This window comes from Streptomyces sp. NPDC101165 (assembly GCF_044768135.1).
In the GTDB taxonomy this organism is placed as follows: Bacteria; Actinomycetota; Actinomycetes; order Streptomycetales; family Streptomycetaceae; genus Streptomyces.
Genome location: NZ_JBIWPG010000003.1, coordinates 436876 through 551686, shown reverse-complemented (window position 1 = coordinate 551686; position 114811 = coordinate 436876). Strand labels below are relative to the sequence as shown.

The 114811-nt window shown below is 70.8% G+C and carries 97 protein-coding genes and 5 pseudogenes (2 of these 102 running past the window's edge); 55 read left to right on the top strand and 47 right to left on the bottom strand.

The annotated features are described in order from the left end of the window. The 3 genes from ACIRVH_RS09100 to ACIRVH_RS09090 form a co-directional block, all read left to right on the top strand. On the top strand, positions 1 to 208 hold the 3' end of the coding sequence (locus ACIRVH_RS09100) for an amidohydrolase (protein WP_403949898.1). The gene continues 1442 nt to the left of window position 1, outside the view; the window shows 208 of its 1650 coding nt (coding positions 1443-1650); its start codon lies off the left edge, out of view; it ends in the stop codon at positions 206 to 208. Between the two features lie 61 nt (positions 209 to 269). Further along, complete coding sequence (locus ACIRVH_RS09095; protein ID WP_403949895.1) at positions 270 to 833, top strand: MBL fold metallo-hydrolase; 564 nt, start codon at positions 270 to 272, stop codon at positions 831 to 833. A 409-nt stretch (positions 834 to 1242) separates the two neighbouring features. Next, entirely contained in the window at positions 1243 to 1980 is a 738-nt protein-coding gene (locus tag ACIRVH_RS09090; protein ID WP_403949893.1) for an SgcJ/EcaC family oxidoreductase, read from the top strand. Positions 1981 to 1992: 12 nt separating this feature from the next. On the opposite strand, the gene ACIRVH_RS09085 is transcribed toward ACIRVH_RS09090, so the two are convergent. From ACIRVH_RS09085 to ACIRVH_RS09070, 4 genes are all read right to left on the bottom strand, one after another. Next, positions 1993 to 5526: a trypsin-like peptidase domain-containing protein gene (locus tag ACIRVH_RS09085; protein WP_403949891.1), complete on the bottom strand. Its 3534-nt coding sequence runs from the start codon at positions 5524 to 5526 to the stop codon at positions 1993 to 1995. After that, on the bottom strand, positions 5523 to 5720 hold the full coding sequence (locus ACIRVH_RS09080; protein ID WP_403949889.1) for a hypothetical protein: 198 nt from the start codon (positions 5718 to 5720) through the stop codon (positions 5523 to 5525). Before ACIRVH_RS09080 ends, ACIRVH_RS09085 begins: the two co-directional genes overlap by 4 nt. A gap of 172 nt (positions 5721 to 5892) precedes the next feature. Continuing rightward, positions 5893 to 9147 carry a hypothetical protein gene (locus ACIRVH_RS09075; RefSeq protein WP_403949886.1) on the bottom strand — a complete coding sequence of 1085 codons (3255 nt, stop codon included), beginning with the start codon at positions 9145 to 9147 and terminating at the stop codon, positions 5893 to 5895. Further along, positions 9144 to 9470: a trypco2 family protein gene (locus tag ACIRVH_RS09070; RefSeq protein WP_403949884.1), complete on the bottom strand. Its 327-nt coding sequence runs from the start codon at positions 9468 to 9470 to the stop codon at positions 9144 to 9146. Before ACIRVH_RS09070 ends, ACIRVH_RS09075 begins: the two co-directional genes overlap by 4 nt. 129 nt (positions 9471 to 9599) lie before the next feature. On the opposite strand from ACIRVH_RS09070, the gene ACIRVH_RS09065 reads away from it, so the two are divergent. Then, positions 9600 to 14228 (top strand): tetratricopeptide repeat protein, encoded by a 4629-nt coding sequence (locus ACIRVH_RS09065; protein WP_403949881.1) that lies wholly within the window; start codon positions 9600 to 9602, stop codon positions 14226 to 14228. Between the two features lie 377 nt (positions 14229 to 14605). Here ACIRVH_RS09065 and ACIRVH_RS09060 read toward each other — a convergent pair whose 3' ends face one another. Next, positions 14606 to 15256, bottom strand: coding sequence for a CGNR zinc finger domain-containing protein (locus ACIRVH_RS09060; protein WP_403949879.1), 651 nt, complete (start codon positions 15254 to 15256; stop codon positions 14606 to 14608). A gap of 94 nt (positions 15257 to 15350) precedes the next feature. Here ACIRVH_RS09060 and ACIRVH_RS09055 point away from each other — a divergent pair, with 94 nt between their 5' ends. Both ACIRVH_RS09055 and ACIRVH_RS09050 read left to right on the top strand, forming a co-directional pair. Then, a complete protein-coding gene (locus ACIRVH_RS09055) occupies positions 15351 to 16262 on the top strand; it encodes an arginase family protein (RefSeq protein ID WP_403949876.1) in 912 nt (303 codons plus the stop codon). Then, the gene (locus ACIRVH_RS09050) at positions 16259 to 16768 is read left to right on the top strand and encodes a hypothetical protein (RefSeq protein WP_403949973.1); all 510 of its coding nucleotides are present in this window, start codon (positions 16259 to 16261) and stop codon (positions 16766 to 16768) included. Before ACIRVH_RS09055 ends, ACIRVH_RS09050 begins: the two co-directional genes overlap by 4 nt. Before the next feature lie 450 nt (positions 16769 to 17218). Here ACIRVH_RS09050 and ACIRVH_RS09045 read toward each other — a convergent pair whose 3' ends face one another. Further along, a complete protein-coding gene (locus ACIRVH_RS09045) occupies positions 17219 to 21022 on the bottom strand; it encodes a helix-turn-helix domain-containing protein (RefSeq protein ID WP_403949873.1) in 3804 nt (1267 codons plus the stop codon). A 277-nt stretch (positions 21023 to 21299) separates the two neighbouring features. On the opposite strand from ACIRVH_RS09045, the gene ACIRVH_RS09040 reads away from it, so the two are divergent. Next, the gene (locus ACIRVH_RS09040; RefSeq protein ID WP_403949870.1) at positions 21300 to 21764 is read left to right on the top strand and encodes a hypothetical protein; all 465 of its coding nucleotides are present in this window, start codon (positions 21300 to 21302) and stop codon (positions 21762 to 21764) included. A gap of 63 nt (positions 21765 to 21827) precedes the next feature. After that, on the top strand, positions 21828 to 22808 hold the full coding sequence (locus ACIRVH_RS09035) for a hypothetical protein (protein WP_403949868.1): 981 nt from the start codon (positions 21828 to 21830) through the stop codon (positions 22806 to 22808). Positions 22809 to 22985: 177 nt separating this feature from the next. On the opposite strand, the gene ACIRVH_RS09030 is transcribed toward ACIRVH_RS09035, so the two are convergent. From ACIRVH_RS09030 to ACIRVH_RS08985, 10 genes are all read right to left on the bottom strand, one after another. Beyond that, positions 22986 to 23813, bottom strand: a complete 828-nt coding sequence (locus tag ACIRVH_RS09030) for a hypothetical protein (protein ID WP_403949866.1) — start codon at positions 23811 to 23813, stop codon at positions 22986 to 22988. A gap of 168 nt (positions 23814 to 23981) precedes the next feature. After that, positions 23982 to 24377, bottom strand: a complete 396-nt coding sequence (locus tag ACIRVH_RS09025; RefSeq protein ID WP_403949864.1) for a hypothetical protein — start codon at positions 24375 to 24377, stop codon at positions 23982 to 23984. 311 nt (positions 24378 to 24688) lie between these two features. Beyond that, positions 24689 to 25243, bottom strand: coding sequence for a transposase (locus ACIRVH_RS09020; protein ID WP_403949861.1), 555 nt, complete (start codon positions 25241 to 25243; stop codon positions 24689 to 24691). A 221-nt stretch (positions 25244 to 25464) separates the two neighbouring features. After that, a complete protein-coding gene (locus ACIRVH_RS09015; protein WP_403949859.1) occupies positions 25465 to 25647 on the bottom strand; it encodes a hypothetical protein in 183 nt (60 codons plus the stop codon). After that, positions 25644 to 26954 (bottom strand): DUF6895 family protein, encoded by a 1311-nt coding sequence (locus tag ACIRVH_RS09010; RefSeq protein WP_403949857.1) that lies wholly within the window; start codon positions 26952 to 26954, stop codon positions 25644 to 25646. Before ACIRVH_RS09010 ends, ACIRVH_RS09015 begins: the two co-directional genes overlap by 4 nt. Positions 26955 to 27018: 64 nt before the next feature. Further along, on the bottom strand, positions 27019 to 27267 hold the full coding sequence (locus ACIRVH_RS09005; protein WP_403949854.1) for a hypothetical protein: 249 nt from the start codon (positions 27265 to 27267) through the stop codon (positions 27019 to 27021). 13 nt (positions 27268 to 27280) lie between these two features. Continuing rightward, positions 27281 to 27754: a hypothetical protein gene (locus tag ACIRVH_RS09000; RefSeq protein ID WP_403949852.1), complete on the bottom strand. Its 474-nt coding sequence runs from the start codon at positions 27752 to 27754 to the stop codon at positions 27281 to 27283. Positions 27755 to 27759: 5 nt separating this feature from the next. Beyond that, on the bottom strand, positions 27760 to 27981 hold the full coding sequence (locus tag ACIRVH_RS08995) for a hypothetical protein (RefSeq protein WP_403949849.1): 222 nt from the start codon (positions 27979 to 27981) through the stop codon (positions 27760 to 27762). Positions 27982 to 28094: 113 nt separating this feature from the next. Next, positions 28095 to 29234 (bottom strand): NAD(P)/FAD-dependent oxidoreductase, encoded by a 1140-nt coding sequence (locus tag ACIRVH_RS08990; protein WP_403949846.1) that lies wholly within the window; start codon positions 29232 to 29234, stop codon positions 28095 to 28097. Further along, positions 29234 to 32626 carry a LodA/GoxA family CTQ-dependent oxidase gene (locus ACIRVH_RS08985; RefSeq protein WP_403949844.1) on the bottom strand — a complete coding sequence of 1131 codons (3393 nt, stop codon included), beginning with the start codon at positions 32624 to 32626 and terminating at the stop codon, positions 29234 to 29236. The genes ACIRVH_RS08990 and ACIRVH_RS08985 overlap by 1 nt, the downstream gene beginning before the upstream one ends. A gap of 594 nt (positions 32627 to 33220) precedes the next feature. Between ACIRVH_RS08985 and ACIRVH_RS08980 the strand changes: the two genes are divergently transcribed. Continuing rightward, positions 33221 to 33724, top strand: a complete 504-nt coding sequence (locus tag ACIRVH_RS08980; protein ID WP_403949841.1) for an NAD-dependent epimerase/dehydratase family protein — start codon at positions 33221 to 33223, stop codon at positions 33722 to 33724. Positions 33725 to 33902: 178 nt separating this feature from the next. On the opposite strand, the gene ACIRVH_RS08975 is transcribed toward ACIRVH_RS08980, so the two are convergent. Then, positions 33903 to 34058 carry a hypothetical protein gene (locus ACIRVH_RS08975; protein ID WP_403949838.1) on the bottom strand — a complete coding sequence of 52 codons (156 nt, stop codon included), beginning with the start codon at positions 34056 to 34058 and terminating at the stop codon, positions 33903 to 33905. 840 nt (positions 34059 to 34898) lie between these two features. Here ACIRVH_RS08975 and ACIRVH_RS08970 point away from each other — a divergent pair. Beyond that, positions 34899 to 37514 (top strand): ferritin-like protein, encoded by a 2616-nt coding sequence (locus ACIRVH_RS08970; RefSeq protein ID WP_403949835.1) that lies wholly within the window; start codon positions 34899 to 34901, stop codon positions 37512 to 37514. A gap of 184 nt (positions 37515 to 37698) precedes the next feature. On the opposite strand, the gene ACIRVH_RS08965 is transcribed toward ACIRVH_RS08970, so the two are convergent. From ACIRVH_RS08965 to ACIRVH_RS08920, 10 genes are all read right to left on the bottom strand, one after another. After that, entirely contained in the window at positions 37699 to 37839 is a 141-nt protein-coding gene (locus ACIRVH_RS08965; protein ID WP_403949833.1) for a hypothetical protein, read from the bottom strand. A 50-nt stretch (positions 37840 to 37889) separates the two neighbouring features. Beyond that, positions 37890 to 39278: a nucleotide pyrophosphatase/phosphodiesterase family protein gene (locus ACIRVH_RS08960; protein ID WP_403949831.1), complete on the bottom strand. Its 1389-nt coding sequence runs from the start codon at positions 39276 to 39278 to the stop codon at positions 37890 to 37892. Next, complete coding sequence (eboE, locus tag ACIRVH_RS08955; RefSeq protein ID WP_403949829.1) at positions 39275 to 40444, bottom strand: metabolite traffic protein EboE; 1170 nt, start codon at positions 40442 to 40444, stop codon at positions 39275 to 39277. The genes ACIRVH_RS08960 and eboE overlap by 4 nt, the downstream gene beginning before the upstream one ends. 5 nt (positions 40445 to 40449) lie before the next feature. Then, the gene (locus tag ACIRVH_RS08950; protein ID WP_403949827.1) at positions 40450 to 41298 is read right to left on the bottom strand and encodes a TatD family hydrolase; all 849 of its coding nucleotides are present in this window, start codon (positions 41296 to 41298) and stop codon (positions 40450 to 40452) included. Beyond that, on the bottom strand, positions 41298 to 41951 hold the full coding sequence (locus ACIRVH_RS08945; RefSeq protein ID WP_403949825.1) for an EboA domain-containing protein: 654 nt from the start codon (positions 41949 to 41951) through the stop codon (positions 41298 to 41300). Before ACIRVH_RS08945 ends, ACIRVH_RS08950 begins: the two co-directional genes overlap by 1 nt. Next, a complete protein-coding gene (locus ACIRVH_RS08940; protein WP_403949823.1) occupies positions 41945 to 42787 on the bottom strand; it encodes a sugar phosphate isomerase/epimerase family protein in 843 nt (280 codons plus the stop codon). Before ACIRVH_RS08940 ends, ACIRVH_RS08945 begins: the two co-directional genes overlap by 7 nt. Further along, positions 42784 to 43704, bottom strand: a complete 921-nt coding sequence (locus tag ACIRVH_RS08935; protein ID WP_403949821.1) for an SCO3242 family prenyltransferase — start codon at positions 43702 to 43704, stop codon at positions 42784 to 42786. The genes ACIRVH_RS08940 and ACIRVH_RS08935 overlap by 4 nt, the downstream gene beginning before the upstream one ends. Then, entirely contained in the window at positions 43704 to 44846 is a 1143-nt protein-coding gene (locus ACIRVH_RS08930; protein WP_403949819.1) for an inositol-3-phosphate synthase, read from the bottom strand. The genes ACIRVH_RS08935 and ACIRVH_RS08930 overlap by 1 nt, the downstream gene beginning before the upstream one ends. 878 nt (positions 44847 to 45724) lie before the next feature. Then, positions 45725 to 46117, bottom strand: coding sequence for a hypothetical protein (locus tag ACIRVH_RS08925; RefSeq protein ID WP_403949817.1), 393 nt, complete (start codon positions 46115 to 46117; stop codon positions 45725 to 45727). A 156-nt stretch (positions 46118 to 46273) separates the two neighbouring features. Next, complete coding sequence (locus ACIRVH_RS08920) at positions 46274 to 48163, bottom strand: lamin tail domain-containing protein (RefSeq protein WP_403949815.1); 1890 nt, start codon at positions 48161 to 48163, stop codon at positions 46274 to 46276. Between the two features lie 386 nt (positions 48164 to 48549). On the opposite strand from ACIRVH_RS08920, the gene ACIRVH_RS08915 reads away from it, so the two are divergent. Further along, positions 48550 to 49176: a hypothetical protein gene (locus tag ACIRVH_RS08915; RefSeq protein ID WP_403949813.1), complete on the top strand. Its 627-nt coding sequence runs from the start codon at positions 48550 to 48552 to the stop codon at positions 49174 to 49176. 64 nt (positions 49177 to 49240) lie between these two features. Here the strand turns inward: ACIRVH_RS08915 and ACIRVH_RS08910 are convergent, their stop codons facing one another. Together ACIRVH_RS08910 and ACIRVH_RS08905 are read right to left on the bottom strand one after the other, a co-directional pair. Further along, the gene (locus tag ACIRVH_RS08910; protein ID WP_403949811.1) at positions 49241 to 49603 is read right to left on the bottom strand and encodes a hypothetical protein; all 363 of its coding nucleotides are present in this window, start codon (positions 49601 to 49603) and stop codon (positions 49241 to 49243) included. 171 nt (positions 49604 to 49774) lie between these two features. Then, positions 49775 to 51010, bottom strand: coding sequence for a glycosyltransferase family 39 protein (locus ACIRVH_RS08905; protein WP_403949967.1), 1236 nt, complete (start codon positions 51008 to 51010; stop codon positions 49775 to 49777). Between the two features lie 473 nt (positions 51011 to 51483). On the opposite strand from ACIRVH_RS08905, the pseudogene ACIRVH_RS08900 reads away from it, so the two are divergent. The 6 genes and pseudogenes from ACIRVH_RS08900 to ACIRVH_RS08875 form a co-directional block, all read left to right on the top strand. Next, a pseudogene (locus ACIRVH_RS08900) lies at positions 51484 to 51645 on the top strand (pyridine nucleotide-disulfide oxidoreductase); the annotation flags it as partial. 181 nt (positions 51646 to 51826) lie between these two features. Continuing rightward, positions 51827 to 52699, top strand: coding sequence for a hypothetical protein (locus ACIRVH_RS08895; RefSeq protein ID WP_403949809.1), 873 nt, complete (start codon positions 51827 to 51829; stop codon positions 52697 to 52699). Positions 52700 to 53026: 327 nt separating this feature from the next. Continuing rightward, a complete protein-coding gene (locus ACIRVH_RS08890) occupies positions 53027 to 53317 on the top strand; it encodes a tyrosine-type recombinase/integrase (protein ID WP_403949807.1) in 291 nt (96 codons plus the stop codon). Between the two features lie 307 nt (positions 53318 to 53624). Beyond that, on the top strand, positions 53625 to 54332 hold the full coding sequence (locus tag ACIRVH_RS08885; protein ID WP_403949804.1) for a hypothetical protein: 708 nt from the start codon (positions 53625 to 53627) through the stop codon (positions 54330 to 54332). A gap of 454 nt (positions 54333 to 54786) precedes the next feature. Then, entirely contained in the window at positions 54787 to 56124 is a 1338-nt protein-coding gene (locus ACIRVH_RS08880; RefSeq protein ID WP_403949802.1) for a serine/threonine-protein kinase, read from the top strand. A 90-nt stretch (positions 56125 to 56214) separates the two neighbouring features. Continuing rightward, on the top strand, positions 56215 to 56478 hold the full coding sequence (locus tag ACIRVH_RS08875) for a hypothetical protein (protein ID WP_403949799.1): 264 nt from the start codon (positions 56215 to 56217) through the stop codon (positions 56476 to 56478). A 175-nt stretch (positions 56479 to 56653) separates the two neighbouring features. Here the strand turns inward: ACIRVH_RS08875 and ACIRVH_RS08870 are convergent, their stop codons facing one another. Beyond that, complete coding sequence (locus ACIRVH_RS08870; RefSeq protein WP_403949797.1) at positions 56654 to 57385, bottom strand: dienelactone hydrolase family protein; 732 nt, start codon at positions 57383 to 57385, stop codon at positions 56654 to 56656. A gap of 818 nt (positions 57386 to 58203) precedes the next feature. On the opposite strand from ACIRVH_RS08870, the pseudogene ACIRVH_RS08865 reads away from it, so the two are divergent. Then, positions 58204 to 58551 (top strand): annotated as a pseudogene (locus tag ACIRVH_RS08865) (DNA polymerase III subunit alpha); the annotation flags it as partial. 280 nt (positions 58552 to 58831) lie between these two features. On the opposite strand, the gene ACIRVH_RS08860 reads toward ACIRVH_RS08865, so the two are convergent. Continuing rightward, a complete protein-coding gene (locus tag ACIRVH_RS08860) occupies positions 58832 to 59308 on the bottom strand; it encodes a GNAT family N-acetyltransferase (protein ID WP_403949794.1) in 477 nt (158 codons plus the stop codon). A 488-nt stretch (positions 59309 to 59796) separates the two neighbouring features. Further along, the gene (locus tag ACIRVH_RS08855; RefSeq protein ID WP_403949792.1) at positions 59797 to 60390 is read right to left on the bottom strand and encodes a TetR/AcrR family transcriptional regulator; all 594 of its coding nucleotides are present in this window, start codon (positions 60388 to 60390) and stop codon (positions 59797 to 59799) included. Positions 60391 to 60448: 58 nt separating this feature from the next. Here ACIRVH_RS08855 and ACIRVH_RS08850 point away from each other — a divergent pair, with 58 nt between their 5' ends. The 5 genes and pseudogenes from ACIRVH_RS08850 to ACIRVH_RS08830 all read left to right on the top strand — a co-directional run bounded on the left by ACIRVH_RS08850 (position 60449) and on the right by ACIRVH_RS08830 (position 65712). Continuing rightward, positions 60449 to 61399 carry a patatin-like phospholipase family protein gene (locus tag ACIRVH_RS08850; RefSeq protein WP_403949790.1) on the top strand — a complete coding sequence of 317 codons (951 nt, stop codon included), beginning with the start codon at positions 60449 to 60451 and terminating at the stop codon, positions 61397 to 61399. Next, on the top strand, positions 61396 to 62877 hold the full coding sequence (locus tag ACIRVH_RS08845) for a flavin-containing monooxygenase (protein WP_403949787.1): 1482 nt from the start codon (positions 61396 to 61398) through the stop codon (positions 62875 to 62877). Before ACIRVH_RS08850 ends, ACIRVH_RS08845 begins: the two co-directional genes overlap by 4 nt. 265 nt (positions 62878 to 63142) lie before the next feature. Next, positions 63143 to 63514: pseudogene (locus ACIRVH_RS08840) on the top strand (GAP family protein); the annotation flags it as partial. 481 nt (positions 63515 to 63995) lie between these two features. After that, a complete protein-coding gene (locus tag ACIRVH_RS08835; protein ID WP_403949785.1) occupies positions 63996 to 64790 on the top strand; it encodes a YqjF family protein in 795 nt (264 codons plus the stop codon). Positions 64791 to 64977: 187 nt separating this feature from the next. Next, a complete protein-coding gene (locus ACIRVH_RS08830) occupies positions 64978 to 65712 on the top strand; it encodes a DUF6928 family protein (protein ID WP_403949783.1) in 735 nt (244 codons plus the stop codon). A 420-nt stretch (positions 65713 to 66132) separates the two neighbouring features. On the opposite strand, the gene ACIRVH_RS08825 is transcribed toward ACIRVH_RS08830, so the two are convergent. Further along, positions 66133 to 66675 carry a GNAT family N-acetyltransferase gene (locus ACIRVH_RS08825; RefSeq protein WP_403949780.1) on the bottom strand — a complete coding sequence of 181 codons (543 nt, stop codon included), beginning with the start codon at positions 66673 to 66675 and terminating at the stop codon, positions 66133 to 66135. A 282-nt stretch (positions 66676 to 66957) separates the two neighbouring features. Here ACIRVH_RS08825 and ACIRVH_RS08820 point away from each other — a divergent pair, with 282 nt between their 5' ends. The 7 genes from ACIRVH_RS08820 (at position 66958) to ACIRVH_RS08790 (ending at position 74733) form a co-directional block, all read left to right on the top strand. Further along, a complete protein-coding gene (locus ACIRVH_RS08820) occupies positions 66958 to 67896 on the top strand; it encodes an NAD-dependent epimerase/dehydratase family protein (RefSeq protein WP_403949778.1) in 939 nt (312 codons plus the stop codon). After that, positions 67893 to 68816 carry an RNA polymerase sigma-70 factor gene (locus ACIRVH_RS08815; protein WP_403949776.1) on the top strand — a complete coding sequence of 308 codons (924 nt, stop codon included), beginning with the start codon at positions 67893 to 67895 and terminating at the stop codon, positions 68814 to 68816. Before ACIRVH_RS08820 ends, ACIRVH_RS08815 begins: the two co-directional genes overlap by 4 nt. Positions 68817 to 69351: 535 nt before the next feature. Further along, on the top strand, positions 69352 to 70605 hold the full coding sequence (locus ACIRVH_RS08810; protein ID WP_403949773.1) for a hypothetical protein: 1254 nt from the start codon (positions 69352 to 69354) through the stop codon (positions 70603 to 70605). A gap of 27 nt (positions 70606 to 70632) precedes the next feature. Next, complete coding sequence (locus ACIRVH_RS08805) at positions 70633 to 71070, top strand: hypothetical protein (RefSeq protein WP_403949771.1); 438 nt, start codon at positions 70633 to 70635, stop codon at positions 71068 to 71070. A gap of 116 nt (positions 71071 to 71186) precedes the next feature. After that, entirely contained in the window at positions 71187 to 72269 is a 1083-nt protein-coding gene (locus tag ACIRVH_RS08800; RefSeq protein WP_403949769.1) for a PLP-dependent cysteine synthase family protein, read from the top strand. Further along, complete coding sequence (locus tag ACIRVH_RS08795; protein WP_403949766.1) at positions 72266 to 73525, top strand: MFS transporter; 1260 nt, start codon at positions 72266 to 72268, stop codon at positions 73523 to 73525. The genes ACIRVH_RS08800 and ACIRVH_RS08795 overlap by 4 nt, the downstream gene beginning before the upstream one ends. Positions 73526 to 73584: 59 nt before the next feature. Then, positions 73585 to 74733: a permease gene (locus tag ACIRVH_RS08790; RefSeq protein WP_403949763.1), complete on the top strand. Its 1149-nt coding sequence runs from the start codon at positions 73585 to 73587 to the stop codon at positions 74731 to 74733. A 19-nt stretch (positions 74734 to 74752) separates the two neighbouring features. Here ACIRVH_RS08790 and rox read toward each other — a convergent pair whose 3' ends face one another. Beyond that, positions 74753 to 76180 (bottom strand): rifampin monooxygenase, encoded by a 1428-nt coding sequence (gene rox, locus ACIRVH_RS08785; protein WP_403949761.1) that lies wholly within the window; start codon positions 76178 to 76180, stop codon positions 74753 to 74755. 251 nt (positions 76181 to 76431) lie between these two features. Between rox and ACIRVH_RS08780 the strand changes: the two genes are divergently transcribed. The 4 genes from ACIRVH_RS08780 (at position 76432) to ACIRVH_RS08765 (ending at position 80414) form a co-directional block, all read left to right on the top strand. After that, complete coding sequence (locus ACIRVH_RS08780; protein WP_403949759.1) at positions 76432 to 76857, top strand: hypothetical protein; 426 nt, start codon at positions 76432 to 76434, stop codon at positions 76855 to 76857. 103 nt (positions 76858 to 76960) lie between these two features. Further along, entirely contained in the window at positions 76961 to 77884 is a 924-nt protein-coding gene (locus ACIRVH_RS08775; RefSeq protein WP_403949756.1) for a hypothetical protein, read from the top strand. A gap of 200 nt (positions 77885 to 78084) precedes the next feature. Then, on the top strand, positions 78085 to 79368 hold the full coding sequence (locus ACIRVH_RS08770; protein ID WP_403949753.1) for an FAD-dependent oxidoreductase: 1284 nt from the start codon (positions 78085 to 78087) through the stop codon (positions 79366 to 79368). A gap of 296 nt (positions 79369 to 79664) precedes the next feature. Then, the gene (locus ACIRVH_RS08765) at positions 79665 to 80414 is read left to right on the top strand and encodes a GNAT family N-acetyltransferase (protein WP_403949965.1); all 750 of its coding nucleotides are present in this window, start codon (positions 79665 to 79667) and stop codon (positions 80412 to 80414) included. Positions 80415 to 80442: 28 nt separating this feature from the next. On the opposite strand, the gene ACIRVH_RS08760 is transcribed toward ACIRVH_RS08765, so the two are convergent. Then, a complete protein-coding gene (locus ACIRVH_RS08760; protein WP_403949750.1) occupies positions 80443 to 80607 on the bottom strand; it encodes an alpha/beta fold hydrolase in 165 nt (54 codons plus the stop codon). A gap of 125 nt (positions 80608 to 80732) precedes the next feature. Between ACIRVH_RS08760 and ACIRVH_RS08755 the strand changes: the two genes are divergently transcribed. From ACIRVH_RS08755 to ACIRVH_RS08740, 4 genes are all read left to right on the top strand, one after another. Beyond that, positions 80733 to 80888 (top strand): hypothetical protein, encoded by a 156-nt coding sequence (locus ACIRVH_RS08755; protein ID WP_403949964.1) that lies wholly within the window; start codon positions 80733 to 80735, stop codon positions 80886 to 80888. A gap of 175 nt (positions 80889 to 81063) precedes the next feature. Continuing rightward, positions 81064 to 82434, top strand: coding sequence for an MFS transporter (locus ACIRVH_RS08750; RefSeq protein WP_403949747.1), 1371 nt, complete (start codon positions 81064 to 81066; stop codon positions 82432 to 82434). Positions 82435 to 82504: 70 nt separating this feature from the next. Then, entirely contained in the window at positions 82505 to 83191 is a 687-nt protein-coding gene (locus ACIRVH_RS08745; RefSeq protein WP_403949745.1) for a response regulator transcription factor, read from the top strand. Next, positions 83188 to 84570, top strand: a complete 1383-nt coding sequence (locus tag ACIRVH_RS08740; RefSeq protein WP_403949742.1) for an ATP-binding protein — start codon at positions 83188 to 83190, stop codon at positions 84568 to 84570. The genes ACIRVH_RS08745 and ACIRVH_RS08740 overlap by 4 nt, the downstream gene beginning before the upstream one ends. Here ACIRVH_RS08740 and ACIRVH_RS08735 read toward each other — a convergent pair. Continuing rightward, positions 84561 to 85529: a TAXI family TRAP transporter solute-binding subunit gene (locus ACIRVH_RS08735; RefSeq protein WP_403949740.1), complete on the bottom strand. Its 969-nt coding sequence runs from the start codon at positions 85527 to 85529 to the stop codon at positions 84561 to 84563. The two genes, ACIRVH_RS08740 and ACIRVH_RS08735, sit on opposite strands and share 10 nt — an antisense overlap. Before the next feature lie 119 nt (positions 85530 to 85648). Here ACIRVH_RS08735 and ACIRVH_RS08730 point away from each other — a divergent pair, with 119 nt between their 5' ends. Next, on the top strand, positions 85649 to 86419 hold the full coding sequence (locus tag ACIRVH_RS08730) for an isoprenyl transferase (RefSeq protein ID WP_403949962.1): 771 nt from the start codon (positions 85649 to 85651) through the stop codon (positions 86417 to 86419). Between the two features lie 26 nt (positions 86420 to 86445). On the opposite strand, the gene ACIRVH_RS08725 is transcribed toward ACIRVH_RS08730, so the two are convergent. Next, the gene (locus ACIRVH_RS08725; RefSeq protein ID WP_403949737.1) at positions 86446 to 87339 is read right to left on the bottom strand and encodes a LysR family transcriptional regulator; all 894 of its coding nucleotides are present in this window, start codon (positions 87337 to 87339) and stop codon (positions 86446 to 86448) included. Between the two features lie 72 nt (positions 87340 to 87411). On the opposite strand from ACIRVH_RS08725, the gene ACIRVH_RS08720 reads away from it, so the two are divergent. Together ACIRVH_RS08720 and ACIRVH_RS08715 are read left to right on the top strand one after the other, a co-directional pair. After that, positions 87412 to 87801 carry a RidA family protein gene (locus ACIRVH_RS08720; protein WP_403949734.1) on the top strand — a complete coding sequence of 130 codons (390 nt, stop codon included), beginning with the start codon at positions 87412 to 87414 and terminating at the stop codon, positions 87799 to 87801. Positions 87802 to 88016: 215 nt separating this feature from the next. Further along, positions 88017 to 88226: a hypothetical protein gene (locus ACIRVH_RS08715; protein ID WP_403949731.1), complete on the top strand. Its 210-nt coding sequence runs from the start codon at positions 88017 to 88019 to the stop codon at positions 88224 to 88226. 45 nt (positions 88227 to 88271) lie between these two features. Here ACIRVH_RS08715 and pip read toward each other — a convergent pair whose 3' ends face one another. Next, entirely contained in the window at positions 88272 to 89234 is a 963-nt protein-coding gene (gene pip, locus ACIRVH_RS08710; RefSeq protein ID WP_403949728.1) for a prolyl aminopeptidase, read from the bottom strand. A 37-nt stretch (positions 89235 to 89271) separates the two neighbouring features. Then, positions 89272 to 90498 carry a glucuronyl hydrolase gene (locus ACIRVH_RS08705; protein ID WP_403949725.1) on the bottom strand — a complete coding sequence of 409 codons (1227 nt, stop codon included), beginning with the start codon at positions 90496 to 90498 and terminating at the stop codon, positions 89272 to 89274. Positions 90499 to 91029: 531 nt separating this feature from the next. Between ACIRVH_RS08705 and ACIRVH_RS08700 the strand changes: the two genes are divergently transcribed. Further along, the gene (locus tag ACIRVH_RS08700; protein WP_403949723.1) at positions 91030 to 91788 is read left to right on the top strand and encodes a polysaccharide deacetylase family protein; all 759 of its coding nucleotides are present in this window, start codon (positions 91030 to 91032) and stop codon (positions 91786 to 91788) included. Between the two features lie 23 nt (positions 91789 to 91811). On the opposite strand, the gene ACIRVH_RS08695 is transcribed toward ACIRVH_RS08700, so the two are convergent. Next, on the bottom strand, positions 91812 to 92612 hold the full coding sequence (locus ACIRVH_RS08695; RefSeq protein WP_403949720.1) for an alpha/beta hydrolase: 801 nt from the start codon (positions 92610 to 92612) through the stop codon (positions 91812 to 91814). 295 nt (positions 92613 to 92907) lie between these two features. On the opposite strand from ACIRVH_RS08695, the pseudogene ACIRVH_RS08690 reads away from it, so the two are divergent. From ACIRVH_RS08690 to ACIRVH_RS08675, 4 genes and pseudogenes are all read left to right on the top strand, one after another. Continuing rightward, a pseudogene (locus ACIRVH_RS08690) lies at positions 92908 to 94203 on the top strand (ThuA domain-containing protein). 177 nt (positions 94204 to 94380) lie between these two features. Then, a complete protein-coding gene (locus ACIRVH_RS08685; RefSeq protein WP_403949718.1) occupies positions 94381 to 95577 on the top strand; it encodes an EfeM/EfeO family lipoprotein in 1197 nt (398 codons plus the stop codon). Then, entirely contained in the window at positions 95574 to 96779 is a 1206-nt protein-coding gene (gene efeB / locus ACIRVH_RS08680) for an iron uptake transporter deferrochelatase/peroxidase subunit (RefSeq protein ID WP_403949716.1), read from the top strand. The genes ACIRVH_RS08685 and efeB overlap by 4 nt, the downstream gene beginning before the upstream one ends. A 176-nt stretch (positions 96780 to 96955) precedes the next feature. Next, positions 96956 to 98773 (top strand): phospholipase C, encoded by a 1818-nt coding sequence (locus ACIRVH_RS08675; RefSeq protein ID WP_403949713.1) that lies wholly within the window; start codon positions 96956 to 96958, stop codon positions 98771 to 98773. 56 nt (positions 98774 to 98829) lie between these two features. Here ACIRVH_RS08675 and ACIRVH_RS08670 read toward each other — a convergent pair whose 3' ends face one another. Then, complete coding sequence (locus ACIRVH_RS08670) at positions 98830 to 100089, bottom strand: cation:proton antiporter (RefSeq protein WP_403949710.1); 1260 nt, start codon at positions 100087 to 100089, stop codon at positions 98830 to 98832. 168 nt (positions 100090 to 100257) lie between these two features. Here ACIRVH_RS08670 and ACIRVH_RS08665 point away from each other — a divergent pair, with 168 nt between their 5' ends. Beyond that, on the top strand, positions 100258 to 101247 hold the full coding sequence (locus ACIRVH_RS08665; RefSeq protein ID WP_403949707.1) for a phosphotransferase: 990 nt from the start codon (positions 100258 to 100260) through the stop codon (positions 101245 to 101247). 258 nt (positions 101248 to 101505) lie between these two features. Then, entirely contained in the window at positions 101506 to 102975 is a 1470-nt protein-coding gene (locus ACIRVH_RS08660) for a N,N-dimethylformamidase beta subunit family domain-containing protein (protein WP_403949959.1), read from the top strand. A gap of 21 nt (positions 102976 to 102996) precedes the next feature. Here the strand turns inward: ACIRVH_RS08660 and ACIRVH_RS08655 are convergent, their stop codons facing one another. Both ACIRVH_RS08655 and ACIRVH_RS08650 read right to left on the bottom strand, forming a co-directional pair. Then, positions 102997 to 103185 carry a hypothetical protein gene (locus ACIRVH_RS08655; RefSeq protein ID WP_403949705.1) on the bottom strand — a complete coding sequence of 63 codons (189 nt, stop codon included), beginning with the start codon at positions 103183 to 103185 and terminating at the stop codon, positions 102997 to 102999. Between the two features lie 138 nt (positions 103186 to 103323). Continuing rightward, on the bottom strand, positions 103324 to 103923 hold the full coding sequence (locus ACIRVH_RS08650) for a hypothetical protein (protein WP_403949702.1): 600 nt from the start codon (positions 103921 to 103923) through the stop codon (positions 103324 to 103326). A 195-nt stretch (positions 103924 to 104118) separates the two neighbouring features. On the opposite strand from ACIRVH_RS08650, the pseudogene ACIRVH_RS08645 reads away from it, so the two are divergent. Together ACIRVH_RS08645 and ACIRVH_RS08640 are read left to right on the top strand one after the other, a co-directional pair. Further along, positions 104119 to 104216: pseudogene (locus tag ACIRVH_RS08645) on the top strand. A 10-nt stretch (positions 104217 to 104226) separates the two neighbouring features. Then, positions 104227 to 104955, top strand: coding sequence for a hypothetical protein (locus tag ACIRVH_RS08640; RefSeq protein ID WP_403949699.1), 729 nt, complete (start codon positions 104227 to 104229; stop codon positions 104953 to 104955). A gap of 64 nt (positions 104956 to 105019) precedes the next feature. Here ACIRVH_RS08640 and ACIRVH_RS08635 read toward each other — a convergent pair whose 3' ends face one another. Both ACIRVH_RS08635 and bla read right to left on the bottom strand, forming a co-directional pair. Beyond that, positions 105020 to 106588, bottom strand: coding sequence for a carbohydrate-binding protein (locus tag ACIRVH_RS08635; RefSeq protein ID WP_403949696.1), 1569 nt, complete (start codon positions 106586 to 106588; stop codon positions 105020 to 105022). 220 nt (positions 106589 to 106808) lie between these two features. Beyond that, positions 106809 to 107729 (bottom strand): class A beta-lactamase, encoded by a 921-nt coding sequence (bla, locus tag ACIRVH_RS08630; RefSeq protein WP_403949693.1) that lies wholly within the window; start codon positions 107727 to 107729, stop codon positions 106809 to 106811. A gap of 131 nt (positions 107730 to 107860) precedes the next feature. On the opposite strand from bla, the gene ACIRVH_RS08625 reads away from it, so the two are divergent. The 4 genes from ACIRVH_RS08625 to ACIRVH_RS08610 all read left to right on the top strand — a co-directional run bounded on the left by ACIRVH_RS08625 (position 107861) and on the right by ACIRVH_RS08610 (position 111156). After that, positions 107861 to 108859 carry a LysR family transcriptional regulator gene (locus tag ACIRVH_RS08625; RefSeq protein WP_403949690.1) on the top strand — a complete coding sequence of 333 codons (999 nt, stop codon included), beginning with the start codon at positions 107861 to 107863 and terminating at the stop codon, positions 108857 to 108859. After that, positions 108856 to 109791, top strand: a complete 936-nt coding sequence (locus tag ACIRVH_RS08620) for a serine hydrolase (RefSeq protein ID WP_403949687.1) — start codon at positions 108856 to 108858, stop codon at positions 109789 to 109791. Before ACIRVH_RS08625 ends, ACIRVH_RS08620 begins: the two co-directional genes overlap by 4 nt. Before the next feature lie 211 nt (positions 109792 to 110002). After that, positions 110003 to 110461, top strand: coding sequence for a cyclic nucleotide-binding domain-containing protein (locus tag ACIRVH_RS08615; RefSeq protein WP_403949684.1), 459 nt, complete (start codon positions 110003 to 110005; stop codon positions 110459 to 110461). Further along, on the top strand, positions 110458 to 111156 hold the full coding sequence (locus ACIRVH_RS08610; protein ID WP_403949681.1) for a CBS domain-containing protein: 699 nt from the start codon (positions 110458 to 110460) through the stop codon (positions 111154 to 111156). The genes ACIRVH_RS08615 and ACIRVH_RS08610 overlap by 4 nt, the downstream gene beginning before the upstream one ends. Positions 111157 to 111223: 67 nt before the next feature. Here the strand turns inward: ACIRVH_RS08610 and ACIRVH_RS08605 are convergent, their stop codons facing one another. Then, positions 111224 to 111826 (bottom strand): hypothetical protein, encoded by a 603-nt coding sequence (locus tag ACIRVH_RS08605; RefSeq protein WP_403949678.1) that lies wholly within the window; start codon positions 111824 to 111826, stop codon positions 111224 to 111226. 321 nt (positions 111827 to 112147) lie between these two features. On the opposite strand from ACIRVH_RS08605, the gene ACIRVH_RS08600 reads away from it, so the two are divergent. Further along, positions 112148 to 112525 (top strand): STAS domain-containing protein, encoded by a 378-nt coding sequence (locus ACIRVH_RS08600; protein WP_403949676.1) that lies wholly within the window; start codon positions 112148 to 112150, stop codon positions 112523 to 112525. Between the two features lie 70 nt (positions 112526 to 112595). Here the strand turns inward: ACIRVH_RS08600 and ACIRVH_RS08595 are convergent, their stop codons facing one another. Continuing rightward, positions 112596 to 114811 carry the 3' portion of a phosphoketolase gene (locus ACIRVH_RS08595; RefSeq protein ID WP_403949673.1) on the bottom strand. It continues 166 nt past the right edge of the window, so the window shows 2216 of its 2382 coding nt (coding positions 167-2382); its start codon lies off the right edge, out of view; the stop codon is at positions 112596 to 112598.

Sequence of the window (114811 nt, the reverse complement as noted above, 5' to 3'; positions counted from 1 at the left end):
CCTGCACGCCGCGCTGACCGCCTATACCGCCGGCAGCGCGTACGTGAACCACCTCGACGACACAGGAACCATCACCCCCGGCAAGCTCGCCGACCTCACTGTCCTGGACCGTGACATCTTCGCCCACCCCGCCGACGAGATCGCCGCCGCACGCATCCAGCAGACCTTCGTCTCGGGACGCCGTGTATACGCCGCCCCCGACGCCTGACCCGGCAGCCACCGGACCCTGCGACACACCGCCAAACCCTCCGGACCCGAGGAGCCCGACCGTGCCCGCAACCGTCCACATACTGACAACCGGCTACGCCGACAAGCACGTCGCCAGCACCGTCACCCTCCTGCGCGACGGCAACACCTTCGTCGTGGTCGACCCGGGCATGGTCGCCGACCGACGGCTCATCCTCCAGCCCTTGCAAGCCGCCGGCGCCAGCCCCGAACAGGTCACCGATGTCGTCTTCAGCCACCACCACCCCGACCACACCCTGAATGCCGCGCTGTTTTCCGCCGCGCGCTACCACGACCACATGGCCATCTATAAGGACGACATCTGGGAAGACCGCGACGCCCACCAGTACCGCATCAGCGAACACATCCACCTGCTGCGCACCCCTGGCCACACCACCGAGGACATCAGCACCGTCGCCGACACCACCGAAGGCCTCATCGTCCTCACCCACCTGTGGTGGCACGCCGAAGGCCCCGCCGATGACCCTTTCGCCACCGACCGGGAGGTGCTCTCCGACTCCCGCCGCGCGATCCTCGACCTGAAGCCCGCCTTGATCATCCCCGGCCACGGTGCACCCTTCACTCCCAGCGCCCACACCCCGGTCTGACTCATCCCGACCTGGTACTGCAACGGGCGTCGTCGTTGCGGTCGCCGCCGGTCAGCAGGACCTCATGTCACCGTTGCCAGAGGCCGGCCTCGTTCCAGTCCCGCTGCCTGCGCCAGCGCGGCAAGTGCGGCCAGGGCCGCTGTCCAGGGCCGGGTGCGCTCGGGAAGCACGACGAGGACGACGGCCGCGGACGCCGCGACGACGGCAAGCAGCAGAGCCAATGGACCGGCGGTGACCACTCCGACGACGGCGACGCGCCCACGCCGGCGGCCGCCGCCCCCCGTAACAACGGCCGCGGCCGCTCCTGCCCCTCAACGGACATGCCGCTCAACGTACCCCCGGCGGCACACCCGCCTCGATCTGCCGAAGGGCGGAGAACACCCGACGCCAGGTCTCCGCCATACGGCAGATGGCCCACCCGTCCCACGCGCCACGACGCTGTGCCCATCCCCGGAACCGGCCCGCAGACGGCCGGAGCCACACCTCACCGACGGAGAACCGACATGACGTCACGCTCACCTGCGCCGCAGGGACGGAACACCGCTCGCCCGCACCCGCCCCGGCGGACCGGCTCTCGCCGCCAGCCACCCCTGTCCCTGGCAGCCGCAGCGCTGTACACCCTCGCCACCGTCACCACAGGCGCGAACGCCGCCACCGCCCTGCTCGCAAGCCCGGCGAACAACCGCCGCACAGCAACCAGCAACCCCACCGAACCCGCCACCAAACCGGGCGGCTCCGCCCTCCCCCAGCTCAATCGCCTCACCCAAAGCCAGCCGACGCATGGAACCGGGGAGACGGCACGGCCTTCGCCAACGCCTGTGCCGAGGAACCCGAGTTCATCACCTTCGGCGGCACCCAGCTGCGCGGCCGCCCGAAGATGGCTCGCAACTTCCAGCTGTACTTCGACAATTGCACGAAGGGCACCCGCCTGGTCCTCGCCAAGGTCCCGGTGACACTCCGCCACCCGATCCCACCGACCGCCGTCGTGATCACCACCGGCTGCATCGCCAATCCCGGCGAGCCGGAATGCCGTCCGGACAGCCACTCCATCCAGACCTATCTCGCCGCCCACGGAAACACGGCTGGGAACTCGTCTCCTTCCAGAACACCCGAATCCAGGGCCTCCTCCCACCGCCCCCGCCCTTGACCGGCGCCCGGGTCAGGCGCGCAGCCAGTCAGGTACGGCGCCGGTGAGTTCGTGGACCAGATCGGCCACGGTGGGGTCCGCCCGGTACGCGTCGATCAGTACCGCCGCCAACTGCGCGCCCGTCTCATGGTCATCGGCCTCCTGAGCTCGGCCGAGTCCCTCCAGCAGCGGCCGTACGCTCTCGCGGGGCCGGAGCGTGGCCAGCACCATGCCCTGGACCAGCAGGGACAGCACCGTCTCGTAGGCGAAAGCCCCGTCGTCATCGACGGCCATCTCCCGGCAGAGCGCGAGGGCCCGGGCGGCGAAGGGCTCGGCGTCGGCCGCCCGCCCCTGCTCCAGGAGCATCTCCGCGTGATTGCGCGACGCGTCGGCCAGCGCGCCCTGCATCCCGGGATCGCCGTTGGCGTGCAGTTCCTCCAGCGCGTCGACGGCGCCCCGGCCCACCTCCACGGCCTGCCGGTCGCGACCGGACTCCGACAGGGCGATGGCCCAGCCGTCGGCTGCCCGGGCCCAGGCGAAGGTGTGCGTCCGCGGCGCGGCCCGCCGTAACTCGTCGTAGAGTTCGACGGCCTCACAGGACCGTCGTTCCGCCTCCTCCCAGCGGCCGAGGGGCCCCAGACAGCGGGCGACGCAGTGCAGCGCGGCGGCACGTTCACCGGCGTACAGGTCGACCGGGCCCACCGCGAGACTTTCGTACGTCTTCAGCGCCGCCCCGGCATCGTCGAGGCCGCGTTCGTAGGAGCCGGTGTCCACCAGGAGGTCGGCCCGAGTCGCCAACGCGGCAGCGAGAGGTCGTAGATGGGCATCGGGGTAACGGCGGGAGAGCCGACGGTAGTGGACGATCGCCCGGTCCACGGCGTCGATGGCGTCGTCGTACTCGGCCAGCTCCCCGAGGCAGACGGCGTGGGCCAGCAGTGCGGCGGCGTACTCGTCCTCATGGGCCGACAGTGTCTGGGCGGGAAGTCCGGAGTACAGGAACACGGACTCGCCGCTCGCCCCGGCGGCCTCCACGACCTGTCCGAGGCTGGACAGATGGTGGGCGTACCCGGTGAGCGCCACCGCGAGCGCCGCGCGGGCGACGGGCCCGTCGGCCAGTTCGCGCCGCAGGGCAACCGCGCGCTCGGCGGATGCCAACGCGTCCTCCCGCCTGCTCTGCAGATGGAGCTGGTGGGCGTAGCCCTCGTGTGCGGTGGCCAGGTCGTGGGCGTAGCTGCCGGGTTCCCGGCCGGCGACGCCCTCGTAGAGCTGGACCGCCATCGCGCCGCGTTCCAGTGCCTCGTCGTGCATGCCGACGGCGGTCAGCCAATGGGCGTGGTCGTTGAAGGCGGCCGCCAGTCGTGCCCAGCCGGTGTCGTCCGGCTGTTCGCCGAGTGCTGCTCCGGCCAGGGTGACGAGGGCCCCGGCGAGCTCCGCTCCCCACACGGACAGGTTGCGGGAGTACGCGGGCAGCCGGGTGAACATGCTCCGCAGGAGCGTCTGGTCGTCGGGATGGTCGCGTACGACCTCTGCGAGGGCGGTGTGCAGGGGGCCCGGTTCCGATCCGCTGGTGGTCGCCGCGGTCACGGCCGGACCGGCCAGCCGCCGTGGGTGGCGGACCACGACGGCATGCAGGGGCGGGCCGAGCCCACTGTGCCGGGGTGCCGCTCGGGCGGCCACCCGGAGTGCGTCGGTGGCCTGGGCGGACGGCGCCGGGGCGAGCAGTTCGTCCAGCAGTGCCGGGCGTCGGCCGACGGCGAGTCCGACGAGGTACTCCCCGATGCGGTCCGGGCGCAACGGCCCCCAGAAGGTGTGCGGGTCGGGATAGAGGGTGGCGAGCCAGTCCGCGGCGGCGCCGATCACGTCGGGGGTGGCGTCGGTGTCCGTGACGTCCGGTGCGTCGGTCGTGAGCGTGGACAGCCGCGCGAGGACGTCCCGAGCCTGGTCGCGGTCGGCGGGTGAGCCGCACAGCGTGGCCGAGGCGACCAGTTCCCGCCGGGCACCCAGGGTCAGGGCGCCCAGTCCCCGGTCGTGTGCGGTGTGCCGCCAGATCTTCTGCTCATGCCTCAGCAGTACGCCCTCGTACGGCTCGTCCGCCGGGCCGTCCTCGGGGTCGAGGGCCTGGAGCAGGGCGACCAGGGCTGCCATCTGGAGGTCCAGGGCCCGGTGGTGGCGAGGGTCGTCCAGGTCGGGCACGGGCAGGGTGCGCAGGACGGCGGGGTCGGGGGGCGCGGTGACGGTGGGCAGCCCGGCCAGTGCCTCGGCGAGGTTCTCACCGATCGTGCGGAAGGTGTTGTCGTCCGGTGGCTCTTCATCCTCGCCGTAGAGGTCGGGCAGCGGGAGCACCGTCCCCGGCGGCGGGTCGCGCAATGGCAGGGCCTCGCTGCACAGGTTCTCCCACCAGCCGCCCGATTCCTCGTCCCGGGCGAGCAGCAGCAGTCGCAGCGGTGTGGTGTCGGTGTACTCGTGTCGGTCGACGAGATCGAGGAGGGTCTGGAGTTGCTCGCCCCTCGTCTCGGCGTAGTCGACGACGAGCAGCAACGGGGTGCGGGTCTCGGTGACCAGGGGCAGGAGAGCCGGGGAGGCTCCCGCGGCCAGGAATCCGGCACTCCAGTTCCGCAACCGCAGACGGCGAACGAGTTCTGCGGCGAGTCGGGTCTTGCCCTGGCCGCCGGGTCCGGTGACGAGCCGTACGGAGAACCGGCCGGGCTGCTCGCACCACGCGCTCAGGCGGGCCAGGACGTCCCGGCGTCCGGTGAACGGCACAGCCGTCGCGTCCGGCCTGAGCAGGGACACGGGGGTGTTGGCCGGCCGGGCCGACTCCCGTTCCAGCAACGGCTGGAGTTCGGCCGGTTCGGTGACGGCATTCGGAAACAGGGCGCGGAAGCCGGGGTCGGCCAGGAGTTCCTCGGCCGGGATCGCGCGGGCCCTGCCGTGCCCCGGCTCGTCCTTGGCCGTGACGACGACACCGCACAGCAGGTCGTGGCTGAGCAGCGCCGCGCCGGAAGCTCCCTCCCAGCGGGACACGGCGGCGGCCGGCGAGTAGGGGATCGGCTGCCCCAGAACGACGTGGTAGCGCCTGGCCTTGACGGCTGTTCCGGTGTTGACGGTTCCCCGCACCCTGACGGTGTCCCGCAGCACCAGCCTTCCCATGTCGTCGCGCCGTACGCCCATGCCGGACGGGTAGCCGACGAGGTCGACCGGAACCTCCGGCAGCCCGGTCACCAGGCGGCCCCAGCGCAACGGGGGCCAACCGCCGTCCGGTGGCACCGGAAGCGGCGACGAGATCCGCAGGACGGCGGCGTCCATCCGTGTGTCGGCGGGCTCATGGGCTTCGTAGCCGTACCACTCCACGTCGCACGGCAGGTAGTCCTTCGAACCTGGCAACCTCACCGTCACCTCGGCCTGCCGCCAGTCGCCACGGCTGACGACGTGGCCGGCGGTCAGGACGAGGCCGTCGTCGATGAGGTAGCCGGTGCCGCCGCCCCGGCCGTCCGGCCTGCGGCTGTAGACCTCGACGACACGGGGGTCCGTGCGGTGGTCGACGGGTGTCGGAACGGGTGGTGTCACCGCTCGGGCAGCTCGTCGAGTTCGTCGTCCACCTCGGAGAAGTTGGACCATGTCTTGCTGTTCAGGTCGAGATCCGCGTCCTGCGGGGTGAGACCGGCAGCATCCTGCGCGGAAGGGGCAGGCGGAGCCGTCGACAGTTCCGGTGCGGGGGCGGCCTCGCCGTCCTGCTCCGACGTCTTGGGCTTCTTGGGCATGTCTGAACTCCCTTGCAGGGACGACCGTTCACAGGGGATGCGCTGGCCTCAGCCTAGGCGACGGTATGCCGGAATGGTCCCCGCCCGGAAGGTGCGGTGATCGCCTCTTTCCCGGAGTGATCCGACAGTGACGGTTTGAGTCTCCTCTCCGTCCACCAAAGGCAGTTGACGATCAGGAACAGGCGCGCAGCCGCTCAATTTCGGTCAGGCATCGCCGGAGCAACACGGTGTGTCGCCCCGCTCGGGCCACGCCCGCGGCCTCCTCCAGCACCTTCAGGGCCCGCTCCGGATCGCGGGAGCCGAGTACGAGACCATGGACGCACAGAATGCGGGCGCCTTCCCCGCCCACCGGCGCCCCACCGCCTTCGGTCGCCTCGCGCAGGGCCACGGCCGATTCCTCCGAGGCCACCACCGCCCTTTCGTCGTCGCCCAGGCGACGCAGCGACAGCGCCAGATCGGCGAGTACGCAAGCCAGTTCACCCACGGCCCGGGGATCTCGGTCGGCGGCGAGCGCACGCCGCAGGCGCACCGCCTCCGTTGCGACCTCCAGGGCATCGGGCAGACGGCGCATCGCGGTCAGCCGACTGACCAGTCCACTCAACAATCGGGCCAGGAGCCCCAATTGGGAGGGGGCGGGGTCGTCGTCCAGCAGACTCCGCTGGATGGCGACAGCCTCCTCGGCCAGGCCCAGCGCCGAATCGTGCTCGCTCAGTGCCGCACGTGTCCGGGCCTCGTTGTGCAGCGCTTCCGCCAGCCGTACCAGATAGGCGTCCGGGTGCTCCTCCGCCAGCACCCGCAGGATCGCCACGGCACGCGTGGTCTCCTCGGCCGCCTCCGCGACACGACCGTCCTGGTGGAGGTAGAGGGCGTGGTGCAGGCGTGCGTCGGCCATCTCCACCGCGGGCCACCCCGGTTCCCGGCGCAGGAGTCGTTCGCGCAGCCGTACGCATTCGGCCCCCAGCGCCAGGGCCTCGTCGTGGCGGCCCGCGCGGTACAGCCACAGGGCCTGCTGGTGCAGTACGGTCGCCCGGCGACCCTGAGCCTCGGGCGTGTCCGAAAGGCGGTCCGGGCCGAGCGCGGCCAGCAGCCGCTCGCCGACTGCGACCGCGTCGTGCGGACGGCCGACCTCGTCCAGCCGAGCACCGTACCCCAGCAGGACGTCCATGAACTCCGCGTCCATCGCGGCGTCGAGGCTGTCGCCTCCCCGGAGGCGGACACCCTCCTCGCACGCCTCCAGTGCCTCGGGATACCGGCTCGCCCGGGCGAGCCGGTAGGCCAGGGCATGGAGTGCGGAGGCCAGTTCCCGCGGTGGGCCCGCCGTGCCCCGGGCGTGCGCCACGGCCTCTTCGGCCATCCGGGCCGCGCGATCCGCGAGCACCACGGTGTGGCGGGGCACCGCGGCGAGCAGTTCGGCGGAGAGCGGACCCCGCCCGTCCGGGCCGTCCAGCACCGCGTCCACCGCTCGGCCCAGGACGCCGTACCCCTCCCGGGCGAGCAGTTCGACGGCGACGGGCGCCAGCGGCCGGGGGCGTCCGGCGATCAGGCCGACGATCCGCTCGTCGAGTTCCGGGAAGCTCTGTCCGGCCCGGCACAGCACGCGCAGCAGATGACCGGCACGCTCGGCGTCGGGCAGTTCGGTGAGCGCGGACAGCAGCTCGGGGAAGGCCCGCGCGGTCGTACCGACCAGATACTCGCCCAGCAGGTCGGGCACCAGTCCCACCCAGTAGCCGTCGCGACCGCCGTACAGCTCGTTGAGCCACATCGCCGCGCCGAGGACCGTGTTGGCGGTCTCCCCGCGCAGGATCCCGCTTCCCTCCAACAGATTTCTGGCCTCGTCGGGGGTACGGGCCCGGCAGAGCGTCGCGGTGACGACCAGCTGCCGCAGGGTCTCCGTGTGCAGGTGACCGATCCGGTGGGCGGAGACGGTCCGTGTCCAGTACGCCTCCTCGTGCCGCATCAGCAGTTCCATGCCCTGCGCCCGGGAAGCGGCCGGTACCGGGAACAGGTGCTGCAACAGTGTGGCCAGCGCCGTGCTGTGCAGTTCCAGGGCCCTGGCGAACCGCTCGTCCGACAGCCGCGGCGGTGTCACCGACTCCGGTCGAAAACCGGGCGGCGCCGGGGGAAGCTCTGGCAGCCGGGCCAGAGCGTGCGCCAGGCCCTCGACCGCGTGGCGAAAGGCCTCGGACCGGGTCGCGGGATCGTCGGCGAGCGGCCCCAGCTCCTCCACGGTGCCGGGCGGCGGCTCCCGCAGTGCCCGGCTCGTCCGGCACGCGTGTTGCCACCACTCCCCGTCGCTTCTGGCGAGCATCAGCAGACGGACCGGCGGCCCCACCCCTGTCCCGGCCATCGTCCCGAACAGCCGCAGCAGTTCCAGCAGTTGATCGAGACGGGTCTCCGCGTAGTCCACGACGAGCAAGAGGGGAGCGGACAGTTCACCGAGTGCGGTCAGGTCGGCGTCGGGGTCGTCGTCCAGGAACCCGGTGTTCCAGTTCCGGCGGGCCATCCGATCCACCAGCTCGGCCGCCACCCGCGTCTTGCCCTGACCTCCCGGTGCGGTCAGCAGCTTCGGCGACCACAGACCCGGAGCCAGGCACCACTCGACGAGCCCGTCCATCAACGACTCCCGGCCATGGAAGCCGACCGGGCTGACCTCGGCCCGCAGGAGACCCGCCGGTGACCGGGCGGGCGACGGCGGGGGCTGAAGGACGGCCGCGAGCGCGACGTCGTTCACGTGGGGCCTCCCCAGCAGTGCGGCCGCCTGCTCGTCCTCCAGCAGCGCGGTCGACGGAACGGCGGTCAGCGCCCCGCCGGCCGCGCCCGGGTCGGGGTCGACCACCACCAGCCCCACCAGCAGGCCCCCGGACGTCACCCCCGCCCCGGACATCCCGCCCCAGCGGGACACGGTCCCGGCGCCCTCTCCGGCGCACCCCACGGGGACGGCGGCGGGCACCGGGTTGTCCACCTTGATCTCGTGGCGGCCGGCCTTGAGCCTGCTGCCCGGCGCGATGTGGCCGGTGATGTGCGCGGTGTCCCTGAAGGCCGGCGCGCCCTCTTCACGCACCCGCATACCGGCCGGGAACCCGACCGCCTCGACGGGACGGCGGGCGCCCGCACCCAGCCGCCCCCACACCAGCGGTGGAAGCCCCTCCGGCTCCCGGAACGAGGCGTCGTCGATCCGGAGCAACGCCGCGTCGATCCCGGTCCCCGCCACGCTGTCGTAGCGACGCCAGACCACCGAGCAGTTCCAGACCGAGCCGTCGTCGAGCAACCGGACACGGGCCGTCGTCGCTCCGCGGACGGCATGACCGGCCGTCAACACCAGCCGGTCAGCGAGCAGATGGCCCGTCGCGATCCGGTGCCGGCCGCCGTCCGAGGTCCGGTAGACCTCGACCACCCGCCGGGCGACGGGTGGGATCGTCCGGCTCACCTCTGCGGCAACTTCTCCGTGGTGTCCGATACTTCGAGCGGTCCGCCGTCCGGTCCCCGGGGTGTCAGGGTGAGCCGGATGGTGTGCGTGGACGTCCGCTCCCGGCGCTTGGCCCCACCGCCCGACAGAACGTAGAACCGGGCACCACCGGTGATCTCGCTGCCGCTCAACAGAGCCACCTGGAACTCCAGTTCCACCGGCCCGACTTCGAAGGAAGGGCCCCCTTCGGGCGCGAGCCGCCGGGCCGTGTCGAGTTGCTTGCGCAACGACCCTATGGCCTGCGCGAGTTCGACGAGGTTCTCGGCGGAGTCTCGGTCGGACATGTCATCCCCCTGTCGCACTGCTTCGGTCAACCTCATCGTTACCCACCGGAAGCGTCCCGTCACACTGTCCCGCACGGTCTGTCAGGATGTGCCGCCGGGGTGGGTGGAGCCGACGGGGTGGGAGAGCGGATGAGTGAGCGTGCCGTGGCGGCGGACCCGCGCGTGGTCGAACTCGCGTCGCTGCGGCCCGGTGCGCGAACCCACGCCGCCGGGTCCGGATATCTGCTGCACGACGGGCTGGTGATCACGGCCGCGCACACCGTGCCCGCACCCGGTACCGGTGAGGTGTGGATCCGCCCTGGCGGGACCGGTCCGTGGCTGCGCTGCCGAGTGCTACTGCGCCGCTACTCGGACCGGGACGCGCCCGAGGGTCAAGGACACCGCAGGTCAAGGGACTTCGCCGTGCTGCGCGTCGCGGACGAGGCCGGGTCGCCCAGCGTGTTCGCCCTGCCACCGGTGCGCTGGGGACGGCTGGCCACCCGGCCCTGTTCGGCACGGATCGAGGCCACCGGCTTCCCCGCCGGCCTCAGGGTGTACGAGGACCGGGGCGGCCCACGACTGGCCACCGTGATGCGGGACACCGCCCACATCAGCGGCACGGTGGTTTCCTCGGATGCCCTCGGACCACGGCATGTCGTCCACGTCGCCCGTCCCGTGCCGCCACTGCCCGAAGGAGCCGCGGGGACGAACGAGAAGAGGAGGACACGCTGGGACGGCATGTCGGGTGCGGCCGTCATGTGCGACGGCCTGCTCGTGGGAGTCGTGGTGCGCGCCGACGCACTCGGCGGCGTGCAGATCGAGGAGACGGCACCGCTGTGGGAGGATCCCGAGGCCCGCGAACTGCTGGGTCTCCAGGCGGTACGCCCTCAGCCGGCCGAACTCTCGAGGGTGTTGCACCGATCCACCGGGCGTCCGGTCCTCTCCCCCATCTCACTGCTCAGGCCGGAAGCGGCCGCGGTCCGCTTCCACGGCCGCGAGGAGACCCTCCGCGACCTAGCGGACTGGCGGCACTCCGATGCCGGCGACTCGGTGCTCCTCCTCACCGGCCCAGGTGGCCAGGGCAAGACGAGGGTGGGCCTGGAAGCGGTCCGCGAGGCAGAGGAAGCCGGCTGGACGGCCGGTTTCCTCGCCGAACGCGCCGACAACCGGGCGCTGTCCCGCCTGGTCACACTCGACACTCCCTTGCTGCTGGTCGTGGACTACGCCGAGACCCGCCGGTCACAGATGGACGACCTTTTCGATGTGTTCGGCCCGTCCGGCCCGGCCCGCTGCCATCCGGTGCGGCTCCTCTTCCTGGCCCGCAGGGCCGGCCAGTGGTGGAGCCGGCTCCGGGCGCACGCGCATTTCCCGCGCGACACCGCCGTACGCCTGCTGCCTCCCCTGGAACCCACCGCTGCACTCCGTGCCACCGCCGTTCGCGACGCCATGGCCGACCTCGGGGACGGACTGACCACCCTGTACCCGGGGCCGAAGGCACGGCAGGCGATACGCACGGCGGTGCCGCCGTCCGTCACCGAGGACCGTTACTCCGGTGCCCTCAACCTCCAGATGGCCGTCCTTGTCGCCCTGTTGCAGGCTGTGGACCCGGTACGCGTCACGAACGGCGAACGGCATGAGGCGGTCCTCCTCCGTCACGAGCAGAAGGTCTGGAGGCGCACCGCGCACAGCCACGGCATCGGCGACCTACCGCTCTTCGAGTACCGCCGCATGGTCGCTGCGGCGACACTCTGCCCGGCCGAGGACGAGCAGCAGGCCCTGGCCGTCCTCGGCAGGCTCCGGCCGACCGGCCTCACCGAGGAACCCTGGACGCGGCTGCCGGACCCCGTGCGCTGCGGACGTTGGCTGTCCGGCCTCTATCCGTCCGACGACGACCACTGGGGTCCGCTCCAGCCCGACCGGCTGGGCGAACATCTCGTGGGCGGCGTCCTCGCGGAGGATCCCGAGTTGCTGGGCCGCCTGCTGCCCACCACGACCGAACGCCAGACCTCTGCCGCCCTCCACCTGCTGTCCCGGGCCCAGCCCCACCAGACGCACATCACCGAACCACTTCGGACCGTCGTCACCGCCCATCCCGATCCACTCGCCCTGCGGGCCGTCAACGCCGTGGTCGCGGTGGAGAACCCGGCCCCCCTCCGGCAGGCCCTGGCCGCCGTACTGGAGAACATGAGGGGCGCTGTGGACGGGTGCGGATCACTGGCACAGCAGCTGTACGACGCGGTTCCGCTGCCCACGCTGGCCCTCGACGAATGGGCGGCGGACCTCTCGGGCCTGCTGGCCCGACAACCACCGGGACCCACGACGCAGGACCCTCACGAGGCGTCGGCCGAACAGGCCCGACGGCTGCACCGTCACGCCGTCCGGCTGGTCGAGATCGGGCGGATCCCGGCGGCCCGCACCGCTGCCGAGAAGTCCGTCGCCCTGTGGCACACCCTCACCGCGCACGGCTGGCCGGGAGCCGAGAGCGGCCTCGGCCTGGCCCTGAACACCCTGTCCCTGGTGACCGACGAGGATCGGTCCGGTGCGGAAGCGCTGTCGCTCTCCCAGGACGTGCTGCGGCATTACCAGGATCTGGCGTCGCGGGATCCCGAAACGTACACCTCCGATCTGGCGATGGCCTGGAACAACCACGCGAACCGACTCGCCGACGCGGACCGGCTCGACGAAGCGCTGGCAGGGGCACTCACCGCCCGTGACCTCCACCGCGATCTGGCCTGCGACGATCCGGCCCAACTCCCCGATGTCGCCCTGTCCGAGTACAACCTCATCCGGATCCACAGTGTGCTCGGGCAGTTCGGGGCGGCGATGGCCGATGCCCGCAGAGCAAGGGACCTCTACCGTGACCTCGCCGCTCGGTGGCCGGACCAGTACCGTCCACGCCTGCCGGAGGTTCTCGGTTCGCTCGCCGAACTCCTCCGTACAGCCGGCCTGTTCGCAGAGGCGGTGGACACGGTCGAGGAGTGCCTGACCGAGTCCCGGCGCCTCGCCGCACATGATCCGGACCGCTTCACGCAGGACCTGGCCGAGCGGCTGTCCGACGCCACGGCCGTCTTCGACGACCACGAGGACGAGGACAGGGCGCGGGCGTCGGCGGAGGAAGCCGTGAAACTGCTGCGGCCCCTGGTCGAACGCGACCCGACCGCGGCACCGTCGTTCGCCAACGCCCTGATCGCGCTTTCCCCCTATGTTCCGGAGCAGGCAGTCGAGCTGCTGAGGGATGCCGTCGCGATCTACGAAAAGACCGAGGCGTCGACCCCGGGTGTCCACGGTTCCGCCCCGGCCGTCGCTCGCGCCGCACTCGGCGACGCCCTCGCGGACGTCGGGCAGTACTCCGAGGGGCTGCACGCTTTCGACGAATCGGTCGCCGTCCTGCGTCCCCTCGCCGACCGGCTGCCCGCCGCACACGGACCGGATTTGGCCCGTGTGCTCGATCTCCAGTCCTTCGCGTTGTTCGGATCAGGAGACACTGAGGCCGCCCTGGCCACGGCGACGGAGGCGTACGACAGGTTCGCGGCCGCGGTGACCGAGGAACCCGGAGCCTTCGTCGACGAGTTCGTCCGCGTCGCGGGAAACCTGGTGTCCTACCTGCACGGGTTGAGCCGCTGGTCGGAGATCCTGACACGGACCGAGCAGGCGTTGGCACTGTGCCGCCTGCCCTCGTCCGAGGAACGTCCCGAGAGGTTCGACGCCCTGCTCGAACTTCTGGGGCACCGGATCTCGGCGTTCGAGAAACTGGGCCGTCACGAGGAGACGACGGACTGCGTACGGGAAATGGTCGACCTGCGCCGCCGGCTCTTGGACTCCGACCCCGAAGACGCCGACCACCGCCTCTCCCTGGCCGGGGATCTGTCGCGTCTCGCCGACTCACTGTGCAACGCGGGGCGGCCGTCCGAGGCCGTCGATCCTGTGCGTGAGGCCCTCGCCCTGCGACGGGGCGTGTGCGAGAGCGTGGTCGAGGACGAGAACGACGGCGCCTGGGCCGAGGAGGAGGACGACGAGGCGAGCGAGGGCGAGGAGGACGAGAAGGTGAGCGAGGGCGCACTCCTCGTACAGCTGGCCGCAGTGCTGCAACAGGCGGGCGACACCGAGGCGCCGGCCGCCGCCGAGGAGGCTGTCCGACACCACGAGGACCAGCCGGGCCTCCCCGCCGAGGGTCGCGGGGACGGGTACTGCCAGGCGCTGCACCTGTACGCCGCCGCACAGTCGGCCGCCGGGCGCCCCGAAGCGGCGGTGGACGCCTGCCAGCATCTGGTACGGCTGTACGCGAAGGAAGCAGCAGGTGAGGCGATCTCCGCTCGGGGCGGCGATCGTCTCGATCTGGACAAGGCCCTGACGTCATTGGCCTGGGCGTTGCTGGAAACCGGCTCATGGCCCCGGGCGCTCGGACTGGCCCGCGGCGTGCTCAGATCACTCACCGCGCCCGTGGCGCCCCCGCAGGACGACGCGTCGCAGCACCGCGTCGCACTCGGTGCCGCCCTGCACGTACTGGCCATGGCCCTCACGGCAGCGGGCCGCCACCATGAGGCCCTGCGCATCGCACGCCGAGCGTTCGCCGTACGCCGCCACCTGGCCGCCCGTTCCCCCGGAAGACACATGACCGAGCTGGCGGAGACGATGGGCGTGCTGGCGCTCGCGCTCGACGCCACGGGGCACACCGCGGAGGCCAGGACCACGACCCGACGATCCCGCGCACTGCTCAGCCGCCTCGCCACGCCCGCCCACACCGCCCACCGGAGCGCACACCCGCGTCCGCCAGCGTGACCTTCGCTGCCGCGAGGTCGAATAGAGCAGCAACCCGTTCAGGATCACGTCGGAGCTCGAAGAGGTGTCGGGCAGCCTTGCGTTCAGGGCGGACACCCCTTGGGCAGTGGGCGGCAGAACAACGGCGCGCTTCCTCCGACAGGACTTCGACGCCGCACGGGTCAACGGCGAGTGACGTCCAAGCGTGCGAAGCGTCGGGGTTTGTTTTCCTGAACATCCGCAGCAAAGAAGCCGTTCAACTTCGTAGGCCTGCGGGCGGTGTTCCGACTGGCCATGACCTTTCTCCGATCTTATGACGGCCTTGTGCCGAGTCACTGACCCCACCCGGGGAAGGCCTCTCCCCGGTCTCGGGCTTCTCCCTTCACGGAACAGCGTCCTCATGGCCCGCCTGGGCTCGTGCTGCCGTTTCGTTTCCGCTGGTAGTGGGTTCGGCCTTTGGCGGAGTTCCCGCAGGTGGCCATGTCGCACCAGCGGCGGCGGCCGCCCCGGGAGCTGTCGATGAACACCCAGCCGCATCGCAGACCGGGGCAGACTCGGGTGCGTTCCAGCGGCAGCGCCCGAAGCAGGTCGATTGCCTGTAGGGCGAGTTCATGGTTGAGGTAGTCAAGCCCCGATGTCTCGACGCGGACCTGGAGCTGCGGCGTGCTCCCGTGGACGGTGAGCCGTGTACTGGCGACCGCGTGCTTCCACTGGTTCTCAACCTGGTCGACCGCCTCCGCGGGAGCTGGAGCGCCTTGGTGGATCAGTGCCGTGATCAGATCGTGCAGAGCCTCGCGCAGCTCGCGAGTGCGGTCCAGGGCCGGCACGGCCCTGCCGGGCTCCGTCTCGGCCAGCCGCCGCAGGTCCGTGAGGTCGGCGGGGGCGAAGTGACCAGTGAGGGCGGCCCATTCCAGCAGGCGCGGGTAACCGTCGAGCCAGTCGATCGGCTCCGCGTCACGAGCCGTGACCGTGTTCACGAGGTCGACGACGATGTGCCCGCCGACCAGGTCACGGAGCCTGAAAGTGTGAGGCTGGATGGTTCCCGTCACGCATGACCGCCTTTCATGGCCCTTGCCTCATTCCATCCAACCAGTTTACTGATGTTATCCGGTTGGAATACCTCTCGGCTGATAGGAGACGCCCATGGCTGCTGCCGTCGAGCTCATCGCGGCTCCCTGGAATCTCGGCCTGCGACCACCCGCGCCGGGGCGCGAGCCCGGAACATGGCGTGCCCCACAAAAGTTGCTGTCGGCGGGGCTGGAAGCCCATCTGCGGCCCGCCCGCGTGGTGGAGCTCGACCGTCCGTCCTACGAGTTCGACGCGCAGCCGGCGACCCGCATCCGCAACGGGGTGACCATCCGTGAGCACGCGCTGCGCCTCGGCGAGGCGGTCGAGGCCACGCTCGCCGCCTCCCGGTTCGCGGTCGTGCTGGGCGGCGACTGCAGCATCCTGCTGGGATGCCTGCTGGGGGCCCGGCGCGACGGACGCTGCGGCCTGATCCACCTCGACGGCCACAACGACTTCCGCCACCCCGGCAACTACGACGCCGGTTCGTCCCTCGGCTCGGCGGCCGGAATGGATCTGGCCCTGGCCACCGGCCGTGGTGAGTTGCTGCTCACCCACTGGCCGGTGGTGGGCCGACCGCTGGTCGCCGACGAGGACGTGGTCCAGATCGGTGACCGGGAGGACGAGGAGACACCCCCGGTCACCCGGTTCACCGCCCAGGAGATCCAGCAGATCGGCATCACCGATCTGGGCGAGCGGGTCATCCGCCGCCTGGAGGGGCGTGGGCTGGACCGCGTCTGGCTCCACCTCGATCTCGATGTGCTCGACGAACGCGTCCTGCCCGCGGTGGACTCGCCGGGCTGTCCCGGCCTGGACTTCTCCCAGCTCGCCGAACTCATCTCGGCCCTGGTCAGCACCGGCCGGGTGGTCGGGCTCGACGTCGCCATCTACGATCCGGAACTCGACCCGGACGGTGCGTACGCCGCTCCCATCGCTGACTGCCTCGCCTCCGCCCTGGCCCCGCTCGCGACCGTGGAGACGCACGCATGAAGACGCTGCTCGCAGACGGTCCCAGCAACCTGTACGCGACCGAGATGGAGCAGTTCGGACGCCTCACTGGACACTGGGCCACCCAGATCACCTACCACCCCGCCAATGGGTCACCAGCCCACCGCATCAGCGGCGAATGGGAGTTCGGCTACGCCCTGGAAGGCAGAGCAGTCCTGGATGTCTGGCAATGGCCCGGGCGCGATGAACTCCTTGGCGCAGGTCGCGCTCCGAACCAGGAATGCGGCCTGTGCGTGCGAATCTGGGACCCGCGCCTGCAACTGTGGCGGTTCACCTTCCACGGCACCGCCCGCGGCGACCTGGTGCACATGTACGCCCGCCGGATCGACGATGAGATCGTCATGGAACGCGCCGCCGGCAGTGACCTGGTCCGCTGGACCTTCACCGACATCACCGCCGACAGCTTCCACTGGCGCAACGAACGATCGCCCGACGGCGGACACACCTGGCGGCTCGACCAAGAGGTCGGCGCCCGCCGCCTACAGTGAAAGGCCTCGATACAACGGGCTCCCGGCATCCGAAGGTCACGACGCCCACCGCGGCGGCACCAACTCTCCGCCTCAGCCATCAACGCACCATCCTGGCGGCCGAGCAGGAGTCTTCGGTGGGCCGGATCCCGAGGGGCCCGAACTCGTCGAGGGCGAGCGGCTCATCGCCCGCAATGGATCCCGCCTCGAACTCGTTGAGAGGTCGCTCGCGTGGATCATGCACGCCCGGCGTCACGCCCGGAACTACGAACGGCTCGTCCAGCACTCGGAACTCTCTGAACCAAGCCGGAGGTTCGGGGGGCGCCTCTCGTGGCGGTCCTCCGAGCGATGAGCCATGATGCGGCGATCAGCGTGCAGCATCCGCAAGACGCCGAAACGCTCACCGAACATGGCCGCCTGAAACGGTGGTGCGGATAAATACCAAGCTAAAGCGTGCGCACAACCTCAACGTCACCGAGGGCATGTACGCCGGTACGGCACATCGGGCAGGTACGTGTGCCAGTCCCTTGCGGACAGTCCAGACCTGGCGCGCCGGCACACCTGTCGGGCAAGGCGGTCGGGGTCGAGCGAGTAGGTCTGCACGGGCACGTGAGCGCCTGCGGCGTAGAGGGTGGAGTCATCGGAGCTGAAGGCGAGGCTGCCCACGAGGTCTCCTGGGGTGGGCAGGGCGGATCCGAGCAGTCGGCGGGACGCCACGTCCCACAACTGCACGGTGCCGCCCTCGCCGCCGACGGCAAGCGTGCTGCCGTCGTGGGAGAAGGCGAGGGCCGTCACCTCCCCGCTCTCGGCGGCCTCGCTGTCGGCGGTGGTGCCGGTCAGCACGCCGAGGCGGTGGCGCGCTGCACCGTCCCAGAGGGTGACGCGCCCCAGGTCGTCGCCCACCGCCAGGTAGGTGCGGTGCGGTCCGAACGCTGCTGCGGTGATCATGCCCTCACCGAGCTCACGGGGTTCCATCCTTCGTGAGGCAACGTCCACGACCAGGCCGGGCTGGGTCACCAGCATGCGGCCATCAGGGCGTAGGGCCATGTCCATGCCGCCCTCGGTGGTAGGGCCCATGAGCGTGTACTGATCGCTGCGGACCGAGGTGATGAGCTCTTTGCGGTGCAGGTCCCATACCTCCACGGACGGTGGTGTGGTGTCCCGGTAGGCCAGCAGGGTGCGGGCATGGGCGTCCAAGGCGATTCCGGTGAGCCCGAAGATGTCCGCCGACTTGTGCCGGAGCGTGATGGTCGCGTACGGGCGGTGGGTGGCGACGTCCCACACGGTGAGGTGTGGTCGACTCGGCGCTCCTGGCAGGACTGCTTCCCGGACGACACTGCTGGCGACATACCGGCCGTCGGGGCTGAGTGCCATGAGGTAGGTGCATTCGGGTGTGTCCGGCCGGCCCCCCTCGGGGCAGTGCTCTGTGGTCGGTTCGAAGACGACCCGGCCGGTGCGGGTGTCGAGTATGTGGAGCCTTTCCGTGCCGTCGGCAGAACGCAGGCGGGCGAGGGCCCGGCCGTCTTGGGACAGCGTGGCTTTGTCGGGCTGCTTGGTGTCCCACTGGCTGGTCGTGGTGCGCCCCAGGCTGAGTGTCCGGACGATCGTGCCGCCCTGGTTGAGGTAGCGCACGGCTCCTGCCGCACTGTCAAAGGCAAGGCCGACCTGGGCGTCGCTGGTCAGCTTTTGGCTCAGCACGGGAGCATCTGGGTATGCCATACGCCAGACGAGCAGTTGGCGGGCGCCGACGGCGACGAGGAAGGAGCCGTGTGCGTCGAACTGCATCTTGGTCATCCCGTCGGCTTCCAGGGAGGGCAGGCTGTGTCCCGTGGAGAGATCCCACCGACGGATCTTGTTCTGAGCGAGGGCTGTGAGGGTCATGTCGTCCGGAGCGATGGTGAGTGCCGTCGCGGAGCACGCGTGATGGCCGTTTGACACCCATGGTGCGTGCAGCGCCTTCCGGCCGGCCGAGATGTCCCAGACCTGCAGGGGGCGGGCGTCCGTGCACAGGGCGAGCCACTTGTTGTCGCTGCTGATGGATGCCAACTGCAGGGATTCACCCTCATGTTCGGGTATTCGCAACTGAACCCGGTGGTGGCGCAGGTCCCACACCTGGAGGGACGGGTCTGATCCGTCCGGTCCGTCGTCTTCCACGACGAGCATCTCACCGTCGGGGCTGAACAACGCCGTGTGGGGTATGTCCAGGTTGAGCGTCGACGTCACATGTGCAGTGCGCACGTCCCACAGCTTGATTCTGCCCTCGAGCGTCACCAGGGCGAGCGTGAGACCGTTCGGAGCGGTGACGACCGAGGTGTCGCCGTCCAGCAGCTTGCCGAGCCCCGGAAAGGAGTGCGAGAGGCGACGGGTGCGCAGGTCCCAGATGTTGACCCGGTCCGCCGTAACGGATACGAGTGACCTTCCGTCCGCCGTCATGGTGCGGAGTGTGGTCGGGATGCCGCCGTTGTAGTCGGCCTTCGTGCCCGGCGCGGAGAAGACGTCTTCCTCGCGCTGTGTCACGGCCCCGAGCAGGACAGACCGGGTCTCGGTCGAGTCGTTCAGACGCCACGCGGCGAGGCTGAGCTGCATCGCTGTGACCGGGTCGGAGAAGCGCATGCTCGTGGCGACCGCGGCAAGGCGGCGGGACTCGGCCTCCAGATGGCGCCGGTTGCTGGTGCGAGTCTGCTGCCAGGCGACGATTCCCGCGATGAGGGCGCATGTGACCAGCACGGCCAAGCCAGTGACGAAGCCACGGCGCCGGCGGCGTTCTCCGGCGCGAGCGGCGCGGCCCGCGGTCAGGAACGCCTGTTCCAGTCCGGTGAGGGTGGCGAATGGTTCGGGCGCGGCGAAGTGCTCCTCGGCGACGGCCAGGCGTGTCCCCCGGTAGAGGGCACCTGGGTCACGCTTGAGATCGTCCCAGGCGCGTGCGGCCTCGGTCAGGCTGCGGTGGATGCGCAGGTGTTCCCGGTCGGTGTCGATCCAGCCGCGCAGGCGGGGCCATGCGGTGATCAACGCTTCGTGCGCGAGGCTGACGACACCGTGGTCCAGGGTGACCAGACGCGCGCCGACAAGGCGTTCGACAATGGTGGCCGTGTCGGCGGAGTCTACGGAACTGAGTTCCGTTCGAGCCGCGGGGCGCCGGGTATCGGCTGTCCCCTCACCTGGAGCGATGAGGCGCAGCAGGATGTGGCGAGCGACGCCGGCCTGGGCTGGGGTGAGGCAGCCGTAGGTGGTCTCGGCGGTGCGGGCGATCGCGCCGTGCAGGCCGCCGGCTGCTTCGTATGCCTCCTCGTTCAGGGCGCGGCCTTTGCGGCGGTGCCATGTTTCGAGCAGGGCGTGGGACATCAGCGGCAGCGATCCCGGTTCGCCATCGACGTCGTCGAGGATACGGGTGGTCAGGGCGCGTTCCACGACCAGGCCGGCCTTCTGTGCGGGTTTGACGATGGCTTCGCGTAGTTCGCCGCGGTCCATCGGCCCGACCAGCACGGTGGCGTCCTGCAAGGCAGCCGTCAACCCGGGGTGCTTGGCGCAGTGGCCGAGGAAGTCGGCTCGCACCGCGATCACGACCCGCAGTCGGCTGGCCGGATCGACGGCGTCCAGGAGGTGATCGATGAACCGGTCGCGTTCGTCAGTGTCGGTGCACAGCGTGTAGAGCTCTTCGAACTGGTCCACGATCAGCCACGTGTCGCCGTCGGTGTCCTTGGGGATCAGACGCTGCTCATGGGTGCTCAAGGGGGTTTCGCCGGGGGTGATGACGCGTAGTGCAGCCGGCTGCGGGCCCGTCGGACCCGGGGTGCGGAGAAGGGGGATGAGGCCCGCGCGCAGAAGCGATGATTTGCCGCTGCCCGATGGGCCGAACACCGCGGTGAGGCGACGGGAACGGGTCATGGCAAACAGCCGGGCGGTGAGCTGGTCGCGTCCGAAGAAGAGTTCGGCGTCGTCGGGTTCGAACCGGGCCAGACCCCGGTAGGGCGACTGTGTGTCCGCATCCTCGGCGCGCGGCTCGGCCGCTACGTCCGCGGCCGTCTGGCGCCAGCGCTGCCCCCACTCGTCTTCATCAGCGCCGCACGCCCGCACGTACGCCAGGGCGACCGGCAGCGTCGGCAGCCGCTCACCCGCAGCTGCCTGCGACAGGGTGCTCGCCCCCTGCCCGGTGCGCTGCGCCATCACCCGGTATGGCGGCCTGCCAGCCGCCACGCGCAGCTTTCGTAACTCGGCAGCGAAACGCTGCACCGGCCCCTGACTCGGATCGAGTGGGCTTTCCGGACGCCCCGGCATCGACAGCACCCCCACCGTTCGCCCGCCTCCCCCGTGGACGCGGCGCGATGGCCCGCCACGCTACGCACGCCCGTGACAGGAGGGCAAACCAGAGGCGCTCTCTTTGGTCAGTACCGCAACGTCGGGTCCGTGACCTGCGGTATGGCCATTGATCAGGGTGACGAAACCCGCTGCCCATTCAATCCCCGGCCCGCTGAACTCGTTCTCACGGGCCTCTCTCCGAGGGCCGCTCCGCACGCTGCGGATCCCGATACACAGACGCCAGGAGAAGGCGAACATGACGATCACGAAGAGGGCGACGAGCCGGGCCGGAGTGCTCATGGCCACGGCGGCGCTGGCGCTGGGCGGACTGGCCACGCACGCCGACGCCCGTAGCGCGAACATCTCCAGCTGGGACAGCAAGTCCGACTGCAACGTTGCGAGCCGCTACAACTTCTGCCTGTACTACTCGCCCAAGGCCAAGAACGCTCCGTACCGGAGCACGTCGACGATGATCGGCGACCTGGGCATCAAGAAGTTCACCGGCAGCCAGGCGGGCCACGGCCTGAAGGTCCGCAACAACGCCGCCTCCGCCCAGAACGGCACTGTGTGCAACGTGGGCATCTGGTACTCCCCGAACTTCCGCGGTGACTCCAACTGGCTCTCGCCGCACAAGGGAGGGAACCTCACCAGCTGGCTGCGCAACAACGAGGCGTCCATCGCCATCTCGGACCACACCCGCTGCCCCGGCATCGGTCACTGAACCGACCCGTCCTGTGATCACACGGTGCCCCGCCCCGGTGCGGGGCACCGCTCCGAGGAAGCGATGGCCATGGCCTACGTCTCTACCCATGCCTTGGTACGACGGGTACGCCGCGCTGCGATCGCCGGCGGCGTGTTGCTGCTGGTGACCTTGACCGCCTGCTCGTCGCAGCAGAACAAGCCGCCCGCGCTGGGCAAGATCCCGCGCACCGTCGGGGTCGAACACCTCCACCTTCCCGTCGAGCGCTATATGTTGAGCCCCCGCCAGGCACTGGACTTCGATCAGGCGAGCGACGCAGCCGTACGAGCCTGCATGCGGCGATTGTCCGTGCCGTATCCGCCCGCGGCCCGCCTTCCGGCCGGATCGGCGGCGGCGCGGGAGGCACTGGATGCGTACACGGTGACGTACCGGCGGTACGGGCTCACGGACGCCGCCGAAGCCCGGACATGGGGCTATCACGCCCCCACCACCACGTCCTCCGGGGCTGCCTCGGCGAAGGCATCGCCGCTCAAGCCCCCCTCGTCAGCGGCCCGAGGTGTCCTCACGGGGGTGGACACCTCGGGCACACCCCTCACTTCGTACCGCGGCCGACCGATCCCACAAGGCGGATGCCTGGGCGAGGCCGAGCGGCTGCTCGGCTCAGGCGGCCCGCAGGGGCCGGGAACCGACCCGGACGGGATCGTCGCCCGCATCAAGGCCGTCAGCTTTGAACGGTCCATGGCCGACCCTCGCGTCACGAAGGTCTTCTCGGCGTGGTCGGCGTGCATGGGTTCCCGGGGCTTCGGGATGTCGACGCCCATGGACGAGGTGCCCTCGGCGAATGCCGCGCGCCCGTCCCGTCAGGAGATCGCCCAGGCGCGGGCGGACGTGGCCTGCAAGGCGCGCACCAACCTCGTCGGCCTCTGGTTCGCAGTCGAGTCGGCCTATCAGAGAGCCGCGATCGAACAGCATGGTCCAGAACTCGACCAGGTGACGGCGGCCCGCGACACCACGATCCGCGCCATCGATCAACTGTCGCACAACCAGGACGAGGGGGAGTCATGAAAGCCACCGAACGGAGACTGCCCGGCGACGGTGCCGGGCCGCCACGGCTGTCCGGACTCACGGTCGGCGGGGGTGGGCACCCGCCGGAGTTTCGCGAGCCGGGGCACTTTGGTGAAGCGGCCGGTGTGGTACGCGGAGGCGACAGTTCCCGTGCGCGAGCGGCACGGCGAGCCCGGCTCAGGGGGCTGGAAACGAGATCTGGATGCCGTAGCGCTTCTCGAGTTCGTGGATCTTCGCCGGGAGTGTGGTGTTCAACCTTTTGAGCTCTGGCGCATGGGCGGTGCGAAACTGGTCGTTCAGCTTCTTGCGCAGCGGTTCACGGACGGCTTCCACCGGGGTCATGCAGGTCGCGTAGACGTCGCCGAGGTGCTGGGCCCCGGCCGTGTCGCCGGCCTGCATGCGCTGGTCGGCCAGGGCGAAGAAGGCGTTCTCGTCCTTGGCCTGCACGCCGTGGTCAGACAGACACTCGCCGAAGTGCCGGTAGGCCGCTTCGACACGGGGGTCGCGCCGCAGCGAGGCCGTCCGGGTCCACCACTGTGACTGCAGCGGGACGTACACGTCCTTCAGTTCCCGCCCTACCTTCATGCCTTCCTGCGTGCACTGCTGCTGCGCGGGGCTCGGAGAGGACGGGGCCGCGGCCGGAGCCGCGACGGAGGACTCGCCGGGGGCGTAGCCGCCATTGAAGCCGTGCAGCCGGATGAACGGAAGATCAGGAATGTCCATGATCCGGAAGAACATCCCGGGCATCATCTGAGGCATCGCCACGCCCCGAGACTGTGCGCAGGATCGGGTCGCGGCTTTTCCCGCCAGGGTGCCGAAGGTGTCAAGACCTTGGGCCCAGCGGGTCTCCGGGCCTGTCGACGGCAGCAGCACTGCCGAGATGTCCGACGGCATCGCATGGGTCACGGTGGTCGGTGGTGCGGGGGCGGCCGACCGGCTGGGCGCCTGAGCGGTGGGCTGCGGGCTCGAACACGACGTCAGGCCCGGGAGCAGGAACGTGCCCACGAGGGCCAGAGTGGTCCCGACGGACCTGCGCGGGTACCGGGTGGGGCGTCGCATGTGCTGCCTTGTCTCCGAAGGTACTTGGTGTGGTGTGGCAGAGATGCTGCCGGCAGACGCAGCTGGGGTGCAGGGCGTCTGCCGGCAGCGTCACGGGCCGTGGGGCCCGCAGCGTCAGTGCGCGATGGTCACGGCGCCCCAGCCGGAGTTGTACTCGGCGACGCCGAAGGTACGGCCCGACGTGAGGTTGGAGACCAGGACGACCGAGCCGAGGCTGTAGTAGCCGTCCTTCAGCCAGTGGTAGCCGGAGGCACCCGGCGTCCAGTTGCCGGAGGAGTTCACGTACCAGCCCTCGTAGCCGTCGTAGCCGGTGCCGCCCCCGGCGCCGGCCATGGTCAGGTTGAGGTCGTGGCAGCCGTCGGACGCCTTGGTGGCGGTCCAGTTGACCGTCTGCCAGCCGGTGTACAGGGTGTCCTGCTGGCAGCTGAGGGCGGAGGCCGACGGGGCGAGCGCGATGGCGGACGCCGCCAGGGTGCCCGCAAGGCCAAGAGCGGCCGTGATCTTCTTCATGGGTGTTCCCTCGTTAGGTGAATTCAGGCCCCGTTGAAGGGCCCCACACACGCTCAAGCCGAGGCGTGTGCGGTAATGGGAAATTGCACGGCCTGCACGGGAGGCGGTCGGGGCCCTGCAGGCCTTGCGGTGCTGAACATATGCACCGCGGGGCGCTTTCCCGCCCGTCCCAGGGCGTCCCAGCGTCCCTGGGACGTCCCGGACTTCCGTCCCGGGCTCTCCTCGGCCGCTCCGGGGGCGCCTCTACCCGCCCGACCAGGAAGCGGTTCGCTCAGTGGGCAATTTGGGGTCCGCCGCCGGGGCTTGCACGGCTACTGAGCTTGAACTCGGGTTGTCGTGGACGGGAGTGAAAGCCCGGCTCCGGCGAGGCACCCGTCGATCACGCCAGGGCGGTACTGGATCGTTCTCAGACCGCCGCGGATGGTCTGGATCAGGTGCTCGGGCGTGGTGAAGGCGGTGTTGGACAGCCGGCCGCGCCGCAGCAGGGACCAGATGCCCTCCACCGGGTTGAGGTCCGGCGCGTAGGAGGGCAGCTGGTAGACGGTCAGCCAGTCCCGTTCGGCGATGAACTGCCGCATCCCGGCGGCGAGGTGGACGTTGAGGTTGTCCCAGATCAGGACGATCGGGCCGCCAAGTTGCTGGTGTGCGGTGATGAGCTGGTCGCGGTAGTCGGTCCAGGCGAAGCTCTTGCGTCCGTCGCGTCGGCCGTCGTCGCGGCGGGGCCGGTAGATGAGCCGGGCGCGTTCGCCCGGCTTGTAGCAGGTCAGGGTCGCGATCGAGATGCGTCGGCGGGATCGGCCGCGGACCCGGATGACAAGTGTGTGGCGCGAACGCTGGGAGATCGAGTCAGTCTTCGCTGAGATCAAACCCCATCAGCGCGGCGCCCGCGTCGTACTCAGCAGCAACCCCCGATGGTGTCCGCCAGCAGATCTGGGCACACCTGCTGGTCCACCACGCCCTGCGCGAACTCATGCTGAGAATCCCTCGGGGGTCGCACGGACCCCAGTGCCAGGCGCGCAGGGTCGGGTTGGCTGTGGCCAGGGCGCTGCTGAGCAGCCCGCCGCAGGCGTTGACGGCCTGGAGCAGCTCAGCCGGTGAGGCTGTGGGGCGGATGTTCAGGTCGAAGGGGGCGGGCGCCGTCCCTGCCGGTCGTCCCGTCCGTGCTCAGCAGGCCGGTCTCGAAGAAGGCGACCGGGGCGTCCCGGACGGCCCGGCCGCGCTCGTCCCAGACGGGCTCCAGCAGCAGGATTTGTCCATGGAAACCGTTCAAAAAGGGAGGTGGAGCGTCTGCTCACGTCCGGGGTGGTGTCCCCAGGTCGTGGACGCCAAGAGAGAGGTGCGCAGGAGTAGTTGGACCGCTTGTCTGGGTGCGGGTGCTGCCATGAGGTCTGCGCGCTGCGCCAGGCCGACCAGGTCGCGGACGGTTTCGAGTCGGCGGGCGGTGGTCGCCCGGTGCAGTGCGATGGCCAGAAAGAGAGGGGAGAGGGCAGCCTGCCGACCGGGGGACAGGGGCAGCGCGTGGTCGAGCCACTGCCGAGGTCCGGCGGCCTTGAGATGGGCCAGCAAGTGGTCGCTCACCTCGTGGAGGTGACGGCGTGCGGGCGAGACGGTTCGAGGAGGGGCGCAGCGGTTGGTGAGCGCGCTGGCGCACAGGAGCCCCATCACGTAGACGGTGTGGTAGGCGGTGGCGAGCGCGTATCGCCTTTGCGCGGTGCCTTCCAGAGCGCGGTAACGCTCAGTTCGTACCAGTGGGGTGGGCAGGAATCCGGCTTCGTCCTCCACCGCGGCGAGGACGTGGAAGGCGAAGGCGGCGGCCGGGCTCCAGGGCATGCGCAGCATCGGCCAGCACAGCAGGAGTTCACCGGCCAGGTCGTAGTCGTGCTGGTCGAGACTGATCGCCAGGGCGAACTCGACGTCGGCTTGGACAGCGGTCCTCGTTCGAGGCAGGCGCAGCCGCTGGTTGCCGAGGTCGGTTGCGAACATGACGGCGTGGGTCAGTGCGTATGCGTCGTTCCTGGTCCCCGACAAGGTGTCGAGCTGTCGGCCGAGCATCGAGCTCGCCACCACGGAGCGCTGAGCCGGTACCTGGGGTGCCGTAGGGCTGCCCATCAGGCCCTGGAGCCACTGCTGTTCGAGTTCGCGGTGCGGGGGCCGCTCGCGGCTGGGCTCCTGATCCGGCCAGGCGAGGCCGGCGCGCAGGAGACGGTCGTACGCAGGGTCCGCATAGCCCGCGCAGGCCAGGCACACGTGTGCGCACGCGTGGGTGAGGGCGAGCGAGGGCTCCAGACATACGCGTGCCCTCACTTGTTCGCACCGTGCGAAGGGGCCGAGTTGCCGGGCGAGTTCGTCGACCCGTTCCCGCAGCGCCGGCCTGCCGGCCGAGGAGCGCGCTGCGGCGAGGAGCAGCATGGCGGTCTCGGCGACGACCTTGTCCGGGGGGACGTCCGCGGCCGGATCCGCGGCATCGGTGTAGCCCTCCGGTGCGAGGACTTCCAGCGCCCGCAGCGCGACATCGAGCACCGCGGTCAGTCTTCGTTCCAGGTCGGCAGGATGCCAGTGCCGGGGAAACCCGTTCATCGTGCTTGGGCCCTTGTCCAGGTCCGGAGGCCGGCCCGGGGAGTGCCCGGACCCGTGCCTCGGGTCAGCCGGTCAGTTCCTCGCCGACACGACGAAGTGCGGCGGGCTGTTCGATCTCGTCGGCTCCGGCGTTCAGCCGGTAGACCCGGATGTAGTGCAGTCCTGTGCCGCAGAACCCGTCCTCTCCGTTGAGCGCGAGAGACGGGCCGAACTTCTGCAGCGCGGTGCCGAGCGCCGCGAAGTCGACGGCCTTGGTGTTCAGAAGCTCGGTGACGATCTCTCGATGGCGTTCGATTTCGATTCTGTTGCCCACGGGGTTCCTTTCTTCAATCTGATTGTGGAGTGCACGAAGCCGCAGGGGGATCGTTCTCGTTCACGATCCGCAACATCTCGGCGGACGGCGCGTACTGCTTGGTCACGATCTGGGGGCAGCGTCGGCACATGTTCGCGCCTTCCTGGTGGAACCAGCGGCACCGCGCACGGATCGGACACTTCGGCAGGTGCGCCACCACCTCGTCCAGCAACACAGTGCTGCGAGCGGAGATCTGGCAGGCCGCATTCCTGAAGTGAATGCAGCTTCCGGTACGGCACGGGGCCGCGAACCGAAAGACCTCGGTGGGCGAGGCCGGCTGTGCCAGATCGAGGACTTCCTGTGTCACCGGCATCGCATGGTCGGTGGGACGAACCCGTGGAGCGTCGGCCGAACCCGTGACGACACCGATCAGAACCGACTCGGAATGAGCAGCCGCGCTGGGGCAGAGGAGTTCTTCCCGCTGCCTGTCCGGCTCGTCGCGCGACATGACCGCTACTGGCCGGACTGGTATGGCTCGACGCTACGCACCTGGATTCCTCCGTTGGCCTCGTTCCTTTCCAGGCGCACTTCGAAGAGCGCATGCGGAAAATTCCCGGCCACGATGGGTCCCTGGAAATCCAGGTCGCCCGGCACGTTACGGGCGGCGAGAGCGATCGCGACGCCCTCGGCTGCGGCCCGCGCGATCTGCTCGGGACCAATTGCCTCACCGTTCATCTACTGCCCTCCGTTTACGTTGAGTTGTGCATCGAGTTGGAACGAACCATCGCCGCCCATGCCACCAGCAGGGCCGGGCGACACCACGCTGCCGCGCCGGTGCGAACGGCACGTCACCCACCCGGCCTCGGCCGCTCAGGCGAACGGCTACGGCGACGGGTCCAGAAGGGGGTGTCCCAGCGCTCCTCGGCCCGGTAACACAGCCTGCGGGCGTCCAGGTATTCCGCGTGGATCGCCTCGACCCGTGCCGCATACCGGCCGAGCGCTCCCTGGTCGCCGGCGGCGTCCGCTCCGACGGCCTCCGCCGCGGTGACGCCGGTGGCGAGCGCTGTGAGGATTCCCCGGCCGGCGATCGGGTCCGAGGCGGTGGCGGCGTCCCCGACCGCCGCCCAACCGGGTCCGGCTGCCGGGCAGGTGTGGGAGGTGGCGGCGCGTACCACCCGGAGCCGGACCGCGGCCGGGCCCGTGCTGTGGTCCACGCGTGCGCGGACGTGTGTGGTCGCCATCAGCTCCTCCCACCACTTCCGTGGCCGGTGGAAGGCGTGCCCGGCGACGACATCGGCGTCGGTCATCAGCATGGCGAGTGACGTTCCGTCCGGTAGCGGAGCCGTGTACCACCAGCCGGGCGCCGCGGACTCGACGAGCGACGTCAGCGACGGCGGCCGCGGCCGGACACTCGGAGCCAGGCGCGCTGCGAGAGCGATCAGGCGGTCGTCGCGCCTGACGGCCGCGCCCACACAGCGGGCGACGCCCGCTCCGGCGCCGGTGGCGTCGATGAGGTAGCGCGCGCGGACCGTCTCTGCGCCCAGCATGAGCCGCCAGTGGTCGCGGATCCGACGCACTGCCCTGACCTTGTGGGCGCTTCGCCCGGCCCCGGCATCACAGGCGGCCCTGAACAGCGCACGGTCGAAGTACGCGCGGTCGAGATGCCACCCCGGTCCGTGCATGCCGTACAGGAAGTCGCTGTCGGCGAGCTCCCCCCCTCCCCAGGACGACTGGTTCCCGAGGCACGGGGTGTGCGGTCCGTCGGCCACGCGGTCGAGGACACGGAGGCGTTCGAGCAGGGGCCGGGCCCTCGGTGCGAGGCTTTCCCCGAGCTTCCACTCCTGTCTCCGGCCGGGATCCGCGACGACAGGGTCCGCCAGGATGACCGAGGCTCCCTGGCGCACCAGGGTCAGCGCGGTCGCCGACCCTGCGGGTCCACTGCCGGCGATCACCACGTCGCAGACGGTCTCCCCGGCGCCGGGTGTCATCAGTGGACCACGCCCATCCCGTGCAGCACCGGTTCGCCCCCGTCCGCCTCGGGAACCGCGATACCGGCCGCCGGGAGCACGATCGCGTCGAGCAGCACGGGTCCCGCCAGTGGGGCGGGGCCCGGCAGGGGACACCCCTCGGTGACCCACCAGCGCGCGATGTCGGTGCCGGTCTTCTCCGTGCCCGGTACCACTGCCTCGAAGGCTGCCCCCATCGCATTGGCCGGAGCGATCAGATCGGTGATGAACCCGCTCTCGTCCGGATGGCCCGGCGAGACCAGTTGGTTGTCCGGATGGGCGAGCGCCGCCAACAGTGCCCCCGGCGGTTGGGTGAACCACCAGGCCACCGACTCCGTTCTGGTCCGCGGCGGATCGGCCGGATCGGTCGGGTCGGGGCCGGTGAGGAACGCCTTGGTGTGCGCGGGGTTGCCCGCCTGACGGGGGCGGAGCGCGTTGACCAGGAGGGTCATCGCCTTCAGCGGGGTCAGCACCGGTTCGGGCGGCGGAGCAGTGAGCGAGCGCGTCCACTGGCGCCACAGCTCCAACTCGCTTTCGGAGAAGACCTTGTACATGGGGCCCGTGTACGTCGTCTTCTCGAAGAAGGAGCTCTTGTCGGGGTCACCCGGCACAATGAGGCCGGAGTCCTGGAGCTCCTGCAGCAGACCGGCCGGGTCGAGGAACCAGTCGTTGAGTTTGTTTTCGCCCAGCATCTTCCCGTCATGGTTCTGGGCGGCGTAGGGGGCCTTGCGGGCGATGAGGTCGAGTACTCGGTCCTTCGGGGAAGGCGGGTTGAGCAGCAGGTCCCACAGATCATTGGCCAGGTTGCCGACGGTGGCGAAGGCGACGTAACCGTTCCAGATCCGCTGCCACTGCTGTTGCACGGCGGCGTCGCCACCGCCCTCGTAGATGCCGTCCAGGTACTGGACGACCGCGTCACGCGCCTTCGCTCCGTGGCCGTTCGTCGCGTTGTCGATGCCGATGTGCATCGTGTAGAACTGCGGATTGATGCCGTAGTACTCGAACAACCTTACGGTCGGCTTGAGTCCGAGCACCTCCCACTCCAACCACAGGGTCATTCCGAGGATTTCGGGGAAGAACTCCTCGGAATGCTGCGAGATCGCCAGCTCGAAGGCCGCGGCTGTGTAGGCCGAGTCGAGCATCTCGGGCAGCATGGCAAACTCGTACGAGTCGACCGGGGGCAGATACAGACCCACGCTGTGGAGCAGGTCGGTGTAGAGGTTGGCATGGTTGAGAGCCGGGTTGCCGTTGCCCTGCTCGTCCGTCCAGATGGCGAACAGCAGGGAATGGACCTCGCTGATGGGTCCGGCCTGGGTGACGTTTCGCAACCAGGCGCCGTCCATCAGGTTGAACGGTGCGAGCTGACGGATTCTCTCCACCACGTCCTGGCGCGAGCGGAAGAGCGAGCGCGCGGGATCCGCGTCCTCACCCGCCTGTACGAGATCGCTGTAGATGAGCTCGAGGCGGGACTTGAAGGCCTCGGGCGAGTACCGGAACGGGCGGTACGACGGTTGCACCGTCGGGTTGGACGCGGCGTGTTTCAGCAGGTCCTGTGCGTATTGATGGGCTGCCTGCGCCTGCTTCGGGAAGCGGTCCGGATGCTGCAGAAAGTAGAACCACTCACGATCGCTGAGGCCGACCTGCCCCGCCCGCTCCGTCTCGACCAGCACAGTTCCCCCGGACGCGTCGGTGCGTGCCACGACGAAGCCGAGCTGGCTCCATTTCTCGACCATGTCGTTGTCGCCGGAGTGTCCGCGGATCTTGTCCCAGGCGCTATGTACACGGTGTGCGTAGTCATCGTCGGTTTCGCCGTGTTGCTGCGCCAGCTGCGGTAGGTCCACCGCTTGCAGGCCGATCCCACGGTCCCAGGGCGTCCGGTACACGTACTGTTCCCCGGCTCCTTCCGCCGCCGTGCGGATCAGCTCGCGGTACTGCTCCTCGGGCAGCACGTCGTCCGGGCGCTGGGCCGGCCACCAGTGCGTGTTGCACTCGTAGAAGTCGGCCTGCCAGGGGACGGCCATGTACTTGGTCACGTCTCCGGGGGCGAGGCCGTCGCGCAACCGGAAGGCTCCCGCCCAGGTGGCGGGATCGTCCGCGATGAACGTCATCTCGATGCCGGGGAAGAACGGGCCCCCGTTGCATGCTTCGAGTGCGGCTCGGACGAGGGCGTGCGGCTGTTCTGCGAGCGGGAGATCCGCCAGCGGCACGGCGCTGGTTCCGTCGGTTCCGTCGGTTCCGTCGGCGACGAAGTCTCCGGACGCCCAGCGGCGCATCCGCTCGTACTGGCCCGGCAGGATCGTGAACCAGGTCCGCGGTTTGCCCTCGACGGGATCTCCGTCGTCCCCCGCGAGCTGAGGCATGAACGTGTAGTTCGCCTGGGTCACGTCCTCGGCGCCCGGGGTGCGCAGTCTGCCGAAGATCTTCTTGCGCGGCGGCGCGTCCTCAGCGGCGTTCGAGGCCAGGCGGGCGAGACGATCGGGATCGAGGAAGTCACCGGCATGTCCGTCGCCGTGGCCACGCACCGCGATCCCGCTCACCCAGGCGTATCCGCAGATGCGGGTGAGCAGCGGCAGGATGTCGCGGCTGAACGAGACGTCCGAGGCCCGCGGCAACCAGCCGGCGTTCTCGGCGACCTCGCGGGCGACGTCGTAGAGCGTCACCAGGTTGGTGGTGTCGGGCGCGAAGTCGGGCGGTGCCACGAGCACCCACGCGGGTGTCACCGGAATCGTCCGCCCCTGGCCGACGGTCACGGTCGCGGTGACCGGGCCGTCCGAGGTGTCGTCGAACCAGTAGTCGTTGTTCGCGTAGTTCGTCACCAGGTTGGCGGGTTTGACGGACGCCGAGTGTCCGAAGCCACCCAGGACCAGCAGGCGTCCGGCCTCGTCCGTGCGCAGCTCTCCGAGCGGGACGGGGGTGCGCAGGAACGTACCGGTGTCGAACTTCGCGCCGCTGCCATCGGCGTTCGCGCCCTCGACGCTGCGTGGGCCGGGGCTGATCACCAGTGCCGCTCGTTGCTGCGGATCGGACACGCCGATCGTGGCGTTGCGCCGGTTCTCGGGTGCCTCCGACTGATGGAAGCGCCCGTGGAACTTGAACCAGGCCGCTTTTCCGTTCGCGAGCTCGACCGTCCACCGGACGGTCGCCTCGTTCGAGGTCACCTCGCCCAGCAGGTTGTGGTCCTTGTCGTATCCGTACAGACGGAAGCGCGCAGCCTGTCGTTTGACCCGTCCGTCGGCGTCCTTGAAACCGTCCTCCGGACGCGCCGCCACTCCAGGTGCCTCGGGCCCGACGAAGATACCGTCCGGGCTGTTCCCGAGGCGCGCGACTCCGACTGTCGGGTGAATTTCGCAGTAAGCAAGGTCGTCAAGGTTCACATCATGAGTGACTACCCACCGCTCCTGGTCCCGCCCGGCGGTCGTACACAAGTACGCACGTATGAGTCATCTGCGCAGTCGGCTGCGGATCGGCTCTTGGCCGACTGCGGGCGGCTTGCCCGATCGGGCAATACCCCATGGCATATGCATGTTCCTTGATCGTCGGCAGACGGCGTCCGGCCGACCGGAAGAACACCGTGCCCGTCTACGCCATAGCCCATCTGCAGGAGGCCGTCGGCAGCGCAACCGTCACCTGTACGTCACGCGCCCCGGAACGTGACGTACACCGGCGGCCGGAACCGGGAGGGTAGGACGCCCGCGCCGGGCGCGCGCTCGCCCCCACCGCCCCATCGTCCTGTGCGCCCGCGTGGACCGGGGCGCGGCCCTGCCCGGCTGTCGCTCCCTCACCGTCCGGGCGGCCGACGCCCGTCGATCCCCGGAGAACCGATGACCACGATCGCCTTCACCGGTGCGCGCGACTTCTGCGGCTCATAGATCGCCGCCACGACCGCGACCCGCGGCGCCGACGTCCTGTGCGTCGGACGACGCCCCGGCCCGGTCGGCCAACACGTCCCCTGTGACGCCGCGCGCGAGGTGCCGGACCTGTCCGGCGCCGACTTCGTCGTGCACTGCGCAGCGGCCGTCGGCGACCCAGTGCCCGGCTCCCCGGCCGAGGCAGCCCTGCACGCCGTCAACGTCGACGGCACGGCGCGGCTGCTTCACGGCCGCCGACCGGCCGGTGGTGTGGTGAGCAGCGCCAGCGTCTACGAGCCCGGCCCCGGGCGCTCCCGCATCACCGAGAACCATCCGGTGCGCGGGCACCTGAACGCCTACGGCCGCACCAAGGCCGCCGGTGAGGCGCTGGCGCTCGACGCGGGCGCCGTGGTATTCGGTCTACGGCGCTGGGGACCCGCACCTGGTGCCCCGGCTGCTGTCCCGCGTCCGCCGCGGGCTACTCCTGCTACCCGGACCCAGCGTCCCCCTCAGCCTGACCGCCGTCGAGGACCTCACCGACGCCTGTCGGCTGGCCGCCGGGCGCGTACAACATCGCGGACCCGACGCCGTACGACCGGGACAAGGCGATCCGGACAGTCCTGAACGCCCACGGCGTACGGGCGCGCATCGGCCACATCCCGGTGCCGATGGCCCAGGCCGCAGCGACCGCCGCGCAGACGCTGGCCCGGCTCCGCCAACCGGTGAACGGCCGTAGCGCGACAGGGTGGTTGACCAAGGCGCAGGCAGCGAAGCCGGTGACTCCGCGTGGTGAGGGGAATCTTCACACGATGCCCTCCAGCAGGAACGGGAGCGCCTCGCCGCGGAGGAGCACGGCCTCGTCCAACTCGCGCAAGTGAAACCGGATCACGGCACGCCGGGCCCGCAGATCCTCACTGTCCACCGTCCCCGACTCCACCGCGGCCACGTACGCGCCCACGTCCCGGAACGCACCGACCTGATCCACAGTCAGCCCGAGCGCCCGCGCGAGCGCAGAGCCTATTACGTGTTGGCATCGCATGAGCGCCCTTCCACCAGCGCCGGTGGAAGTCCCCAGCCCCGAGCTGAAGCGTCGCCCGGGCGAGGCCATCGTGCCGCCCGGAGCATTGAAACCTTGCCCCCCAGGTGCCCGGCACTGGCCAAACTCGGGCTCTACGGGCCGCGGCTACCGGACCTGCAGAGGCGGGCCCCGGCGCTGCTGCAGCACGGACTGCGCGCGCAGCACGGCTCCGCGCCGCGGCTTCCGGCTGCCGCGGCCATCATGCCTCCCCCTCATGCCTGGCACCGGTCGGTGTCCGCACCCCAGCCGTTGACTCGGCGACCGCCGCGCGATCCAGACGGGCCGGCCATTCCACGAGCGTTTCTGGCGCCTTGTCAGCCGCTCCCCGGAATGCCGGGAAATTCCACGGAAAACCCCACCCGTTCGGCTTGATTCCCTGACCGCCAGGCGTGGCATGAACGGGGCGTCTGTCACCGCCGAGTCCCCACACCGCCCCCTCCTGGCCAACACTGGATACGTGTCCGGTGAGCCTCCCGCGTCCGAACGGAGTTTCCGTTGAGTTATCTTCAGTTCCCGCGCCTGCACTTCTCAGGAAGGTTCGTCTTCGACCCTTCCACCGTCAACAACGACCCGGAGCACTTCGACAACGACACGTTCCAACCTCGTTTTCACAGACGCAGCCGGGTCGGAGAGGACGGCTGGTGGAATCCGCGGGGAAGCGCCTCGTTCCGCCTGCTCGACTGCAGGGTGACCAGCGTCGTGGGGGCGGATGGCCGCCTAGTGACGTCTGGTGCGATCGAGCCCGTCGTCGGCGGCTCCCTGGTGGACGACGGCGATCGCGTCAGCGCAAAGATCCAGGACCTGGACCCGGTGCAGCAGGGCGTTTCCCAGATCTGGGGTCTGCGGCTTCGGCTGTCCGACAGCGGGCAGCGGCAGGTGCTGTACGGGGACTTCCGCCACGCCTCATTCGTCGACCTGTGGGGGCGCTGCCCCCGAGCCACAGGCCTGGACAGCTATTCGGCCGTCTACCAGTCCGTCATCAGGCTCAGTCCTGACGAGACGGACACGGGGTCGTCGCCGTTCCTGAAGGAACTGGTGGAGAGCACGGCCGATGACGAGTTGTCCATCAAGTTCATGCTCGACGGCTACGAAGCCGACTGGGACTCGCCGCGGTTCGGCACGGGCCGCATCGTGGGCTCCATCGGGCCGACCGCCTCCGGAGAGCCCCGGCACTTCACCGCGGCGCGCCGACTGCGCCTCCCCGCCGAGGGGGGACCCGTCATGGACGCGCCGTGCCGCATCGACGGGCAGGACCGGCTGCACATCGATCTGGGCAACAGCGTCCCCACCAGTGCCCCCGGCGGCCCTCCCCTCGACAGCATCGGCCCCATTCAGGTGGTGGCCCTGCCGAAGGGCGACGGCGAGCCGGAGGTGCTGGCTCAGCTCGGCCCCCTCGACAACAGGTTCTTCACCGAGCGCGCGGGCATCGCCACCATCCAACTCGGGCAGGGCAGGACGGCGTTCTCGGACCGTCGGCTCGCCCTGAGGACTCTCGACGGCACCGTGCTGCTGGAGGAGAACAGCGACGCCAGCTTCGCCCGCGCCGACGACTCCGTCTTCCACGTCTACCCGCCGGTGCAGGCAGGGGAAGGCTCGACCACCACCATCCACGCCACCCGGTTCGGTGAGCCAGCCGCCAACGTCAAGATCGTTTTCGACAACGCCGCCATGGAGGACGCCAAGCGGCATTCCGACGACAACTCGCTGGTCGCACCGCCGATCCCGATGGGCGAGCGAGGCGGGCTCCAGCCGATCCAGCCCGTAACCACCGATCAGCGGGGGCAAGCCACGGTTCGACTGGCGGCGACTGATCCGGGCAACCCGCGCGGTTACACCGACGGACAGGTCTACAACGTCGATTACGGCCCGGAGTACTCGAGCGGCGGCGGGACCGTGATGCACACGGAAGGCCAGCTCAACGTGCTGGTCTGGGACGAGTACAAGGAGCCGGCGGACATCGCCTGGATCCCCGACATCAAACCGATCCTCCAGCAGTACGCCAACCTGTACCCGGTGATGCGGGACGTACTCGACCTGGCGAACTACCACGACGTCGTCAAGTACAAGAGCCGCCTGCAGCACGTCCTCACCGAGCCCGTGGATTCACCGAGCCACATGCCGGTCACCCGCGATCTGTCGCCGGGGAAGCGGGACGCGATCGTGAGGTGGCTGCGCCAAGAGCGGCCCCCTTTCCTGGCGCTCCGGAACGTCGATGACCTACGCCACGCACTCCAGCTCGCCCTCGAGCTTGAACACTCCACCATTCCGCCGTACCTGTACGCGCTGTTCTCCCTCAAGCCCGGCCGCAACCGCGAGGTGGCCGAGATCATCCGGAGCGTGGTGCTGCAGGAGATGCTGCACATGACCTTGGTGGCCAACATCCTGACCGCATTGGACGGGAAGCCCCGGATCGGTCGGCCGGGATTCGTGCCGACGTACCCGAACCACTTGCCCGCCGGGGTGCTGCCCGACCTCGTCGTCTCGCTGCGCCGGTGCTCGATCGAGCAGATCCGCGACGTGTTCATGGGGATTGAGAGGCCCGAGCGGCCTCTCACCAAGGCGAGGACGCCGTATCCAGAGCCAGTCGTCCCCGAGCGGATCGAGCTCAACGAGCGGGGCGAGGTCACCTCCTACCACTACGAGTTGCCCCAGAACAACACTGTCAAGATGGCCCAGGCCATCTCGGCAGAGGATCTGGACACCCATCTGTTCTCGCCGCTGAGGACTTTCTTCCAGGAGGCGGAGTTCGAGGAGTTCACCATCGGGTGGCTCTACACGCAGATTGCCAGAAAGATCAGCGAGATGGGGGATGGCATCTTCACCGGAAGGGACAGGCCCCAGGTGCTGAACTGGCCCGGCGGGGCGCCGGGGAACCTCCACAGGGTGTACGACGTTGCCACCGCCCACTCCGCGATCTACGAGATCATCTATCAGGGCGAAGGCACCATCGGCCACCCCGAGTACCAGGGGCAGCCCTCCCACTACTACCGGTTCCAGCAGGTCGTCAGAGGCAGACGCCTGATCCAGAAGGACGGCGCATGGGTGTTCGAGGGTGAGGAGATCCCTTTCGACCCGGACGGCGTGTACCCGGTGATGGACGACCCCGATACGTCCGCGATTCCGCAGGACTCCCCCGGCCGACTCCCGTCCGAGCAGTGCGACCGGGCGTACGGTGATCTCCTCAGGACCCTGAACCGGGTCTTCAACGGGCACCCCGAGCACCTACAGGAGGCAGTCTCGCTGATGTACTCCGTCGAGGTCCGCGCCAAGGAGCTGTTCCGGCACCCGTCCGCTCCCGGCGCCGATACCGTCCTGGGACCGAGCTTCCAGGTCTGACGCGACGCCGAGCGCCACATCCTCCACGCTCGCCACTCGCGCGGTTGCGTCCAGGGCCCGGCCGGATCATTACCCGGCCAGGCCCGGAATCCTGGTGCAGCGCCCGGGGCCGCAGGCCAGTGTCCCTCTGGCGCCACCGCCGGGGGCAGCCGCGCAGACCACCGGCACCGATCGGATACCACGGTCAGCAGGAGAACGGCGAGGCCGACCACGACGCAACGAACAGCGGCATGCGCCGGGCGGCCTTGTCCGAGCAGTCCTCGGCCACAGCGGTGGCCCCGCCGGCCAGGTACCTGCGCCGGGTCCGCCGTGGGTAGTCCTGCATGCCTGCCCGCCGTCCCGGCCAACGGGCTCGCGGTGCGGGCTGGGCACGCGCTAGCCGAGGCCCGCCAGCCGCAGGAGCAGCGGCTTCACATCGGTGGCCTCGACCCGACCGCAGACGGCCCCGGGAGCTGAGCACACGATGACCGGCCCGTCGCCGGGGTCCTCAGGCAGGCGGCCGTGGCTGCCGCGGACGGGCGAGGGGTCGAGTGGTACGACCGCCATGTGGTAGCGCATGCCGAGTCTCTTGCGGGCGAGCGCCCACATCGCCCTGGCCCTCACCCACGGATCGAGGGGATCCAAGAACAGCTCGGCGGGGTCGTAGCCGGGCTTGCGGTGGATCTCCACCGTCCGGGCGAAGTCCGGGGCGGCCGCGTCGTCCAGCCAGTAGTAGTACGTGAACCAGGCGCCGGGCTCGGCCACGGCGACCAGGTCACCCGAGCGCGGGTGGTCCAGGCCGTGGTCCTTCTTGCCCCGGTCGTCGAGAAGCCGGTCCACGCCCTCGAGGGCCAGGAGCGCCCCGCGGGCAGCCTCCATGTCCTCCGGACGGCGCACATAGACGTGCGCTACCTGGTGGTCGGCCACCGCAAAGGCGCGTGAGGCCGCGGGGTCGAGATACTCCATGCCGTCCTGGGTGTGCACCTCGAGCAGTCCGGCGCGGCGCAGGGCCCTGTTGATGTCGACCGGGCGGCTCACACGGGTGATGCCGTACTCGGACAGGACGACGACGGTGCGGCCCTCGGCCTCGGCGTCGTCGACGAGCGGGGCGATCACGGAGTCGAGTTCCTCGGCGGCTCGCTCGGAGCGCGGGTCGTCCGGGCCATACCGCTGCAGGTCGTAGTCGAGGTGCGGCAGGTAGGACAGAACGAGGTCCGGAGCGCTGGCGCGCATGATGCGGCGGGTGGCCTCGGCGATCCAGCGGCTTGAGTCGATGCCCGCGCCCGGTCCCCAGAAGCGGAGCAAGGGGAAGGTGCCGAGCGTCCGGGTGAGCTCGTCGTGGAGCCGGGGCGGGCGGGTGTAGCAGTCTGGCTCCTTGCGGCCGTCGGCTCGGTAGACGGGGCGGGGGGTGACGGTGATGTCGGTGCCTGCGCCCATCGCGTACCACCAGCAGACGTTGGCGACGGTGTAGCCAGGGTGGGCGCGCCGGGCCGCGTCCCACAGTTTGTCGCCGCGGACCAGTCCGTTGTGCTGGCGCCACAGGAGCACCTCGCCGAGTTCGCGGAAGTACCAGCCGTTGCCCACGGCGCCGTGCTCCGCTGGGAGCGTGCCGGTGAGGAAGGTGGACTGGGCCGCACAGGTCACGGCGGGCAGCACCGTCCCCAGGTGCGCCCATGAACCGGACCGGGCCAGCGTTGCGAGGCGGGGCATGCGGTCGAGGAGGCGCGGGGTCAGGGCTGCGACGTCGAGGACGAGGAGGGGCCGTGGCGGGCGGTGACTTGTCATGGCAGCTCCTTGAGGCCCAGATCGACCAGGAGGTCGCGGGCGAGGGCCAGTTCGGCGGCGATGCCTTCGGCGAGCTGGCCGGGGCCGCCGGGGCGCAGTTCCGAGGGGAGGGCCTGCCAGGTGTAGGTCTCGACTTCGAGGTGGCGGCTCAGCGGCGCCGGGCCGCCGATGAGGTGTTCGAGGGTGTCCTGGAGAACGGTGGTGGTGGAGGTGAGCGGAGGGGAGGGCGGCGCGTGCAGGGGAACGTGGAAGTGCGCGCGCCACGGCGACTCGTCCGGCAGGACACCGCCGGCCAGTGCCTCCGCAAGGTCGTCGGTGCCCAGCAGGCCGGCGGCGGTCCGGGTGCGGGTCTGGTGCAGGAAACGGGGCTCGGCGAATGCCGCGAGGGCCTCGCGTACTTCGGGCAGACAGGGGTTCTCGGCGTGCAGGGCGGCAGAGAGCTGGACCTTGGGTACGGGGATCCGGGCGGCCCGGAGGGCGTCGAGCGCGGTCCGCGGGTCCTCGAAGCAGGTGGCGAGGTGGCAGGTGTCCAGGCAGACGCCGATGCGGTCGCCGGGGACGGCGGTGAGCTGCGCGACGGCGTCGGCGGTGGTCTCGATCACGCAGCCGGGCTCCGGCTCCAGGCCCACGCGGACGCGGCGGCCGGTCTCCTCCTCGAGGGTGGCGAGCCGTTCCGCGAGCGCGGCCAGGGCGGCACGGGCGGCCCGCGCCCGGGCCGCGTCGAAGGGGGTTCGCCAGGCGATGGGGAGAGTCGAGACGGTGCCCTCCGCGGCGTCGTCCGGCAACAGTGTGGTGAGGAGCCTGGCCAGGTCGGCGGTGTGGGCCAGACGCTTGGGTTCGGTCCAGTCGGGCCGGTATACGCGGTACTTGACCTCGGCGGCGCCGAATCCTTCATACGGGAAGCCGTTGAGGGTGACGACCTCGAGGCCGCGCCGGTCGAGTCCGGAGCGCAGCCGGAGCAGGGCGGCGGGGTCCGTGGTCAGGGCGCGGACTGCCTCCCTGGCCAGCCACAGGCCGATGCCGAGCCGGTCCCGCCCGAGCAGCCGTCGCACCGGCTCGCAGTGGTCGCGGAGCTGGGCAAGCACCCCGTCGAGGGTCTCGGCCGGGTGGACGTTCGTGCAGTAAGCGAGGTGGACGACGTCGCCGTTGGGGTGGCGGAACCGCATAGGGTCTACTCCCCGCCGCGCAGGATGGTGTTGCCCTCGTAGGGGACGTCCGGTCTGCCGCGGTCGAGGCTCAGTCGTCCGCTCAGTCCGTAAAATGCCATGGGGTTGTGCCACAGCACCTGGTCGGCCTCGTCCTCGCTGAACCCGGCCCTCAGCATGGCATCGCCGACCCTGCGGGTCGTGAGAGGGTCGCTTCTGCCCCAGTCCGCGGCGGAGTTGACCACGACGCGTTCGGTCCCGAAGTCCTTGAGGACGGCGACCATGCGGTCCACGTCCATCTTGGTGTCCGGGTAGACGGAGAAGCCGAGCCAGGCGCCGCTGTCCTTGGCCTCCTTGGCCGTGGTCTCGTTGAGGTGGTCGAGCAGCACCCGCTCCGGAGGGAGGGCCGACTCGCGCACGACGTCGACGGTGCGGCGCAGGCCGTTGAGCTTGTCCCGGTGCGGGGTGTGGACGAGGGCGGGAAGCCCGTGGTCGTGGGCGAGCTGGAGCTGGGCGGCGAGCGCGGTGTCCTCGGCGGGGGTCAGGGAGTCGTAGCCGATCTCGCCGACGGCGACGACGTGGTCCTTGACGAGGTAGTGCGGCAGTTCGTCGATGACGGGCACGCACCGTGGGTCGTTGGCCTCCTTGGGGTTGAGGGCGAGCGCGCAGTGGTGGGTGATGCCGTACTGGGCGGCGCGGTAGGGCTCCCAGCCGAGCAGGGAGTCGAAGTAATCGAGGAAAGTGGCGGGAGAGGTGCGCGGCTGGCCCAGCCAGAACGAGGGCTCGACGACGGCCCGCACGCCCGCCGCGCGCATGGCCTCATAGTCGTCAGTGGTGCGGGACGTCATATGGATATGGGGGTCGAAGATGCGCATCAGGGCTCCTCTGCCTCGGCGGTCAGGGCCTGGACGAGATACAGGTCGACGGGTACGGGGCGGCCGGCGGCTGTGCATTCGCCCGTGTGGTCGGCGAGCATGCGGGCGAGTTCGGCGTCGCCGCGGGCCCGCCTGGCCAGGCCGGCGACCGCGGCCGCGGGGACCCCGGTGCACAGGCATTTGAGGACCGCGTGCCGCCAGGCGTGCGGGGCGAGGTGTTCGGCGGCGTACGGGCCGACGGCAGCGGCGATCAGGCGGGTGTCGCTGGTCCGCAGCGCGTCCTCCACGAGCGGCAGCCCTTCCGCGGGGGCGAGCTCCAAGCCGGGCAGGGCGAGCAGCACGGCGCGGCGTTCGTCGGCGGTGCCCCGGCGGTAGAGCCGCGCCGCGGTGGCGGCGCCGGCGCCTGCGGTGTGCAGCAGCAGGACGCGCGCCGTGTCGGCGGCGGTCTCGGAACCGCAGCGGCGGCCGGCCTCGGCGAAGCGCAACTCCCAGGCCGGCAGACCCCGCCGGTGTCCGGCCGGGGCCACGGCTTCGGCCGCCTCGGCAAGGGCCGCGCCGAGCCAGGCCCGGACGGCGGGCGGCAGCCGCTCGTCGAGGGCTGTGAACGGATTGTCCGTTGCCGCGTTCGTGGTGGTCGGTGGGGTGGTCACCATGTGCCTCCGTTCCGCAGGAAGCGCAGGGAGCGATGGGCGAGGTCCGGGCCCATATGCGAATGCCGGGGCAGTTCAACGACTGTCAAGCCCCGGTAGCCCGTGGCGCTCAGGGCGTCCAGGACGGGCGGGAAGTCGATTTCGCCTTCGCCGAAGGGCAGGTGCTCGTGGACCCCGCGGCGCATGTCCTCGATCTGAACGTGTCGCAACCAGGGTGCGGCGGCCCGCACGCAGTCGGCGGGCGGCTCGGGCTCGAGGCACTGGCAGTGCCCGATGTCCAGGGTGAGGCCAAGGACACCCGGGTCGCCGAGATCCGCGCGCAGGCGGTGGAAGTCGGCGAGGGTGCCGAGGAGGTGGCCGGGCTCGGGCTCGACGGCGAGGGGCACCCCTTCGCGTTCCGCCGCGGCGAGTACCGGTTCGAGCGCCTGGCCGAACCGCTTCCACGAGGTGCCGTCATCCGCTCCGTCCGGCACGGTGCCGCTGAAGCAGTGCACGGCGTGCGCCCCGAGTTCGGCGGCGATGTGCACGGCGGTCACCAGCAACCGGGCCCTGGTGGCGCGCGCTTCGGGGTCGGGGTCGATCAGGGACGGTCCGTGCTTGCGCCGAGGGTCGAGGATGTAGCGTGCGCCGGTCTCGACAGTCACGCCGAGGCCGAGCCGTGCGAGGCGCCGCGCCACTTGCCGGGCGCGGGCGGGCGCATCGGGGCCTGCCGGGTCGAGGTGCATGTGGTCGAGGGTCAGCCCAACCCCGTCGTAGCCCAGGTCGGCGAGGAGTGCGAGGGCGTCGTCGAGCCTGAGGTCGGTCAGGCCGTTGGTGCCGTAGCCGAATCGCAGGCTCATGTCGGGCTGACCCTCCGTGAGAGCCTCCGCGCGGCCGGCGCCAGGGCGATGATGGCCGCTGCTGCACCGACCGAGCCCTCCCGCGCGGTCAGTGCAGCCTGCAGCGGGATCATCGCCCGGATTCCGCCACCGACGGCCCGCTGGGTGAGGGCGGGCGAGGGGTCGAGTGCTGCACGGATCAACGGCCCCGCGGCCGTGGCCGCATACCCGGCCGCGAGCCCGGCGCGGGCGGGGCCCCCGGGGGAACGGCTCCGACGCCGCCCGAGCCCGCGCCGACGGCTCGTCACGATCCCCACCGCTGCCGTCGTGCCGAGCGCGGCGAGGGGGGCGGTCACCGAGCCGCCCAGCGTCTCGTGGCGGGAGACCATCGTGACGGCGAAGGTGTGCGCTCCCAGGGCGGCCGCCGGGCCCAGCGCCGCCCGAGTCCCCGAGCGGGACGTGGCCGCGGCGCCCAGGAGCAGGTCCAGACAGCGGGCCGCCGTCATGACTGCCGGGCCCGCCTTGGTCCGCTTCAGGCCCAGGTCATACGCCCACGCCGTGGCCGCGAGGACCGTCGCGGCCCGCGCGGCTTCGCGGCCCGCGTGGCGAGCCAGCGCCAGGCCGGCCGCTGTCAGGCCCGCCGAGGCCGCGAGCGCGGTGCCCGGCCTGATCCGCCCGGAGGGGATCGGGCGGTGCGGCCGGCAGGCCGCGTCATGGTTCCGGTCCGCCCAGTCGTTAAGGGCCATCCCTGCCGCGTACAGGCACAGTGAGGCGCCCATCGCGAGCCCGGTGCTGCGGGTCGGTCGCTCCCCGGTGGCCGCCGCCCCGGCGAGCGCGTCACCCGGAACCGTGAGCAGGGCGGAGACTCTCAGGAGTTCTGCCCACGCACGCAGCTGGGCCCCCGGCCGCGCGGCGGTTCCCCGGCCGTCGGCCGGCATCACCGTGGCTCCCGCAGGCGCTCGGCGAAGCCCAGCAGGGCCGTGTACTGGTCGGCCAGCGCCGAGGAGCCGCCGTCGGGGTCCTTGAAGTAAAAACCCAGCTCCGGGCGTGGGCCCGTGATACCCGCCTCGTGGGCGCGGGCGAGCAGCCGCGCCAGGTCGAGGACCAGGGGCGCGGCCAGCGCGGAGTCGCAGCCCTGCCAGATCGTCTGCAGGAACATCCGCGCACCGAGGAAGCCGTCAAAGGCGACGTGGTCCCAGGCAGTCTTCCAGTCCCCCAGCACCGGCACGTCGTCGATGTGCACCTTTCCTTCGGGCAGCGAGCCGAGAGTCTCGTACAGCGTCCGGTTCTTGCCTGCGCTCTTGGCGGCGGCAGCCCCAGGGTCCGCCAGCGCGGCGCCGTCCCCTCCGCCGAGCAGGTTCGTTCCGGACCAGGCGCGCACGACCAGTGCGCGCTGCTGGAACATGGGCGCGAGCACGGCCCGGAGCAGGGTCTGCCCGGTCTTGCCGTCCCGGCCCGCGTACGGCACTGCCGCGTCGCGGGCCGCTGCGCGCAGCGCCGTGTGGCCCAGGCCCGGGGACGGTGTGAAGTTGACATAGGGGCATCCGGCGCGCAGCGCGGCCGCCGCGTACAGCGAACTGGGGGGCAGACGGGCGTCGCCCGCGGCGGGCGCGGGCTCCGTGGTGGCGACGTTGACCACGACCGTGCGAGCCGCGCCGCATCGCCCCGCGAAGCCGGTGATGTCTGCCGCGAAGCCCGCGATCAGCTCCTCGTCGCCTCGGCGGTCTGCGGGCAGCGGTCCGCCGATCCGTATCTCCGCGTCGGCGGCGGCGAGTTCGGCGCACACCGCGGACGGCAGCCCGTGTGGCAGCACTCCCTCAGCGACCAGCGACTCTGCCTTCTTGGGCAGCGGGCAGTCCACGGTGTCGTGCCCTCCGAAGACGAACGAGGACAGGGAGGGCAGCCTGCTCTCCGCGAACGGCGGGGTCTCGGTGACCATACCGGTCGGCGGCCGCAGTCCAGCGGCGACGGCGGCGCACCCCACGATCGCCGTCGCGGCGACGGAGCCCCGGGCCCCGACGAACCACACTCCGGTCCGGGATCCGGCCTCGGGTTCAGACCTGTTGGTGTGAAGGGACACAGGCTGCCTCCCAAAGGCGCCGACTCTCGGCGATCTCTAATCCTGATATCACGGAACAAAGCGCTATCGCCTGTCTAGCATTTTGATGCTTACGTCCCTCTTGTGCTGGTTCCATGGCCCGTGGCCGCGCGACCCTGCCGCCGAGTCGCACCAGCTTGACAACCTCCAGTGGATAGGTGGTGCCGCGTACGCGATCGAGGCCGACCTGGAGCGCAACGAAACGTGACGGGCTGTCGGCGTTGCGGAAGCCGAAAGGGTCATCGCAGCAGGTCAAGCGGCATGCCATGCTCATGGTTGAGTCCGCCCAGACTGGGGTGCCTGCGTACGTCCAACCGGAGGATCCGGTCCGGCTCGCCGGGCATGTCGTACCGCTCTTCCGCAAGGTGCCCGGTCGGGAACCTGCTGCGGGCGGCTGCCCGAGGACGGTGCGCACGGACGCCTGCGCGCCTGAAATCCCAGGAGGTGCGATGCCTTGCTCTGGGATGCTTTGGCAAGCCCCCTATCGAAGAGCCGTGCGTGATCGTTTTTGACTCGAACGCGCCGTTCCCCGGCCATGGTGCACCCTTCACTCCCAGCGCCCACATCCCGGTCCGACTCATCCCGACCTGGTACTGCAACCGGCGTCGTCGTTGCGAACGGGCACCTGAACGAGCCCGACACAACCGAATCGGCCGAGTCGGCGGCGGCCAGGTCCGTGGACGACCAGCTGATCGACGAACCGGTGGGCCTCCTCCAGGCCGACGGCCTGACACTGACCGGCGAGGCCGGACGACTGCAGCAGCTGGCCATGCGGCTGTTGCAGTCCACCCTCAAGCCGCTCCAAGGCCGATCAGGACCCGAGCACCTGGCTACCCCCCGTAAGCCGGCTACTGGTGCACCTACGTCCAACTGGGTCGCCGACAAAACCCGTTACCGGCTGAGCATCGATCCCGCCGAGCAGACCAGGTGTCGAGCATGGTTGCCGACGCCGACTTCTCCGCCTCCGTGGTGGTCAGCTTCCAGATGGACTTGATGTGGGTGTAGTCCTTGGCGTAGGTGCACCAGAAGGCGTGGTTGGTGGGCTTCCGGTCGGCCGGCCCGCTGTCGGACTGGGAGGAGTTGGCGGACTCCGAGGCGATCAGCAGCTGGGGGTCCTTGAGGTCGTTGCCGAAGTCCTTGCGCTGGTCCGCGGTCCAGGTGTCGGCGCCGGAGAGCCCGGGTCTGGAAGAGCCACAACGGGTCCCGGCCGCACGGTTGTGAGAGCAGCCGCAGGGCCGACCTGCGTGGGTCACGCGCGGTCTCGTGGACAGGTACGACGAAGCTCCTGGCAGTCAGCGGGTGGTCTTGGCCGTCACCCCGTCTGCCAGGAGCTCCATCGTTGCGTACTGCTTGGGTGCCTCACCTGGGAGTTGGCCCCGTGTGTGAGCCGTCTCCCGTGGTTGGCGGGATCAGCAGGGGAAGGTGCCGCTGTAGATGGTGTGCCCGTAGGAGGAGGTTCCGGAGCCGAAGCCGTAGATGCCGTCGTCGCTCCAGACCGCTTCTCGGGAGCCGTTGACGCAGGTCGACGTCGGTGCGATCGCGAAGCCCTCCAGGTTGTCGGTCGGCATGACGGCCGGGTTCGTGTAGGTCACGTCCGGAACGATCGCGCCGCTGGCGTTGACCTTCATGAAGGTGTGCGTCTCGCCGCAGGTGTTGTCGCAGGTCGCGATGATGCGCTGGGTTCCGGCGTCGAACGTCACGTCCATCACGGAGGCCTTGCCGGTCGCGATCGTGCCGAACGTGGTGAACGTGCCGTCGGAGTTCAGGCCGTAGACGTGCAGCGTGCCGTCCCACTCCAGGCCGGCGAAGAACAGGCCCGACCCGTGCAGCGGATAGTTCGCCGGGTTGTAGGCGGCGCCGGTGAGCGGGTCGACCCAGCCGTTCGCGGTCAGCCAGCTGTCCGGCACGTAGCCGACACCCTCGAAGCCCAGGTTGGCATCGTCCTTGCTGCCGGTGTTGAGCTGCGGGAACTGCGAGGTCATGTCCCACTGGTGGATCGGCGTCAGCGTCGACCCGGTCGCGGCCGGGTCGAACTCCATGATCGTGTCTTTGGGGACCGTGTTGTTGGTGTTGTCACGCTCGGAGGTCACGTAGATGTGGCCGTTGGCGCCGACCGTCAACCCCTCGGAGTCCGGCTCGCCGGAGCCGCCCGCGAAGCGGATCTGCTTGCCAGTCGCGCTCCATGACGCGTCCGGGATCCACTTGCCGTTGCTCTTGACCAGCTTGAACAGCCAGTCCTTGTTCTTGGCGGCCCACAGCACCGACGGGTTCGCCGGGTCGAATGCCAGACCGCTCAGGTCCCGGCCTTCAGGACCGGTGGACGTGGTGAACGCGCAGACGTTGTCCGCGATCGTGACGTCCAGCCCGCCTGGCCACGCCAGGGTGCCCGCCGGGGTGGAACCCGTACCGGAGGGCGCCTCGGGCGTGCAGCCACTGGTGAGCGAGCCACCGCCACCCAGCAACTGGCCGGTCTGACCACCACCGCCACCGCCGCCTGAGCAGGAATTCACGCTGCCGAGCGTCGCGGTCGTGGAGGTCTGGAACCAGCCGGTGCCGTTGGTGCAACGCTCGTCCGACGGCTTGGCGCCACCGGTCGCCCAGGTCACCGAGTCGATCGTGTTGCCGTTGCTGTCGAGGAGAAAGACCGAGTCGTTGTCACCCAGACCGATGGTGGAGTTGAACGTGACGTAGCCGCCCGCGGGAATGCTGGTCGCGCTCGGCGAGGAGGACGAGACCGATACCGGGGAGTGGCTGGTGTCATTGTCGACGTACTTCCACGAGCCGATGCTGACGGCGCTCGTTCCGCCGTTGTACAGCTCCACGGTGTCCGCGCCGTCCGAGGTGACCTCGTTGATCCGCACCCGGCTCGCCGTCGGAATCGACGACGGGCAGCCCGAGGCGTTCGAGGCGCCGAACGTGGACGCCGCGGTCGTGGTCACCCACCCCCCGGTGCCGTCGCCGCCGCAACGTGCCATCGCCGGCTTCGCACCGTTGGTGGCCCACTCAACGCGGTCGACCACCGTGCCGCTGGACGTGTAGATGACCAGCTTGTCCGAATCACCGAGCCCCTTGGGCGAGTTGAAGGTGACGAAGCCGCCGGCCGGGATCGTGCTGGAGGACGGGCTGAACGACTGCGGCGCGAAGCTGTCGTCGGACATCTTCCAGCCACTGATGCTCACCGCAGTCGAGCCGGTGTTGTACAACTCCACCGTGTCATTGTTCGACGAGGTGACTTCGTTGATCCGAACGTTCTGGTAGTTGGCCGGGTCCGCGGCAGCCGCAGGCTGAGCGGCAAGCATGCCTGTGACGAGCAGTCCTGAAAGCGTGAAAGCCGCCGCACATACAGAGGCGACGCCGGCACGCGAGTGTGAGGTAGACACGAGGCGGGACTCTGGCAACGCGATCTTGAAACAGTGTGTACTCCAGCTGAACTCCAGCTGCTGGCCACCGGAATGCCAGGCGCACATCGCTACGTAACGGCCGGCACCCCACGGAGGGGACGCGCACCGCCGCAAGGTCTCCGTCGAGCGGCGCGACGGACGCTGCGTCCGTTCAGTAACGGGCAGTTGGAGTGCCACAACGACGACCTGCCCACCCGCGATCCAGAAGGGCACCACGCCTCCGGTGCAGGCAAGGGCGTCTTTTGCGCCTTCAGTTCAGGCAGCCAGATCGGTAGCGTGTGGGCGTGACGGAGCACGCATACGACGCGGCTGACATCAAGGTTCTGGAGTTCGACGCCGCCGTGCGCAAGCGGACGGCCATGCACTTCGGGGTGGGTCGTGGAGATTCGAGGCTGGCGGCCTGCGTGTTGTGTGCCGTGGCGCGGCACGCGCTTCATCCGGCAACAAGGGTTGCAGCGGAGCACACGCTGCGCACTGTCGTTGAGATCACTGGTGATCTCAGCTTCACGATGGTGATGGATCAGCCTCATGCTTGGGACGGCTCGAATGCTCCCGCCCTTGGTTACTTCGACTCTCTCCTGGGTCCTGAGTGGTGGCTGTTGGCAGCTGCGGCGGCGCTGTCTGAGCGGGTCACGATCGACATGTGGTCCGCAGGGCGTGGCTTTGGCCAGGACCTCGTCGGTATGCGCCCGCTTTCTGGCCCCCGGGAATTCGATTCGCCGGAAGGCAGCGGCACGAGCGTGGTCTTCGACTTCGATCCGACGCATGTAGGTCCGGAATTTGCCCTCCCCACGGATCTCGAGAACCTCGATCTGCATGGCCCGCACTGCTCAGCGCCTACCGGCTCCGGACATGTGCTGATCCGGGATCTCCGCCACGGTTCAGCTGGGCAGGAAGTCACGCACCGCTAGCTGCGCTTCCGGCTCGTCGGCGATACTCGCTGCGGACTGCTTTCTCTCCGTCGTTCCACGCTCGTTATTGTGGTACTTCTGCGGCTGCCACGCAGGTACTCGTATGTTGTCCCATCTGGTCCGCGCGGCCGCAGCCGAATGCTCGGCACCGTGCACGCGCACTCCGAGCCCCAGCGCCATCGCGCGTCGCCGGCGAAACAGGGGCGGGCGCACCGGATCCGCTGAGCGCCACAGCCGCGGCGAGCACTTCGCCATCCCGGCGCTGCACTCTGGCGTCCTGCGCCTCGGCCAGGCCGATGCCGACCAGGACGTCGGCGACGCGCTGCAGGTACGGCTGCACCTGCCGGGCGCGCAGTTCGATGGCGGCACTGGCCAGGGCGGTGCGCCGGCAGCGGTGATCGAGGCTCATCGGGCTTGCCTCGCTCATCGCCGGCGTAAGCCTCGCCGCAGAGATGGGTGGGGCGCCCACGGGCTGGCTGTGCATCTCGAAGCGGGAGCCGTTCCGAGGCGTCGACGGATGGCACTTCGGTACACACCCCTAACCGCGGTGAGAGCGGATGTCACGTCACCCCTGGGTCGCAGTCGAGCGGCCACGAGTTCAGCCGGGGCGGCGTCGGTAGACCAGGACCTTGCGACCTCGTTCGCTCCTTTCGGAGCAGCGGATGAAGTGCGCCTTGAGTACTTGCTGTTTGGTCCGGTCGCGGGCTGTGGTGGGGGGCGACGCACTGGCGTCGGTGACGACCACGATGCGGCGGGCCGTCAGCATGGCGTCCGCTATCTGCTGAGGGGTGCCCTCCACGCCGTTCAGGGTGCCGGACCCCAGCGGGTTCTCGACGAGTGCCACGTCGTCTGCTCCGGTGAATGCGCCAGGTGAGACAACGGCGGTATCACGACGGTCAGCCGGGATGTACAGCACTGCGTCGCCCGGCTCGCGGACCGCGGCGACGTTCTTGGCCGTGGACAGCACGTCGTCGATCCGGCCGCTCGCGCTGCGCAGTGACACCTGGACCGGGAGCAGCCCGAGGAAAGCGAGAACCATGACTACGGCAACGGTTCGGTGAGGTGATGTCCGGACGCGGGATGCGACTGCGTGGCACGCCGCGCCGAGGAGCAGGGCGAGTCCGACGTGGCTGAAGAGGATGTAGCGGGCCTGGTAGACGGGGCGGGCCACGGATACGCCGGCCAGCAGGAGCGGTGGAACAACGAGGAGTGGCAAGGCGAGCGCGGTCAGCGTGATCCGGGAGGGGCCGGGCACGCGGTTGGCCGTCCTCGATCGCGCGAGCCACGCGCACAGCACGCCCGCGAGCAGGGTCAGTGCGAGACCGAGCAGGGTGCTCGTCCTGGTCGGGGGGATCCAGGCGATCTGCCCCGCCTGCGTCTGGCTCACCACGATGAGGGGCAACGTGCCCGCCACGGCGGCGCACGCGGCGCATGTCCATCGCAAGACGGTCGCGCGGGTCGGGCGGGCAAGGGCAATCGTCACGGCATGTGCAAGCAGCATCAGGAGGGAGAACCAGTTGAGCAGCGCCGCCATCAGCACGGTCGTGCCGTACGCCGCCCAACGGCCCTTGCTCGGGTTGTCGACCGCCGCGACGAGGAGCCGGCAGGCCAGTGCCACACAGGCGGTCACGAGTGCGTACGGGCGTCCCTCCTGCGCATATTCCTGGACCGCGGGGAGAAGGGCGAACGCCAGGCCCGCCGCCAGCCCCGTGTGTTGGCCGGCCAGTCGGGAACCCAGATGGGTGACCACGACAGCGGCGCATGCCATGGCCAGGACGGAAGGCAGTCGCAGCGAGTAAAGGCTGTCTCCGAAGACCGTGAAAACGCCGTGCATGAACACGTAGTAGAGGCCGTGGACTACGTCGATCCGCCCCAGCAGGTGCCAGATCTCGGGGACGGTCCTGTGGGCCGCCTCCCACGTCGCCGCCTCGTCACGCCACATGCTGTTCTCACGTGTGATCCCCCATAATCCGAGTAGAAGTGTGAGGGCCGGTGGACCTGCCCACATTCTTGTTCTAGGCATGACAAAGCTCCGGTGGCGTGAAGAGGCGATCGGAATCACGGACGGCCCGCAGGTCGCTTCTGATCACGCGCAACGCTAGGCACCGGAATGATCTTGGTCGTCACCAGCCCGGACGACGCCGGAGATCCGTCCCAAGTACTACTTGCCTGCCCAGGATGGTTCGGCAAACGTACGCCTTGAGCACCCGACCGGCCGGGAAGCGCACGACCATCAGTCAGGGAAGTCACGGGATCAGTCATCCGATCAACGGCCGTGGCTGCTGACCGATGAGGGAACCAGCGACCAACGCCACCCGGATCTACCGCACGCCCGCGGGTGCCGAGTCGTTCCCGCTGACCGTACTCCAGGCGAACCCCTACAGCGGCCAGCCCGGCAGGAGTGCCATGGTGCTCCCGATTGAAGGGAACCGGTGGATGGTCAGCGCCGGCGGCACCCGGGGTAGCGAAAACAAGGGCTGGAATCCATCCGTGTCTGGAACGCAAGAAGATGTCTTTCCGTCTTGGAGAGGGCCGAACAGCGAGCGGACCCTGAACTGACCAGAACCCGCACATATGTTCATTCGAGAGACGATAGTGTACTACTGAGTAACAACTGGCATGTCATCAAATAAGAGGACAGGGTGCGGCGATGGACCGACTCCGCAAGACCGCGTGGGCGGCACTCCCCCTCCTGCTCCCCTTCCTGGCAGCCGGGCCGGCCTCGGCCTCCCCGCCCGGACCCTCGCTCCCGTTCGGAAGTGTCCGCTCGGTGCATCCCGGCGACACACTGACGGTCAACACCACGGCCAGCGATGCCACTTACCTCGCAACCATCAACTCCCCCGCGTTCGTTGCGGCAGGGAAGCTGCGCATGATGCATCCGGTGCTGACCACCACCGTCACCGTCGCCTGCGACGCCCGGCCTGGCACCTACCCGGTGACCCAGCGCGGCGCCGGAGACGTGGGCCCGGACGAGCATCCGTTCCTATGGGCACGGGTGCGCGTGGAACCCGCCGACGAGGCGGCACGCCGCGCCTGCCGGAGCAAGGTCAGGAAACTGCCTCCGCCCAGGCTGGAGGAACGCTGGGCTCCGGACAGAACGTGGCCCCAGTCGGAATGGGACGTGCGGACCTTCCGGGCCGGCAGCCGCATGACGATCACGGACAACGACGACGAGGGATCGGACGGAGACATCACCCTCACCTCCCGCGCCTTCACCGACCGGCCCGTCCTGCGCGGCGCCAAAGCCGTCCTGACCGCCACCACCACCCTGACCTGCAACTCCGCACCCGGCATCTACGTCGTCTACCGGCACGACGTCGACCAGACCGGCCCCGACAAACCATGGGCCCGACTGCGCATCGCCCCCGCCACCCCCGGAAAGAAGTGCCTGGCACAGCACTCAACCGGGTCGTCCCGCCCTGCCATGGCGGCCTGGGCCGCCGGCGGCGTACTCCTCACCGCCGCAGCCGGCGCCGCACTCCTTCTGCGGGCCCGCTCCCGCCGCACCGCCTCCGTCTGAGCTCGCATCACCACTCGTCGCCCAGCCCGAAGCAGCCGCGCCGACGCGGGCGTAGAACCTTCTCGCCCGGGAAGGCGTGGACGCCCCGGTGTCGCCTGACGGCTTCTTCGCCTTCGCCCGCGCCCGCCTTGTGACCACGTCCGACGATCCGGCGGCGGCACGGGACTACGCGCTGCTGCGCACCTTGTATCACTCGGCGCCTCGGGTGAGTGAGGCCGTTCACCCCGACAGGTGCGATGCCCATCCCGACCTCGGCCCCTCAAGCAAGTTCCACGTGCGGTCGGCAAGGCGGCCCATGCATCGGGCCCGCGCCCGAGGTGGGCGCCTGTGCTCGACGGACTGGAGCGGATCCCGGGCCGGTACCTGAGCGACGTGCGCCCCCTCTTGCCCGACACCGCCCCGCTGTTCTGCGATGTGCGCGGGCAGGCACTGAAGCCGGAGACGGTGCGTGACCGCCTGGTCCGTCTCCTGGACCTGGAGGGCCGGCCCGACAGTGACCGGTTCACGCCGCATGACCTGCGCCGCGCCTGCGCGACCCACCATTACGAGCAGGACATGGACCTGGTCACCGTTCAGCAGCTCCTGGGCCACACGCATATCGCCGCGACCATGGCCTAGGTCCGGCTCGGTCTCTCCTTCGTCGAGGATGCCTGGCGCCGTACAACTGGCACTGCCATTACCGGCCTGACCGGCTGACCCACGGGTGTACCAGCGCTGGACCACCCCTGCTGCACGCGGCCACCATCACCGAACTGCGTCACCTCACCGATTCCCGTAGCACCCCGATGATGCGGGGCTCACCTTCCGAGCCTCAGGGTGCCGGAGATGTCCCGCCGACGAGACGGAAGACGTCGCCGCCGACGGAAGCAGTCGAGACGCGGGCAGCCGAGCGCAACGTCTCGTCGGCGTCGAGTATCTTCCTGGCGTGTCCATGCCTCCGGTGCCCCAGTCACCGAACCAGACGCCCCTCTATCCGTGGGGCGTGCCCCCAGGCCCGCCGGAGAAGAGCCGGGTCGGCCTCATGGCCGCAATCATCGGCGGGGTCTTCCTTCTGATCGTCGCGCTCCTGGCGACACTGATACTGGTCGGCAAGAAGATCGACAGCAGCTATCCCCGAGCCGAGTCCACCCTGACCGCGCCTGGAACACTGCTCGACGGCCACTACAAGCTGGCCAAGGACGACTCACCGACCCTGGGACCGCCGCTGGAGAAGAGCTGGCGGCTCAGCTGGGACGCCAAGGCCGTCCACGGCGTCGTCGTGGCGTACCACCCGAGCGGTGGCGACCAGGGCGAACTGATCGTGACCGGCATGTACGGCCGATTCAGGAATTCCGCCGGGGTGCGCTCGCGGGTACTGGCGGGCAACGGCTCCCAGCACACCGAGGTGAAGGTGATCGTGCCGACGATGGACGTCACCCCGTCCGGCTCTCGCATCAAGGTCAGCTGCGAGGAGGTGACGCGGAGCTGGGCCGACGGGAAAACGCTCAGCTACCCGGTCTGCGCCTGGGCGGACGGCAACACCTGGGCCCGGGTCGCCTACATGACCGTCTACACCGCGAGAAGCCTGGATTTTGAGGCCGCCGCCAGGATCACGCTCCAGATCCGCTCCGAGATGGTGAAGCCGATCAGGTGACCGCCCCGCAGCCCGATCACGGCACGCGCAGAACACCAAGCACGTGCCGGGCAAGTACGGCAGCACGAAGTACCTGACACGCCTCACCGACAAGACGAAGATCCGGCAAACCAGAACAAGGCGTGCCCATCCAGCTGTGACCGGCCTCAGGGCAAGCAGTGCGACGAGCACCCCTTCGGAGACGCGCAATGACCTTGACTCCTGACCCGCAGCAGGTCGAAGTCATCGAGCACAGCGGAAACTCTGCGCGAGCGGCACTCGACGGCGCCGCTCCGCAGCCAAAGACGCGCCAGGCGTGGAAAGCTGATCCGGACCAGGGTGGCCGCCTTGGCGAACACCCCTGCCGTTTGGCGGGTTTCTGGATCACGGGCCTGCCGCCCTCGCGGTCGCGTCGTGATCCCCACCGCCCCGGTGCGCCAGCAGGAGAGACAGGAATGTTCGAAACGGGGGAGGCGTGACGGTGCGAGACCAGCTCCTCGGGGACCGTTACCGGTTAGTGCGGCAACTCGGCGAGGGCGGAATGGGGCAAGTATGGGAGGCGCAGGACGAGACGCTGGGCCGGAACGTCGCGGTCAAGGTGATCTCCCTACTCGCCGGTGGCGGAAGCCGCGGCGACGAAGCCCGCGCCAGATTCCTGCGCGAGGCACGGATCACGGCCCAACTGCAGCACCCCAACATCGTGACCATTCACGACCTCGGCCAGACCAGCGCGGGAAACGAACGGGTCCCGTTCCTGGTGATGGAGCTGGTCCGAGGCGAGGGCCTGGACACGATGCTGCGCCGAGGTGTAGTCACCCTGGCGGACGTGGCCCGATGGGGCGCGCTGATATCTGACGCGCTTGCCGAGGCGCACGCATCCGGAATCATGCACCGGGACATCAAGCCGTCCAACATCCTCGTCACGCCTTCCGGCACCGTGAAAGTCCTCGACTTCGGCATCGCGAGGGCAGCCGACCCCTACGCGACCGCAGACCGCCTCACCCAGACCGGCTTCATCGTGGGCACACCCCCCTACATGGCGCCCGAACAAGCACGCGGCTTCCCAGAACCGCGCAGCGACCTGTACGCGCTCGGCTGCCTCCTCTTCGAGCTGATCACGGGCCGGCTCCCCTTCCAGGCCCCCGACACCGTGGGATACCTCTCGGCACACCTCACCCAAGAACCACCCACACCCAGCTCGGTATCCACCGGCGTTCCCTCCGCGTGGGACGACCTCGTGCTGAGGCTGCTGGAAAAAGACCCCGCCCAGCGGTACCCGAACGCCACCGACCTCTCCCAGGCACTACGACACCTCGACCGCACAGCCGAGCCCGCCGGAGGCGCCGCGCCACCAGTGGGAGGGGCCACCGAACCCCCCTCCATGGCAGCAACGATTCCGCTCCCGCCTGTCGCCGCCACCCGCAGAGCGAGTAGCGTCCCCCCACGGCCGGACACCGCATCAATGCCTACCCCGGCACGCCGTGGCCGCGTGACACGGTTCGTCCTCCCGGTGTGCCTATGGCTGCTCCTCGCCTTGTTGGCCGCCCGCTCGTCGGACATCGGGGTTCCGGTCGCCCTGGCCCTCACCTGGGTGTTGACGGCAGTACTCACCCCGCGCTCCGGAAGCCTGATACGCGGAACGGGGTTCGCGGCCGTGGCGGCCATCCCTGTGAACCTCGTAATGATTGCGTTCCGTTACTGGGATCGCCTCTCGGCAAGGTGGCCCTTCTTCATGGTGGTTGTCCTGACCATCGCGGCGTACTGCTATCGCGATATCAAGACTCGGCGAGCGGCAACTTCGAGCTCGACATGAACAACCGGCGCGTGATCACACACACGACTTCGGACATCCATGCAGGCGACTTCGGAAATTGACAGCCGATCACACGTACCGCGTCCCCGAGTGCCACCCTGCCCGTTCGAACGGGCAGGGTGGAGCGCCGCCGATCAGCCGACGCCGAAGCGGACGTACTGTGGCTCGACGCAGCGGCGGTCACCGCCGCCTTCCATCGACACCGATCGGCGGCCCGGCGGCGTCGCCGGGAGCTATACGAAGAGCGACCGGGCGGCCGAGCTGCCGGGGCGGGCGCCGAAGCTGTCCCTGGCGGACGGCATCCGGTCCGCCCTGGACTGGCTGCCGGTGCGCGACGAGCTGTTGAAGGGCTGAGGGCTGACACAGGGGGGTGCGTTGACGCTTGGGCTGCCGCTTCTCCGGTGAACCGGCCGGTGGGGCGGCTCCGGGCATCACGCACCGACGGCAGAGGAGCGCCGGGACCTGCCCTCGACGAGCGGCGTCCTGGCCAACACGGCTTACCGTCTGCTGGTGGCCTGCCGGCCCGGCCTCACTTCAGGTGCCGGGCGAGGAACTGGGCCGCGGCGTCCCCCGCGAACTGCGGGACGCCGGTGTGCCCGCCGAGATTGGCGTGCAGCGTCTTCTCCTTGGAGCCGAAGGCGTCGAACAGGTCCAGGGCCGCCTGCCGGTCGTTCCCTTCGTCGTCCCACTGCAGCAGGACGTGCAGCGGAATGGTGACCTGGCGGGCCTCCTCGAACATGGCGGCGGGCACGAAACTCCCGGCGAACAGAACGGCGGCCGAGATGCGCTGCTCGACCACCGCCAGCCGGATCCCGATGGCGATCACTCCCCCCGAGTACCCGACGGGGCCGCCGATCTCGGGCAGCGAAAGGAGGGCGTTCAAGGCTGCCTGCCATTCCGGGACCGACTTTTCAACCAGTGGGAGGACGAGCCGATCCACGATCTCGTCGCCGACCGGCTCGCCGGCTTCCAGCGCCCGCCGTAGGTCGGCGCGGGCCTGCTCGGCGGCGGCGGAACAGGGCCGGTCACCGCTTCCGGGGAGCTCGATGGTGGCCGCGGCGAAGCCGTCCGCCGCGGAGTGCCGGGCCCGGGCCACCAGCCGGGGGTACATCTTGCGCAGTCCGCCGGGGTGGCCGAGCAGGATCAGCGGCGCCGGTGCGGATGCGGATCCGGGCGTCCACAGGATGCCGGGGATCTCGCCGAGGGTGAATTCGCGTTCGAGGACGCCGTCGTCGAGGCGCTGCTCGGAGGTGAATTGCATGGTCGTGCCTTTCGGGAGTGCTCTTGAACGGCGCTCCCGGACGACCTAACGCCCGACCGTGACCCCGGAGGGGAGCACCCATGTCGATACTGCGTTCACGGGTACCACCTCCTTGTTCTCCAGCACGGCCTCCGGAAACGTAGCAGTGGTCGCGGTGGTCCGCCAACGGGTTTTTGCGGAGGCTCCGTGGCCGGATGCCAAGGAGTCGGAACGACGCGCCGCCGACGTCTCCCAATCTCATGCACTGGTCCTGTCGGTTCTCGCGAACAAAGCCACTGGTGCACCGTGGACGTGCCCAGGTGCTACGCAGCCCCGAACCCTGTGCGACTTACCACCCACGTAGGTGAGGTGACGACAAATCACCTGGCGGCGCACACGGCGCCTCGGAATGAAGATCACGACGGTGTTCGTGATCTTCGAGAGGAAGGCCCGTGCGCCTCCCCCGAGCCCCACGCACCGCGGCTGCCGCCGTGTCTGCGCTCGCCGCTCTGCTCGCGCCCACCACCCACCACGCGGGCACACACCGTCTCCGCGCAGCACCATGCCCCCGGGGACACCATCACCCTGCCGGTCCGTGACGCCCTGGCGGCACTGACCGTCCAGGACGAAAACCGCACCGGCTGCACCTGTCCGCCTCAGCCTTGAGCTTGGCGATCGTGCGCCTGACACCCTCCGGCTCGGTGGTGTTCAGGGTGTCAGCCGGAAGCATTCGTGCGGGCTCGGCGCCCTTTCGAGCAGCGTCTACCGCCGCTTCCGTCACCGGGTCTTCGAAGACATCCTCGTACGTGGAGGGTGTGTAGTCGACGTAGTCGACGCCGGGGCTGCTGGAACACGACCCGGGGATGTGGCCGCGCCGGGTCATCGTCGCCGACGCCCGCCGCCACGGCGTGCCCGTCCTGCCGGTCGACGTCAACCACGCCCGCGCCCGGCACAGCGTCGAACAGACCGAACACGGCTGAGGCGTGCGCCTGGCCTTCTCCACGGTCAAGGGCATCAGTTCGGCCGAGACCGCCCGCCTCACGGCCGGTCAGCCCTACACGGGACTGCAGGATCTGTGGCAGCGCGCCCGGCCCTCGCTGCCGGTCGCGCAGCGCCTGATCCGCATAGGCGCCCTCGACGCGCTCAGCGGTGACCTCACACGCCGCGACCTGCTCCCGCAGGCCACCGTGCGCACCCACGGGATCAAGCCGGTCATCCCGCAGAAGGCCGACCAAGCCGCCAACCGGAAGAAGAAGGGCCGCCGCGGCGGACGGCCCGTCACCCACGACGCCGAGCTCTACCGAGACCGCAACATCGTCGAGCGCCTGATCAACAAGCTGAAGGTGTGGCGCGGCATCGCCACCCGCTACGTCAAGACTCCCGAGAGCCACCTTGCAGCACTCCACCTCCGCGGCGCGATCGTCTGGCTGCACAGCCTCCGCTCCGCATGATGACAGGCGACCGCCCCTAAAGCGCGAGCTTGAACCCTTCGTGGCTGCGTACGAAGCCCAGTGCGGCATAGAAGCGGTGTGCGTCCTCACGCTGCTTGTTGCTGGTCAGCTGCACCAGCACGCAGCCACGCGAGCGTGCCCTTGTGATCGCGTGCGCCATCAAGGTCCGGCCGAGCCCGTCCGCACGCCGGTCCGCGCGGATCCGCACAGCCTCGACCAGGGCGCACTCGGCGCCGCCCTTGCCAAGTCCCGGGATGTACGTCGCCTGCAGGCACCCCACCACTGTGCCGCAGTCGTCCACCAGGACCAGCATTTCGTTGCGCGGGTCCGTGTCGATCGCCACGAAGGCGCGTTCATACGCCTCCGTCACCACAACCGTCGCCGGGTCTACTACCTGCTCCTCGTCAGAGAGCAGGGCCAGTACCGCAGGCAGGTCGGCACGGGTCGCGGGGCGCAAGGTATGAGCAGGCGCGGGCTCAGTGACAGCAGACATGGCACAGACCCTAATTGGCCGCTCGTTGGTTGACTTCAATCCCCATCCCGTGATCACGACTCCGGACAGGCCCGGGCTGCCGCACCGGCGGGATGGACCTCCAGGTCGTGCGGATCCCATTTGGACAGTGGCCGGCCCGGCCCGGGCGCGCGCCCCGCTGCGGGGGCTGTGGGTGCAGCGGCGCGGCGCTGGAGTTCCAGTAGGTCCGCCACCGGCAGCCTCAGCGCCTTCGCCAACGCGGCCACCCTGGCGTACGCCGAATCCGGGACAACGGTGAAGCCAACAACCTTTCCTTCTACGGGAGTCTGCCGTGTCCCTCGCCCTCGCTCCGCATCGCCGGCTGGAACTGCGGCGTATTCGTGGGCTCCTGGAGCCCGGGGTGATGAGCCCGTCGGAGAGTGCCGGTGGCGCGAAGGCTCGGCCCACTCACGCGCGAGCGCTCCTTCCAGCTGGGTGCCCGCACCGTCAGCGAAGCAGCATGGGCACCCTCAGGGGTACCCGCTCATGACGCTGCGCAGCAGGTCGACGATGGGCCGCACCGGGACGGTCGGGTCGAAGGCGCGCTGGACGCCGAGCCCGATGCCGAGGCTGAGCAGGGTCAGGGCGGCGGTGTCGGCGGGCAGGGCAGGTGTGATGCCGAGTTCGTCCGCCTGCGCCCGGATCAGGTCCGCGAGCGCATCGGTGACGGTGCGCCGACGCTGGGCGAGCTGCTCGCACACCTGCTTGTCGCGGCGGTTGGCGGTGGCGAACTCCACTTCCAGCGAGGTCCACGAGCTGTCGCCGATGGTCTCGTCGGCCCAGCGGGCGAATCCCGCGATCCGGTCCTCGAAGTGGGGCGCGTCGCCCATCGCGGCGGCCAGCTGTGTCACCTGTTCCGCGGCGATGCGGTCGAGCACGGCCAGGCACAGCTCGTTCTTGGTGGCGAAGTTGGAGTACACCGCCCCCTTCGAGTAGCCCGCCGCCTCGGCGACACGCTCCATTGACGTCGCCGTGAAGCCGTTGCCCAGGAAGAGCGCGTACGCGGTGTCGAGGACGTGTTCGCGGGTGCGGGCCTGGCTCTCGGCCCGGGTCAGTCTTGCCACCCCCGGAGGATACCGCTAGCTTTCAAATTCCCTTGGAATTCGAATACCGGGAGAATCCATGAAGGGGCGTCAACGACGCGGGCTGGTCGTCGGGTGCGGCGGCACCCTCGGCTTCGCATGGGCAGTTGCGGCGCTGGCCGCGGTCGAGGAGCAGCTCGACTGGGATGCCCGCACGGCAGAGGTGCTGGTGGGGACGTCGGCTGGGGCGGAGGTCGTGTCCGCGCTCGGGTCCGGCCGGTCGGTCTCCGACCTGCTTGCGGCACTGCAGGGCCGGTCCGACGCGGACCCGCTGCTCCTGCGGCACGTCGGCGCGCACCCGGGTGCCCTGCCACCGGTTCCGTGGCCGGGACTGCCGGGCGCCGGGCTGACGGCTGCGGCAGTCCGGGGCCGTGTCCCGCTCGGGTCGGGGCTGCTCGGCCTCCTGCCGCGCGGCCGTGGGGATGCGGGGTGGCTGCGGGGCTTCGGCGCCGCGCTGGCGGACGGCCACACGTGGCTCGCCTCGTCACGTATGTGGCTGGTGGCGAGCGAGACGCGCTCCGGCAGACGGGTCGCGTTCGGTTCGCCCGACGCCCCGGTCGCCGACATCGGCAGTGCGCTGGCCGCATCGTGGGCGATCCCGGGCTGGTTCCCTCCGGTACGGATCAACAGGCGTGCCTACCTCGACGGCGGGGTGGTGTCGCCGACATCGGCCGACCTCGTTGCCCCGCTCGGTCTGGACGAGGTGGTGATCGTCGCCCCGATGGCGACGTCCGGGGGCGCGCCCGCCACCGGGCTGAGCCGCCTCGAGCGCGTCGCCAGGCGCTGGATGACCCGGACCCTCGACGCGGAGGAACACCTGCTCCGGGCAGCGGGGACCCGCGTCGTCCGGATCGAGCCCGGCGCCGAGGAACTGGCCGTCATGGGCTTCAACTTCATGGACGTCGCCCGCCGCCCGGCCACCCTCGACGTCTCCTTGCGTACCGCACCCGACCGTGTCAAGCGAGCCATAGAGAGGAGCACCACGGCATGAGCGCCCATTTCGAGGTCATCGTCATCGGCGCCGGCATCTCCGGGGTCGGCGCGGGGGTCCGGTTGCGCGAGGCCGGAATCCGGGACTTCCTGATCATCGAGGCCGCCGACGACTTCGGCGGCACGTGGCGGGCCAACACCTATCCGGGCTGCCAGTGCGATGTGCCGTCCCGCCTCTACAGCTACTCCTTCGCGCCGAACCCGGACTGGACGAGGGTGTACGCGCACCAGCCGGAGATCCTCGCCTACGTGAAAGGGGTCGCCGACCGGCACCGGCTGCGCGAGCACACCCGGTTCGGGGTGCGCATGACCGAGGCGCACTGGCAGCCCGACGCGGCACGATGGCGGATCAGCACCAATGCCGGCGAGTTCACCGCCCGGTTCCTGATCGCCGGTGCCGGGCCGTGGAACGAACCTCTCATTCCCAATATCCCGGGCCTTGCGGAGTTTGCCGGCGAGGTGTTCCACTCCGCGCGCTGGAACCATGACTACGACCTGCGCGGCAAGCGGGTCGCGGTGCTCGGCACCGGGGCATCGGCCGTGCAGTTCGTCCCGGCCATCGCCCCGCAGGTCGACCGGCTCCACCTGTTCCAGCGCACTGCCCAGTGGGTGCTGCCCAAGCCGGACCATCGCATACCGAAGGCCGAGCGGTGGGTGATGCGGCACGTGCCCGGCGCCCGGGCCGCGGTGGCCGCGGTGGAGTACCGGGCCATGGAGATGCTGGGCCGCGGAATCCGCAGGCCCTCGCTGCTGCGCGGCGTACAGGCCGTGGCACGCGCACACCTGCGCGGCACCGTGCGGGACCGTGAATTGCGCCGCAAGCTGACCCCCGACTACATCATCGGCTGCAAGCGCATCCTGTTCTCCAACCACTACTACCCGGCCCTGACCCGCCCGAATGTGGACGTGCACGCCTGCGCCGTCCGCACGGTCAACGGCACCACCGTGCTCGGCGCCGACGGCAGCAGCGCCGAAGTGGACGCGATCATCCTCGGCACGGGCTTTCACATCCTCGACATGCCCCTGTCGAACCTCATCCACGACGGCGCCGGACGTTCCCTCGCCGACCGCTGGCAGGGCTCCCCCGAGGCGTACCTCGGCACCGTCACCTCCGGGTTCCCCAACGCCTTTCTGCTTCTCGGTCCCGGCCTGGGCACCGGACACAGCTCCGCGTTCACCATCCTCGAAGCCCAGCTCGATCTCGCCTTCGGCGCGATCCTCTCAGCGCGCGCCAAGGGGTGGACGTCGGTCGAGGTACGCCGCGACGTGCAGACCGCCTACAACACCGAACTGCAGGCCGCGCTCGCGGGCACCGTCTACAACACCGGCGGATGCCGGAGCTACTACCTCGACGCCAACGGCCGCAACAGCTTCAGCTGGCCCTGGTCCACCGGCCGGCTCCGCACGCAGGTGGCCCGCTTCGACGCCCGCGACTTCACGGTCATCCACCCCACCGACCGGCAGGAGCTCAGCACATGAGATTCCCCGCCATCGGGACATCTACGCGGTGACCTCTCGCAGTGAAGGTTGAGCGTTCTCACCGAACATGGAGTGCTGGCCAGGTACGGCGATCGAGCGGACTCGTCCCCGCCGTACCGGTGGTCCTTGCGCGTAGGGCGCTGAGCCGCGCGACACTCGGCCAGCACTGCGCCCTGTTCGCGCCGACCGAGGCGTACTTCGATCGCAGCTGGCCGCTACCCGACATCGAGAAGGCCTAACCCATAGACCTGAAAATCAAGTCTTGGTGAGGGAGGAGGCGCCGATCATCGCGGTCATCTTGATGCTGCTGTCGCGGCAGGCGGCCAGGACCAGCACCGGGTTCTTGACCGGCTGGGTGGCCGGGATCGTCGTGGTGACCGTGGTGGTGATGCTGCTGGTCGGCCAGGCTGCCAACACCTCCGCGGGCAAGCCGTCAACGGTGTCGTCGGTGCTCAAGCCGGCCTTCGGGCTGCTGCTGGTGGCGCTGGCGGCCCGGCAGTGGCAGCACCGCCCCGACGAGGGACTGGGCCGCTCCCGAGGCGGCCTGACCTGCAAGATCCACCTGGCTGGGGAGGGCGGCCACCGACCGCTGGCCCTGTTGATCACTCCCGGCCAGTGGGGCGACAGCCCACAATTGACGGAGGCCTGCTTCGTGAGCGCGGCGGCCGAGGCGAGGCTGGAAGCAGGGAGGGACGCGGAAAGGGGAGCCCTGAAGCCCGTTTCCAGGCTGCGGGACTCCCCTTCGGTGTCGCCTCCCTGACCTCCCTGACTGGCCTTTTCTACAGGTCATGTACAGGGAGGCGGTGAGGGAGAACTCCCTCAGATCTCGTCGTCTCCCTGATCGTCGACGTTCTCGGCGAAGCGCTCCAAGATGGCGTCCTGGACGCGGTCGCGGGCGACGACGCCCGCAAGGTCGCCACCAGCGACGCGATCGTCGACTTGTCCGCGGCCCGTCCAAGCGCGCCAGGATCCGGCCCGGAGGCTGGATCCTGTGCGGGAAGAATTGAGCGGTGGCGAAGGCCATCAAAGCGCCAGCGACGGCGCAACAACAACCGAGGCCCGTCAGAACAGGGCGCAGCCGCGGGCTGTTGGGCAGGGCGATTCGGGATACTGGCCCGATGCCGCAGCCATCGCTCAGCGTGGAGCCCGGACCGATAACAGTCGACCCGCCTCATACCGCGGACCGCCCTCTCCTCACCCAGTCCTGGCTCGACCTCGCCTTCCTCCACTGGCCCGTCGACCCGGCGGACGTCGCCCCGCTCCTGCCGGTCGGCACCCGACCGGACACGCTGCACGGCATCACCTACGTCGGACTCGTCGCCTTCCGGATGCATCGCGTCGGATGGTTCCGCCTCCCCGGCATCCCCTACCTCGGCTCCTTCCCCGAGACCAACGTGCGCCTCTACTCCGTGGACACCCACGGGCGACGCGGCGTCGTCTTCCGCTCGCTGGACGCTTCTCGCCTGATCCCCGTCGCCATCGGGCGAACCGCAGTCCGCCTCCCCTACGTCTGGTCGCGGATGAAGATCCACCAGCAGGGCACGACGATCACCTACACCAGCAGCCGACGCTGGCCCGGCCCTCGCAACGCGCACAGCAACCTTGCGATACGGGTCGGCGAACGGGTCGAGGCACCGACCGAACTCGAGCACTTCCTCACCGCCCGCTGGGGCATGCACAGCACCTTCCTCGGCCGCCCCTTGTACCTCCCCAACGCTCACCCCCGCTGGCCGCTCCACCGCGCCGAACTACTCCACTGCGACCAAACCCTCGTCACCAACGCAGGCTTGCCCGCCCCCATAGGAGCGCCCACAAGCGTGCTCTACTCCCCAGGGGTCCCCGTCCGGTTCACACGCCCGCCCCGCGTGCCGGCCGGCTTACCCAGCCCTCGCGCCCACCACCCCGCCACCTGAGTACCCATCTCTGCCGTGGGCTTCTGTCGTTGTCGGTCGGCGTCGGGTGGCCTCGCACGGCCCAGAGACGGCCCAGCTTGGCAGCCGGGCTGAGTCGCCTCCGTTGTCAGTGCGTGCGGCTATGGTGCGTTCGCCATCAAGGGCAACGCTCTGGGGAGGGGCTTTGGGAGCCAAGACGGGACTGCTGGTGTACGCCGACGGCGACGTGCCGGAGTTGCTGCGACAGGTGGACGCGGCGGACCTTGACCGGACGATCGCCATGATGCGGCGGCTCTACCCGGGCCGGGAGATCGAGGAGTGCGGGGGCTCGAATCTCTGGGACGGCGTCTACCCCTCGAAGGGAATGACGTACGCGGCCAGCTGGCCGGGCGTGGATGTCATCGGTGATCAGAGGGTGATGATCGACGTCCCCTCCGAGCTCCCGGAACACCTCGTGGCGGCAAGTGCCGGCCGACGGCTCGTCCTGCACGCGATGCACAGCGTCGTCGACTGGCTGGCGTTCGCCGTCTGGGAGGACGGGCGCCTCATCCGCTCTCTGAGCCTGTCCCCGGACAGCGGCATCATCGAGAACATCGGCGAACCGCTCCCCTTCGAACTGCCCTACTGGGCAGGGGACCGCCCGGCCGACATCGTCCCCTGGCCCGGCGAGGACGAAGAGCCTTACGCCCTGCCCTTTCACCCCTTGGACCTGGGCGAGGACGCGTTGCGTGCGCTCTGCGGCTTCATCCAGGAAGGCCGTCCGCAGCCCGACGATGTCGATGCGGAGGCCATCGAGTTGTACGGATTCCACGTGCGAGAACCACACGGGCCTGGCCGTGCCGAGCAGGAAGCGGCGCTGCGGAGGGCGGTTGAAGCGATGCAGCCGCCGCGCGTCTACACGCTGGGGCCCGATGGTTCGTTGATCGAGCGTGACGGCCTGTAGCTCAGCTCAGCCACAACTGACCACCGGCGGCTGTGACCTGGGGCCGCCTAATCGATCAACATTCTGGCCTGCTGCTGAGTCGTCGGTAGCTGTCGGCGTTAGGCGTCGTTGAGCGCCCTTCCACGGCCCGAGGACAGCCTGGGAGGGCGCTCGTGCGTGAGCACCGCATGAGGAGTTCGATCCATGAGCTGTGCGGGCTGCTCGGGCACCTACGCGCCGGGCGATACGGAACCCGGACCGGGCCGGCGAGTTCCGCCGTCGTCTGACGACGTTGATACGTCTTCGGCTTTCCCGCAGACGTTGACGAACGGAGTGACCACGAGGGCATCTTGCCCTGCCGTGCCAGCGAACTCGACTCATTGGATACGAACTGCCCAGTCAGCCGAACCATCAGCTTGACAGCCTGGTGGAGGCAGAGGGTCAGGGGCGGCTCAGACCCCACGTCTGCAGGGCGTAGGGTCGCCCCTTCTCCTCACCCGTGATCAGCGGCACGTCGAGCAGTCTGAAGCCCGCCTTGGTGGCTACGGCGACGCTGGCGGCGTTCTCGGCCTCCAGCTCCAGGATCACCTGCCTCGCGGCCAGCTGCTCGAAGGCGTACGCGGCCATCACCCGCACCGCCCGCGCCGCCAGCCCCTGGCCGCGGTGCGCCGGGCCGATCGCGTAGCCGAGCTCCGTGCCCTCGGAGGCACGCCGCAGCATCACCTCGCCGAGCGGTGCGCCGCCGTCGACGGTGATGGCGAGCAGGATCGTCGTGCCCTCCGCCCGCAGCTGCCGGTCCCGGTCCAGCCGTGCGCGGGCGGCCGCCTTGTCGAAGGGGGAGACGATCGGTGTCCAGTACGCGATGTCGGGGTGGTCGAACAGCTCCGGCATCGCGGCCAGGTCCGCCTCCGTCCAGTCGCGGAGGACGAGACCCTCCCCCGAGAGCTCGATCCGCTCGGGAAAGGACGACATGGTGCTGCTCATGGTGGGGAGCCTCCCTAGCCTGTTCAGGACGAGGCAGGATAACCGGGGGCAGGCAAAGGCTCACCAGTATTTTCCGGGGGGCTTTCATACCGCAGCCGGGAACGGAGCCCCCGCCATCCCGGTGCCGGCCGTGCGAAGTACTCCTCCCGCGGTACACCTGGCGAGAGTGCTATCGGGAGGAGCGCGCGGCACCGCTTTCCAGGCCTTCTGCGCCCCCATGTCACAGCCTGCCGGGCTGTCTCGTCTCAGCTCTCGGAGACAGGCTCCGGCATAGGGAAGGTGATGGTCATGCGGGTGTTCGTGGCGGGCGGGTCCGGGGTTCTGGGGCAGCGGCTGGTGCCGCAACTGGTCGCGCGGGGGCATCAGGTGACGGCCACGACGACGAACAGGGCCAAGCTGGGCCTGATTGAGCAGCTCGGCGCGGAAGGCGTCGTGATGGACGGGCTGGACGCGGACTCGGTCGGTGAAGCGGTGGCCAAGGCGCAGCCGGACGTGATCGTGCACCAGATGACCGGGATCAGTCTCGCCCACGCCGGCAAGCCCGACCTCAAGCACTTCGACCGGTGGGCCGTCCCCACCATCCGGCTGCGCACCGCGGGGACGGATCACCTGCTGGCCGCGGCCGTGGCGACCGGGGTGCCGCACTTCGTCGCGCAGGGCTACGCGAACTGGAACGGTATCCGCGAGGGCGGCTGGGTGAAGACCGAGGAGGACCCGCTGGACATGCACGAGGGAACGCCCGCGTACCCGGCGATGGCGGCGGTTCGTCACGTCGAGGACGCGGTCGGCAGGTTCGGCGGTGCGGTGCTGCGATACGGCGGGTTCTACGGGCCGGGCGCCACCGACGACCAGCTCGTGCTCGTGCGCAAGCGGCAGTTCCCGCTGGTCGGGGACGGCACCGGGTACGCCTCGTGGGTGCATCTCGACGACGCGGCGAGCGCCACCGTCCTGGCCGTGGAGCAGAGGGCGAGGGGGGTGTTCAACATCGTCGACGACGAACCGGCCCCGGAGAGCGCATGGCTGCCCTATCTGGCGGAGTGCGCGGGGGCGAAGCGGCCGATGCGGGTCCCCAAGTGGCTGGCCCGGCTGCTGGCCGGGCAGGTGGTGGTGACGATGATGACCGAGGGGCGCGGCTTCTCCAACGCCAAGGCCAAGCACGAGCTGGGCTGGCAGCTGCGCTATCCGTCGTGGCGACAGGGATTCAAGGAGGGACTCGCGTGACCCGGGTCGAGGAGTTCGAACAACTACGGCCGCTGTTGTTCTCGATCGCCTACCGGATCCTGGGCAGCGTGAGCGAGGCCGAGGACGCGGTCCAGGAGACCTGGCTGCGCTACGAGTCCTCCCCCGTACAACCCACGTCGGTCAAGGCCTACCTCTCCGCCGTGGTGAGCCGGATCTCGATCGACGTGCTGCGCTCGGCCCGGGTCCGGCGCGAGGAGTACGTCGGCCCGTGGTTCCCCGAACCGCTGCTCACCGACCCCTACCAGGACCCGGAGCGCTCGGCGGAACTGTCCGACTCGCTGTCGATGGCCGCCCTGTTGCTGCTGGAGCGGCTCAGCCCGCTGGAGCGCGCGGTCTTCGTCCTGCGGGAGGTGTTCGCCTTCGGCTTCCCGGAGATCGCCTCGGCGGTGGGCAGGTCGGAGGCGGCGTGCCGCCAGCTCGCGGTGCGGGCACGGCGCCACATGGACGCGGGCCGGCCCCGTTTCGAGGCCGACCGGCAGGAGCGCGATGAGCTCGCCGAGCGGTTCTTCGAGGCCTTCCGGGAAGGGGACGTCGACGCGCTGCGGGAGCTGCTCGCGGCCGACGTGGCGATGGTCGGCGACAGCGGCGGGAAGGCACCGCAGTGGGGCCGGGGCATCTTCGGCGGCGAGAACGTGGCCCGGCTGCTCACCTCGTTCGTGACCGCGCTCGTCCGGATCGGCGTGACGTTCGAGCTGCACGAGGTGAACGGCCAGCCGGGTGCGATCTTCCGCGACGCGGACGGCAAGATCCTCAACACCTGGACGCTGGACGTGCTCGACGGCCAGATCCAGACGATCCGGTCCGTGGTCAACCCCGACAAGCTCGGGCACATGGGTCCGGTGGCGGACGCCTGGGCGATCGCCCGCGAGGCGAACCGGGTCCGCCGGTCCACGGACTGACTCAGATGCCGACGGACTCGCCGACGCCCGGCTTGGTGAAGGCGAGTCCCGGCACGAGGACGCCGAAAAGGCTTCCGACGATGCTGCGGCCGACGTCGTTTCAGCAGGCCGTCGTGCGTGTCCCTGAGCTGGATCCTGTCGAAGCAGGCCGACCAGAACGACATCGGCACCTGGAGCGACCGCACCGACGTCGCCGCCCCGTCCGGCCGCAAGGGCATCTTCTCCTACGCGAACATGAACCCGCTGGGCCTCGGCGAGTTCCCGGAAATGCGACATCGGAGCCCGATGTTCCGGGGAATTCCGACGAGCACAGCCGACGGGAAAGCCGGGGACGGCCAAGGCAACGGTCGCGGCCACGGCCGAGAGAGGCCCGGGGAAAGCCAGAGAAAGCCAAGTAAGCGCCTGGTAAGGCGTCGTGAGAAAGCAACGACGTGCGGAACCCTCGGCGTTCGGGCCCCCTCTAGAGGAGTGACGCCGTGCGGTGCCCGGGTCCTCGGCCGTCCCGCCGGAGCCGGGCGGAGAGGAAGGACGGAACGTGCGGAACCGGGAGACGGCGCGAGCCGTACCCAGGGGCGGAGCGCGCATCGGCCGGATCGGGCGTTCTCCGGTGCGGCGGCACAACGCGCTGCTGACCCTGTGGACAGCCGTCTGGTTCGTCGTGGCCGAGCGTCATGGGGCCGTGTCCTGGCATTATCTGAGAACCGGTCAGCAACTGCTGTTCAGTCAGATCCCCGGCGGTGGGCTCGCGCTCTACGCCAACCATCCCGAGCTGCAGATCGGCCCGGTCAGCTTCCTGGTCGCCGCGCTGTTCGAACCGTTCCCCGTCGAGGTGGGCGAGAAGCTCGCCGACGCCTTCATGTCGGGCCTGGGCCTGTACATCCTGGTGCTGGTCGGCCGTGCCGCCGCCGACCACAACCGGGGCTCCGGGCTCAACCACAAGCGCCTCCAGCAGCGGGTGCTGGTCGCCGGGGCGGCCTTCATCCCGATGTGGGTGGAGGTCTCGGTGCGTTTCGCGCATCTCGACGACGTCCTGGCGCTGTTCTTCACCACACTGGCCGTACGGGCACTGGTCCGCTCCAACGCGACCTGGGTCGGTGTCCTGCTGGCGCTGGCGGTCGACTCCAAACCCTGGGCTGTCGGCTTCCTGCCCCTCCTCCTGGCGCTGCCGCGCCCCGCGCGCCTGCGCTCCGCAGCGTGGGCGGTCGGTCTGGTGGCCGCGGCCTGGCTGCCCTTCTACCTCACCCACATGGAGACGCTGGCCGCGGCCCACTTCACCATTCCCAACCAACCGGCGTCGTCCCTGCGCTGGTTCGGCGTGCACGATGCCGCCACCCCCTGGTGGGACCGCCCCGCCCAGATGGCCCTGGGGATCGCCCTGGGCGCGCTGGCGGTCCACCGGCACCGCTGGCCGGCGGTCGTACTGCTCGCCGCCGACGCCCGGATCGTCCTGGACCCGAGCGTGTACACGTACTACAACGCCTCGGTCCTGCTCGGCACCCTGATCTGGGACTCGATCGGCCAGCGCCGTCTGGTCCCCTGGGTCAGCTGGGTCGCCCTCATCTCCCTGTACGGCAGCGCCCTGCTGGTCCCCTCCGATTCGGCGAGGGGCTTCATCCGTCTCGCCTTCGCGGTCGGCTCCGCCGCGTACGTCCTGTGGTGGCCTCAGCGCACACCCCGGGGCAGACGCAGGGGTCGACGGTCGCAGAGGCGACCGCCGTGGCCGTCCGAGGGGGACGCCGTGGAAGTGCCTCAGCAGAGAGCCGAAACACCCCTGATGGAGACAACTTAGGGTGATGGTGCGATTACTCTTTGCGCCGTGAGGGTTTGCCCGGATCACCCCAGCGGCCGCTCGGCGTTGCGCGCCGTGACGGCCGTCGCGGTGCTCCTGGCCGCCCTGATGCACCTGCTGGCCTGCGCACACGGACCGACGTCGCCGGCCTCGGCGCGGTCGGACACGGTCCCGACCGCCCGCGTCGCCCTCGCTCAGGCCGATGCCCCCTCGCCGGACCCCGCCTGCCTGCCGTCGGACCCGGACCACGACGACGAATCGCACTGCTGCGGCGGAGACGAACCGACGATCCAGGCACCGCGGGGCGCGGCCCGGTCCCTGCCGACGGTTCACGAGGCGCTGCCGGTCACCGTGGCCGTCTCCCGTTCGGCGTGCGTGGTGCCGTCGGCGCACCCTCCGGCCGCCGGGACGGCCGACTTCTCCCTGGGACCCTCACCGGCTCGCCTGGGTGTGTGGCGGACCTGATCGCCCCTCGGCCACGCCCGACTCCCCCGCTGGTGCCGGGCGTGGCGGCCGATCACCGTCCTCCCCCTACCCACGGCCGGTCGCCGCCCGCGGCCCGGCCGCAGGAGAAGCACGCCATGAACGACCCCACCAGCAGTCTCCCCGGCCTCGTCGGGGACACCCCGGTCCTGTGGATCGGCGCACCCTTCACCGCCGCCGGACGCGGTTTCTGGGCCAAGCTCGAAGGACACAACCCCGGGGGCATCAAGGACCGCGCCGCCCTGTACATGGTGCGCGCGGCCCGGGAACGTGGAGCGCTGCGGCCCGGCGCCCGGATCGTGGAGTCCACCTCCGGCACCCTCGGCCTCGGCCTGGCCCTGGCCGGCGCCACTTTCGGGCATCCCGTCACGGTCGTCACCGACACCGGCATGGAGCCCCTGATGACCGGCCTCCTCACCGCCCACGGCGCCGAGGTCGAGGTGGTCGAGGCCCCGCACCCCACCGGCGGCTGGCAGCAGGCCCGGCGCCACCGGGTCGCCGAACTCCTGGCCGCACATCCCGGCGCGTGGTGCCCGGACCAGTACAACAACCCCGACAACGTCGCCGCCTACGCCCCGCTCGCCCGTGAACTGGCCGCCCAGCTGGGCCGTGTCGACGTCCTCGTGGTCTCCGTCGGCACCGGCGGGCACTCGGCCGGCATCGCCTCCGTACTGCGCCGTCACTCCCCCGGGCTGCGCGTCGTCGGGGTCGACGCGACGGGCTCGACGATCTTCGGGCAGCCCGCAGCACCACGCCTGATGCGCGGCCTGGGCAGCAGCATCCATCCGCGCAACGTCGCCTACGGCCTCTTCGCCGAGATCCACTGGGTCGCCGCCCCGGAAGCGGTGTGGGCCGCCCGTCGCCTGGCCCGCGACCACTACGCGACGGGCGGCTGGAGCGTCGGCGCCGTCGCCCTCGTCGCGCGCTGGCTGGCCCGCACCCGGTCGGCCGGCGAGCGGATCGTCGCCGTCTTCCCCGACGGCCCGCAGCGCTACGTCGGCACGGTCTACGACGACACCTACTGCCGTACGCACGGCCTGCTCGGCCACCCACCCGCCGACGATCCCGACGAGATCGCCCACCCCGGCGTACGGGCCGTCACCCGCTGGACCCGCTGCGCCCAGGTCGTCGACCCGCTCGCCACCGGCGATGTCCCGCAGCCGGCCGGGGTCGCCCGATGAGGCAGCTGTGGCGGCAGACCCGCTCCTTTCCGCCCGCCGTACGGCTGCTGATGGCCAACCAGTTCGGCATCAACCTCGCCTTCTACATGCTCATGCCCTACCTGGCCGCCCACCTCTCCGGCCAACTGGGTTTGGCCGCCTGGGCGGTCGGTCTGGTGCTGGGCGTGCGCAACTTCTCCCAGCAGGGCATGTTCCTGATCGGCGGCACCCTCGCCGACCGCTTCGGCTACAAGGCGCCGATCATGACCGGGTGTCTCCTGCGCACCCTGGGCTTCGGTCTGCTCGGCTGGGTCGACAGCCTGCCCGCCCTGGTCGCCGCCTCCGCGGCCACTGGCTTCGCCGGCGCCCTGTTCAATCCGGCCGTGCGTGCCTGCCTCGCCGTCGAGGCGGGCGACCGCCGCGTCGACGCCTTCGCGACGTTCAACGTCTACTACCAGGCGGGCATGCTGCTCGGCCCGGTGGTCGGACTCGCGCTGCTGGCGGCCGACTTCGGCCTGGTGTGTGCGGTGGCCGCGGCCGTGTTCTGCGCACTCACCCTGCTCCAGTGGAGGGCCCTGCCCGCCCGGCACGTCGAGCCTGGGGGCGCCGGGCGGGACCACGTGCTGACGCAGTGGCGCACGGTCGTCGCCAACCGGCCGTTCCTGCTCTTCGCCACGGCGATGATCGGCTCGAACGTGCTGATCTTCCAGATCTACCTGGCTCTTCCGCTGACCGCGGCCCACGCCCTCGGCTCGCACGGCACGACGCTGACCAGCGGGCTCTTCGTGGTCTCGGCCGCGGTGGCCGTCGTGGGACAGCTGCGGCTGACCGGCTGGGCGAAGGAGCGATGGGAACCCGCCGAGGCGCTGGTGCGGGGTCTGGTCGCCATGGGGCTGGCCTTCCTCCCGCTGGCGCTCACCCCGCACGGCTCGTCGGTCGGGGTGCCGGCCGCGCTGTTCGTGGCCGTGGTTCTGCTCTCGGCGGGAGCGGCGGTGACCTATCCGTTCGAGATGGACACGGTCGTCGCCCTGTCCGGGGGCCGCCTGGTCGCCACGCACTACGGCCTCTACAGCACCGTCTCCGGTCTGGGCATCACCCTCGGCAACCTCGTCACCGGCGCCCTGCTGGACTTCGCCGCGCGGCACGACGCGTTCTGGCTCACCTGGACGGCCCTGACCGGCACCGGACTCGCCTGCGCCACCGCCGTCAGCGGCCTCGCCCGCGCCGGCCACCTGGCGCGACGGCTGCCGCAGCCCCTCCCGGCACAGCATGCGTGACACCACACCGCGATGCAGACTCGACCCGAGACAGGCCCGCCGCCACGAAGGGTGCGTACATGCATGCGATCGGCCATGCGCTGGCCATTGCCGGCTCGATGACCTGGGCGATCACCTGGGCGCTGATCCTGGGCTTCGCCCTGTCGGCGGTCGTTCAGGCGGTGGTGCGCAGGGCGACGATCGTACGGCTGCTCGGGGACGACCGGCCGCGTACGCTCGCCCGGGCCGCGGGGCTCGGCGTGGCCTCGTCCTCCTGTTCGTACGCGGCTGTCGCACTCGCCCGCTCGCTGTTCAGCAAGGGGGCGAACTTCACCGCGGCGATGGCGTTCGAGATCGCCTCGACCAACCTGGTGGTGGAACTCGGCGTCATCCTGGCGCTGCTGATGGGCTGGCAGTTCACCGCCGCGGAGTTCGTCGGCGGCCCGGTGATGATCGTCGTGCTGGCCGTCCTGTTCCGTGTCCTGCTGCGCGAGCGCCTGCTCCGCGAGGCACGTGAGCAGGCCGACCGCGGGCTGGCGGGGTCCATGGAGGGGCATGCGGCGATGGACATGTCCGTGCAGGGCGAGGGCGGCTTCGCCCGGCGGCTGTTCTCCCGCGAGGGGTTCACCTCCGTGTCGCACATCTTCGTCATGGAGTGGGCGGCGATCCTGCGGGACCTGGTGGCGGGCCTACTCATCGCCGGGGCGATCGCCGCGTGGGTGCCGGACGAGTTCTGGCGTACGTTCTTCCGCGCGGACGACCCGGCCGTGGCGAAGGCGATCGGGCCGCTCATCGGCCCGCTGGTGGCGATCGCGGCGTTCGTCTGCTCGATCGGGAACGTGCCGTTGGCCGTGGTGCTGTGGAAGGGCGGCATCAGCTTCGGCGGCGTGATCGCGTTCATCTTCGCGGACCTGGTGATCCTGCCCATCCTGAACATCTACCGGAAGTACTACGGGTCACGGACGGCCGTCTTCCTCCTCGCCACGTTCTACGTGGCGATGGCGGTCGCCGGGTACGTCGTGGAGTTCCTCTTCGGCGGACTCGGCCTGATCCCCGACCAGGCCGATGCGAAGCTCCCCGAGGAGGGCGTCAGCTGGGACTACACGACCTGGTTGAACATCGCGTTCCTGCTGCTCGCCGCGGTCCTCGTCGTCCGTTTCCTGCGCACCGGCGGACCCGCGATGCTCCGGATGATGGGCGGCTCACCGGAGCACGCGGAAGTCGCGTGACCTGTTCGGGGCTGCGTGTTCAGCCGGCGGCGGCACCGAACCACGTGGGCAGCCGGCCGAGCAGCTCCTGCTGGTCCTCACCGGCCCATGCCACGTGGCCGTCCGGCCGCAGCAGCACCGCGGGCACGTCCAGCTCCTCGCTGACGTCGACGACGTGGTCGACCCGGTCCGCCCAGCCCGCCACCGAGAGCCGGCCGGTCTGGTCGAGCAGCAGTCCGCGGCCCTCGTGCATCAGCTCGTACAGGCGCCCCCGTTTCAGCCCCACGTCCCGCAGCCGCCGGCCGAGCAGTTCGTGCCCCTCGCCGAAGTCGTAGCGGATCTCGACCGCGGTGATGAGTCCGGTCACGTACCGGTTCACCTCTTCGAAGTCCATCAGCTTCGAGAACAGCTGCCGCAGCGCGGTGGCACCCGGATCGGTCCCCAACAGGGTGATCTGGGCGCGGGTGTTGTCCAGCACGGCGGCCCCCACCGGGTGCCGTTCGGTGTGGTAGCTGTCCAGCAGCCCCTCCGGCGCCCAGCCGTCGACCGCGGCGGCCAGTTTCCAGCCGAGGTTGAACGCGTCCTGGATGCCGAGGTTGAGGCCCTGCCCGCCGGTCGGCGGGTGGATGTGCGCCGCGTCGCCGGCCAGCAGCACCCGGCCGACCCGATAGCGCTCGGCCTGCCGGGTGGCATCGCCGAACCGGGACAGCCAGCGCGGCGAGTGCACGCCGAAGTCGGTGCCCGCGAAGGCACGCAGCTGCCGCCTGAACTCCTCCAGGGTCGGCGCGGTCGCACGGTCCTCGGCCACCCCGTCGGCCGGCACGACGACGCGGTACACCCGGTCCCCGCTGGGGCTGACGCCGAACCGCAGCTGCGTCCTGCGGACCTCCTCGACCACGGCGGCGATGACCGACGGATCCTCGGCCACCTCCATCTCGCCCAGCAGCGTCTCGACCCTGGCGGGCTCGCCGGGGAAGGCGACGCCGAGCCGCCCCCGCACCGTGCTGCGGCCGCCGTCGCACCCGACGAGGTACCGCGAGCGCAGCTGCGTACCGTCCGCCAGCTCGACGGCCACCCCGTCCGCGTCCTGGCTCAGCCCGACCACTTCGCTGCCGCGCCGGATCTCGGTACCGAGCTCGAGGGCACGCTCCTCGAGCAGCCGCTCGGTGACCGGCTGCGGGGTGGCGACGCCGTACGGGTGAGCCGTGTCCAACCGGTCCGGCCACGGCTTGGCGATGCCGCCGAAGAGGCCGCCGACCTGAAACTTCTCGCTGACCGCCAGGAACCGGTCCAGCAGGCCGCGCTGGTCCATCATCTCGACGCTGCGCGCGTGCAGGCCCTGCCCGCGGGACTGCTCGGTCGGCTCGGTCAGCTTCTCCAGCACGACCACGCGCACGCCGTGCAGCCGCAACTCGCCGGCCAGCATCAAGCCGGTCGGTCCCCCGCCGACGACGATCACGTCGATCATCACTGCCCCCATGTGTTTCCGCAGGTTGTGGCCTCGGCCGGTGATTCTGCGACACGACGGGGGCCTTGCCGCAAGCCCCCTGGTGCGCTATACGTTGAGAGTGGCAAGGAGTGGTCGACCTCCTTGCCTTTCTTCATGCCGTCCGGCCTTTTCCGTCCGGCCCTTTTCTTCACGGGTACCCCCACCAGGTATGGTCGTAGCGCTGACCACACCCCGGTGGTCCGCGGCGGCCGGAGGGAGGACACGTCATCATGGGCGACGCACGCACCCGCAGGCCGGGCATCACCCGGCTGCTGACGTTGTGCGCGATCCTGCTCGGCCTGTTCCTCATGCACGGCTCCCCGGCCGCGACCGTCGACGGCTGTCACGGTCGGACGGGGTCGGCCGTCGTCATGCACGACGGTCACGAGTCCGCGACGGCATCGGCGGAGCCCGCAGGGACCCGGCCCGGCATACTCCGGGCCGCGGACGACATGGCCGCGCACGGGAAGCTGTGCGTCGCCACTCCCGCCGAGCAGCGCATCCCGCTGCCCGTGGTGCCGCTCACCGCCCTCTTCGCACTCGCCGCACTGGCGACCTGGGCCGTGCACCGCGCATGGCGTCCCGGCGGGACCGGGCGGCGCGGGCCACCGGGCGGACGTGGTCTCCTCCTTCAGGTGTGCATCGCGCGGACGTGACAGGACCGCGCCGGAGCAGCCCCTCCGGGCTGCCCGGCCGCAGCGTCCTGATCACCCCGCGCGCCACCCGGCGTGGTGCGCCCCCCGGAAAGACACCCCAGCGATGTTCGCTTCCACCCGTTCCACCGTCCGTCGCCGCGCCCTCGCGGCCGCCGCCACCGCAGCCGCCCTCGCCCTGACATTGGCCGCCTGCGGGTCCTCCGACGACTCCGCCATGCCCGGCATGCACCACAGCGCCAAGCCGTCCGCGACCTCCGCGGCCGGAGCCGGCTCCTCGATGAACGGCATGCCCGGCATGGAGCACGGGGCCGGCGGCAACGGCCTGGCCGACACCAAGGACGGCTACCGCCTCACCAGCTCCGACACCACCCTGACCGCCGGGAGGCAGACCCCGTACCCCTTCACGGTCACCGGCCCGGACGGCAAGCCGGTGACGGGCTTCGCCCTCGACCAGACCAAGCGGATGCACTTCTACGCCATCCGCTCCGACCTGACCGGGTTCCAGCACCTCCACCCGACGATGGCCCCGGACGGCACCTGGACGGCCGGCCTCTCCTCCCTCGACTCCGGCTCATGGCGCATGTTCGTCTCCTTCACGCCGGACAGCGGGAGCGGCAAGGGCAAGGACTTCGTGCTCAGCCGGACGGTGACGGTCCCGGGCACGGCCGCCAGGACCCGGCTGCCCGCCGCGACCGACAGCACGACGGTCGACGGATACACGGTCACCGTGGAAGGCGAGCCCATGGCCGGCATGGCGCATCCTCTGACGGTACGGATCACCAAGGACGGCAAGCCCGTCACCGACCTCCAGCCGTACCTGGACACCTACGCCCACCTGACCGCCTTCCACGAGGGCGACGCCGCGTTCGCCCACCTCCACCCCACCACCAAGGTCGACGGCGACCACGGGGGCCCGGACCTGTCCTTCCACGCCGAACTGCCCACCGCGGGCAACTGGCGGCTCTTCCTGCAGTTCCAGACCGGGGGCAAGCTCCACACGGCCGCCCTGACGCTGCGCGTGGGCTGACCCCACGGCACGTCGCCCGCCGGCGCCTCCTCCGGAGGTGTCGGCGGGCCGGCCTTCACCTGCGCGGCGCGGTCGCGGACCGTCATCGGCCAACGGTTCGACCACATTTCAGCAATGTATGCCCCATATCGCATCGCTATGCCGGTGATTGGGTAACACTGGGCGACGGAGTGGGGGCGGGTCGACCACCAGGGGGATGCGTGACGCAGTCGCTTCCGGAACAGCACCACACCCATGACCAGGCGTCGGCGGGGAGGGAAGGGGCACCGGTCGTCGTGGTCGGCGCCGGGCCGTACGGACTCTCGGTCGCCGCGCATCTGCGGGCCGTCGGCGTACCCGTTCGCGTCTTCGGTGACGTGATGGGCAGTTGGCGCCATGCGATGGCGACCGGCATGTTCCTGAAATCCACACCGGCGGCCACGGACCTGTCCGCGCCCGAGCCGGGAGGGCGGCTCGCGGACTTCCGGCGGCTGCACGGCGAGCCGGAGCTGACCGAGCTGACACCCATCCCGTGCGAGGTGTTCGTGCGCTACGGGCAGTGGTTCCAGAAGCGGTACGTCGGTGAGGTCGACCCCGCGCGTGTCGTGGCCGTCGACAGGGCGGCGCCCGGCTCCGGGTTCACCGTACGGCTGGACGACGGCCAGGAACTCGCCGCCGCGGCCGTCGTCGTGGCCACCGGTCTGAACGGGCTCGCCCACGTCCCGGACGAGTTACGGCGTCTCGCACCCGAAGGTCCCGGCATCGGGGCCCTGGTGTCGCACACCAGCCACCACACGGACCTGTCGCGGTACGCCGGTCAGCGCGTCGCCGTCGTCGGCGGCGGCCAGTCCGCACTGGAGAGCGCCGCGCTGCTGCACGAGGCCGGTGCAGAAGTACAGGTGTTGGTCCGGGAGCAGCGCGTGCTGTGGGGCATGACACCGGATCTGGCCCGGCCCTGGACCCAGCGGCTGGCCAAGCCCGCCTCGCCACTCGGCACCGGCTGGGTCCTGGCCGCCGTCTGCAAGGCTCCGGGCGGGGTACGACAACTCCCTTCATCGGCACGGCTGTTGCTGTTCCGGCGTGCGCTGGGCCCGTCGGGCGGCTGGTGGCTGCGCGACCGGGTCGAGGGTGTCGTACCGGTGCGCACGTCGTGCCGCGTCACTCGCGCCGAGGCGGCCGGCTGCACCGCGCATCTGGAGCTCTCGGAGCCCCACGGTCGGGGCGCCACGCTCACCGTGGACCACGTACTGGCAGCCACCGGCTATCGCCTCGACCTGGACGTCATATCCTTCCTGTCACCCGCCGTACGCGGCGCGGTGGCATGCGTGCCGGGCTCGAAGGCCCCGCATCTGACAGGCACGTTCGAATCGTCGGTGCCCGGCCTGTACTTCACCGGATCGCTCGCCGCCCCGATGTTCGGTCCGATGATGCGCTTCGTGGCCGGCACGGAGTTCGCGGCCACCCGCATCGCCCGGCATGCCGCACGGCTGACGACGACACGCTGAAGCACGGCCGGTCGGGTCGGGCAGCCGGCGCTGTATCTGCTTGCCGCGCTCGCTCGGGGTATGGCAGTGTTCGGGGAGTTGATCTGCATTCACTCGTGCACGACGAAGGACTGAAGCCATTGATCGCGGCGTCCCACAGCGGCCGCCGTCGGCACTGACCCCGCCCGCTTCCGCGGCAGCGGCCATCAGTGCCCTCGCGTCTCCTCACGGCGGCCCCACGTACATCCCGTGTTCCCGGCTGACAGGCCGGTCCCGCAGCCCTCGTGGCTGCCGCCCAACGTGAGGTCATCTTCATCGTGCACACCGATGTCCAGAATTTCGCCGTCGCCAACCTGCTGCGCCGTCCGGCGACGGTCGAAGTCGGAGGCTTTGTCGTGGGAATCGATCCCACGACGACCAGCCCGTACGTCAACTACGCGACCCCGGTCCCCGGCGCCGAGCCGACCGACCGGGACGTCAGCGCCCTGATCGGGGCATTCCGCGAGCGTGGCCTCAAGCCCCGCCTGGAGTTCGCCCCGGACGCCGCACCCGCCGTCGAACCGGCCCTGCGCCGGGCCGGCTTCGCGACGGAGGCGGTCCATGAGTACATGGTCTGCAGCCCCGCCACGCTGACGGTGCCGACCGGCAGCATCGAGGTGGCGGTACCGGACACCGACGAGGACTACACGGCGATCGACGCCGCCCTCTCCGAGGCGTTCGGCGGCGAGTTCCCCGCTTCTCCGGAGGGCGCGGCCCGGCTGCGGCGCACCCAGGAGAGCGGCGGGGCCGTGCGGTTCGTCCGTGCCGCCGACGGCGGCTGCGCCGGTGCGGCCGTCTGCTCGGCACCCGCCCACGGCACGGCCGAGCTGGCGGGCGTGGGCACCCGGCCCGCATACCGCGGTCGGGGCATCGCGGCCGCGGTCACGGCGGCCCTGGCCGAGACCACGTTCACCGACGGGGCGTCGTCCGTCTGGCTCGAGTACTCGGGCGACGGTTCGCGCCGCGTGTATGAGCGGGTCGGATTCCGGCCCCGGGGCACCCGCCTCTACCTGACGCTCGAAGGGTGACCTGTACCCGGCGGGGGCCGAGCCGTGCTCAGCCCTCGCCGGGCAGCGGGTTCTCCTTCACGAAGCGGCGGATCTCCGCGGTGAGGGCGGCCGGGTTGTCCAGCTTGACCAGGGTGCGGGCGTCGGGGATCTCCACATAGCGCGCGTCGGGCAGCAGCTCGGCGAGGCGACGGCCGGTGGCGGGAGGCATCATGCGGTCCTCGGCGCCCCGGGCCACCAGGGCCGGACGCGTGAAGGAGGGCAGATTGCCGGCCGCCGTGACGTAGCACTCCGGACAGCTGGGTCGACCGTCCCGCCGCGTACTACGCCGAGGGGGGCATCCCCGAGCCCGGCGCCCGGGAGACGGCGAGCTCGGTCATCGCGCTGCTGGAGGGCGCCTTCATGCTCGGCCGGGCCGCGCGCAGCACGGCGCCGGTCCTCGCGGCGGCCAAGGCGGCAGCGGCGATCGTACGGGCGGCGTCGGCGGGCGGGTGACAAGCGCGCAGCCGGCTTCCTGGAGGGGCTCACAGCCGCTTTCTTAGCGGCATGTTAGATCTGCGCGGCGGACCTTGTCCGGGTGCGGAGGCGGCCCGCATGCTCGGGCGCACTCAGGTTCCGGGGGCACTCTCCCGCTCCCCGATCCCACCGGATTTCCCCACCTGGAGCCGCCATGTCTTCGTCTGCCGCCCTGCCCGGAAAGCCACCGTCGGTCTCCCCCGGCAACCGCCGTCTCGCCCTCGTCGGCGGATCCCTGGGCAACCTCGTCGAGTGGTACGACTGGTTCGTCTACGCCAGCTTCGCGATCTACTTCGCCGACTCGTTCTTCCCCGGCGACAACCCGACCACCAAGCTGCTGAACACGGCGGGCATCTTCGCCGTCGGCTTCCTGATGCGCCCGGTCGGCGGGTGGATCCTCGGGCGCGCGGCGGACCGGCACGGGCGCAAGAGCGCGCTCACCCTCACCGTCACCATGATGTCGGTGGCCGCCCTGCTCATCGCCGTCGCGCCCACCTACGGCCAGGCCGGCTACTTCGGCGCCGTGGTACTGCTGCTGGCCCGGCTGCTGCAGGGCCTGAGCATCGGTGGCGAGTACGCCGCCAGCGCCACCTATCTGACCGAGGCGTCCGCCCGCGACCGGCGCGGCCTCGGCTCCTCGTTCCAGTACGTGTCGATGACGTGCGGCCAGCTCCTCGGCCTCGCCATCCTCATCACGATGCAGCACACCCTGACCACGGACCAGCTGGAGAGCTGGGGCTGGCGGATCCCGTTCGTGCTCGGTGCGCTCTTCGCCGGGGTGGTGTTCTGGCTGCGGCGGCGGCTGACCGAGACCGAGGCGTTCACCGAGGAGTTTGGGGCGGACGACCGTACGGACACCGCGCGCGGCACGCTCAGGGCGCTGTGGCAGCACCGCCGCGAGGCCGGGCTGGTCATGGCGCTCACCCTGGGCGGCACGGTGGCGTACTACACGTACACCACGTACCTCACCAAGTACCTGATCGGCAGCGCCGGCCTGGCCAAGTCCACGGCCACCCTCGTGAGTTTCACCGCGCTCACCGTCTTCGCACTGCTCCAGCCGTTCGCCGGGATGCTCTCCGACCGGATCGGCCGCCGGCCGCTGCTGATCACCTTCGCGGTCGGCTGCACGGTGGGCACGTACCCCATCATGACCGCCCTCGGCTCGGCGTCCTCGTACTGGTCGGCGCTGGGGCTGTCCCTGCTGGCCCTGGTCATCGTCACCGGGTACACCTCGATCAACGCGGCCGTGAAGGCCGAGCTGTTCCCCACCCGGGTCCGCGCCCTCGGGGTGGCGCTGCCGTACGCCGTCGCCAACGCGCTGTTCGGCGGGACGGCGGAGTACGTGGCCCTGTGGTTCAAGGACAGCGGTCACGAGAAGGTGTTCTTCTGGTACGTGTCGGGGTGCGCGCTCGTGTCGCTGGTCACCTACGTGCTGATGCCGGACACCCGCAACGCGGCGCTCAGCCGCGCCGAGGCTGAGGCGGAGACCGGTCGCGACCGGTCTCCCGCGAAGGCCGCCGGCTGACGCGATGGTGACCTGGGCCGTGCCGCTTCCGTAAGCTGCCGCCCAGGTCACCACGGCACGAGGACTTCACATGCACGCGCTGCTCGTCGAGGACGACGACCGTATGGCCCAGGCCCTGACCACGGCCCTCGCCCAGCGGGGGCACACGGTGCGCAGGGCCGGCCGGGCCCTGGACGCCCTGCGGTACGTCCACGCGGCCGAGTTCGTGCTGCTCGACCTCGGCCTGCCCGACCTGGACGGTCTTGAGCTGCTGCGGCGGCTGCGCACGGTGTGCGACGCGCCGCTGATCGTGGTGACGGCCCGCTGCGAGGAACGCGACATCGTGCAGGGGCTGCGGGCCGGCGCCGACGACTACGTGGTCAAGCCGTTCCGGATGAACGAGCTGATGACCCGGATCGACACCGTGCGCCGGCGCACCGGGGCAGCGGCGGCCCGCGGCACGGACGGCGGCGGAGGTCCCGTGCGCACCGGCGATGTGCAGATCGACATCGCGGGCCGCACGGTCACGGTCGCCGGCGCTGAAGTGCGGCTCACCCGGCGCGAGTTCGACGTCCTCGCCTTCCTCGCGGCCCGGCCGGACGAGGTGCACTCCCGCGAGGAGATCCTGGACCGGATCTGGGGCGACGCCTTCCTCGCCGCGTCCCGGTCCCTGGACGTGCACGTGGCGGGCATCCGCGCGAAGACGGGCCGCGCCGAACTGGTCCGTACGGTGCGGGGCTTCGGGTACCAGCTCGGCACCGACGGACGCCGGCCGTGAGGCGCAGGCTGCTGGCCGTCCTGATGGTGCTCATCGGGGCCGCGACCCTGCTGCTGTCGGTTCCGCTGGCCGACTCGTACGCGAGCGGGCGGACGGAACATCTGCTGCTGCAGCGGCGCGCCGACGCCGTACGGTTCGCCGACCTGGCGGACCGGGTGCGGACGGCCGCGGACCGTGCCGAACTGTCCACCGAGATCCGCCGGTACGCCGAGCTGTACGGCGCCTCGGTGACCGTGACGGACTCCGCGGGGCGGACCCTCGCGCGAGCGGGGGCCGGCGTCTCACCGGCCGCCGCGGACGACGTCCTGGGCCGGGCATTGACCGGGCGGTCCACCGAGCGACTGCCGACCGTACGGCCGTGGGGGCCGGACCGGGTGGTGCTCGCCGAGCCGGTCGGCCGGGACGAACGGGTCAGCGGCGCGGTCGTGCTGGCCGTCCCGACCACCGCGGCCCGACGGGACGTGACCGTGCGCTGGGTGATCGTCGCCTGCGGGGCGCTCACCGCCTTCGCGGCCGCGGCGCTGGTCGCGGCCGGCATCACCCGCTGGCTGATGCGCCCGGTCCGTGACCTCGACCGGGCCGTCTCCGGACTGGCGTCCGGCAGCCTGGAGACCCGGGCCGTCTCCGACACGGGACCGCCCGAACTGCGCAGCCTGCGCCTGCACTTCAACGGCATGGCCGAAGCGGTCGCCGACTCGCTCGGCCGCCAGCGCGCCTTCGTCGCCGACGCCTCGCACCAACTGCGCAACCCGCTGGCCACCCTGGTGCTCCAGCTGGAGAACGTCGAGCCGCATCTCGTGCCCGGCCCCGGCCGGAAGGAGCACGCGCGCGCCCTCGACGAGGCGGAACGCCTGGAGGAGCTGCTCGACGGCCTGCTCGCGCTGGCGCGGGTGGAGTCGGGGACGGCGGAGCGGACCGAGCAGGACGTGTCCCGCGGGGTGCGTGAGCGGGTGGCCGCGTGGCAGCCGGTGTTCGAGGCGTCCGGGGTGACGCTGAGCGCGGCCGCCGTACCGGACGGGCTGCGGGCGCCTGCCGTGCCGGACGCCGTCGGCCGGATCCTCGACGCGGTCCTCGACAACGCGGTCAAGTTCGTCCCCTCCGGCGGGCGGGTCACGGTGACGGCCGCGCTCGCGGACGGTGAGGTCGTGGTGCGCGTCGCCGACGACGGCCCGGGGGTGCCGGACGATCAGCTTCCCCTGCTCACCCGGCGTTTCGCCCGGGCACCCGAGCATCAGAACGTGCCCGGCAGTGGCCTGGGCCTGGCCATCGCCGACGAGATCGCCCGCCTCAGCGGGGGCCGGCTGACCACGGCCGGCAACCGTCCCTACGGCTTGGTGGTGGAGCTGCGGCTGCCGGGTCCGGTGCCTGGTCAGCCGTAGACCGAGCGGTAGTAGGCCACTGCGCCGGGGTGCAGGGGCACGTCCCCGGTGGCGACGGCGAACCTGGGTTCGAGCCGGGCGCCCGCCGTGACCTCCCGCAGCAGCACACGCCACCGGTCGAACACCACCCGGAGCACCTCGCGCACCGCCTGCTGCGGCACCTGGGAGCGGGCCAGCAGATAGTTGCCCACGCCGACGGTGCCGACCGGCTCGGTGAGCCCGTACACGCCGGCCGGGAGGGTGACCGCCGTGTAGACGGGGCCGTAGGTGTCACGCAGGACGGCGGCCTGCTCCTCCAGCGGCAGGAAGCGCAACGGGAGTGCGCGGGCCAGCTCCGACAGGGCGGGGGTCGGCACTCCCCCGGCCCAGATCAGCGCGTCGACCGTGCCCGTGCGCAGCGCCTCCACCGAGGCGGCGAGGCCCAGCTGCCGTTGCCGTACCGACCGCTTCCCGGTCAGACCCGTCACCCGCAGCAGCCGGTTCGCCAGCACCTGCCCGCCGGAGCCCGCCGCGCCGGTGGCGACCGACCGGCCCGCGAGATCCCCCACGGACCTCACGGGTCCGTCGGCCGGTACGACCAGGTGCGTGTAGTTGACGTAGACGCGGGCGAGAGCCGTCACGGCGGCCCGGTCCGAGAACGGCTCCCGCCCCTGGACGGCGTCCTCGGCGGCGTCCGCCATCGATAGGCCCAGGTCCGCCGATCCGGCGCCGAGTCTGCGGAGGTTGTCCACGCTGGCCGAGGTGCTGAGCGGGGTGATGTGCAGCCGGGGGACGGCCTGCGCGGCCTGGGCGGCCAGTGCCTTGCCGAAGGCGTTGTACGGCCCACCGGGCGCTCCCGTCGCCAGCCGGAGCCGCCAGTCGGGTCCGCCGTCCCCTGTGCAGCCGGCCAGGGCGAGGGCCGGGGCGCCGAGGACCGCGGCCTCCAACAGGCCGCGGCGGCTCATCGGTCGACCGGTCACGCCCGCAGCGTAGCCGCTCCGCGCGGCCGGACGCTCCGCTCCCGCGTGGCTCGTGCGCGGAAGGTGGCACTATCCTTGCGCCCTCAAACACGGGTAGGAGAAGGGACATCGGCGTGGCGATGAAGGCCTTGCGTTCGGCGTTGGAAGCGATCTACGTACGGCGCCTGAACCGCAAGCTGGAGGGCCTGCCCCGGCCGCGGCACGTGGCGATCATGCTGGACGGCAACCGGCGCTGGGCCAGGGGTGCGGGACATCAGGACGTCCGGGAGGGTTACCGCGTCGGCGGTGCCAAGGTCACGGACTTCCTCCACTGGTGCACCGACGCCGGCATCAAGCACGTCACGCTGTGGATGCTGTCGGACGACAACCTCCACCGGCCGGCCGACGAACTCGGTCCCCTGCTCGACATAATCGAGGAGACCGTCCGGCGTATCTGCGCCCCCGGGGAGCCCTGGGAGATCGAGATCATCGGTGCGCTCGACCTGCTGCCCGGGAACACCGCCCGCGTCCTCAAGGAGGCCGCCGCCCTCACTCAGAGCCGCGGCGGGCTGAAGGTCGACGTCGCCGTCGGCTACGGCGGCCGCCGGGAGATCGTCGACGCCGTGAAGGCGGCCTTCGACAAGCACATCGGTGCAGGGGGCGACCCCACGGAGCTGGCCGCCGACTTCGACCTGGAGCACATCACCGACAATCTGTACTCGCCGGCCGGGCACGACACCGACTTCATCATCCGCACCTCCGGCGAACAGCGGCTCTCCGGCTTCCTGTTGTGGCAGTCCGCCTACGCCGAGGTGCACTTCGTCGACGTCCTGTGGCCGGCGTTCCGCGAGATCGACCTGCTGCGGGCCCTGCGGTCGTACGCGGCCCGGGAGCGGCGTTACGGGCGCTGACGGACGCGGCGTCGTACCCGCTCGGGTCATTCCCCGCCGACCGTCGCGAGAAGGTGGGCGACCAGGGGGTTCGGGTCGGCCGTGCGCCAGGCCACGGCGACCCGGGTGCGGGCGGTGCCGGGGACGATCCCGCGGAACGCGACGCCCTTGAGGCGGATGCGCCGGATACTGGCCGGGGCCAGCGAGACGCCCAGACCGGTTTCCACGAGGGCGCACACCGTCTGCCATTCCACCGCGTGCAGGGCCGTCCGGGGCGTGAAGCCCGCGTCCGCGCACAGGCCGGTGATCCGGTCGTACAGTCCGGGGCCGACCGCCCGGGGCAGGAGCACGAATGGCGCGTCGGCCAACTGCGCTACTCGAACGGTCCGTTGGGCGGCCAAGGGGTGGGCGGCCGGGAGTACGGCCACGAAGGGTTCGCCGAGGACCGTCCGGAAGCCGATCTCCGGTTCGTCGGCGGGTGGTTCGCGCAGCAGGCCGATGTCGATGGTCCTGTCGTGCAGGGCCGCGATCTGCGGGGCGGTGGTCATCTCGTGGATGTCCAGGTGCGCATCGGGGAACCGCTGCCGGAAGGTGCGCAGCAGTCCGGGCAGGACGGTCAGGGCGAGGGAGGCGGCGAAACCGATGCGCAGCCGGCCGGTCCGGCCGCTGCCGACGGCGCGGGCCGCGGCCAGGCCGTCCGCGAGGTCGGTGAGGGCCCGCCGGGCGGCCGGGAGCAGTTCACGGCCGACCGCGGTGAGCGCGACGTGTCCGGGCTCGCGACTGAACAGCGCATGTCCGACCTTGTCCTCCAGGCGGCGGATCTGCTGGCTCAGCGGTGGCTGGGCGATGCCGAGCCGGGCGGCCGCGTGGCCGAAGTGGAGTTCCTCGGCGAGCACGACGAAAGCGTGCAGCTGCGCGAGGGGAAGTTCGGGTCGCGTCATACGTCAAGAGATATCAGGTCATGCCTCGCGCAGTATTAGACGTATCGATGCAGGTCACCTAGCGTTCGGCGCATGACAGAGCGACGTGCGATCCTCAGCGGCTCGGCCTTCGAGGAGCAGATCGGGTATGCCCGTGCCGTGGTGGACGGCGACTGGGTCCATGTGTCCGGGACGACCGGGTTCGACTACGCCACCATGACCATCTCCGACGACGTGGTGGAACAGGCCGAGCAGTGCCTCCGCACCATCGGTGCCGCGCTGGCCGAGGCGGGCTGCGGCTTCGCGGACGTCGTCCGGGTGCGTTATCTGCTGCCCGACCGCGAGGACTTCGAGCCCTGCTGGCCGGTCCTGCGCCGCTGCTTCGGCGAGGTCCGCCCGGCCGCGACGATGCTCGTCTGCGGCCTCGCCGATCCTCGCATGAAGATCGAGATCGAGGTGTACGCACGGCGGCCGCTCACCTGACGGACCGCAGGATCGAGGCGTGTTCGAGCACCACGGCTGGATACGGCACAGCTGCTGTCCCCGTGCATCCCCACGCTGGAAGACCCGTTCACGGGCCAGGACTCGTCCGGCTCTCGGCGGTGCAGATGCGTCGCGCCGGTCAGGCGTCGAGGCGGTGCTGGGCGAGCCGGTCGACCATGGCGGGGTCTCGGTGGTCGAAGAACAGGGAGCTGCCCGTGTCGAGGGTGGCGACGCAGGTCGGCACCATCAGGCTCACCGGACAGGCCACGTCCCTGGACGGCACCCCGGGCCAGCGCCTCGGCGTCTGCACCGCCGAACCCGGTACCCCCGACCACGACGCCATGATCCTGCTCGACATGATCACACCCGGGCCCGCCTCACGCTCGGCCGACCTGCACCAGGAACAGTCGCACGAGCAGGCGTGACCGTTCATGCCCCGGATCCGGGGTGTGCCACCGGACAGGTCCCGTTCACTCACTTCTGTACTTGTCCGTCGCCGCCACCAGTGCCTCCGCCACACCGGGCGCCCCGGTGGTGTGGCCGGCGTCGTCGACGGTGACCAACTCGCTGCCGGGCCAGGACTGGTGGAGGCGCCAGACGATGCCGAGGAGGTTGCCGAAGTCGAGCGATCCCTGCACAAGGGTGCCGGGGATGCCGGCGAGGAGGTGGGCGTTGCGCAGGACCACGCCCTCGTCGTTGTCCTCGCCCAGGAAGTGCTCGTTGCCCCAGTAGTGGGTGACGGTGCGGGCGAAGCCCATGCGGTACACGGGGTCCTCGAAGCGGGCGACGGAGCGCGGCGGTGCGGGGATGGTCGCCGTCTCCCAGTCGGTCCAGGCCCGCGCCGCCCGTTCCCGTACCGCGGGGTCGGCGGACTCCAGCAGGCGGTTGCAGGCCGCGGCGAGGTTCCCGTCGCGCTCGGCGGGCGGCAGTTGGGCCAGGAACCGGTCGAAGGCCTCCGGGAAGATCCTGCCGAGTCCTCTGGTGAGCAGCTCCACCTCGGCGTTGGAGCCTGTCGCGACTCCGGTCAGCACCATCTCGGAGACGGATTCCGGATGCGTCTGCGCGTACCGCAGGGCGAGCACCGAGCCCCACGACACGCCCCACACCAGCCAGCGCTCGATGCCGAGGTGCCGGCGCAGCAGCTCCAGGTCGGCCATGACGTGCGCTGTCGTGTTGACGCTCATGTCGGTGTCGTGGTCGCCCGCGTGGGGTGCAGAGCGGCCGCTGCCACGCTGGTCGAGCAGGACGATCCGGTAGGCGGCCGGGTCGAACAGGCGCCGGGGATAGGGGCCGCACCCGGATCCCGGACCTCCGTGCAGCACGACCGCCGGCTTGCCTTCGGGGTTGCCGCAGGTTTCCCAGTACACGAGGTTGTGGTCACCGACGTCGAGCATGCCGCGTGCGTACGGCTCGATCTCCGGATAGAGGGGCATCAGGGCACCGTAGCGTCGCATCGGCCCCCGGTCGCCCTCATTTCGCGCCGGACAGGTCGATCGCCCGGTCGACGTCCTGGGGCTGCAGAACGCGCAGGATGCCTTCGAGGAGGTAGTAGTCGGCGTACGGGAGGGAGATCTCGATCCCGTCCTCGGCCGGGCGGTTGCGGGTGCAGCGGGCGACGACGGCCTCGGCGCGCGTGGAGTTCCTGGTCAGGCAGGTCTTCGCCAGCGCGGTCAGCAACCGCAGGGCGGCTTCCCGGTACTCGGGCCTGCCCGTCGCCGCGGACAGGTCCAGCAGTCCGCAGGCCGTGATCGCACCGGCGGAGGCGTCCTTGACGTCGTACGGCTGCTGGGGCGCACGGTAGTCCCACACGGGGACGTGATCGGGGGTGAGGGCGCCCAGCGCGTAGTCGGCGAGTCGGCGTGCGGTCGTCAGGAACTGCTGGTCCCCGGTGCGGCGGTGGATCGTGGTGAACCCGTAGACGCCCCAGGCCTGTCCGCGTGCCCAGCAGGACGTGGGACTGTAGCCCTGCACGGTGCCGGGGCCGATCGGCGCGCCGGTGGCGGGGTCGAAGTCGTACACGTGGGGCGTCGAGCCGTCCGGGCGCGGGAACACCCGCTGGGCGGTCCTCGCGTGTTCCGTGGCGATGTCGAGGTACTTCCCGTCGCCCGTCTGCTCGCTCGCGAAGGCCAGCAGGTCGAGGTTCATGATCGTGTCCATGATGACGCGGCCCGCGTTGTTCGGATCGTTCAGCGCGCCCCAGGCCCGGATGAAACGACCGTTGGGGTTGTAGCGCCGGATCAGTGAGTCGGCCGCCCGCACGGCGCCGGTCCGCCAGGCGTCGTCGCCCGTCAGGCGCCATGCGGTGACCCAGGAGGGGTAGAAGAGGAAGCCGAGGTCGTGGGTGCTGGTGTCGGTCTGACGGGGAGCCAGCTTCTTCGCTGAGTCGAGCGCCAGCGTGCGGAAGGTGTCGTCGTCGCTGTAGAGCCAGGCCATCCAGAGCGTGCCGGGCCAGAAGCCGCCCACCCAGTCGCCGTTCTGCGAGTACACCCACTTCTCGGCCTTCGTGCCGACCGGAAAGGCCGTCACGCCCGGGGCGACGGTCCGGAGTTTCCCGATCGCGTGGTCGGCCGCGCCCCGAAGCGTACGGACGACCGCTTCGGGGGTCTGCTCGGCCGCCTTTGCCGTCGTCGTCGGCACCGCGTACAGGGCTGCGGCGCCGGCCGCCGGGGTCAGTACGGAACGTCGGGAGATCTCCATCGGCTCGCATCCTCCAACTCGGCGCAGCAGAAGGGAAGTTGATCGAGCCTTGCACAGCCCGACCCGCCATGTACACCCACATGAGCGATGTTCAGGTAGGCGAACATGACGGAAGCGGGCCGTCGGAGCGCGTCAGCCACCGCCGGCGCCTGCTCCCGGAGGCCGCCCACCAGGACCGGTGTGGCCGCCTCCTTCGCGCTCTCGACGCTGCCGTCGATCTCTTCGAGCGTGCTCCGGAAGGACGCACGGATCCCCAACCCCCCACGAAATTCCGTCATGTACCCACGGCGGGCCGCCTCCGGGCAGGGGCCGTGGAAGCCGTGACGCGGCGGCGCATCAACAGGACGTAGCGGACGAGAGGTGCAATTGGGCTCAGGGGAGGCAGGGGTTCCGGTGGGGTCGCTCGGGCACCTGTCCCGGAAGTACCCCGGAATTGTCCGTGATCGGTAACAGAGGGATCCCGCGGCCCACTTATGCCGTCCTGACAGGTGCACGGGGGGACCCACCAACACGGCGAGGATCGGGGCGGACATGGCACGGCATGGCGGGCGGGGATGGTACGGCCGGGTGGTCGCGGCGGCGGTCGGAGTGACGGCGGTGGCCGCAGCCACGTCGGTATGGACCGCGCAGGCCGGCCAGACCGGTGGTCACCAGGCGGCGCACCCCGCCGCCAAGAAGGCCGTGCCCGTGTCCGCCACGATCGTCCACGCCTCCGACGGCGGTGACCACGCGGTCAACATCACCATCGACGACGGCCCCGACCCGCAGTGGACCCCGCAGGTGCTGCAGGTGCTCAAGGACAACGGCGTGAAGGCGACGTTCTGCATGGTCGGCACCCAGGCGGAGGCCCACCCCGACATGGTCAAGAAGGTGGTGGCGGCCGGGCACCGGCTGTGCGACCACACGGTGTCGCACGACACCACCATGGACAAGAAGTCCGAGGCCTACCAGTCGCAGCAGATCCTGGACGCCGAGCGCCAGATCACGAAGGCGTCCGGGGGTGTACGGCCGATGTACTACCGAGCCCCGGGCGGCGCGTTCACCCCCTACAGCCGGCACCTCGCGGCCTCGCACGGGATGCGGCCGCTGGGCTGGAACGTCGACTCCAAGGACTTCGAGCGGCCCGGCACCGACGCCATCATCACCACCGTCAAGGGCGAGTTGCACAACGGCCCGACCCTGCTCTTCCACGATGCCGGCGGCGACCGCTCCCAGACCGTGGCCGCGCTGCGCACCCTGCTGCCCTGGCTGAAGCAGCAGGGGTACTCCTTCGGCTTCCCCGTTCGCTGAACAGGGCGCGCCTGCCCGCCGCTTCAGACCCCGGCTCCGGCGACGACGGTCCGCAGCGCCTCGCCCACCACGGGCCAGGCCGCCGAGTCGGGGTCGATCACGTCGAAGTGACCGGCCCCGGGCAGCTCGTGGAGTGTGGCCCCCACCCGTGCGGCGTACCGGCGGGCCATGGCCACGGGCAGCGCCTCGTCGAGGCTGCCGTGGACCACGACCGTACGGCCGGCGGGGACACCCAGGGCTGCCGGGTCCGCGGCGGCGTACCGGTCCGGGACCTGCTCCCTCCCCCCACCGAGAAAGGCGGCGACGGCGCCCCGGCCGCTGCCCAGTTCGTCGGCCCACGCCAGGTCCGCGGTGGGGGCGAGGGCGAGTACGCCGAGCACGGCGGGCGGTGTTTCGGTCCGGCCGGGTGCGCCGTCGGGCACCCGGTGCCGTAGCGCGGCCCACAGGGCGAGGTGACCGCCGGCCGAGTGTCCGGCGTAGACCACACGTGCCGGGTCGACATGGCCGGGCGCGGCCTGTGCGGCGAGGTGGGGCAGCCGGTCGACGGCCTCCGCCGTGTCGGTCAACGTGACCGGCCAGCCGCCTCCGCCACCGACCCGGCGGTACTCGACACTGGCGACCGCGCAGCCGCTCTGCGCCGCCAAGGCCCGGGCGAATCCCGCGGCATGCCGCCGATCGTGCTCGGCGCGCCAGAAGCCGCCATGGAAGAACAGCACCAGCGGCACAGCCGGTCCGGGACCCGTGGCGGGCAGGAACAGATCGGCGGCCTGGTCCGGATGCTCGCCGTAGACCAGCGGCTTGAGGGAGATCCGGGCACGGGGCATGGCCACACCTCTTTTCGATGTACCTCGATTAGAGGTATGAGCCTACAGCACGCCGCCATTTACCTCTCCAGGTCGGGGAGAGCCACGGCTATCCGGCGCCTTCCGCGCCATCGACCACGGGCCCGCAACCTCCGCATCGCGAGCCCGGAATGCGTCCGAACGGCAGACACACCGAAGATCGGACGGTTCAAGCAATGGATGCTCCAACGAGGCCCATTCCTCGGTTACTTCACCTCTTGACGACCTTGGTTCAGACCTTTACGTTGCAGCAACCCCCACACGACAGGAGCGACACATGCACGGTGTCAGAACGTCGTCGTCCTCTCTCCTCCTGCGACTGCTTCTCCTGCTGGCCGTGCTCCTCGGTATGGCCGGTGCGCCCGCGCGGGCCGCGGACCGGACCGTGGCCGCGCCCTTCAAGGTGCTGGCCCTGTACAACGGCACCTGGGACGCGGCGCACATCAGCTTTGTCAAAGAAGCGAACGAATGGTTCCCGAAACAGGCCGCGGCCAACGGGTTCACCTAGACCGCCAGCAACAACTGGGATCTGCTGGCCGACGGCGGGGTGAACGCCTACCAGGTGGTCCTCTTCCTCGACGACCTGCCGCAGACGCCGGCCCAGCGCACGGGGTTCGAGCAGTACATGCACTCCGGCGGCGCCTGGATGGGCTTCCATGTCTCGGCGTTCACGACCAACGCCTCGGGCTGGTCCTGGTACCACAACCAGTTCCTGGGATCGGGCGACTTCAAGTCCAACACCTGGGGCCCGACCACGACCGTGCTGCGTGTCGAGGACCGTACGCATCCCGCGACGAAGAACCTGCCGACGACGTTCACCTCGTCGGTCAGCGAGTGGTACAGCTGGTCCAACGACCTGCGTCAGAACCCCGACATCAGAATCCTGGCCTCCATCGACCCCAGTAGCTTCCCGGTGGGCACCGACCCCGACCAGACCTGGTACAGCGGCTACTACCCGATCCTGTGGACGAACACCAAGTACCGGATGCTGTACGCGAACTTCGGCCACAACGCGATGGACTACGCCACCAACACGCCGCTGTCCTCGACCTTCGCCAGTGAGACACAGAACCGGTTCGTCCTCGACGGCCTGAAGTGGCTGGGCGGCGCGACGGACACCCAGCCGCCGGCCGGCCCGATCTCCGAGACCGCCTGGTACACGCTGCGCAACGCCGGCAACGACACCTGCGTGGACGCCCGGGGCGCGGCCACCGCCAACGGCACGGTGATCCAGCAGTACGCCTGCAACGGGACCGCCGCCCAGCAGTACCAGTTCCGGTCCACCGACAGCGGGTACGTGCGCATCACCAGCCGTGGCAACCCCCAGCAGGTCGTCGACGTCACCGACCGGTCCACCGCCGACGGCGCCCCGCTCCAGCTGTGGTCGTACGGAGGCGGCCGGAACCAGCAGTGGCGCCCGGTCCAACAGGCCGACGGCAGCCATCACTTCGTGGCCCGGCACAGCGACCGGTGTCTCAGCGCCGCGTCCACCGCCTGGGACAGCGTCCGGCTGAACCAGCGCACCTGCGACGACTCCCCCGCCCAGAGTTTCCGGCTCACCGAGCAGCCCTGACCGGGCGGGTCCGGACGACCGCCGGTGAACCCGGGGGGAATTCCTGGTCAATGAATCGTTGGGACGGCTGTTCGGGTGCGAAGGGCTGCCTAACATGAGGCCGTCCCCCCGGCGTTCGCACACTCGTTGCGCCCGGCCGCGTGGACGTCTGCGTACGTCGTTCCGGAAGGGCTCGCCATGCCGTTGCTCCGCCTCGGCTCGCGGCCGGTCGCTCTCCGAACGGCTGGAGTGCTCCTCCTCGCCTTCGCCCTCGCCGTGGGAGGAACCCTGCTGGCGCTCTCCCTCGTGGGCGGGCGCCCCGCACGGGCGGCGCGGTCCGTCACGGTCGAGGTCTCGCCTAGCCGCTGCGGCCGCGGCTGGAGCCGGCCGGCGTCCGGGGTGCAGACCTTCGACCTGCACAACGCCTCCGACGGTGCCGCCGAGGTCTACCTCGAGGACCCGGGCAGCCAGGTGGTGTACGGCGAGGTGGAGGGCATCGGCCCGGGCACGACACGGCAGTTGACCGTCCGGCTGGGCAAGGGCACGTACGCCTTCAAGTGCGTGCCCGACGACGCCGACGCCGTCACCGGGCCCAGCGTCCGCGTCACGTCGGGGCGGCGCGGCCCGGGGGCGGCCGCCGTCACCGAGCACGACCTGATCCCGCCCGCGCTCGCCTACCAGAAGTGGGTCGGCGGCGGTCTGGACGAACTGGTCCGGCTGACGGCGAAGCTCGGCAGGGACATCGACCGCGGTGACCTCGCCGGCGCGCGGTCGGCCTGGCTGCCGGCCCATCTGGAGTATGAGCGGCTGGGGGCGGCGTACGACGCCTTCGGGGACGCGGACGGGCAGATCGACGGCACGGACGCGGGGCTGCCCGGCGGGGTGGGCGACCGGGGCTTCACCGGGTTCCACCGCGTCGAGTACGGGCTGTGGCACGGGCAGTCCGCGGGCCGTCTGCGCGCCCCGGCTGCGGCGCTGGTCAAGGCGGTGACCCGGCTGCGGGACAGCTGGTCGCAGACCCGCATGGATCCGGCCCAGCTCGGTCTGCGCGCGCACGAGATCCTGGAGAACACCGTGCAGTTCGAGCTGACCGGCCGGACCGACTACGGCAGCGGCAGCAACCTCGCCACCGCCCGTGCCAACCTCGACGGCACCCGCGAGGTGCTGTCCCGGCTGCGGCCCCTGCTCACCACCCGGTACGCCGACCTGCCCGGCCTCGACCGGGACCTGGACCACGCGCAGCACCTGCTCGACGGGTTCCGGCGCGGCGGCCGCTGGACCGCGCCGACCGCCCTGCCCCGCGCCGGGCGGGAGCGCGTCGACTCGGTCTTCGGCGACCTGGTCGAACAGCTCGCGTCGGTGGCGACCCTGTGCGATCCCCGGAGGACGGCGTGAGCGGAACAGACCGGCCCGACGGAGTGGGCAGGCGCGGATTCCTGCGCGGTGCCGCCCTCGCGGGAGCGGGGCTCGCCACCGGTGCCGCCGCACCCACAGCCGCCGTCGTGCCCTTCCACGGCGCCCACCAGGCATCCGTGCTCGCGCCCTCGCGGCGTACCAGCGTGTTCGTGTCGCTCGACGTGACCGCACAACACCGCGCGGACCTGACCGACCTGCTGCGCACCCTCACCGACCGGGCCCGGTTCCTGACCTCGGGCGGGACGCCGTCCCCGGTGGGCATCACCGGGCCGCCAGCGGACTCGGGCATTCTGGGCGACCGGCTGACCTCGGGCGCGCTGGGCGTGACCGTCGGGGTCGGCGCCTCGCTCTTCAACGACCGGTTCGGGCTGGCCGCGCTGCGGCCCCGGCGGTTGACCGCCATGCCCGCCTTCCCGGACGACGACCTGCGGTCCGAGTGGTGTCACGGCGACCTCAGTCTCCAGCTGCACGCCGACGACCCGGACACCGCCCTGCACGCCCTGCGCGACATCGCCCGGCACACCCGGGGCGGCATGCAGGTCCGGTGGCGCCTGGACGGCTTCTCCGGTCCGCCCCGGCCCTCCGGCACCCCGCGCAATCTGCTGGGGTTCAAGGACGGCACCGCCAACCCGGACGCGCACAGCGCCGGTGAGATGGACGGCCTGGTGTGGGTGGGCAAGGGCATGGGCGAGCCGGGCTGGGCGGTGGGCGGCAGCTATCAGGTCGTCCGGCTGATCCGGATGCTGGTGGAGTTCTGGGACCGGGTCTCGCTGAGCGAGCAGGAGCGGATGTTCGGCCGGGCCCGCTCCTCCGGCGCACCGCTGGACGGCGACCACGAGCACGACACGCCGAAGTACGCCGACGATCCCAAGGGCGACGTCATCCCGCTGGACGCCCACATACGCCTCGCCAACCCCCGCACTGCGGCCACCGCCCACCAGCGCATCCTGCGCCGCGCGTACAACTACGACCGGGGCATGGACGGCAACGGCAACCTCGACATGGGCCTGCTGTTCACCTGCTACCAGCAGGATCCGGTACGGCAGTTCGAGACCGTGCAGCACCGGCTGGCGGGCGAGCCGCTCACCGACTACGTCTCCCCGTTCGGCGGCGGCTACTTCTTCGCGCTGCCCGGCGTGCGGGACGCGGCGGACTGGTACGGGCGCGCCCTGCTGGGCTGAGCCTGTCCGGACAACTCGGCGGGCAGGCGGGTCAATTCACCGTCAAGGTTTGCCCCAGCATCCCTGACCCGGTGTTCACTCCCACGCCACCGCCCCTCCGCCGAAGCGCCCCGCCACTCGCGCAGCATCCGTGCTCGTACGACGCACAGACGTTCCCGCCCGGAGGGTGAACCACCATGGCCAGCAGAGGAAGACGAGCGGCGACGCGGAGCATCACGGCGCTCGCCGGAGCGGCCGCGCTCACGGTGCTCGGCAGCAACGCGCCCGGCTGGGCCGCGGGGCCCTCCGGGCACTCCTCGACCGCGACGCCCATCAAGCACGTCGTCGTGATCTTCGACGAGAACATCTCCTTCGACCACTACTTCGCCACGTACCCGAAGGCCGCCAACACGGACGGCACGAAGTTCAAGGCGTCGAGGAACACCCCCAAGAACATCGACACCCTGGCCCACGCCGGGCTGCTGAGGACGAACCCCAACCAGTACACACCGAAGCGGCTCTCCCCCGCCCAGGCGATGACCTGCGACCAGAACCACTCCTACGGGGCCGAGCAGTACGCGGCGAACGGCGGCAAGGCCGACCAGTACGTGCAGAACACCGAGGTCGACAAGTGCAGCGGGGGCCTGTTCGGCGAGCCCGGCCTCGTCATGGACTACTACGACGGCAACACCGTCACCGCGCTGTGGAACTACGCCCAGCACTACTCCCTGTCCGACCGCTCCTTCAGCTCGGTCTACGGCCCCTCCACACCCGGTGCGCTCAACCTGATCTCCGGTCAGACGCACGGTGTGGTCTCCGTCGACCCGGCCACCGGCAAGCGGACGACGACGCCCGACCCGTACGGCGTCAAGTCGCCCGACGCCAAGGGCGTGGGCACGGTGATCAACGACCCCGACCCGGCCTTCGACGACTGCTCCGGCAAGGACCACACCAGCACCAACGCGCTGGCGGCCATGCAGGGCGGCAACGTCGGTGACCTGCTCAACACGAAGAAGGTGTCCTGGGGCTGGTTCCAGGGCGGCTTCCGGCCCTCGACCGCGTGGAACGGGGCATCCGGGTCGTACGCCAAGTGCGACACCACGCACACCAACGTGGGCAGTGCGGCCGTCGCCGACTACAGCCCGCACCACAACCCGTTCGCGTACTACAAGGCGACGGCCAACCCGCACCACCTGCCGCCGAAGAGCGTCTCCGAGATCGGTCACAACGGGCAGGCCAACCACAACTACGACCTGACCGACTTCACCGCCGCCGTCAAGGCGGGCAAGCTCCCGGCCGTCAGCTTCGTGAAGGCCGGTGAGTACCAGGACGGCCACGCGGGCTACTCCGACCCGCTCGACGAGCAGCACTTCCTCGTCAAGCAGATCAACGCGATCCAGAGCTCGCCGCAGTGGAAGTCGACCGCGGTCGTCGTCGCCTACGACGACTCCGACGGCTGGTACGACCACGCGTACGCCGCCCCGCGCAACGGCTCGAAGGACGCCTCGCTCGGCTCCAACGGCAAGGCCACCGACAGCCCGGCCTGCCAGAACGGCCCGAAGGCGTCCGGCGGTTACGCCGACCGCTGTGGGCCTGGCACCCGCCAGCCGCTGCTCGTGATCTCGCCGTACAGCAAGGTCAACAAGGTCGACCACACGCTGACGGACCAGGCGTCCATCACCCGGTTCATCGAGGACAACTGGCACACGGGCCGCGTCGGGGACCACTCCTTCGACGCGACGGCCGGCTCCCTGGCGGGCATGTTCGACTTCCGGCACCCGAACAACAAGCAGGTGCTGCTGAACTCGGACGGCTCGGTGAAGTCCGTCGGACCCGTCAAGTATGTCGCCCCGGTGACCACGAGCATCACGCCAGGCCCGGCGATGCAGAACACGGCTGCCACCACCGGCACTTCGGCGATCCCGGCCCTGCCGGTCGGCCTCGGTGTGGGCGCCCTGCTGGCCGCCGGCGTCACCGGCACCTACCTCACGCTGCGCCGCAGGCAGCAGGCCTGACCACCACCGCTCCCCACGAGTGCGCCCCCGGGCCGACGTCCGGGGGCGCACTCGGTTCAGGCTCTGACCGATGGCTGGGGGTCGCTCGCGCGGCTCGCTCTCCCGGTCAACTGCAGCAGCGGGCCGGTCATCAGGGTGGTGACCAGCGCCATGAGGACGAGGGCGGCGTACAGGTCCTGGCCGATGAGCCCCGCCGACCTGCCGACGTCCAGCACGATCAGCTCGGTGAGCCCGCGGGTGTTCACCATGACCGCGACCAGGGCCGACTGCCGGGTGTCCAGGCCGTGCACCCGGGCCGCCCCGTAGGCCGGTACGACCTTGCCGGCGATCGCCACCACCAGGAGCACCCCCAACAGGCGGAAGCCGTCCGCGCCCAGCGTGCCGATGTCGACCGACAGGCCGGTGGACACGAAGAACAGCGGCAGCAGCATCCCGGACGTCTGCTCCATCGGCCGCAGCACGTCGGCGTTGGGGGCACCGTCCCGGCGCGGCATGGCCAGCCCGGCGAGGAACCCGCCGAAGACGGCGTGCAGGCCGAGTGACTCGGTGACCCACGCGCTGCCCAGGGCGAGGACCAACGCCACCGGGACGGGACTGCTCAGCAGCATGGCCGGCCGGTTCAGCCACCGGCGCAGCGCGGGCCGGACCACACCGAGCACGAACGCGACGAAGGCCGCCAGCAATGCCAGGGCGACCGGCCAGGACCAGCGCGTGGCCTGCCCGGAGTCGCTCCCGGAGTCACTGAGCACCGCCGCGAGCACCAGCCAGGCCGCCACGTCCATGAAGCCGGCCGCCGCGATCGACACCGTTCCCGCGGGAGTGCCGGCGGCCCCGCGCTCCCGCACGATGGCCGCCAGCACCGGCAGGGCGGTGATCGAGAGCGCCACCGCCATGAACAGCGCGAACGAGTCGTGGCCCGCATGCCCGGGATCCACGGCGGAGAAGAGTCCGCCGCACAGTTCCACGGCCCCCACGGCGAGCGCCATCGGGGTCAGCAGAGCCGCCACCGCGACGCTCACCGCGGTGCGTCCCGCCCGGAAGGTGCGGAAGTCGATCTCGTGGCCCGCGACGAACAGGAACAGGACCACGGCGATCTGGGCCAGCACCGACAGGAACGGCCGCGCGTCAGCGGGGAACAGCCGCGCGGACGGGTCCCCGGGGAGCCGGTCCAGCAGGGTCGGCCCCAGGGCGATCCCGGCGAGGATCTGGCCGATCACCGCAGGCTGCCCGAGCCGCCGGGCCAGGCCCCCGAACACCCAGGACACCAGGACGACGAGGGCCACGTCCCCGAGAACGGTGGCTACGAGACGACTCATCAGGCGCGCCTCTCATCCGGCGTCCCCAGACATGTGTTCGTGAGCGTACAAGTGGCCCATGCATCAGGTGTGTTGTGCGCGTGGACTATGGGAAGTCGCGGCCCCGGCGCACCGTGCGCCGCGCAAAAACCGCTGGTCGATCGCGGGGCGGGATGCTGAGATGGCCCGATGTACGAGCTTGCGTCGCCGACTGTGGACCGGGGCCGGTACGCGGACGCGGTGACTCCCTGGGAGCAGGAGTCCTGGCGGACCGCGGCCCTCGACTGGGTGGAGTCCGGGCTTGCGGCACACGGGCTGCGGGTGACCGGCCGGCTTCAGGCGCGGCTGCGGCCGTGGTCCGTCCTGGTGCGGGTGCCCGTGGCCGGGCGTGCGGCCGTGTGGTTCAAGGCGAATCCGCCGGCCAGCGGCTTCGAGGGCGCGCTGACCGCCGCGCTGGCCCGCTGGGTGCCGGAGCACGTCCTGCAGCCGCTCGCGTTCGACGCCGACCGTGGCTGGTCCCTGCTGCCGGACGGGGGTGACCTCTTCCGGGACGTGCTCGAGCGGGAGACCGTGGAGCCCCGCGCCTGGGAGGACCTTCTCGGCCAGTACGCGACCATGCAGCGAGCCCTGGTCCCGCATGCGCGCGAGATCGAACGGATGGGCGTCCCGAGCGCCCGGACCGCGGAACTGCCCGAGATCTTCGACAAGTTGCTCGCCGAGAACACGGCACTGCGGCCGGACGAACGCGCACGGCTCGACGCGCTGCGACCCCGCCTCGTGGACTGGTGCGCCGAACTCGCGGCCTCGGGCATCGCCGACTCCCTCGACCACTCGGATCTGCACGACGGCCAGCTGTTCAACCCGGAGCCGGGCCGGTACACCTTCTTCGACTGGGGCGACGCCGCCGTCTCCCATCCGTTCTGCAGCCTGCAGGTCACCGCCCGGCGAGCCTGCGGCCGGTACGGGGCCGACGTGCTGCCGCGCCTGCGCGACGCCTATCTCGAGCCGTGGACGGGAGCCGGACACACGGCGGCGGAACTCCGGCGCGCGGTGCGGCCGGCATGGCGGCTGAGCGCTCTGGGGCGTGCCCGCGCCTGGGGCCGCCTGTTCCCGACCGCTCCCCTGGCCACGCAGAGCGCCCGCACGCTGCTGGAGCTCACCGAGGAGCCTCCGCTGTAGACATCCGGACACCACTCGTACGGCACAACGCCCGGCCCCCGCCCCGGGTGCCGTCGTCCCGGTGTCCCGCCGGGACCGTCCGCCGCCGGTGCCGCCACCCCGGAGTCGTCGTCCGGTTGCGGAAGGCGGAGCCGGATCGGGAGCCTGGGCGAGGGACGAACCGGGCCGGATCCGGGAGGCGTGGTGATTCCAGCACACGGCATACCCACCGTGGACCGCCGGCGCTTCCTGGCCCTGTGCGCGGGCGCGGGCCTGGGCATGGCGGCCGCCTGCGCGCCCGAGTCCCCGCCCGCGCACCCCCGCCGGGAAAGCGGCCTGCGGCCGGAGGCCGAACAGGACGCGCCGGGCACCGCCGACTGGCGGATCCGCTCGGCGGGCCCGCCCGACGCCGTGACCGGCTACACGGACCAGGTGAGCGTCGCTCCCGGCCAGGACTGCGGCCTGCACGTGTCGACCACCGCCGCCTCGTTCCGGGTCTCGGCGTTCCGCGTCGGCTGGTACGGCGGCAGGCGGGCCCGCCTCATATGGGCCTCACCCCGCATACCCGGCCGCGCCCAGCCGCCCCCGCACCTGCTGCCCGCCACCCGTACCGTGCGCGCCGACTGGCCCACCACGCTGAGCATGGACACCACCGGGTGGCCGGAGGGCGCCTATCTGCTGCGGCTGGAGGCCGACACCGGCCACCAGCGTCACATCCCGCTGATCGTCCGCTCCGCCGAGGCCGCGGGCCGCACGGTCCTGCTGCACGCCCCGGCCACCTGGCAGGCCTACAACCGCTGGGGCGGGTACAGCCTCTACGCGGGCTCCTCGGGCGCGTACGCCACCCGGTCGCTCGCGGTCAGCTTCGACCGTCCCTACGAGGGCAACGGCGCCGAGAAGTTCCTGGTCTACGAGTGGGCCCTGGTGGTGCTGGCCGAACGCCTGCGCATCCCGCTCGCCTACACCACCGGTGTCGACGTCCACCGGGACCCGTCGGTGCTCCGCGGCGCGCATTCCGTCGTCTGTCTGGGGCACGACGAGTACTGGACGCCAGAACAGCGGGCGTACGTCACCAACGCCCGGGACGCCGGTACGAACGTGGCCTTCCTCGGCGCGAACACCTGCTTCCGCCGGGTCCGCCTGGAGGACGGGGAACGGGCGGGCGACCGTACGGTGGTCTGCTACAAGACGTCCTACCGCGCCGATCCCCGCTATGCGTCCGACCCGGCGCTGGTGACCACCGACTACCGCAGCCCGCCCGCCGCCGACCCGGAGTCCTCGCTCACCGGCGTCCTGTACGAGGGCTATCCGGTCGACGCCCCCTGTGTCGTGCACGCCGCCGATCACTGGCTGTACGACGGCACCGGCGTGCGCCAGGGCGACGCCTTCGCCCATCTGGTGGGCGTCGAGTACGACCGTGTCACGCCCGTCTCCCCCGCTCCCGGCCCCCTGGAGATCACCGCGCACTCCCCCGTCGTCTGCGCCGGCCGCCCCAGTCACAGCGACTCGGCGTACTACACGGTCCCGAGCGGTGCCGGGGTGTTCGCGACCGGCACCATGCGCTGGGTGGAGGGCCTGCTCGCCGGAACCGGCGAACTCGGCCGCGACCACGGCATGGACGGTCGCACGCGCACGTTCGTCACGCGTACCACGGAGAACCTGCTGCGCACCTTCGCACAGGGCCCGGCGACCCGCACCGGCCCGCCACCGCGTCCGAACGTGGACGAGGTGTACGGCGGCACGGTCTGACGGCGGCCACCGGGCCCGGCGTCACTGTGCGGGATGCCCCGGGGCGCGGAGCCGGTCCCGGCGAGCGAGGTTGTAGAGCCGCAGCAGGTGCTTGGCCACGGCACAGGGCGCGGCGTCGGCGTAGCACTGGCGGCACGTCTGCACGTGCTGCTCGTAGGTGGAGCGAGCGCTTTCCAACGGATCGTTGTGCGCTGCATTGAGAGAGGACATGGAGATCTCCGGGCAGGGCGCGGCCTGGGACCACGCCGAGTTGACTGACTGGTACACCCAGAGCAAAGGTCATCATGTTACTTGCGGTACTGGGAAACTGGCCGGTAACCGCGTCTGACCTGGGCCGGGGCCGTGCGGTCAGTGGCCACCCGACGGCTGGTCGCACCCCTCGTGGTCGGGGTAGCCGCCGAAGGCGTCCGCCTTGGTCGTGGCGCCGTCCAGGTTCAGGTTCCCGGCCAGGCTGCCTTCCACGCACACCGGGTAGTCGTCGACCTGGATCAGGAAACCGACGCCGCCGTCGCCCGGGTACGCCTGCACCCGCCCGCCGGAGTACCCGAGGCCGACGAGGGCCTTGCGGACGCTCTCGGGACTGAACTGCCCGCGCCTGCGCTGTGGTTCGAGTGCCTCCCGGACGCGCGCGACGGCCGCGAGGCCCTGGCAGCGGCGCTTGCCGTGCAGCTCGAACGGGATCATGAAGCCGTGGTTCTCGGCGTAGTGGTCGGTCGGCGGTGCGGTGGGGCTCGGGGTGGCCGTGGACGGCTGCGGCGAGGCGGTGGGGCTCTCGCCGGGGCACGGAAAGTCCTTGGGTGTGCTCGGCGTCGCCACCGCGCTGTGCGAGGGCCCGCCCGCGCCGGTGTCGTCCCCGGCCCGCTGTGCGCCGCACCCGGCCGCCAGCACGGCCAGTAACGCCAGCGGGACCGTCCCGGCCCGGGCCCCCTTCGTCCTGATCTTCGTCATGCGCCGATCCTGGCCGATGCCGGGGTCGGCGTCATGAGTTCTCGTACTCAGAAAGCGAGCCGTCTCGACGGGCGGCCACGTGGTGCACCGGAGCGGGTGACGGAGCACCACGTCAGCGGTGCGTCAGGCCCGGGTCAGCGGCCCCTGCCACTCTCATTCATGTGAACGGCACGGGAAACCGGAGGCCGGGAACAGGGAGAGGTGCCCGGAGTGGCTGATCGGGGACCTACGAGCACGCCTCGAGGTCGGGCCCCACGGGGCCCACGCAGGTTCAAATCCTGCCCTCTCCGCCAGAATGTGCGGGTGAACGACTATGGCCCGGTCCAGCGGGATCCCGCTCCGGAGTGGTACGGACGCCTCCACGTCCGTACCGCCGGCCTCTCCCCGGCCGCGTGGCTCACCGAACGCACCCCGGGGTACGCCGCCGTGGGGACGGTCGCGGGAGTCGCCGCACCCGGCTTCGCGGCCTACGCGAGGATCCTTCATCCGGCCTCCCTGGACGAGCGGCCGGTGCGCTGGTCGACGGTGGCCGCCGCGCACGGCACCCGGGTGACCCCGACCACGCGCTGGCACGAGGTCATCGGGGTGGACCACGACCACCTGAACCGCTCCGACCACGGCCTGCCCGGCGTGTGGGACGAGCATCCGGGCGAGGGGCCGACCCCGCCCGATGCCGCCCGGGCCCTGATCCCTGTGCTGGGCCGGCACACCCGGACCCCGGAGCGCTGCTGGTTCGGTCTGTGGTCCGGTTACGGGCGGTGGGAGTTCGACGGGATCCCCACGTTCGCGACGCCCGGCCGGGACGAGGTGCTGCTCGCGGGGAGCCTGGCCGACGCCGCCTCTCCGCCGGCCCTGGACGAGTTCGCCGAGCTGCCCGACCTCTGGTGGCCCGAGGACCGTTCCTGGTGCGTGGGCGGTGATGTGGACCTGACCAGCACGTACGTCGGCGGATCCCCCCAGCTCATCGCAGAGTTGCTGTCCGACCCGGAGCTGGAGGCCCACCCCGTGACCGCGGGCGACCCGGTCGGCTGAGCATCAGGTGAACACGGAAGCCGGCCCCGCGCGCGTGCGTGCACGGGGCCGGCTCACCGGTCGGCTAGGGCGTGACGACAGTGCCGCCGAACGTCACCACGAGGTGGCCGTCCGAGGCGAAGGACCAGCCCAGGGCACCGGAGTACGCGGCGCACCAGGAGCCGTTCGTGCCGGACCAGAACTGGTTGGAGCTGTCGGCGTCACCGACGGTCTTGTCGTTGGAGCCGCTGACCGAGAACCGGCACGAGGTGTTGGTGCGGAACACCGAAGTTCCCGCGTCGAAGGAGAAGTTGCGCTCCGCGTTGTCGACGCTGACGTTGTTCGAGATCGCCATCGTGCCGGGGTTGCTGTTGTAGGTGAACCCGTGGTGGCCGTTCTTGTAGGCGATGCTGTGCCGGACGACGTGGTTGACCGCGATGTCGTCGCCGCCGAGCTTGTAGCCGTTGCGGTCGCCGTTGGCGTTCACGGTGCCGTCGGAGAGGGTGCCGTTGCCGTAGGAGAGGGAGTTCTCGATGGTCACCGGGCCGATCGCGCCGGTGTCGGTCTTGGTGTAGAGGTCCCAGCCGTCGTCGATGTTGTGGTGGGAGACGTCGTACCGGAAGACGTTCCCGGTTCCGGTGGTCAGCTTCGCGGCGAAGCCGTCGGCGTCCTCGCCGTCGGAGTCGGCGTTGTCGTGCGACTCGGAGCTCACGATCAGGTTGTTCGACGGCCACTGGCTGCTCGGGGTGCTGGAGGCGATCCGGCCGAGTTGCAGTCCCGTGTCGCGGTTGTACGCCGTCACCGCGCGCTCGACGACGTTGTTGCTGCCGCCGACGTAGATCCCGTTGTCGCCGGCGTGTTGCACGGTGAGGCCGTAGAGGTGCCAGTACGAGGCGTTCAGCTGGATCCCGCGGTTCGACGAACTCTCGCTCTGGGCCGAGAAGTTCAGTACCGGGGTCTCGCCGGGGTAGGCGGACAGCGTGGTGCGGGCGGCGGCCGTGCCGTCGCTGCCGGCCGGGATGGTCACCGTCGACGCGTAGGTGTACGTCCCGCCGCGCAGGTAGATCGTGCCGCCTGACGTGATGCGGCCGATGGCCGAGGCGAGCGTCGTCGGGGCCGACTCCGTGCCGGCCGCGCCGTCGGTGCCGCTCGGCGACACATAGAGCACGGTGCCGGTCGCCGCCGTGGAGACGTCGGCGTCCAGGTGGTCGATGTTGGGCAGGCCCGCGGCGGTGGTCGGGGTGAACCGGATGGTGTTGCTGCCCGCGGTGAGCGGCACGGTGAGCGTCTTGGTCACCCATGTCCCCCAGGCGCCGGTGGCCTCGAACGACGCCGAAGCGGCCGCCGAGCCGTTCACCGTGACGTCGGCCGGACGCGCGGTGGTGGTTCCGTTGGCGAAGCGGACCTGGAGGGTCGCCGTGCCCGCACTGGCGGCGTTCACGGTGAACTGGGCATAGGCGCCGCTCGCGTTGGTGCCGTTGCAGAATCCACTGCCGGAGTAGCCGGTCCAGTCGGAGTCGATGGTGCCGGTGCAGACCGCGGGGGAACTTTCGGCCTCGTATCGGGTGGTCGCGGCTTGTGCGGTGGTGCCGGACAGCGCGACGAGCGTGCCGGCGATCAGGCTGGCGCACGCAATGGCTGGTCTCAGGTGCATCGGCTTGTCTCCAGGGGTCGGTTCGGCTGGGCGGGCGCGGTGCCGGGGTGCCGTGGTGCGACGATGCTGAGGTTCGAGTGCGTGAACTCCACTGCCGGGTGCTTGCGGCAACCCGGCAGTGGAAAGCGCTTTCACCGACCGTAGGGAGGCGCCATGAGCGCGTCAATAGCCCTGTACTTGATCAGAATTCAGCGACTTGAACCGGAAGGGACTGCTCGGCCTACTCTCCGGGGGCAAGGGTGCGTGCCAGGATGCGAGCCGTGTCGGCGATCAGGGCCTCGTCCACCGGTGCGTCCTTGGTGGCCTTCGTGGACAGCACGGCCAGCACGATCGGTGTCCCCCGGGTCGTCCAGGCGACTCCGATGTCGTTCGCGGTGGCGAAGTCCCCGGTTCCGGTCTTGTCACCGAGGACCCAGCCCCGGGGCAGCCCGGCGCCGAACCGTTCGGCGCTGGTGGTGTTGCCCTTCAGCCAGGCGACGAGCTGCTCGCGGCCGGCGCCGTCCAGGGCCCGGCCCAGGGTCAGCAGCTCGAAGCTCCGCCCGACGGCCTCCGGCGTCGTCGTGTCGCGCAGATCGCCGGGGATCGCCGTGTTGAGGTCGGTCTCCCAGCGGTCGAGCCGGCTCACCCGGTCGCCGAGTGACCCGAAGAAGCGGGTGAGGCCGGCGGGCCCGCCGATCTGGCGCAGCAGGAGGTTGCCGGCCGCGTTGTCGCTGTACTGGATCGCGGCCGCGCACAGGTCACCCACCCGCATGCCGGTGGCGAGGTGCTCCTCGGTCCTCGGCGAGTTCGGCAGGATGTCGCTCGGCGGGTAGTGGATCACCTTGTCCAGCGGTGCGCAGTCACCGTGGTCACGCAGTACGGCCGCCGCCGCGAACGCCTTGAACGTCGAGCACATCGCGAACCGCTCCCCCGAGCGGTACGCCACGACCCGACCGGTGCGCACGTTGTGAGCGTACACGCCGAGCCGCGCCCCGTACCGCTGTTCCAGATCGCTCAACTCGGTGTGTGGACCGGCCGTTCCGGCACCCGGGGCGGCCGAGGCGACCGGCGCCCCTGCGGCGGGGGCGACCACGGCGGCGGTGGTGAGGGCGAGACCGGCCTTGAACAGGCGGCGGCGCGGCAGCGGATAGGCATTGGTCATGTGCGGAGTTCTCCCGAGTCATCCGTCGTCGGCTTGGTGGATCTTCGACGGGGACCAGCGAAACAGCCGGAGTCCACTCATGTCCAAGAGGGAACTTTGAACGCCTCATAACGTATTGATATGACTGCTGGATGGATCTCCTCGCGCACCTCGAGGCGTACGTCGCGACCGTCGACGAGTCGAGCTTCTCGCGCGCGGCCGACCGGCTCGGGATCGCCCAGCCGCTCCTCAGCCGCCGCATCAAGACGCTGGAGGCCCACTTCGGGGGCCTGTTGTTCGACCGTTCACGACGACAGGTCACGACGACGGAGCTGGGCCTGCTGCTGCTTCCGTACGCGCAGGACGTGCTGGACCGGGCCCAGCGGCTCGGGCAGGTCGCCCGGTCGGCCCGCCAGGCGCAGGTGCGCGCCGTAGGAGTGCCCACGGGCTGCGCCCCGGTGGCGTTGGCGCGCGTCATCCGCGCGGGCACCGAGCGCGGGATCACGCTCGGCATGCGCGAACTGCCGCCGTCGGAACGGGTCTCCGGACTCGCCGACGGCTCGCTCACGTACGCTCTGGTGCGCGTTCCCCCGGAGCAGGCCGGGATCCGGGTGCCGCTCGGGCTGGCGTCGGCCGCACCGCCCTACGCACCGGAGCCGGCGACCAGCGGAGTGGGTGGCAGGCGGCGCGCGATCCATCTGGAGGACCTGCGGCCACGCCGGAGCCGGGCCACGACCGGTGAACTGCCCGCCGCGCTGCCCATCCTGACCCTGACCGAGGACGAAGTGCCGTACGCACAGGACCGGTTGATCCGCGCCGCCGCCCGCGCCGGGCTGCCGGAGGGCCTGCTCCGGCCGGCCGGACCGGCGGCCACGGCCCTCGCCGAGACCCTGGCCGGCGGGGCGGTGCTGCTGTGTGCCGAGCCGTTCGCCCGGCAGCACGGGGCGAGCTGGGCGCCACTGGCCGACACCGCTCTGCACCGGGGGTACGACGTACAGGGGGCCCGCGGCCGGCGCGGGGCGGTGGACGTCCCCGACTGGCTGGCCGCGCCGCTCGCGGCGGCGGCCGGTGTCGCGGCCGGAGCACCGGAGGCGGCACGGCCCGGGTCGGCGGCCGAGGACGCCTCGGCACGGCTGGCGGCACGCGGATGAGCGCGGAACCGGTGTACCGCCCGGCCTACGTGACCGGGGACGGCGCCCTGCTCGACGTCGCCGAGGCGGTCGCGGCGGACTGGGCGGCGCTCGGGGTCCGTGGCTCGTTCCTCGCCCGCAACCTGGACTCGGGCGAGCAACTCGGCTTCGACGTCGACGAGATGATGCCCCTCGCATCGGTCGTGAAGGTACCGCTCGCCCTGGTCGTGCTGGACCGGATCGCGGCCGCGGAACTCGACCCGGCGCATCCGGTCACGGTCGATCCGGCCACGAACAGCGTCGGCCCCACCGGGCTCGCGGCGTTCCGGCACCCGGCCACCGTGGCCGTCGGTGATCTTCTCCTCCTGATGCTCTCGGTGAGCGACAACGCCGCCGCCGACGCGTTGTTCGGCCTGGTGCCGGTGGCGGACGTCGATGCCCGTCTGCGTGCGTGGGGGTGCGGCGGTATCCGTGTCCGGCATCGGATGAACCACATGTACGAATGCGCGGCCGGAGCCGCCGGCAACGACTTCTCGCTCGCACTGGAACTGGCCGTCCGCGACGAGCGTGCCGGACGGCACACCATCGAGACCCTGGATCCGGCCCATTCCAACCTCGGCTCGGCCTCGGCGCTGGTGGACCTGTTGCAGCGCGTGTGGGCGGACGAGATCTCCCGGCCGCGGGCCACGGCCGAGCTGCGCCGGCTGATGGGCTGCCAGGTCTTCACCCAGCGACTGGCGAGCGAACTGCGCGCGGACACCCTGCGGTGGAGCGGCAAGACCGGCACCTTCCTCCATCTGCGGCACGAGATCGGGGTGGTGCAGGCCGAGTCCGGCGACCGGGTCGCCATGGCCGCGCTCACCCGCGCGGACCGGCGGGCCGGCCAGGCACCGGACATCGACCTGGCGATCGGGATCGGCGCCCGGCAGGCGTTCGAGGCGTTGCGCGGCTGAGGCGACGGGTCCGGACGGCTGCCCGGAGTCCCGGTCCCGCCACCCTGAGTAGCCGTGCGGGTACGCTTGGTGACCCGTCGGTGCGGCTGGTGCCAAGGCCCCCCGGTGGGGCCGAGCGGCCTGTTGTGGGCGGGGCCGGACGGGCACAGGCTGGGAGCAGGAGCCCCTCGGTCGCGAGGGCTCCGGGTCTCGAGCGAAGGGAGCCGGAGCGATGACCTCCGTCACCACCATGAGCGCGGCCCTGCCCGCCGAGCATCGGGTACACCTGATGCAGCTCGCCCGTGAGGTCTCCTTCGCGGCCGGGACGCGGCTGTTCGAGGAGGGTCGAAACGCCGACCACTTCTGGATCGTGCGGACCGGGACCGTCGCCCTCGACCTGCGGGTTCCCGGCCGTCGTCCCGCCGTCATCGAGTCGCTCGGGCACGGCGAACTGGTCGGCTGGTCCTGGCACTTCCCGCCCCACCTGTGGCAACTGGGCGGCGAGGCGCTGACTCCGGTGCGGGCCTGGGAGTTCGACGCGGAGCCGGTGCGGGAGATGTGCGCCGCCGATCCCGAGTTCGGACGGGCGATCGCGGTCTGGATCGGGCTCGTGGTGGCCCAGCGGCTGCACGCCTCGCGGGTCCGGCTGCTCGACCTCTACGCCCCCTACGGCAGCGGTGGCCTGGAATGACCGCTACTCCACCGGCATCGCCGGCCCGGCCGGCGGAGACCGCCGCCGGCAGCCCGCGCCACGTCGGCGACGTGATGACGCGAGCCGTCGTCGCGGTGGGCCGGGCGGCCCTGTTCAAGGACATCGTCCGGCGGATGGCGCAGTGGCACGTCGGTGCCCTTCCCGTGCTGGAGAGTGACGGCCGGGTGATCGGTGTGGTGTCCGAGGCCGATCTGCTGCCCAAGGAGGAGTTCCGGGACAGCGATCCGGACCGGTTGACGCAGCTGCGCCGGCTGTCCGACCTGGCGAAGGCGGGCGGGGGCCGGGCCGAGGAGCTGATGAGCGCCCCGGCCGTGACCGTCCGCGCCGACGCCACGCTCGCCGAGGCGGCGCGGATCATGGCCCTGCGGCACGTCAGGCTGCTGCCCGTGGTGAACGCCGAGGGTGTCCTGGAAGGCGTGGTCGGTCGCGGGGACCTGCTGACGGTGTTCCTGCGCCCGGACAACGACCTCGCCGACGAGGTCCGTCGGGACGTGGTCGACGTCCTCTTCCCCGCTCCGGTCGAGCCCGTGCACATCACCGTCGCCGAGGGGGTCGTGACCCTGACGGGACGGGTGCGCGACGCCACCCGGATTCCGCTCGCGAAACGCCTCGTGCGGGGCGTGGAGGGCGTGGTGGGCGTGGACTGCCGGCTGACCGTGGCCGACAAGGACTGACATCACCGGCAGGAACCGACGGCACGGACCGACGTGACCGACGCGCCGCGGCAGGCTCGGCCTCTGCTCAGGTTCCGCCGCTGCTGTAGTTCCGCCACTCGGGGCCGATCCGCTTCCATTCCTCGTCCCACTCGGACATGCGCCGGCGCATGCGCCAGGTGCGGACCATCCAGCCCCCGGTCCAGACGACCACACCGGCCGAGGAGGCGGCGAGCACACCGGTCAGAGTCGACTGCAGGGCCGCCTCCGCGGTGGAGAGGGGCGGCGACACCATCCGGTTCGCGCCGTCCGTCCACACCGTGAGCCGGCTGCCGGCCGGGGCGCCCGGGTAGACCTTGGCCCGGTCGGTGTGCACCGAACCGTCGGGGGCCGTCCAGCGCACACTGGCCCACACCCGGCCGTCGTCGTAACCGCTGCCGTTCGTCGGGGTCCTGGCCGCGTCGTCGGTCAGCACCGCGGACACCGCGTGGACCTGGGCCCGCCGCGCGGAGAACGCCGAGTCGACCGAGACGGCGGCCGCCGCGCCCGCGACGACGCCGCCGACGAGCACGAGGATCCAGGTGACGAGCACGATCCAGGCCTCGACGACGTCGCTGTGCCGCCGCAGCGGGTTGCGACGCCATCGCCACCAGCGCACCCGGGTCACATTCGTGGGAGGTGTCCGTGTCATCGGTCGCCGCCTCCTCTCGCATACCGGCGGCCACCGGGCAGGGCGTGTGCTCCCGCTCGGCGTCCGGTTCCGGGCCGAGGTCCGGGTGACGGGGCCGACCGGGCCGCGCCCACCGCGGGCGGTGAGCGACACGGCACGGTGTGGTGCACCCGGCCGTCGAGCGTCACTCCACCATCGTGCACCTCGAAACGGATCGGTGCCGCCCGCAGAGCGAAAGAGTCCTACGACGACGCGGATCCGGTGGGCACGGTGTCCCGGACGGTCCCCGGTAGGGGCCGATCGGCCCTTCCTCACGTCCCGGGACATCGGTTGTCTGGTGGCATGTCCGAGAACCAGCCGGGACCGGGGCGGGTAGCCGCGGACCACCCGCCCAGCACGGCGGTCGTCGTACCGCTGCACGGCGAGATCGACCTGCTGACCCTGCCCGCACTGTCCGAGCGGCTCGACGTGCTGACCGAGCCCCCGCGCCCGGACCTGGTTCTCGATCTGCGGCCGGTCGCGTTCATCGACTGCGCCGGGCTCGGGGTCCTGTGCCGGGCCCGGAACCGGGCGCTGGCCCGGCAGGGCCGGCTGCGGCTGGTCGCCGACACCCCGGGCTTCCGGGGGCTGCTGCGGGCCACCGGCCTGTCGGGCGTCTTCGAGGTGCTTCCGAGGCTCCCGCTGTCCTCGGCTCAGGAGCCGGACGGCACCTCCCGCTGACCCGGGAGGTGCCGTGTGCCAGGGGTGCGCGGGCGGCACCTCTATCGTGCTGCCCGACGACGGGGCCGGTTCAGCTGTGCCAGCTCCAGTCGGCGACCTCCGGCAGGTCGGTGCCGTGTTCGCGGATCCAGTCGTGGTGGCGGGTGCGGGCGTCGGCCATGGTCTGGCGGACGCCGGCGGCGCGCATCGCGAGGCCGGGCACGCGGTCGATGACGTCCATGACGAGCCGGTAGCGGTCGAGGTCGTTGCGCACGACCATGTCGAAGGGGGTGGTCGTGGTCCCGGACTCCTTGTAGCCGCGCACGTGCAGGTTCTTGTGGCCCGTGCGGCGGTAGGCGAGGCGGTGGATCAGCCACGGGTAGCCGTGGTAGGCGAAGATCACCGGCTTGTCGGCGGTGAACAGTCCGTCGTACTCGAAGTCGCTCATCCCGTGCGGATGGTCCTCGCGCGGCATCAGCCGGGTCATGTCGACCACGTTGACCACCCGCACCGCCAGCTGGGGCAGGTGCCGGCGCAGCAACTGCGCGGCGGCCAGCACCTCTTGAGTGGGGACGTCACCGGCGCAGGCCAGGACGACGTCCGGTTCGCCGCCGTTCTCGGTGCCGGCCCACTCCCAGATCCCGGCGCCGCGGGCGCAGTGGACGCGGGCCTGGTCCATGGACAGCCAGTCGTAGCAGGGCTGCTTGCCGGCGACGATCACGTTGACGTAGTCCCGGCTGCGCAGGACGTGATCGGTCACGGACAGCAGGGTGTTGGCGTCCGGCGGCAGATAGACGCGCACCACCTCGGGGCTCTTGTTGAGGACGTGGTCGACGAAGCCGGGGTCCTGGTGCGAGAAGCCGTTGTGGTCCTGCCGCCACACGTGCGAGGTCAGCAGGTAGTTGAGGGAGGCGACGGGGGCCCGCCAGGGCAGCAGGCGCGAGGTCTTCAGCCACTTGATGTGCTGGTTGACCATGGAGTCGACGATGTGCACGAACGCCTCGTAGCAGGAGAACAGTCCGTGCCGGCCGGTGAGCAGATAGCCCTCCAGCCAGCCCTGGCAGAGGTGTTCGGAGAGGATCTCCATCACCCGGCCGTGCCGGTCCAGGTGTTCGTCGACCGGGAGTGTCCCGGCCTGCCAGGCCTTGCCGCTGGCCTCGAAGACGGCCTGGAGCCGGTTGGAGGCGGTCTCGTCCGGTCCGACGAGCCGGAAGTCGCGCCGCGAGCCGGTGTCCCGCATGACCTGTTCGAGCAGGTCGCCCAGGACCCGGGTGGGTTCGTGCAGGGTCGTGCCGGGCTTGTCGACGGGTACGGCGATGTCGTCGAGGGCCGGCACGGGCAGCTCCCGGACGAGGAGACCGCCGTTGGCGTGCGGGCTCGCGCCGAGCCGCTTCGTCCCCTCGGGGACGCAGGCGAGGACGTCCGCGACGGGCCGGCCGTCGGGGCCGAACAGTTCCTCGGGCCGGTACGAGCGCAGCCACTGCTCCAACTGCCGCAGATGCTCCGGGTTTTCCCGCACGCCCGCCAGCGGGACCTGGTGGGCGCGCCAGGTGCCCTCGACGGGTACGCCGTCCACCTCGGCGGGCCCGGTCCAGCCCTTGGGGGTGCGCAGCACGATCACCGGCCAGTGGGCCCGCTCGGCGCCGCCCTGCTCGCGGGCGGTGTGCTGGATCAGGGCGATGCGGTCCAGCGCGTCGTCCATCGCCGCGGCCATGGCCCGGTGCACCTGCTGTGGATCGTCACCCGTCACGTGCAGGGGTTCGTGGCCGTATCCCCGCAGCAGGGCGTCGAGTTCGGGCTCCGGCAGGCGGGACAGCACCGTCGGGTTGGCGATCTTGTAGCCGTTGAGGTGCAGGATCGGCAGTACGGCCCCGTCGTGCACCGGGTCGAGGAACTTGTTGGAGTGCCAGGAGGCGGCCAGTGGTCCGGTCTCCGCCTCGCCGTCGCCGATCACGCAGGCCACCAGCAGGTCCGGGTTGTCGAAGGCGGCCCCGTAGGCGTGGGCGAGCGAGTAGCCGAGTTCGCCGCCCTCGTGGATCGAGCCGGGGGTCTCGGGGGCGACGTGGCTGGGCACCCCGCCCGGGAAGGAGAACTGCCTGAACAGCCGCTCCATGCCCGGCGCGTCCCGTGACACGTCCGGGTACGTCTCGCTGTAGCTGCCCTCCAGCCAGGAGTTGGCGAGGACCGACGGGCCGCCGTGCCCCGGGCCCCACACGCACAGCGCGTCGAGGCCGCGCGCCCCGATGACCCGGTTGAGGTGGGTGTACACGAGGTTCAGGCCGGGGGACGTGCCCCAGTGGCCCAGCA

What these genes read in the sequence shown, in the direction of transcription:
- ACIRVH_RS09090 (WP_403949893.1), top strand. Translation starts at nt 1,243, where the DNA reads ATGGCCCACCCGTCCCACGCGCCACGACGCTGTGCCCATCCCCGGAAC.
- ACIRVH_RS09080 (WP_403949889.1), bottom strand. Translation starts at nt 5,720, where the DNA reads ATGCCCAAGAAGCCCAAGACGTCGGAGCAGGACGGCGAGGCCGCCCCC.
- ACIRVH_RS09070 (WP_403949884.1), bottom strand. Translation starts at nt 9,470, where the DNA reads ATGTCCGACCGAGACTCCGCCGAGAACCTCGTCGAACTCGCGCAGGCC.
- ACIRVH_RS09065 (WP_403949881.1), top strand. Translation starts at nt 9,600, where the DNA reads ATGAGTGAGCGTGCCGTGGCGGCGGACCCGCGCGTGGTCGAACTCGCG.
- ACIRVH_RS09055 (WP_403949876.1), top strand. Translation starts at nt 15,351, where the DNA reads ATGGCTGCTGCCGTCGAGCTCATCGCGGCTCCCTGGAATCTCGGCCTG.
- ACIRVH_RS09050 (WP_403949973.1), top strand. Translation starts at nt 16,259, where the DNA reads ATGAAGACGCTGCTCGCAGACGGTCCCAGCAACCTGTACGCGACCGAG.
- ACIRVH_RS09045 (WP_403949873.1), bottom strand. Translation starts at nt 21,022, where the DNA reads ATGCCGGGGCGTCCGGAAAGCCCACTCGATCCGAGTCAGGGGCCGGTG.
- ACIRVH_RS09040 (WP_403949870.1), top strand. Translation starts at nt 21,300, where the DNA reads ATGACGATCACGAAGAGGGCGACGAGCCGGGCCGGAGTGCTCATGGCC.
- ACIRVH_RS09035 (WP_403949868.1), top strand. Translation starts at nt 21,828, where the DNA reads ATGGCCATGGCCTACGTCTCTACCCATGCCTTGGTACGACGGGTACGC.
- ACIRVH_RS09025 (WP_403949864.1), bottom strand. Translation starts at nt 24,377, where the DNA reads ATGAAGAAGATCACGGCCGCTCTTGGCCTTGCGGGCACCCTGGCGGCG.
- ACIRVH_RS09010 (WP_403949857.1), bottom strand. Translation starts at nt 26,954, where the DNA reads ATGAACGGGTTTCCCCGGCACTGGCATCCTGCCGACCTGGAACGAAGA.
- ACIRVH_RS09000 (WP_403949852.1), bottom strand. Translation starts at nt 27,754, where the DNA reads ATGTCGCGCGACGAGCCGGACAGGCAGCGGGAAGAACTCCTCTGCCCC.
- ACIRVH_RS08995 (WP_403949849.1), bottom strand. Translation starts at nt 27,981, where the DNA reads ATGAACGGTGAGGCAATTGGTCCCGAGCAGATCGCGCGGGCCGCAGCC.
- ACIRVH_RS08990 (WP_403949846.1), bottom strand. Translation starts at nt 29,234, where the DNA reads ATGACACCCGGCGCCGGGGAGACCGTCTGCGACGTGGTGATCGCCGGC.
- ACIRVH_RS08965 (WP_403949833.1), bottom strand. Translation starts at nt 37,839, where the DNA reads ATGCAGGACTACCCACGGCGGACCCGGCGCAGGTACCTGGCCGGCGGG.
- ACIRVH_RS08960 (WP_403949831.1), bottom strand. Translation starts at nt 39,278, where the DNA reads ATGACAAGTCACCGCCCGCCACGGCCCCTCCTCGTCCTCGACGTCGCA.
- eboE (WP_403949829.1), bottom strand. Translation starts at nt 40,444, where the DNA reads ATGCGGTTCCGCCACCCCAACGGCGACGTCGTCCACCTCGCTTACTGC.
- ACIRVH_RS08950 (WP_403949827.1), bottom strand. Translation starts at nt 41,298, where the DNA reads ATGCGCATCTTCGACCCCCATATCCATATGACGTCCCGCACCACTGAC.
- ACIRVH_RS08945 (WP_403949825.1), bottom strand. Translation starts at nt 41,951, where the DNA reads ATGGTGACCACCCCACCGACCACCACGAACGCGGCAACGGACAATCCG.
- ACIRVH_RS08940 (WP_403949823.1), bottom strand. Translation starts at nt 42,787, where the DNA reads ATGAGCCTGCGATTCGGCTACGGCACCAACGGCCTGACCGACCTCAGG.
- ACIRVH_RS08935 (WP_403949821.1), bottom strand. Translation starts at nt 43,704, where the DNA reads ATGCCGGCCGACGGCCGGGGAACCGCCGCGCGGCCGGGGGCCCAGCTG.
- ACIRVH_RS08920 (WP_403949815.1), bottom strand. Translation starts at nt 48,163, where the DNA reads ATGCTTGCCGCTCAGCCTGCGGCTGCCGCGGACCCGGCCAACTACCAG.
- ACIRVH_RS08910 (WP_403949811.1), bottom strand. Translation starts at nt 49,603, where the DNA reads ATGAGCGAGGCAAGCCCGATGAGCCTCGATCACCGCTGCCGGCGCACC.
- ACIRVH_RS08905 (WP_403949967.1), bottom strand. Translation starts at nt 51,010, where the DNA reads ATGCACGGCGTTTTCACGGTCTTCGGAGACAGCCTTTACTCGCTGCGA.
- ACIRVH_RS08895 (WP_403949809.1), top strand. Translation starts at nt 51,827, where the DNA reads ATGGACCGACTCCGCAAGACCGCGTGGGCGGCACTCCCCCTCCTGCTC.
- ACIRVH_RS08870 (WP_403949797.1), bottom strand. Translation starts at nt 57,385, where the DNA reads ATGCAATTCACCTCCGAGCAGCGCCTCGACGACGGCGTCCTCGAACGC.
- ACIRVH_RS08860 (WP_403949794.1), bottom strand. Translation starts at nt 59,308, where the DNA reads ATGTCTGCTGTCACTGAGCCCGCGCCTGCTCATACCTTGCGCCCCGCG.
- ACIRVH_RS08850 (WP_403949790.1), top strand. Translation starts at nt 60,449, where the DNA reads ATGAAGGGGCGTCAACGACGCGGGCTGGTCGTCGGGTGCGGCGGCACC.
- ACIRVH_RS08845 (WP_403949787.1), top strand. Translation starts at nt 61,396, where the DNA reads ATGAGCGCCCATTTCGAGGTCATCGTCATCGGCGCCGGCATCTCCGGG.
- ACIRVH_RS08835 (WP_403949785.1), top strand. Translation starts at nt 63,996, where the DNA reads ATGCCGCAGCCATCGCTCAGCGTGGAGCCCGGACCGATAACAGTCGAC.
- ACIRVH_RS08825 (WP_403949780.1), bottom strand. Translation starts at nt 66,675, where the DNA reads ATGAGCAGCACCATGTCGTCCTTTCCCGAGCGGATCGAGCTCTCGGGG.
- ACIRVH_RS08820 (WP_403949778.1), top strand. Translation starts at nt 66,958, where the DNA reads ATGGTCATGCGGGTGTTCGTGGCGGGCGGGTCCGGGGTTCTGGGGCAG.
- ACIRVH_RS08800 (WP_403949769.1), top strand. Translation starts at nt 71,187, where the DNA reads ATGAACGACCCCACCAGCAGTCTCCCCGGCCTCGTCGGGGACACCCCG.
- ACIRVH_RS08795 (WP_403949766.1), top strand. Translation starts at nt 72,266, where the DNA reads ATGAGGCAGCTGTGGCGGCAGACCCGCTCCTTTCCGCCCGCCGTACGG.
- ACIRVH_RS08790 (WP_403949763.1), top strand. Translation starts at nt 73,585, where the DNA reads ATGCATGCGATCGGCCATGCGCTGGCCATTGCCGGCTCGATGACCTGG.
- rox (WP_403949761.1), bottom strand. Translation starts at nt 76,180, where the DNA reads ATGATCGACGTGATCGTCGTCGGCGGGGGACCGACCGGCTTGATGCTG.
- ACIRVH_RS08780 (WP_403949759.1), top strand. Translation starts at nt 76,432, where the DNA reads ATGGGCGACGCACGCACCCGCAGGCCGGGCATCACCCGGCTGCTGACG.
- ACIRVH_RS08775 (WP_403949756.1), top strand. Translation starts at nt 76,961, where the DNA reads ATGTTCGCTTCCACCCGTTCCACCGTCCGTCGCCGCGCCCTCGCGGCC.
- ACIRVH_RS08760 (WP_403949750.1), bottom strand. Translation starts at nt 80,607, where the DNA reads ATGATGCCTCCCGCCACCGGCCGTCGCCTCGCCGAGCTGCTGCCCGAC.
- ACIRVH_RS08750 (WP_403949747.1), top strand. Translation starts at nt 81,064, where the DNA reads ATGTCTTCGTCTGCCGCCCTGCCCGGAAAGCCACCGTCGGTCTCCCCC.
- ACIRVH_RS08745 (WP_403949745.1), top strand. Translation starts at nt 82,505, where the DNA reads ATGCACGCGCTGCTCGTCGAGGACGACGACCGTATGGCCCAGGCCCTG.
- ACIRVH_RS08730 (WP_403949962.1), top strand. Translation starts at nt 85,649, where the DNA reads ATGAAGGCCTTGCGTTCGGCGTTGGAAGCGATCTACGTACGGCGCCTG.
- ACIRVH_RS08725 (WP_403949737.1), bottom strand. Translation starts at nt 87,339, where the DNA reads ATGACGCGACCCGAACTTCCCCTCGCGCAGCTGCACGCTTTCGTCGTG.
- ACIRVH_RS08720 (WP_403949734.1), top strand. Translation starts at nt 87,412, where the DNA reads ATGACAGAGCGACGTGCGATCCTCAGCGGCTCGGCCTTCGAGGAGCAG.
- pip (WP_403949728.1), bottom strand. Translation starts at nt 89,234, where the DNA reads ATGCCCCTCTATCCGGAGATCGAGCCGTACGCACGCGGCATGCTCGAC.
- ACIRVH_RS08705 (WP_403949725.1), bottom strand. Translation starts at nt 90,498, where the DNA reads ATGGAGATCTCCCGACGTTCCGTACTGACCCCGGCGGCCGGCGCCGCA.
- ACIRVH_RS08700 (WP_403949723.1), top strand. Translation starts at nt 91,030, where the DNA reads ATGGCACGGCATGGCGGGCGGGGATGGTACGGCCGGGTGGTCGCGGCG.
- ACIRVH_RS08695 (WP_403949720.1), bottom strand. Translation starts at nt 92,612, where the DNA reads ATGCCCCGTGCCCGGATCTCCCTCAAGCCGCTGGTCTACGGCGAGCAT.
- ACIRVH_RS08685 (WP_403949718.1), top strand. Translation starts at nt 94,381, where the DNA reads ATGCCGTTGCTCCGCCTCGGCTCGCGGCCGGTCGCTCTCCGAACGGCT.
- ACIRVH_RS08675 (WP_403949713.1), top strand. Translation starts at nt 96,956, where the DNA reads ATGGCCAGCAGAGGAAGACGAGCGGCGACGCGGAGCATCACGGCGCTC.
- ACIRVH_RS08670 (WP_403949710.1), bottom strand. Translation starts at nt 100,089, where the DNA reads ATGAGTCGTCTCGTAGCCACCGTTCTCGGGGACGTGGCCCTCGTCGTC.
- ACIRVH_RS08665 (WP_403949707.1), top strand. Translation starts at nt 100,258, where the DNA reads ATGTACGAGCTTGCGTCGCCGACTGTGGACCGGGGCCGGTACGCGGAC.
- ACIRVH_RS08660 (WP_403949959.1), top strand. Translation starts at nt 101,506, where the DNA reads ATGGCGGCCGCCTGCGCGCCCGAGTCCCCGCCCGCGCACCCCCGCCGG.
- ACIRVH_RS08655 (WP_403949705.1), bottom strand. Translation starts at nt 103,185, where the DNA reads ATGTCCTCTCTCAATGCAGCGCACAACGATCCGTTGGAAAGCGCTCGC.
- ACIRVH_RS08650 (WP_403949702.1), bottom strand. Translation starts at nt 103,923, where the DNA reads ATGACGAAGATCAGGACGAAGGGGGCCCGGGCCGGGACGGTCCCGCTG.
- ACIRVH_RS08635 (WP_403949696.1), bottom strand. Translation starts at nt 106,588, where the DNA reads ATGCACCTGAGACCAGCCATTGCGTGCGCCAGCCTGATCGCCGGCACG.
- bla (WP_403949693.1), bottom strand. Translation starts at nt 107,729, where the DNA reads ATGACCAATGCCTATCCGCTGCCGCGCCGCCGCCTGTTCAAGGCCGGT.
- ACIRVH_RS08625 (WP_403949690.1), top strand. Translation starts at nt 107,861, where the DNA reads ATGGATCTCCTCGCGCACCTCGAGGCGTACGTCGCGACCGTCGACGAG.
- ACIRVH_RS08620 (WP_403949687.1), top strand. Translation starts at nt 108,856, where the DNA reads ATGAGCGCGGAACCGGTGTACCGCCCGGCCTACGTGACCGGGGACGGC.
- ACIRVH_RS08615 (WP_403949684.1), top strand. Translation starts at nt 110,003, where the DNA reads ATGACCTCCGTCACCACCATGAGCGCGGCCCTGCCCGCCGAGCATCGG.
- ACIRVH_RS08610 (WP_403949681.1), top strand. Translation starts at nt 110,458, where the DNA reads ATGACCGCTACTCCACCGGCATCGCCGGCCCGGCCGGCGGAGACCGCC.
- ACIRVH_RS08605 (WP_403949678.1), bottom strand. Translation starts at nt 111,826, where the DNA reads ATGACACGGACACCTCCCACGAATGTGACCCGGGTGCGCTGGTGGCGA.
- ACIRVH_RS08600 (WP_403949676.1), top strand. Translation starts at nt 112,148, where the DNA reads ATGTCCGAGAACCAGCCGGGACCGGGGCGGGTAGCCGCGGACCACCCG.